This is a genomic window from Variovorax sp. dw_308, assembly GCF_019207085.1.
In the GTDB taxonomy this organism is placed as follows: domain Bacteria; phylum Pseudomonadota; class Gammaproteobacteria; order Burkholderiales; family Burkholderiaceae_C; genus Variovorax.
Genome location: NZ_JAATOM010000021.1, coordinates 1 through 109,656 on the forward strand (window position 1 = coordinate 1; position 109,656 = coordinate 109,656).

Annotated in this window: 114 protein-coding genes, 1 tRNA gene and 1 pseudogene (1 of these 116 only partly in view); 72 read left to right on the forward strand and 44 right to left on the reverse strand. The window is 65.9% G+C overall.

What is annotated here, in order from left to right; translation table 11 throughout:
• Window positions 1–271, reverse strand: a pseudogene (locus tag HCU76_RS28275) (hypothetical protein); the annotation flags it as partial.
• Between the two features lie 125 nt (window positions 272–396).
• On the opposite strand from HCU76_RS28275, the gene HCU76_RS28280 reads away from it, so the two are divergent.
• Genes HCU76_RS28280 through HCU76_RS28300 form a run of 5 tightly spaced genes read left to right on the forward strand, consistent with a single transcriptional unit; the run spans window position 397 to window position 6,020 of the window.
• Window positions 397–1,443 (forward strand): fumarylacetoacetate hydrolase family protein, encoded by a 1,047-nt coding sequence (locus tag HCU76_RS28280; RefSeq protein ID WP_218511180.1) that lies wholly within the window; start codon window positions 397–399, stop codon window positions 1,441–1,443.
• A complete protein-coding gene (locus HCU76_RS28285) occupies window positions 1,430–2,989 on the forward strand; it encodes a class I SAM-dependent DNA methyltransferase (protein ID WP_218511181.1) in 1,560 nt (519 codons plus the stop codon). The genes HCU76_RS28280 and HCU76_RS28285 overlap by 14 nt, the downstream gene beginning before the upstream one ends.
• Complete coding sequence (locus HCU76_RS37325) at window positions 2,986–4,098, forward strand: restriction endonuclease subunit S (protein WP_218511182.1); 1,113 nt, start codon at window positions 2,986–2,988, stop codon at window positions 4,096–4,098. The genes HCU76_RS28285 and HCU76_RS37325 overlap by 4 nt, the downstream gene beginning before the upstream one ends.
• 28 nt (window positions 4,099–4,126) lie before the next feature.
• A complete protein-coding gene (locus tag HCU76_RS28295; protein ID WP_218511183.1) occupies window positions 4,127–5,407 on the forward strand; it encodes an AAA family ATPase in 1,281 nt (426 codons plus the stop codon).
• A 4-nt stretch (window positions 5,408–5,411) separates the two neighbouring features.
• A complete protein-coding gene (locus HCU76_RS28300; RefSeq protein ID WP_218511184.1) occupies window positions 5,412–6,020 on the forward strand; it encodes a hypothetical protein in 609 nt (202 codons plus the stop codon).
• 26 nt (window positions 6,021–6,046) lie between these two features.
• On the opposite strand, the gene fic is transcribed toward HCU76_RS28300, so the two are convergent.
• Window positions 6,047–7,177, reverse strand: coding sequence for a protein adenylyltransferase Fic (gene fic, locus HCU76_RS28305; RefSeq protein ID WP_218511218.1), 1,131 nt, complete (start codon window positions 7,175–7,177; stop codon window positions 6,047–6,049).
• A 376-nt stretch (window positions 7,178–7,553) separates the two neighbouring features.
• Here fic and HCU76_RS28310 point away from each other — a divergent pair, with 376 nt between their 5' ends.
• On the forward strand, window positions 7,554–7,808 hold the full coding sequence (locus HCU76_RS28310) for a helix-turn-helix domain-containing protein (protein WP_218511185.1): 255 nt from the start codon (window positions 7,554–7,556) through the stop codon (window positions 7,806–7,808).
• An 84-nt stretch (window positions 7,809–7,892) separates the two neighbouring features.
• The gene (locus tag HCU76_RS28315) at window positions 7,893–11,354 is read left to right on the forward strand and encodes a DEAD/DEAH box helicase family protein (RefSeq protein WP_218511186.1); all 3,462 of its coding nucleotides are present in this window, start codon (window positions 7,893–7,895) and stop codon (window positions 11,352–11,354) included.
• Here HCU76_RS28315 and HCU76_RS28320 read toward each other — a convergent pair.
• Window positions 11,341–12,135, reverse strand: a complete 795-nt coding sequence (locus HCU76_RS28320) for a LuxR C-terminal-related transcriptional regulator (protein ID WP_213958288.1) — start codon at window positions 12,133–12,135, stop codon at window positions 11,341–11,343. The genes HCU76_RS28315 and HCU76_RS28320 overlap by 14 nt on opposite strands.
• Before the next feature lie 78 nt (window positions 12,136–12,213).
• Here HCU76_RS28320 and HCU76_RS28325 point away from each other — a divergent pair, with 78 nt between their 5' ends.
• The 6 genes from HCU76_RS28325 (at window position 12,214) to HCU76_RS28350 (ending at window position 17,949) form a co-directional block, all read left to right on the forward strand.
• Window positions 12,214–12,738, forward strand: a complete 525-nt coding sequence (locus tag HCU76_RS28325; RefSeq protein WP_213958287.1) for a VOC family protein — start codon at window positions 12,214–12,216, stop codon at window positions 12,736–12,738.
• Complete coding sequence (locus tag HCU76_RS28330) at window positions 12,731–13,855, forward strand: alpha/beta hydrolase (RefSeq protein WP_213958286.1); 1,125 nt, start codon at window positions 12,731–12,733, stop codon at window positions 13,853–13,855. Before HCU76_RS28325 ends, HCU76_RS28330 begins: the two co-directional genes overlap by 8 nt.
• 10 nt (window positions 13,856–13,865) lie before the next feature.
• Window positions 13,866–15,611, forward strand: a complete 1,746-nt coding sequence (locus HCU76_RS28335) for an FAD-dependent monooxygenase (protein ID WP_213958285.1) — start codon at window positions 13,866–13,868, stop codon at window positions 15,609–15,611.
• Window positions 15,608–15,868 carry a hypothetical protein gene (locus HCU76_RS28340; protein ID WP_213958284.1) on the forward strand — a complete coding sequence of 87 codons (261 nt, stop codon included), beginning with the start codon at window positions 15,608–15,610 and terminating at the stop codon, window positions 15,866–15,868. Before HCU76_RS28335 ends, HCU76_RS28340 begins: the two co-directional genes overlap by 4 nt.
• 2 nt (window positions 15,869–15,870) lie before the next feature.
• Window positions 15,871–16,845 (forward strand): tripartite tricarboxylate transporter substrate binding protein, encoded by a 975-nt coding sequence (locus HCU76_RS28345; RefSeq protein ID WP_213958305.1) that lies wholly within the window; start codon window positions 15,871–15,873, stop codon window positions 16,843–16,845.
• A gap of 342 nt (window positions 16,846–17,187) precedes the next feature.
• Window positions 17,188–17,949 (forward strand): M48 family metalloprotease, encoded by a 762-nt coding sequence (locus HCU76_RS28350; protein ID WP_213958283.1) that lies wholly within the window; start codon window positions 17,188–17,190, stop codon window positions 17,947–17,949.
• 11 nt (window positions 17,950–17,960) lie between these two features.
• On the opposite strand, the gene HCU76_RS28355 is transcribed toward HCU76_RS28350, so the two are convergent.
• Window positions 17,961–18,374, reverse strand: a complete 414-nt coding sequence (locus HCU76_RS28355; protein WP_213958282.1) for a VOC family protein — start codon at window positions 18,372–18,374, stop codon at window positions 17,961–17,963.
• 37 nt (window positions 18,375–18,411) lie between these two features.
• Here HCU76_RS28355 and HCU76_RS28360 point away from each other — a divergent pair, with 37 nt between their 5' ends.
• From HCU76_RS28360 to HCU76_RS28390, 7 genes are all read left to right on the forward strand, one after another.
• Window positions 18,412–19,659 (forward strand): cystathionine gamma-synthase family protein, encoded by a 1,248-nt coding sequence (locus HCU76_RS28360; protein WP_213958281.1) that lies wholly within the window; start codon window positions 18,412–18,414, stop codon window positions 19,657–19,659.
• Window positions 19,656–20,648, forward strand: coding sequence for a TraB/GumN family protein (locus tag HCU76_RS28365; RefSeq protein WP_213958280.1), 993 nt, complete (start codon window positions 19,656–19,658; stop codon window positions 20,646–20,648). The genes HCU76_RS28360 and HCU76_RS28365 overlap by 4 nt, the downstream gene beginning before the upstream one ends.
• A gap of 10 nt (window positions 20,649–20,658) precedes the next feature.
• A complete protein-coding gene (locus tag HCU76_RS28370) occupies window positions 20,659–21,030 on the forward strand; it encodes a DUF2946 family protein (RefSeq protein WP_213958279.1) in 372 nt (123 codons plus the stop codon).
• Between the two features lie 80 nt (window positions 21,031–21,110).
• A complete protein-coding gene (locus HCU76_RS28375) occupies window positions 21,111–23,462 on the forward strand; it encodes a TonB-dependent receptor (protein ID WP_218511187.1) in 2,352 nt (783 codons plus the stop codon).
• A 20-nt stretch (window positions 23,463–23,482) separates the two neighbouring features.
• Window positions 23,483–24,385, forward strand: a complete 903-nt coding sequence (locus HCU76_RS28380; RefSeq protein ID WP_213958277.1) for a copper chaperone PCu(A)C — start codon at window positions 23,483–23,485, stop codon at window positions 24,383–24,385.
• Between the two features lie 71 nt (window positions 24,386–24,456).
• Window positions 24,457–25,242 carry a PhaM family polyhydroxyalkanoate granule multifunctional regulatory protein gene (locus tag HCU76_RS28385; RefSeq protein WP_213958276.1) on the forward strand — a complete coding sequence of 262 codons (786 nt, stop codon included), beginning with the start codon at window positions 24,457–24,459 and terminating at the stop codon, window positions 25,240–25,242.
• Between the two features lie 174 nt (window positions 25,243–25,416).
• On the forward strand, window positions 25,417–26,697 hold the full coding sequence (locus HCU76_RS28390; protein ID WP_218511188.1) for an FIST C-terminal domain-containing protein: 1,281 nt from the start codon (window positions 25,417–25,419) through the stop codon (window positions 26,695–26,697).
• 37 nt (window positions 26,698–26,734) lie between these two features.
• Here HCU76_RS28390 and HCU76_RS28395 read toward each other — a convergent pair whose 3' ends face one another.
• Entirely contained in the window at window positions 26,735–27,466 is a 732-nt protein-coding gene (locus HCU76_RS28395; RefSeq protein WP_213958274.1) for a helix-turn-helix transcriptional regulator, read from the reverse strand.
• Between the two features lie 132 nt (window positions 27,467–27,598).
• Here HCU76_RS28395 and HCU76_RS28400 point away from each other — a divergent pair, with 132 nt between their 5' ends.
• The 7 genes from HCU76_RS28400 to HCU76_RS28430 all read left to right on the forward strand — a co-directional run bounded on the left by HCU76_RS28400 (window position 27,599) and on the right by HCU76_RS28430 (window position 34,301).
• Window positions 27,599–28,423 (forward strand): hypothetical protein, encoded by an 825-nt coding sequence (locus tag HCU76_RS28400; RefSeq protein WP_213958273.1) that lies wholly within the window; start codon window positions 27,599–27,601, stop codon window positions 28,421–28,423.
• Window positions 28,424–28,445: 22 nt separating this feature from the next.
• Window positions 28,446–30,401: an MFS transporter gene (locus HCU76_RS28405; RefSeq protein ID WP_213958272.1), complete on the forward strand. Its 1,956-nt coding sequence runs from the start codon at window positions 28,446–28,448 to the stop codon at window positions 30,399–30,401.
• On the forward strand, window positions 30,401–31,069 hold the full coding sequence (locus tag HCU76_RS28410; protein WP_213958271.1) for a phosphatase PAP2 family protein: 669 nt from the start codon (window positions 30,401–30,403) through the stop codon (window positions 31,067–31,069). The genes HCU76_RS28405 and HCU76_RS28410 overlap by 1 nt, the downstream gene beginning before the upstream one ends.
• Window positions 31,070–31,380: 311 nt before the next feature.
• Window positions 31,381–31,863 (forward strand): hypothetical protein, encoded by a 483-nt coding sequence (locus HCU76_RS28415; protein WP_213958270.1) that lies wholly within the window; start codon window positions 31,381–31,383, stop codon window positions 31,861–31,863.
• A gap of 64 nt (window positions 31,864–31,927) precedes the next feature.
• The gene (locus HCU76_RS28420; protein ID WP_218628330.1) at window positions 31,928–32,710 is read left to right on the forward strand and encodes a DUF2145 domain-containing protein; all 783 of its coding nucleotides are present in this window, start codon (window positions 31,928–31,930) and stop codon (window positions 32,708–32,710) included.
• Between the two features lie 7 nt (window positions 32,711–32,717).
• The gene (locus HCU76_RS28425; RefSeq protein WP_213958269.1) at window positions 32,718–33,803 is read left to right on the forward strand and encodes a zinc ribbon domain-containing protein; all 1,086 of its coding nucleotides are present in this window, start codon (window positions 32,718–32,720) and stop codon (window positions 33,801–33,803) included.
• Between the two features lie 99 nt (window positions 33,804–33,902).
• Window positions 33,903–34,301, forward strand: a complete 399-nt coding sequence (locus HCU76_RS28430) for a DUF3597 domain-containing protein (protein WP_213958268.1) — start codon at window positions 33,903–33,905, stop codon at window positions 34,299–34,301.
• A 152-nt stretch (window positions 34,302–34,453) separates the two neighbouring features.
• Here HCU76_RS28430 and tgt read toward each other — a convergent pair whose 3' ends face one another.
• From tgt to queA, 3 genes are all read right to left on the reverse strand, one after another.
• Entirely contained in the window at window positions 34,454–35,650 is a 1,197-nt protein-coding gene (tgt, locus tag HCU76_RS28435) for a tRNA guanosine(34) transglycosylase Tgt (protein WP_213958267.1), read from the reverse strand.
• Entirely contained in the window at window positions 35,647–36,957 is a 1,311-nt protein-coding gene (locus HCU76_RS28440; protein ID WP_345944772.1) for a hypothetical protein, read from the reverse strand. The genes tgt and HCU76_RS28440 overlap by 4 nt, the downstream gene beginning before the upstream one ends.
• A 77-nt stretch (window positions 36,958–37,034) precedes the next feature.
• Complete coding sequence (queA, locus tag HCU76_RS28445) at window positions 37,035–38,075, reverse strand: tRNA preQ1(34) S-adenosylmethionine ribosyltransferase-isomerase QueA (RefSeq protein WP_218511219.1); 1,041 nt, start codon at window positions 38,073–38,075, stop codon at window positions 37,035–37,037.
• 104 nt (window positions 38,076–38,179) lie between these two features.
• Between queA and recG the strand changes: the two genes are divergently transcribed.
• The 3 genes from recG (at window position 38,180) to ubiA (ending at window position 42,373) form a co-directional block, all read left to right on the forward strand.
• The gene (recG, locus tag HCU76_RS28450; RefSeq protein WP_218511189.1) at window positions 38,180–40,285 is read left to right on the forward strand and encodes an ATP-dependent DNA helicase RecG; all 2,106 of its coding nucleotides are present in this window, start codon (window positions 38,180–38,182) and stop codon (window positions 40,283–40,285) included.
• A 156-nt stretch (window positions 40,286–40,441) separates the two neighbouring features.
• On the forward strand, window positions 40,442–41,410 hold the full coding sequence (locus tag HCU76_RS28455) for a LysR substrate-binding domain-containing protein (protein ID WP_213958265.1): 969 nt from the start codon (window positions 40,442–40,444) through the stop codon (window positions 41,408–41,410).
• Window positions 41,411–41,497: 87 nt separating this feature from the next.
• The gene (ubiA, locus tag HCU76_RS28460; protein WP_213958264.1) at window positions 41,498–42,373 is read left to right on the forward strand and encodes a 4-hydroxybenzoate octaprenyltransferase; all 876 of its coding nucleotides are present in this window, start codon (window positions 41,498–41,500) and stop codon (window positions 42,371–42,373) included.
• Between the two features lie 48 nt (window positions 42,374–42,421).
• Here ubiA and proC read toward each other — a convergent pair whose 3' ends face one another.
• Complete coding sequence (proC, locus tag HCU76_RS28465; RefSeq protein WP_213958263.1) at window positions 42,422–43,273, reverse strand: pyrroline-5-carboxylate reductase; 852 nt, start codon at window positions 43,271–43,273, stop codon at window positions 42,422–42,424.
• A complete protein-coding gene (locus HCU76_RS28470; RefSeq protein ID WP_256354536.1) occupies window positions 43,270–44,316 on the reverse strand; it encodes an esterase-like activity of phytase family protein in 1,047 nt (348 codons plus the stop codon). Before HCU76_RS28470 ends, proC begins: the two co-directional genes overlap by 4 nt.
• A 344-nt stretch (window positions 44,317–44,660) precedes the next feature.
• Here HCU76_RS28470 and rplN point away from each other — a divergent pair, with 344 nt between their 5' ends.
• The 18 genes from rplN (at window position 44,661) to HCU76_RS28560 (ending at window position 53,467) form a co-directional block, all read left to right on the forward strand.
• Window positions 44,661–45,029 (forward strand): 50S ribosomal protein L14, encoded by a 369-nt coding sequence (gene rplN, locus HCU76_RS28475; protein ID WP_009124801.1) that lies wholly within the window; start codon window positions 44,661–44,663, stop codon window positions 45,027–45,029.
• A gap of 11 nt (window positions 45,030–45,040) precedes the next feature.
• Window positions 45,041–45,358, forward strand: coding sequence for a 50S ribosomal protein L24 (gene rplX / locus HCU76_RS28480; RefSeq protein ID WP_213958262.1), 318 nt, complete (start codon window positions 45,041–45,043; stop codon window positions 45,356–45,358).
• A gap of 11 nt (window positions 45,359–45,369) precedes the next feature.
• The gene (gene rplE / locus HCU76_RS28485; protein ID WP_213958261.1) at window positions 45,370–45,909 is read left to right on the forward strand and encodes a 50S ribosomal protein L5; all 540 of its coding nucleotides are present in this window, start codon (window positions 45,370–45,372) and stop codon (window positions 45,907–45,909) included.
• Window positions 45,910–45,916: 7 nt separating this feature from the next.
• Window positions 45,917–46,222, forward strand: coding sequence for a 30S ribosomal protein S14 (gene rpsN, locus HCU76_RS28490; protein WP_213958260.1), 306 nt, complete (start codon window positions 45,917–45,919; stop codon window positions 46,220–46,222).
• 20 nt (window positions 46,223–46,242) lie between these two features.
• A complete protein-coding gene (rpsH, locus tag HCU76_RS28495) occupies window positions 46,243–46,638 on the forward strand; it encodes a 30S ribosomal protein S8 (RefSeq protein WP_218511190.1) in 396 nt (131 codons plus the stop codon).
• Window positions 46,639–46,654: 16 nt separating this feature from the next.
• Window positions 46,655–47,188 (forward strand): 50S ribosomal protein L6, encoded by a 534-nt coding sequence (gene rplF, locus HCU76_RS28500; RefSeq protein ID WP_213958258.1) that lies wholly within the window; start codon window positions 46,655–46,657, stop codon window positions 47,186–47,188.
• 14 nt (window positions 47,189–47,202) lie between these two features.
• Window positions 47,203–47,568, forward strand: coding sequence for a 50S ribosomal protein L18 (rplR, locus tag HCU76_RS28505; RefSeq protein ID WP_213958300.1), 366 nt, complete (start codon window positions 47,203–47,205; stop codon window positions 47,566–47,568).
• An 11-nt stretch (window positions 47,569–47,579) separates the two neighbouring features.
• Entirely contained in the window at window positions 47,580–48,098 is a 519-nt protein-coding gene (rpsE, locus tag HCU76_RS28510; RefSeq protein ID WP_140840889.1) for a 30S ribosomal protein S5, read from the forward strand.
• Between the two features lie 11 nt (window positions 48,099–48,109).
• Complete coding sequence (gene rpmD, locus HCU76_RS28515) at window positions 48,110–48,292, forward strand: 50S ribosomal protein L30 (RefSeq protein ID WP_213958257.1); 183 nt, start codon at window positions 48,110–48,112, stop codon at window positions 48,290–48,292.
• 11 nt (window positions 48,293–48,303) lie between these two features.
• Window positions 48,304–48,735, forward strand: a complete 432-nt coding sequence (gene rplO, locus HCU76_RS28520) for a 50S ribosomal protein L15 (protein ID WP_213958256.1) — start codon at window positions 48,304–48,306, stop codon at window positions 48,733–48,735.
• A 24-nt stretch (window positions 48,736–48,759) separates the two neighbouring features.
• Window positions 48,760–50,073: a preprotein translocase subunit SecY gene (gene secY / locus HCU76_RS28525; protein WP_213958255.1), complete on the forward strand. Its 1,314-nt coding sequence runs from the start codon at window positions 48,760–48,762 to the stop codon at window positions 50,071–50,073.
• A gap of 33 nt (window positions 50,074–50,106) precedes the next feature.
• A complete protein-coding gene (gene rpmJ, locus HCU76_RS28530) occupies window positions 50,107–50,220 on the forward strand; it encodes a 50S ribosomal protein L36 (protein ID WP_038201958.1) in 114 nt (37 codons plus the stop codon).
• Between the two features lie 24 nt (window positions 50,221–50,244).
• Entirely contained in the window at window positions 50,245–50,610 is a 366-nt protein-coding gene (gene rpsM / locus HCU76_RS28535; RefSeq protein ID WP_213958254.1) for a 30S ribosomal protein S13, read from the forward strand.
• A 12-nt stretch (window positions 50,611–50,622) separates the two neighbouring features.
• Window positions 50,623–51,027, forward strand: coding sequence for a 30S ribosomal protein S11 (gene rpsK / locus HCU76_RS28540; protein WP_009124825.1), 405 nt, complete (start codon window positions 50,623–50,625; stop codon window positions 51,025–51,027).
• A 132-nt stretch (window positions 51,028–51,159) separates the two neighbouring features.
• Complete coding sequence (gene rpsD / locus HCU76_RS28545) at window positions 51,160–51,783, forward strand: 30S ribosomal protein S4 (RefSeq protein WP_213958253.1); 624 nt, start codon at window positions 51,160–51,162, stop codon at window positions 51,781–51,783.
• A gap of 133 nt (window positions 51,784–51,916) precedes the next feature.
• Complete coding sequence (rpoA, locus tag HCU76_RS28550) at window positions 51,917–52,906, forward strand: DNA-directed RNA polymerase subunit alpha (RefSeq protein WP_093059385.1); 990 nt, start codon at window positions 51,917–51,919, stop codon at window positions 52,904–52,906.
• Between the two features lie 63 nt (window positions 52,907–52,969).
• The gene (gene rplQ, locus HCU76_RS28555) at window positions 52,970–53,368 is read left to right on the forward strand and encodes a 50S ribosomal protein L17 (protein ID WP_218511191.1); all 399 of its coding nucleotides are present in this window, start codon (window positions 52,970–52,972) and stop codon (window positions 53,366–53,368) included.
• 22 nt (window positions 53,369–53,390) lie between these two features.
• A tRNA-Met gene (locus tag HCU76_RS28560) sits at window positions 53,391–53,467 on the forward strand.
• Between the two features lie 217 nt (window positions 53,468–53,684).
• Here HCU76_RS28560 and HCU76_RS28565 read toward each other — a convergent pair.
• From HCU76_RS28565 to HCU76_RS28590, 6 genes are all read right to left on the reverse strand, one after another.
• Complete coding sequence (locus HCU76_RS28565) at window positions 53,685–54,080, reverse strand: RidA family protein (RefSeq protein ID WP_213958251.1); 396 nt, start codon at window positions 54,078–54,080, stop codon at window positions 53,685–53,687.
• A 2-nt stretch (window positions 54,081–54,082) separates the two neighbouring features.
• Window positions 54,083–55,693 (reverse strand): AMP-binding protein, encoded by a 1,611-nt coding sequence (locus HCU76_RS28570; RefSeq protein WP_218511192.1) that lies wholly within the window; start codon window positions 55,691–55,693, stop codon window positions 54,083–54,085.
• Window positions 55,694–55,846: 153 nt separating this feature from the next.
• On the reverse strand, window positions 55,847–57,040 hold the full coding sequence (locus HCU76_RS28575) for an acyl-CoA dehydrogenase family protein (RefSeq protein WP_213958249.1): 1,194 nt from the start codon (window positions 57,038–57,040) through the stop codon (window positions 55,847–55,849).
• A gap of 224 nt (window positions 57,041–57,264) precedes the next feature.
• Window positions 57,265–58,119, reverse strand: coding sequence for an enoyl-CoA hydratase family protein (locus HCU76_RS28580; protein WP_213958248.1), 855 nt, complete (start codon window positions 58,117–58,119; stop codon window positions 57,265–57,267).
• Entirely contained in the window at window positions 58,116–58,598 is a 483-nt protein-coding gene (locus HCU76_RS28585) for a MarR family winged helix-turn-helix transcriptional regulator (RefSeq protein ID WP_213958247.1), read from the reverse strand. The genes HCU76_RS28580 and HCU76_RS28585 overlap by 4 nt, the downstream gene beginning before the upstream one ends.
• Before the next feature lies 1 nt (window position 58,599).
• Window positions 58,600–60,978, reverse strand: coding sequence for a bifunctional salicylyl-CoA 5-hydroxylase/oxidoreductase (locus HCU76_RS28590; protein WP_218511193.1), 2,379 nt, complete (start codon window positions 60,976–60,978; stop codon window positions 58,600–58,602).
• Window positions 60,979–61,079: 101 nt separating this feature from the next.
• On the opposite strand from HCU76_RS28590, the gene HCU76_RS28595 reads away from it, so the two are divergent.
• Window positions 61,080–62,345, forward strand: a complete 1,266-nt coding sequence (locus tag HCU76_RS28595; protein WP_213958245.1) for a cyclopropane-fatty-acyl-phospholipid synthase family protein — start codon at window positions 61,080–61,082, stop codon at window positions 62,343–62,345.
• Between the two features lie 7 nt (window positions 62,346–62,352).
• On the forward strand, window positions 62,353–62,679 hold the full coding sequence (locus HCU76_RS28600; protein WP_213958244.1) for a DUF1840 domain-containing protein: 327 nt from the start codon (window positions 62,353–62,355) through the stop codon (window positions 62,677–62,679).
• An 18-nt stretch (window positions 62,680–62,697) separates the two neighbouring features.
• Here the strand turns inward: HCU76_RS28600 and HCU76_RS28605 are convergent, their stop codons facing one another.
• The 3 genes from HCU76_RS28605 to HCU76_RS28615 form a co-directional block, all read right to left on the reverse strand.
• Window positions 62,698–63,618 carry a hypothetical protein gene (locus HCU76_RS28605; RefSeq protein WP_218511194.1) on the reverse strand — a complete coding sequence of 307 codons (921 nt, stop codon included), beginning with the start codon at window positions 63,616–63,618 and terminating at the stop codon, window positions 62,698–62,700.
• A 290-nt stretch (window positions 63,619–63,908) separates the two neighbouring features.
• Window positions 63,909–64,925, reverse strand: a complete 1,017-nt coding sequence (locus tag HCU76_RS28610; RefSeq protein WP_218511195.1) for a tripartite tricarboxylate transporter substrate binding protein — start codon at window positions 64,923–64,925, stop codon at window positions 63,909–63,911.
• A gap of 121 nt (window positions 64,926–65,046) precedes the next feature.
• Window positions 65,047–65,970, reverse strand: a complete 924-nt coding sequence (locus HCU76_RS28615) for a LysR family transcriptional regulator (RefSeq protein WP_213958241.1) — start codon at window positions 65,968–65,970, stop codon at window positions 65,047–65,049.
• 114 nt (window positions 65,971–66,084) lie between these two features.
• Here HCU76_RS28615 and HCU76_RS28620 point away from each other — a divergent pair, with 114 nt between their 5' ends.
• Window positions 66,085–66,843: an SDR family oxidoreductase gene (locus HCU76_RS28620; RefSeq protein WP_218511196.1), complete on the forward strand. Its 759-nt coding sequence runs from the start codon at window positions 66,085–66,087 to the stop codon at window positions 66,841–66,843.
• Window positions 66,844–66,855: 12 nt separating this feature from the next.
• Here HCU76_RS28620 and HCU76_RS28625 read toward each other — a convergent pair whose 3' ends face one another.
• A complete protein-coding gene (locus HCU76_RS28625; protein ID WP_218511197.1) occupies window positions 66,856–67,635 on the reverse strand; it encodes a crotonase/enoyl-CoA hydratase family protein in 780 nt (259 codons plus the stop codon).
• A 224-nt stretch (window positions 67,636–67,859) separates the two neighbouring features.
• On the opposite strand from HCU76_RS28625, the gene HCU76_RS28630 reads away from it, so the two are divergent.
• From HCU76_RS28630 to HCU76_RS28660, 7 genes are all read left to right on the forward strand, one after another.
• Window positions 67,860–68,300 carry an ester cyclase gene (locus HCU76_RS28630; protein WP_218511198.1) on the forward strand — a complete coding sequence of 147 codons (441 nt, stop codon included), beginning with the start codon at window positions 67,860–67,862 and terminating at the stop codon, window positions 68,298–68,300.
• Window positions 68,297–68,920 (forward strand): TetR/AcrR family transcriptional regulator, encoded by a 624-nt coding sequence (locus tag HCU76_RS28635; protein WP_213958237.1) that lies wholly within the window; start codon window positions 68,297–68,299, stop codon window positions 68,918–68,920. The genes HCU76_RS28630 and HCU76_RS28635 overlap by 4 nt, the downstream gene beginning before the upstream one ends.
• A complete protein-coding gene (locus tag HCU76_RS28640; RefSeq protein WP_213958236.1) occupies window positions 68,917–69,405 on the forward strand; it encodes a c-type cytochrome in 489 nt (162 codons plus the stop codon). The genes HCU76_RS28635 and HCU76_RS28640 overlap by 4 nt, the downstream gene beginning before the upstream one ends.
• Before the next feature lie 173 nt (window positions 69,406–69,578).
• On the forward strand, window positions 69,579–70,601 hold the full coding sequence (gene xylF / locus HCU76_RS28645; protein WP_213958235.1) for a D-xylose ABC transporter substrate-binding protein: 1,023 nt from the start codon (window positions 69,579–69,581) through the stop codon (window positions 70,599–70,601).
• Between the two features lie 322 nt (window positions 70,602–70,923).
• Window positions 70,924–72,111: a sugar ABC transporter permease gene (locus HCU76_RS28650; protein ID WP_218511199.1), complete on the forward strand. Its 1,188-nt coding sequence runs from the start codon at window positions 70,924–70,926 to the stop codon at window positions 72,109–72,111.
• A gap of 1 nt (window position 72,112) precedes the next feature.
• Window positions 72,113–72,892, forward strand: a complete 780-nt coding sequence (locus HCU76_RS28655; RefSeq protein ID WP_213958233.1) for an ATP-binding cassette domain-containing protein — start codon at window positions 72,113–72,115, stop codon at window positions 72,890–72,892.
• Between the two features lie 132 nt (window positions 72,893–73,024).
• Window positions 73,025–74,182, forward strand: a complete 1,158-nt coding sequence (locus HCU76_RS28660; RefSeq protein WP_213958232.1) for an ROK family transcriptional regulator — start codon at window positions 73,025–73,027, stop codon at window positions 74,180–74,182.
• 81 nt (window positions 74,183–74,263) lie between these two features.
• Here HCU76_RS28660 and HCU76_RS28665 read toward each other — a convergent pair whose 3' ends face one another.
• The gene (locus HCU76_RS28665; RefSeq protein ID WP_218511200.1) at window positions 74,264–74,695 is read right to left on the reverse strand and encodes a DUF1801 domain-containing protein; all 432 of its coding nucleotides are present in this window, start codon (window positions 74,693–74,695) and stop codon (window positions 74,264–74,266) included.
• Between the two features lie 138 nt (window positions 74,696–74,833).
• Between HCU76_RS28665 and HCU76_RS28670 the strand changes: the two genes are divergently transcribed.
• Window positions 74,834–75,955 (forward strand): MBL fold metallo-hydrolase, encoded by a 1,122-nt coding sequence (locus HCU76_RS28670; protein ID WP_213958230.1) that lies wholly within the window; start codon window positions 74,834–74,836, stop codon window positions 75,953–75,955.
• A 33-nt stretch (window positions 75,956–75,988) separates the two neighbouring features.
• On the opposite strand, the gene HCU76_RS28675 is transcribed toward HCU76_RS28670, so the two are convergent.
• The 5 genes from HCU76_RS28675 to HCU76_RS28695 form a co-directional block, all read right to left on the reverse strand.
• Window positions 75,989–76,339 carry a DUF2200 domain-containing protein gene (locus HCU76_RS28675; RefSeq protein ID WP_213958229.1) on the reverse strand — a complete coding sequence of 117 codons (351 nt, stop codon included), beginning with the start codon at window positions 76,337–76,339 and terminating at the stop codon, window positions 75,989–75,991.
• A gap of 434 nt (window positions 76,340–76,773) precedes the next feature.
• Window positions 76,774–77,918 (reverse strand): IS3 family transposase gene (locus HCU76_RS28680; RefSeq protein WP_213958228.1). Its coding sequence is split into 2 segments (ribosomal slippage): window positions 76,774–77,645 and window positions 77,645–77,918, totalling 1,146 coding nucleotides; the frame shifts between segments, so codons are not numbered across the junction.
• Between the two features lie 36 nt (window positions 77,919–77,954).
• Window positions 77,955–78,416 carry an HNH endonuclease gene (locus tag HCU76_RS28685; protein WP_213958227.1) on the reverse strand — a complete coding sequence of 154 codons (462 nt, stop codon included), beginning with the start codon at window positions 78,414–78,416 and terminating at the stop codon, window positions 77,955–77,957.
• A gap of 181 nt (window positions 78,417–78,597) precedes the next feature.
• The gene (locus HCU76_RS28690) at window positions 78,598–78,858 is read right to left on the reverse strand and encodes a toll/interleukin-1 receptor domain-containing protein (protein ID WP_213958226.1); all 261 of its coding nucleotides are present in this window, start codon (window positions 78,856–78,858) and stop codon (window positions 78,598–78,600) included.
• 147 nt (window positions 78,859–79,005) lie between these two features.
• Window positions 79,006–79,995: a tripartite tricarboxylate transporter substrate-binding protein gene (locus HCU76_RS28695; RefSeq protein ID WP_213958225.1), complete on the reverse strand. Its 990-nt coding sequence runs from the start codon at window positions 79,993–79,995 to the stop codon at window positions 79,006–79,008.
• A 190-nt stretch (window positions 79,996–80,185) separates the two neighbouring features.
• Between HCU76_RS28695 and HCU76_RS28700 the strand changes: the two genes are divergently transcribed.
• Window positions 80,186–81,181, forward strand: a complete 996-nt coding sequence (locus HCU76_RS28700) for an SDR family oxidoreductase (protein ID WP_213958224.1) — start codon at window positions 80,186–80,188, stop codon at window positions 81,179–81,181.
• A 37-nt stretch (window positions 81,182–81,218) separates the two neighbouring features.
• Window positions 81,219–82,097 (forward strand): alpha/beta fold hydrolase, encoded by an 879-nt coding sequence (locus HCU76_RS28705; RefSeq protein ID WP_213958223.1) that lies wholly within the window; start codon window positions 81,219–81,221, stop codon window positions 82,095–82,097.
• Window positions 82,098–82,107: 10 nt separating this feature from the next.
• Here HCU76_RS28705 and HCU76_RS28710 read toward each other — a convergent pair whose 3' ends face one another.
• The 9 genes from HCU76_RS28710 to HCU76_RS28750 form a co-directional block, all read right to left on the reverse strand.
• Complete coding sequence (locus tag HCU76_RS28710) at window positions 82,108–83,454, reverse strand: lipase family protein (protein WP_213958222.1); 1,347 nt, start codon at window positions 83,452–83,454, stop codon at window positions 82,108–82,110.
• A 161-nt stretch (window positions 83,455–83,615) separates the two neighbouring features.
• Window positions 83,616–84,566 carry an acetamidase/formamidase family protein gene (locus HCU76_RS28715; RefSeq protein WP_213958221.1) on the reverse strand — a complete coding sequence of 317 codons (951 nt, stop codon included), beginning with the start codon at window positions 84,564–84,566 and terminating at the stop codon, window positions 83,616–83,618.
• 13 nt (window positions 84,567–84,579) lie between these two features.
• Entirely contained in the window at window positions 84,580–85,335 is a 756-nt protein-coding gene (locus HCU76_RS28720) for an SDR family NAD(P)-dependent oxidoreductase (RefSeq protein WP_213958220.1), read from the reverse strand.
• A 292-nt stretch (window positions 85,336–85,627) separates the two neighbouring features.
• Window positions 85,628–86,419, reverse strand: coding sequence for an enoyl-CoA hydratase/isomerase family protein (locus HCU76_RS28725; protein ID WP_213958219.1), 792 nt, complete (start codon window positions 86,417–86,419; stop codon window positions 85,628–85,630).
• Between the two features lie 4 nt (window positions 86,420–86,423).
• Window positions 86,424–87,257, reverse strand: a complete 834-nt coding sequence (locus HCU76_RS28730) for an SDR family NAD(P)-dependent oxidoreductase (protein WP_213958218.1) — start codon at window positions 87,255–87,257, stop codon at window positions 86,424–86,426.
• A 22-nt stretch (window positions 87,258–87,279) separates the two neighbouring features.
• Window positions 87,280–87,702: a MaoC family dehydratase gene (locus HCU76_RS28735; RefSeq protein ID WP_213958217.1), complete on the reverse strand. Its 423-nt coding sequence runs from the start codon at window positions 87,700–87,702 to the stop codon at window positions 87,280–87,282.
• Window positions 87,703–87,849: 147 nt separating this feature from the next.
• A complete protein-coding gene (locus HCU76_RS28740; RefSeq protein ID WP_213958216.1) occupies window positions 87,850–88,290 on the reverse strand; it encodes a MaoC family dehydratase N-terminal domain-containing protein in 441 nt (146 codons plus the stop codon).
• A 162-nt stretch (window positions 88,291–88,452) separates the two neighbouring features.
• Window positions 88,453–89,637, reverse strand: a complete 1,185-nt coding sequence (locus HCU76_RS28745; RefSeq protein WP_213958215.1) for a lipid-transfer protein — start codon at window positions 89,635–89,637, stop codon at window positions 88,453–88,455.
• Window positions 89,638–89,659: 22 nt separating this feature from the next.
• Entirely contained in the window at window positions 89,660–91,219 is a 1,560-nt protein-coding gene (locus tag HCU76_RS28750) for a long-chain-fatty-acid--CoA ligase (RefSeq protein ID WP_213958214.1), read from the reverse strand.
• A gap of 135 nt (window positions 91,220–91,354) precedes the next feature.
• Here HCU76_RS28750 and HCU76_RS28755 point away from each other — a divergent pair, with 135 nt between their 5' ends.
• The 3 genes from HCU76_RS28755 to HCU76_RS28765 all read left to right on the forward strand — a co-directional run bounded on the left by HCU76_RS28755 (window position 91,355) and on the right by HCU76_RS28765 (window position 93,786).
• Window positions 91,355–92,362, forward strand: coding sequence for an AraC family transcriptional regulator (locus HCU76_RS28755; protein ID WP_218511201.1), 1,008 nt, complete (start codon window positions 91,355–91,357; stop codon window positions 92,360–92,362).
• 35 nt (window positions 92,363–92,397) lie between these two features.
• The gene (locus tag HCU76_RS28760) at window positions 92,398–93,012 is read left to right on the forward strand and encodes an HAD family phosphatase (protein WP_218511202.1); all 615 of its coding nucleotides are present in this window, start codon (window positions 92,398–92,400) and stop codon (window positions 93,010–93,012) included.
• Between the two features lie 213 nt (window positions 93,013–93,225).
• Window positions 93,226–93,786, forward strand: coding sequence for a GNAT family N-acetyltransferase (locus HCU76_RS28765; protein WP_218511203.1), 561 nt, complete (start codon window positions 93,226–93,228; stop codon window positions 93,784–93,786).
• A 110-nt stretch (window positions 93,787–93,896) separates the two neighbouring features.
• Here the strand turns inward: HCU76_RS28765 and HCU76_RS28770 are convergent, their stop codons facing one another.
• From HCU76_RS28770 to HCU76_RS28805, 8 genes are all read right to left on the reverse strand, one after another.
• Window positions 93,897–94,325: a VOC family protein gene (locus HCU76_RS28770; protein ID WP_218511204.1), complete on the reverse strand. Its 429-nt coding sequence runs from the start codon at window positions 94,323–94,325 to the stop codon at window positions 93,897–93,899.
• A gap of 147 nt (window positions 94,326–94,472) precedes the next feature.
• Window positions 94,473–95,717 carry a phenylacetate--CoA ligase family protein gene (locus HCU76_RS28775; protein ID WP_213958209.1) on the reverse strand — a complete coding sequence of 415 codons (1,245 nt, stop codon included), beginning with the start codon at window positions 95,715–95,717 and terminating at the stop codon, window positions 94,473–94,475.
• Window positions 95,714–96,526, reverse strand: coding sequence for an ABC transporter ATP-binding protein (locus HCU76_RS28780; RefSeq protein ID WP_213958208.1), 813 nt, complete (start codon window positions 96,524–96,526; stop codon window positions 95,714–95,716). Before HCU76_RS28780 ends, HCU76_RS28775 begins: the two co-directional genes overlap by 4 nt.
• 8 nt (window positions 96,527–96,534) lie before the next feature.
• Window positions 96,535–97,854 carry an ABC transporter substrate-binding protein gene (locus HCU76_RS28785; RefSeq protein WP_213958207.1) on the reverse strand — a complete coding sequence of 440 codons (1,320 nt, stop codon included), beginning with the start codon at window positions 97,852–97,854 and terminating at the stop codon, window positions 96,535–96,537.
• Window positions 97,855–97,900: 46 nt separating this feature from the next.
• The gene (locus HCU76_RS28790) at window positions 97,901–98,965 is read right to left on the reverse strand and encodes a branched-chain amino acid ABC transporter permease (RefSeq protein WP_213958206.1); all 1,065 of its coding nucleotides are present in this window, start codon (window positions 98,963–98,965) and stop codon (window positions 97,901–97,903) included.
• Window positions 98,966–98,978: 13 nt separating this feature from the next.
• The gene (locus HCU76_RS28795) at window positions 98,979–99,908 is read right to left on the reverse strand and encodes a branched-chain amino acid ABC transporter permease (protein ID WP_213958205.1); all 930 of its coding nucleotides are present in this window, start codon (window positions 99,906–99,908) and stop codon (window positions 98,979–98,981) included.
• A gap of 353 nt (window positions 99,909–100,261) precedes the next feature.
• Window positions 100,262–101,044 carry an ABC transporter ATP-binding protein gene (locus HCU76_RS28800; protein ID WP_213958204.1) on the reverse strand — a complete coding sequence of 261 codons (783 nt, stop codon included), beginning with the start codon at window positions 101,042–101,044 and terminating at the stop codon, window positions 100,262–100,264.
• A 159-nt stretch (window positions 101,045–101,203) separates the two neighbouring features.
• Window positions 101,204–103,285: a long-chain fatty acid--CoA ligase gene (locus HCU76_RS28805; RefSeq protein ID WP_218511205.1), complete on the reverse strand. Its 2,082-nt coding sequence runs from the start codon at window positions 103,283–103,285 to the stop codon at window positions 101,204–101,206.
• On the opposite strand from HCU76_RS28805, the gene HCU76_RS28810 reads away from it, so the two are divergent.
• From HCU76_RS28810 to HCU76_RS28845, 8 genes are all read left to right on the forward strand, one after another.
• Window positions 103,257–104,009, forward strand: a complete 753-nt coding sequence (locus tag HCU76_RS28810) for a Crp/Fnr family transcriptional regulator (protein WP_213958202.1) — start codon at window positions 103,257–103,259, stop codon at window positions 104,007–104,009. The two genes, HCU76_RS28805 and HCU76_RS28810, sit on opposite strands and share 29 nt — an antisense overlap.
• Before the next feature lie 28 nt (window positions 104,010–104,037).
• Window positions 104,038–105,240, forward strand: a complete 1,203-nt coding sequence (locus HCU76_RS28815) for a YhcG family protein (protein ID WP_256354541.1) — start codon at window positions 104,038–104,040, stop codon at window positions 105,238–105,240.
• 2 nt (window positions 105,241–105,242) lie between these two features.
• Window positions 105,243–105,860 carry a hypothetical protein gene (locus HCU76_RS28820; RefSeq protein WP_213958201.1) on the forward strand — a complete coding sequence of 206 codons (618 nt, stop codon included), beginning with the start codon at window positions 105,243–105,245 and terminating at the stop codon, window positions 105,858–105,860.
• A gap of 57 nt (window positions 105,861–105,917) precedes the next feature.
• Complete coding sequence (locus tag HCU76_RS28825; RefSeq protein WP_213958200.1) at window positions 105,918–106,130, forward strand: hypothetical protein; 213 nt, start codon at window positions 105,918–105,920, stop codon at window positions 106,128–106,130.
• 87 nt (window positions 106,131–106,217) lie between these two features.
• A complete protein-coding gene (locus tag HCU76_RS28830) occupies window positions 106,218–106,640 on the forward strand; it encodes a hypothetical protein (RefSeq protein WP_218511206.1) in 423 nt (140 codons plus the stop codon).
• A gap of 36 nt (window positions 106,641–106,676) precedes the next feature.
• Window positions 106,677–106,934 (forward strand): hypothetical protein, encoded by a 258-nt coding sequence (locus HCU76_RS28835; RefSeq protein ID WP_213958198.1) that lies wholly within the window; start codon window positions 106,677–106,679, stop codon window positions 106,932–106,934.
• A 228-nt stretch (window positions 106,935–107,162) separates the two neighbouring features.
• The gene (locus tag HCU76_RS28840; RefSeq protein WP_213958197.1) at window positions 107,163–108,065 is read left to right on the forward strand and encodes an SDR family oxidoreductase; all 903 of its coding nucleotides are present in this window, start codon (window positions 107,163–107,165) and stop codon (window positions 108,063–108,065) included.
• Window positions 108,066–108,171: 106 nt separating this feature from the next.
• Window positions 108,172–108,732, forward strand: coding sequence for a dihydrofolate reductase family protein (locus tag HCU76_RS28845; RefSeq protein WP_213958196.1), 561 nt, complete (start codon window positions 108,172–108,174; stop codon window positions 108,730–108,732).
• A gap of 77 nt (window positions 108,733–108,809) precedes the next feature.
• Here HCU76_RS28845 and HCU76_RS28850 read toward each other — a convergent pair whose 3' ends face one another.
• Window positions 108,810–109,656 carry the 3' portion of an ABC transporter substrate-binding protein gene (locus tag HCU76_RS28850; RefSeq protein ID WP_218511207.1) on the reverse strand. Its footprint extends 368 nt past the window's final position, so 847 of the gene's 1,215 nt are visible here — the last part of the coding sequence; its start codon lies beyond the right edge, outside the window; its stop codon occupies window positions 108,810–108,812.

The following is a 109,656-nucleotide window of genomic DNA, read 5'->3' on the forward strand; positions in this document are numbered from 1 at the left end:
CGCGCGGCAGCGGCCGGGGCGGACTTGCCGCGGCGGGGGCGGGCGCTTCGGCCTTGGCTGGCGGGGGCGTGATGACGATGGTGCGCGTGATGAACTTGTTCTCGAGCGGCAACTGCTCCGGCCCGACGCCGGTCGGAATCAGCCCCAGCACCACCAGATGCGCCGCCAGCACCCCGAGCGTCAACAACGCGAGCATTCGCCGCGCGTGGTGCGACCCATCCGCCGGCGAGGAAGCGGCATCGGCGTTGCGCGGCGGCGGCAAGGGCGTCATGGCGGGGTGGAAAGGCGGGCGGGGCACCCAGCGCCGTGGGGGTACATCGGTACACTGCCGCCCGTTCAATCAGTTTAGTAGAGCGATGCCGAGCGGGATCCGTTCCGCATCGTCTCGCACACGCCATGAAACTTGCCACCTACAAAGACGGTTCGCGCGACGGCCAATTGGTCGTCGTTTCGCGCGATCTCGGCACCGCGCACTACGCCACCGGCATCGCCAACCGCCTGCAGGAGGTGCTGGACGACTGGGGCTTCCTGAGCCCGCAGTTGCAGGACATGAGCGAACGCCTGAACGCCGGGCGCGCGCGCCACGCTTTCCCGTTCGACCCGGCCCGATGCATGGCCCCGCTCCCGCGCGCCTACCAGTGGGCCGACGGCTCGGCCTACATCAACCACGTCGAGCTGGTGCGCAAGGCGCGCAACGCCGAGGTGCCCGAGAGCTTCTACACCGACCCGCTGATGTACCAGGGCGGCAGCGACGACTTCATCGGGCCGTGCGACCCGGTCGTGGTCGCGAGCGAGGCTTTCGGCATCGACTTCGAGGCCGAGATCGCCGTCATCACGGGCGACGTGAGGATGGGCGCGAGCGCCGAGCAATCGCTGGACGGCATCCGGTTGCTGATGCTCGCCAACGACGTGAGCCTGCGCAACCTGATCCCGGCCGAACTGGCCAAGGGCTTCGGCTTCTTCCAGAGCAAGCCGGCGACGGCGTTCAGCCCGGTGGCCGTGACGCCGGATGAACTGGGCGAGGCATGGATCGGCGGCCGCGTGCACCTGACGCTGCAGAGCACCTGGAACGGCCGCAAGGTCGGGCTGTGCGATGCGGGCGATGAGATGACCTTCCACTTCGGCCAGCTTATCGCGCACATCGCGAAGACGCGCAACGTGCGTGCCGGCAGCATCGTCGGCAGCGGCACGGTGAGCAACAAGGGCGTGGAGAAGAACGGAAAGATGGACTGGCCCAAGGGCTATTCGTGCATCGCGGAGAAGCGCTGCATCGAGACGATCCTGGACGGGCAGCCGACGACGGAGTTCATGAAGTTCGGGGACACGATCCGGATCGAGATGAAGGGGAGGGACGGGTTGTCGGTGTTCGGGGCGATCGAGCAGGAGATCGTGGCGCCGCAATTAATGGAAATTAATAAGAAGGAAATCGATGCTCACCGGTGAACTGAAGAACAAGGTCGACCAGGTCTGGAACGCCTTCTGGTCCGGCGGCATCGCCAACCCGCTGGAAGTCATCGAGCAGATCACCTACCTGCTGTTCCTGCGCGCGCTCGACAGCGACCAGACGCTCGAAGAAAAGAAGGCCGCCCGCTTCAAGACGCAGCCCGTGCGCATCTACCCCGAAGGCAAGGACGCCAAGGGCCGCAGCTTTGAGGACCTGCGCTGGTCGCACTTCAAGAACTTCGCGCCGGCCGACATGTTCACCGTGCTCAGCGAACACGTCTTTCCGTTCCTGCGCGGCCTGCATGCATCCGAAGGCGAGGCGGCCACCTCCGCCTTTGCGCACCACATGCGCGACGCGCGCTTCACCATCCCCACGCCCGCGCTGCTGGCCCGGGTGGTCGACCTGCTCGACGGCATCGCCATGGACGACCGCGACACCAAGGGCGACCTGTACGAATACATGCTCGGCAAGATCGCCTCGGCCGGGCAGAACGGACAGTTCCGCACGCCGCGCCACATCATCCAGTTGATGGTGGCCCTGACCGCGCCCACGCCGCAGGACACCATCTGCGACCCGGCCAGCGGCACCTGCGGCTACCTCGTCGCCGCCGGCGAATACCTGCGCGACCACCACCCCGAGATGCTGCGCGACGAGAAGCTGAAAGCGCACTTTCACCAGGAGATGTTCCACGGCTACGACTTCGACAACACCATGCTGCGCATCGGCAGCATGAACATGCTGCTGCACGGCGTGGAGCACCCGGCCATCGCCTACCGCGACTCGCTGGCGCAGGACCATTCGGACGATGCAGGCGCCTACAGCCTGATCCTGGCCAACCCGCCCTTTGCCGGCAGCCTCGACTACGAGAACACCGCCAAGGACCTGCAGCAGATCGTCAAGACCAAGAAGACCGAACTGCTGTTTCTGGCGCTCTTCCTGCGCCTCCTCAAGACCGGCGGACGCGCGGCGGTGATCGTGCCCGATGGCGTGCTGTTCGGCAGCAGCAAGGCGCACAAGGAACTGCGCCGCAAGCTGGTCGAGGAGCAGAAGCTCGACGCCGTCATCAGCCTGCCCGGCGGCGTGTTCAAGCCTTACGCCGGTGTGAGTACCGCGATCCTGCTGTTCACCAAGACGATGAGCGGCGGCACCGACCACGTGTGGTTCTACGACATGCAGGCGGACGGTTGGAGCCTGGACGACAAGCGGCAGCCGCTATTGGCCGAGGACAAGCTGGGGCTGAAGCCGGTGGCGCAAGGGGTGGGTCTGAGCGATGCCGAGCATGTGAAGAACAACCTGCCGGATGCGCTGGCGCGGTGGGGGGAGCGGGATGGGACGGAGCGGCATCGGATGCGTACGCATCAGAGTTTTTGTGTGGCCAAGGCGGACATCGAAGCCAATGGCTATGACCTGAGTTTGAATCGGTATCGGGAGGTGGTGCATGCGGAGGTGGTGCATCGGAAGCCGGCGGAGATCATTGCGGAGTTGAGGCGGTTGGAGGCCGAAATTGCCAATGGGACCAAGGCGCTTGAGGAACTACTGGCGTGAGTGAGGATTGCACGCCCTGGCCGCAAGTTGCTCTTGGCGACTTTTGCGAATTCAAGTACGGCAAAAGCCTTCCTGAGGCCATGCGTTCTGGGGGCGCCGTACCGGTCTATGGATCAAACGGGGTAGTGGGAAGTCATGACATTGCGATCACGATGGGGCCTACGATCGTCGTGGGTCGAAAAGGCTCCTATGGCGAGGTGAATTTTTCGCCAGTCGCTTGTTGGCCGATTGACACCACTTACTACATCGACAAGACGGCGACAGATGTGGATCTTGCGTGGTTGCGGCATACCCTTGTCGGACTCGGGCTCAACACGATGAACAAGGCGGCGGCAGTGCCGGGGCTCAATCGTGACGACGCCTATCGAGCCCGATTGGTGCGGCCTCCACTCCTCGAACAACGCCGCATCGCCGCCATCCTCGACCAAGCCGAAACCCTCCGAGCCCAACGCCGCGCGGCCATCGCCCAACTCGACAGCCTCGGGCGGGCTATCTTTCTGGAGATGTTTGGGGATGTTGTCGGCAATCCGAAAACGTTCCCGAAAATGCCATTGGCTTCGTTCTCAACGATCTCAACGGGAAGTACGCCTGGCAGAGAAAATGGGGCTTACTTCGGTGGCACTATTCCCTGGGTCAAGACGACTGAAGTTTGTGGGGAAGAAATTGCGTTCACTGAGGAAATGCTCACGCAGGAAGGATTGAAAGCAATCCGCGGAAAGTTGCATCCAGTTGGTTCGATCGCGGTCGCAATGTATGGCCAAGGTCAAACGCGAGGGCGATGTGGATTGCTTTCGATCAGTGCGGCCACGAATCAAGCGTGTGGAGTCATTTACCCGAGCGAATCACATGAGCCGACGTTTCTGTTTGCGCAGTTAAAGCTTTCCTATGAGCGATTGAGGGCACTTGGACGAGGCGGCAACCAAGAGAACTTAAATCTTCAATTGCTCGGTGGATTTGAGGTGCTGTTGCCTTCCCTCCAAATGCAGCGGGAATTTCTTCTCAGAAGTAGCTCACTTGATTTTCTCAAGGCTTCCCATCGCGCCGCCCTCACGAAACTCGACGAACTTTTCGCTTCCCTGCAGCACCGCGCCTTCCGCGGCGAGCTATAGATTCAGCTCAACCTGAGACACTCCGTCGATGTTCTCGCGCATCCAAACCCGCCACTACCGCAGCCTGAAGGCAGTGGATCAAGCGCTTGGCCCGATCCAGGCGTTGGTCGGCCCGAATGCCAGCGGCAAGACGACCTTTCTGGATGTCATTGGTTTGCTGAGTGATCTGGTTCGAAGGCGTGGCGATGTCCGTGGGACGGTGCTTTCCCGCAGTCCGTCTTTCGACAAGCTGGTGTGGCAAGGTGGCGCGGAGGGACGCTCCACACGCTCAGCGTTTCAGCTTGCGGTCGAGGCCCCAATCCCTTCAGCCGTGCATGCACGCATGGATGCGGAGTACCAGCGGTTCACGCTCGTCAGGTACGAGCTTGAAATCGGATTCGACACCCGGAGCAATGAACTAACCGTGGATCACGAAACACTCTGGCTTCGCGAGCCTTATGTTGATGTGGTGTCTCAGCGCAACCTGTTTCCCGAAGCGCCGCACGATGCGCCTGCGATATTCCTCAAGCCGCAACAGAAGTCCGCCAAGACCGTTGTGAAAAAGGTGGCTGGGGGCAACGACAACTACTACCCCGAGGGCGCCAAGTCGACCTACGCACCGTCGTTCAAGCTGGGCCGCGCCAAGCTTGCGCTTGCCAATGTGCCGGCCGATGAAGCCAGCTTCCCGGTCAGTTCATGGTTTCGGGACCTGTTGGAGACCGGGGTGCAAAACGTCGTTCTCAACAGCCAGACGATACGGCAGGCGAGTCCGCCAGGGCTGGGGTCGCGATTCCAGACCGATGGCTCCAACCTGCCGTGGGTGATTGCGGAACTTCGCAAGGACGCGAAGCGCTTTGCCGGATGGCTCGATCACGTGAGAACGGCGCTCGAAGATGTTGCGGACATTGACACGGTCGAGCGCGAGGACGATCGCCATCGCTATCTGGTGATCAAGTACTCAACGGGGGCGATCGTCCCGTCGTGGCTGGTGTCGGATGGGACCCTTCGACTGTTGGCGTTGACGATTCCGGCCTATCTCCCCGACTTGAATGGCGTGTTGCTGATCGAGGAGCCGGAGAACGGAATCCATCCGCGCGCCATCGAGACGGTGATCCAGTCGCTGTCGTCCATCTACGACGGGCAGGTCCTGATTGCGACGCACAGTCCGGTGGCGTTGAACCTGCTGGACCCGGCGCAGGTCCTGTGCTTTGCCAAGGATCATTCGGGCGCGACCGACATCGTGTCCGGAGACAAGCATCCGGCGCTGCGGCAATGGCGGGAAGGCCGGCCCGATCTCGGGGTTCTATTTGCCGCAGGCATCCTGAGTTAGTCGCATGCAAGACCTCGTGGTGTTGGTTGCGGACAAGAACGCGCAGTTCGCCTTGCGTGGGGCGTTGCAGCGGCATGCCGCATTGGGCATTCGCCAGATCAGTTTCGACTTCAGGACCCATCCCGGGCGCGACGGCGGCGTCAGGACTTCGGGTCCGGATGTGTTGGCGGGCGAGGCGAGCAGGTTCAGTCACGCCCTGCTCGTGATGGACCATGAAGGCTGCGGTCAGCCGGACGTTCCGGCATTGGAAATCGAAGCGGCTCTGGATGCGCGGCTGCAATCCGTATGGGGATCACGTGGGAGGGCGATCGTCATCGATCCGGAGGTTGACGCGTGGGTCTGGGGAAGCGACAACGCCATGCGTGAGGTCCTGAGTTGGCCGATGGACGAGCCCATCCGGGATTGGCTTCGCGGGCGGGGATTCGCGTTCGACGCGAACGGCAAGCCGCATCGACCCAAAGAGGCACTGGACGCCATGCGGCCGATCCACAAGCAGCCGCGGTCCTCGGCGCTTTACGAGAACGTGACGCGGAAAATCAGCCTCCAGAACTGCACCGATCTGGCGTTCCTGCGGCTGCGGGCTCAATTGAACGAATGGTTTGTTCCCGCCTGAGATCGGCGTCGTTGAGGTCGGGCACTTCAACCGTACTTCGCAAACCCATTCCCGTCCCGCATCAGCAACTGCATCAACTTGGGATGCACGAACAGCTTTTCCCGTCCTGCCTGCGTTTCGCTCAGCACGCCCAGCGTGGCCAGACTCTTGAGGTGAACTGAAGCCGCCTGCCGGCCGGCGAGCCCCTTGTCCACCAGGTTGCCGATACGGCAATACGGCTGTTCGAAGATCGTCTCGATCAGTTCGCGGCTGTAGATCTTGGGCAGCTTCTCGCGCACGTACTCGGTGGTGTGCTCGGCCAGGGTGCGGATGGCGGCGATCTTTTGAGTGGTCCAGCGGGCAGTGTCTTCCACCGCGCGCAGCATGTAGAGCACCCATGCCTCCCATCCTTCGGGTGATTGCAGGCGCGTGACGTCCTGCAGCAGGCGGTAGTAGTCGGCCTTGTTCGCAATGATGTAGCGGCTGAGGTACAGCACGGGGAGCGCCAGCAGCTGTTCCTGGATGAGCACGAGGATGTTGATGACGCGGCCCGTGCGGCCGTTGCCATCGGTGAAGGGGTGGATGGCTTCGAACTGGTAGTGCCCCACGGCCATGCGGATGAGGGGGTCGAGGTCGGTTGTCTCGTGCAGGAAGCGCTCCCAGTTGGCAAGCAGCTTGCGCAGCAGGGCCTCGCCTTCGGGCGGGGTGTAGATGCTTTCGCCGCGGCGTTCGTTCATCAGTTGGGTACCTGGCGTTTTGCGGATGTCCATCTCCACGCCCTTGATGGCCGTGCAGATTTCCACCGCCGTCGAGGTGCAAAGCGGGCGGCGGCTCAGGGACTGGAAGCCTTGATGCAAGGCGGTGCGGTAGCGCAGCGCCTCCTTGGTGGCCGGATCGGCTTGGTTGTCGTGGCCGTCGGCATGCCGGAACAGCTTGTCGGTGGTGGTGACGATGTTCTCGATCTCGGAGCTGTCCTTGGCTTCCAGCAAGGGAATGATGTTGATGAGGACAGTCGGGTTGGGAATCAACTCGGTGGCCTGCTTGAGTTCCGCCAACGCAGCCCGCGCCGTGATGCACTGCTTGAGGATCGGCTTGCTTTCGAGGTCGGTTGCCGGGGGGAGGAGGGGCAGGGCGTCGTAGGGGCGATCTGCTTGCCAAATCGTGGCGGGAGACGTCATGTTGTCGAAAAGCTGTTTTGGCGACATGTTTGGAGCATATGTCGCGCCAAGCGACACGTCAATGAAACGTGTTGCGATTTCTCGATTTTGGCGACGCGTTTTCCGGACATGTCGTTCCGCGCGACATGCGCAGCTAACGTGTCGCATTTCTTCGGGTTTCGCAACGCATGACTTGTCCAACATCGGGTAAAGGGCTCTTTAGAACTCTTTAGAAAAAGAAAAACGCCTTTGAAAACAATCGCTTATAAAACATGGGGATGATTTCGAGGACGTGACTCAACCTGCTTTAGCGGCACATACGAAAATTTGCTCCCAACGGGTCAAAAAGCAAGCATTTGCCCAATGGACGGGCTAAACTGACCCTGTAAGGTCAAAAATGCTGCTCAACTACGACCTCCTCCCGCACCTTGCCTCGCGCCTGACGGCCGAGCGCAAGCGCCAGGGTTTGTCTCGTAATCAAGCGGCGGCGGTGTGCAATGTCAGCCCGTCCTTTATCCGGGATGCGGAAAGCGACCCCGCGCGCTGTTCGTTCGGGCGCTTGCTGCAACTCGCGAACGGCCTCGGCCTTTCGTTAACTGTTTCGGGATGGTCTGGAGAAGGCTCCAGCGACACAGCCGATGCGCAGGACTGAACCCATATACCTGCGTGCCCGTCACATGGACGCCATCCGCCGCCATGTGACAGGCAGCCTTTCATATGGACCTGGAGCAAACCGTTGAGCACTTCGAATTTCAGCTTTCTCCAAGCCGAATGGCCCGAGCTTTACAACGAAGCCGTCCGCGCCGAGCGCGCCGCGTTGTCCGACCCGCGCACCGCCTGCTTCTACGCCCGCCGCACGCTCGAACTCATCGTCGTCTGGCTCTTCCAGGCCGAGGGCGGACGCGGCGGCAGCTTGCGGATGCCGTACAAGCCCGACCTGTCGGCCTTCCTCTACGAGCCGAGCTTCCAGCAGCTGGTCGGCCCGCCGTTGCACGCCAAGATGGACGTGATCCGCAAGTTGGGCAACAACGCGGTGCACAACGCCCGGCCGGTGGCGGCGCAGGATGCGACCTCGGCTGTGCGCGAGCTGTTCCACGTCGCGTTCTGGCTGGCCCGCCACTACGCGCGCAACGTCGCGGCACGGCCGCAAGCCAGCGTGCAGTTCAACCCGGCGCTGCTGCCGAAGCCGGTCAATGACGATGCCTTGCAACGGCAACAGGCCGCCACCCAAGCCGCTCAAGTCGCAGCGCAGGAGGCGTTGCAGAAGCAGGCCGAAGCATTGGCCGAACGCGACGCCGCCTTGCGCGCGGCCGAGCAACGCAGCGCCACGCTCGATGCAGAACTGGCCGCACTGCGCGCCCAAGTCGCAGCCGCCAAGTCCGTCAACGCCGCGCTGCCCGACGTGCAAGACGCACACGACTACAACGAGGCCGCCACCCGCGACCTGTTCATCGATCTGCTGCTGAAAGAAGCCGGCTGGACACTCGCGGACAAGCGCGAGCGTGAATACGAAGTCAGCGGCATGCCCAACCAGCAGGCCAAGGGCTTCATCGACTACGTGCTGTGGGGCGACGACGGAAAGCCCTTGGCCATCGTCGAAGCCAAGCGCACCCACCGCAGTGCCAAGGAGGGCGAGCAGCAGGCCAAGCTGTACGCCGATTGCCTCGAAGCGCAGTTCGGTCAGCGTCCCGTGATGTACGGCACCAACGGCTACGAGCACTGGCTGTGGGACGACGCCATGAGCCCGCCGCGCGCGGTGCAGGGCTTCCACAAGAAGGACGAGCTGCAGCTGATGGTGCAGCGCCGCGCCAGCCGTAAGCCAATCGCCAAGACCACCATCGACGACGCCATCGTCGAGCGCCACTATCAGCACCGCGCCATCCGCCGCATCGGCGAGACCTTCGAGCGCGACCTGCACCGCAAGGCGCTGGTGGTAATGGCGACCGGCGCCGGCAAGACGCGCACGGTGATCGCGCTGGTCGACCTGCTGATGCGCAGCAACTGGTGCAAGCGCGTGCTGTTCCTGGCCGACCGCGTGGCGCTGGTCAACCAGGCGGTGGGCGAGTTCAAGAAGCACCTGCCCGCGTCCTCGCCGGTGAACCTCGTCACCGATAAGAACACCGAGGGCCGCGTCTACGTCTGCACCTACCCGACGATGATGGGCCTGATCAACAGCGCGACGGTGGGCACGCGGCGCTTCGGCATCGGCTACTTCGACCTGATCGTGGTGGACGAGGCGCACCGCTCCATCTACCAGAAGTACCGCGCGATCTTTTCGTATTTCGATGCGCTGCTGGTCGGCCTGACCGCCACGCCCAAGGACGAGATCGACCGCAACACCTACAGCCTGTTCGACCTGGAAAGCGGCGTGCCCACGGACGCCTACGGCCTCGACGACGCGATCGCCGAAGGCTTCCTGGTGCCGCCCAAGGCCATCTCGGTGCCGCTCAAGTTCCAGCGCCAGGGCATCCGCTACGACGACCTGAGCGAGGACGAGAAGGACCAGTGGGACGCGCTCGAATGGGACGAGGACGGCACCGAGGCGCCCGAAGAAGTGAGCGCCGAGGCGGTGAACAAATGGCTGTTCAACATCGACACCGTCGACAAGGTGCTGGAGTTGCTGATGACGCGCGGCCACAAGGTGGCGGGCGGCGACCGCATCGGCAAGACCATCGTCTTCGCCAAGAACCAGCGGCATGCGGAGTTCATCGCCGGGCGCTTCGATGCCAACTACCCTCAGTACAACGGCAGCTACGCTCGAATCATCACCTTCAAGACCGAATACGCGCAGTCGCTCATCGACGACTTTTCGCAGAAGGACAAGGCGCCGCACATCGCCATCTCGGTCGACATGCTGGACACGGGCATCGATGTGCCCGAAGTGCTGAACCTGGTGTTCTTCAAGATCGTGCGGTCCAAGGCCAAGTTCTGGCAGATGGTCGGGCGCGGCACACGCTTGTGCAGGGACCTGTTCGCGCCGGACCAGGACAAGAAGGACTTCCTGATCTTCGATTTCTGCCAGAACCTCGAATACTTCAGCCAGGACCTGGAAAGCACTGATGGCGCGATGAGCGAGCCGCTCGGGCAGAGACTGTTCAAGGCACGCATCGAACTGGTCGGCGAACTGGACAAGCGACCCCATGCCGCAGGCGACGAGGTGATCGATTCCCCCTACCTGACCGAATCGCGCATCCGCAAGGACACCGCTGCCGCGCTGCACGAGATCGTGGCGGGCATGCGTCTCGACAATTTCGTCGTGCGCCCGCAGCGCCGCTGGGTGGAAGCCTGGACCGACGTGAAGGCATGGGAGCGGCCGACAACCGACCAACTGGAAGAAGCGGCGCAGCACCTGTCGGGTTTGCCGACCACCGTGCGTGATGACGACGAGGACGCCAAGCGCTTCGACCTGTTGATGCTGCGTACGCAACTGGCGAGCCTGCGTGCGGAGCCAGAATTCGAGCGCCTGCAAAAGCAGGTGTGCCAGATCGCGGGCGGCCTGCTCGAACTCACGAGCATTCCAGCCGTGCGCGAACAGTTGCCCTTGATCGAAGCGGTGGCCGGCGAAGAATGGTGGGAAGGCGTGACGCTGCCGATGCTGGAGCAGGCACGTCGCAAGCTGCGCGCGCTGGTCAAGCTGCTGGAGAAGACACGCCGCAAGGTGGTCTACACCGATTTCGACGACGAACTTGGCGAGCTGACCGAGATCGACTTGCCGACCGTGTCGAGCGCCGTCGACTTCGAGCGTTTTCGCAGCAAGGCCAAGGCGTTCCTGCGGGCCCATGAAGATCGACTGGCACTGCACAAGCTGCGCCGCAACCAGCCGTTGACCAAGGCCGACCTGGGCGAACTCGACAGTTTGCTGCACGAAGCCGGCGGCACCGATGGCGACATCGAACGTGCACGCGAACTGCACAAGAGCCTGCCCGCTTTCGTGCGTTCTCTGGTTGGCCTCGACCGCGAGGCTGTGGCCCAGGCTTTCGCGCACCTGATCGCAGGCACTACTGCGACCGCGAGCCAGCTCCAATTCATCGACGAGGTGGTTCACTGCCTGACCGAAGACGGCGCGATGCCGGCGCAGCGGCTCTACCAGTCGCCCTTCACCGATATCCATTCGCAAGGCCCCGACGGCGTGTTCGCGCCCGGCAAGGTGGACGAACTGTTCGCGGCGCTCGACGGCCTCGAACTCAAGACCGCCTGAACTCGTCGCGCATCAGCAAGTCCTTCAGGCTCGCGATGCCCAGCCTTCGAAAAGCGCGGTATTGGTGGGTGCGCGCCGTGCTCAGTTCGACATCCATCTCGCGCGCAGCTTCCTTCGCCGTTCGCCCGGCGAGCAGGTGGTCGATGACTGCGCGCTCGCGCACGCTCAGCGACAACAACCTCGACGACGCTGCGCCCAAGGCGCGCGGCGTGGCCGCCCCCACCAACCCCCGGCTGTGCGCCGCCGTCGCCTCCGCGAGCAATGCCGCATGCGCCGCGATCGCATCGAAGTCCGCCTCGACGAACTCCGGCAGCGCCAGGCTCCGATAGAAGCTCACCGCCGCGCGCTGCCCGCCCGGCAACAGCAGCAGCACCGAAGTGCGCTCTCGAATCCCCACGTCCCCGTAGCAGGCCGCGCGATACGCCGGGTCGGCCACCTCGTCCGCATGCTGGTGGCTCAACCAGAGTTGCGCCTGCTTCGGCAGCTTGCGCGCCGAAAGCCAGACCATGTTGGGGTCGAGCAGGTCGAAGCGGTTCTCGATGTAGCGCTCCGACGTCTGGAAGGCCGCATCGCCGTAGTTGCTGGCGGTCGACACGGTCACCACACGGCCGTTGGCCCCGAGCGCGAACACGGTGCAGAAGGTGAGCGGCAACACCTTCTGCATCGCCGCCAGGAAGCCGTCCGCCAGGTGCGGGGTGCCGATGCCCGCGACGATGCCGACGGCCACCGTCGCCGACACGGATTCGGGCTGGGTCGAAGGGTGGATGCGGCGGCGCTTCATCGTCGAACGGCTAGGGTAAACACTTCATACAAAGTTACGACACCCAGCACCGGACGCCATCGGGACAATCCCTCCACCATGACGCCCCCACCGCTCCACCCCATCCACGGCCTGCACCACTTCGCCTGGCGCTGCCGCGACGCCGAGGAAACCCGGCACTTCTACGAAGACGTCCTCGGCCTGCCGCTCACGCACGTGATCAAGAAGGACACGGTTCCTTCGACCGGCGAGCACTGCCCCTATGTCCACATCTTCTTCCGCATGGCCGACGGCTCGCACATGGCCTTCTTCGACCTCGGCGACGACACCGCCGCCGAGCCTTCGCCGAACACCCCTGGCTGGGTCAATCACATCGCGCTGCGCGTCGACTCCGACCAGGCGCTGGAGGACATGAAGGCGCGCCTGCAAGCCAACGGCGTGGAGGTCATCGGCGTGACCGACCACGACGGCTACATCCACTCGATCTACTTCTTCGACCCGAACGGCTTCCGCCTCGAACTCACGACCGAACTCGCCACGCAAGGCGAACTCGACGGCTACAAGCGCGACGCCCATGCCGCGCTCGCCGTCTGGACGACCGAACGAAAGGCCGCCCGTGCCTGATCTCGAACTCGTCGTCATCGACGTCCAGCCGGGCGTCGTCATGGAAAGCCAGTCGGGCCTGCAGGCACTGCGCCCGCGCATCTTCGGTTCCCTCATGCGGCCGAAGGGGCAGGGCACCGGCACCGCTGCGATCGTGATGCACCCGACCAGCAACTTCATGGGCCACTACCTGCTGGAGCCGCTGGCCGCTCGCGGTATTGCATGCATGGGCCTCAACTCGCGCTACGCCGGCAACGACACCATGCTGCTCATGGAGACGGTGCTGCAGGACCTCGGCGCTGGCGTGAAATGGCTGCGTGCGCAGGGTTACAAGAAGGTCGTGCTGATCGGCAATTCGGGCGGCGCGGCGCTGTCGTCGTTCTACCAGTCGCAGGCCGAATCGCTCACCGCCACCCACTTCGTCGACGGCTTGCCCACGCACCTGTCATCTGCCGACATGCCGCCGGTCGACGGCCTGATGCTGTCGGCCGCGCATCCGGGCCGTTCGCGCCTGCTCGCCGAGTGGCTCGATCCTTCGGTCATCGAGGAGGCCGATCCACTCGCCACCGATCCGGCCTTCGACCTGTATGCGACGAAGGAACCGGTGCCGTTCAAGGCCGACTTCGTGGCGCAATTCCGTCAAGCCCAACTGGCCCGCCGCGACCGCATCGAGGCCTGGGTGTGGGCCCGGCTGCGCATGCTGCGCGGCACGCCCGGCGCGCCATCGGACCAGACATTCCTGGTCTACCGCACGCACAGCGACCCGCGCTTCCTCGACATCTCGCTCGACGCCAACGATCGCCCGGTCGGCTCGATCTGGGGCGATGCGCGCACCGTCAACTACGCGGCCAACGCGATGGGCCGCTTCAACACGCTGCGTTCGTGGCTGTCGCAATGGTCGTCGGGCTCGCAGGCCGATGGTCCGGCTTGCCTCGCACGCACGTCGGTGCCGGTCCTGCTCATGACGCACACCGCCGACGGTTCGACCTTCCCCAGCACCGCCGCGCTGTGGCGCGAGGCGGGCGGCAACCGATTGACCGAAGTGGCGGTGAAGGGCGGTAATCACTACCTCGCCGGCCAGCCTGACCTGGTCAAGCAATCGGTCGACGCGATGGAAGCGTGGCTGAAGAACGTCTGAGGTCTTCCCGATGAACACCGAAAACCATCCTTCCGCACAAGCCGGCGACGCGGCCTCGGGGCCGGTGCCGCCCGCGCCCTACCTCGACCTGCCGCCGTCGGTCGGCGATTTCCACTACACCCGCTTCGCGCCCTGGACGCCGCCGCTCGAAAACGGCATGGAGCCCGGCCGCCATCCGGTCATCATTGCCGGCGGCGGACCGGTCGGCATGGCGCTGGCGCTCGGGCTGGCCAACCACGGCGTGCGCAGCGTGATCCTCGAAGCCGACGACACCGTCTGCGTCGGCAGCCGCGCCGCCTGCATCTCGCGCCGCAGCCTGGAGATCATCGAACGCCTGGGCGCGCTGCCGGCTTTCCTGGCCAAGGGCCTGCCATGGACGGGCGGACGCAGCTTCTACAAGCAGGACGAGGTGTTCCGCTTCGAGATGCCGCACGACGACACGCAGAAGCTGCCGCCGATGATCAACCTGGAGCAGTACTACATCGAGCAATATTTGCTCGACGCCATCGTCCGCCGCAACGCGGCGACGCCGGGACTCATCGACATCCGCTGGGGCACCGAACTGGTGGCGCTCGCGCAGGACGATGCCGGCGTCACCGTCGAAGTGCGCAATGCCGATGGCGGCTATGCGCTGCACGGCCAGTGGCTGGCGGCCTGCGATGGCGGCCAGAGCAGCGTGCGCAAGGCGCTCGGCCTGGAGTTGCACGGCACCGGCTACGAAGGCCGCTACGTCATCATCGACATCGAACTCAAGAGCAAGCACCCCACCGAGCGCCGCGCCTGGTTCGACCCGCCGTGGAACCCCGGCTCCACCGTGCTGATGCACCGCCAGCCCGACGACATCTGGCGTATCGACTACCAGTTGCGCGCCGGCCAGAGCACGGAGGAGGCGCTCAAACCCGAGGCCGTCACGGACTTCGTGCAGCGGCACCTCGAAGCCATCGGCGAGGGCGACCTGCCCTGGCACACGGTCTGGACTTCCGTCTACCGCGCCGGTGCGATGACGCTCGACAACTACCGCCACGGCCACATCCTGTTCGCCGGCAACGCGGCGCATGCGATGCCGATCTTCGGTGTGCGCGGGCTCAACTCGGGCTTCGACGATGCCGACAACCTCGCATGGAAGCTGGCGCTGGTGGCGCGCGGCGTGTCGGCGCCGACGCTGCTGGCCAGCTATTCGGAGGAGCGCATCGCGGCTTTCCACATCAACGCGGAGAGCGCGATGCGCAGCACCGAGTTCATGTCGCCGCCCTCGCGCGGATTCGACCTGCTGCGCGAGGCTGCGCTGTCGCTGTCCGGCAAGCATCGCGAGATCGCGAACCTGATCAACCCGCGCCAGACGCAGGCCGTGCGCTACGACGATTCGGCCCTGTCGAGCGACAGCGAAGACTTGCCCACAGGACCCAGGACCGGCGAGGTGATGCCCGAGCAACAGCTCGGCCCATCGCTACACCTGACCGACCTCCTGACGAAGCCAGGCTTCACGCTGCTCGTGCTGCAAGCCGACGGCGCCACGGCCGACGCAACACTCGACATCGAGACCCACAACCTGCCACTGGTGCGTCACAAGCTGCGCCGCACCGACGACACGGCAGCCGCCTTCGCCGCCCTCGGAGCCGGCGAGGCCGGCGCGGTCTACCTGCTGCGCCCCGACGGCCACGTCGCCGCGCGCTGGCGCGATCCGTCGCCCGGCGCCATCTCGCAGGCCCTGGCGCGCGCAGCCAACGCGCGTGCCGACATCCTGGAAACGACATGACGACCACTGCCACATTGCCCGCCGAAGCGCGCGACCGCCTCTACGCCCAATGCGCACGCGCCATCACCGAAGCCGGCACGCCGCGCGAATCGCTGTTCCTCGCACGGCTCGCGCTGCTGCTGTTCGAGCAGGTCGGCGACGAGGCGCGCTGCAGCCAGGCGCTCGCCGACGCGCTGCACGACCTGCCGATGCCTTCGTTGTCAGAATCCCTTTCCCTTTCGACTCCCGTTCCCTCATCCCCGGAGACCACGACTTGAACATCCAACGCAGAACCCTCCTCACCGGCCTGGCAGCCGCTGGCGCCACCACGCTCGCACCGTGGGCGCACGCGCAGAACTATCCCGACCAGGTCATCAAGTGGGTGGTGCCTTATCCGGCGGGGGGCGGCACCGATGTCATCGCGCGCACGCTCTCCGAAGCCATGCGCGTACCGCTGGGCCAGTCCATCGTCATCGACAACCGCCCCGGCGCGTCGACCAACATCGGCGCCGACATCGTCGCCAAGAGCAAGCCCGACGGCTACACCATCATGTCGGCCGACAACGCCGTGCTGGCCTTCAACGAGTTCCTGTTCAGCAAGCTGCCTTTCAACCCGGAGAAGGACTTCAGCTACATCGGCGCGATCGGCCGCTTTCCGCTGGCGCTGGTGGTCAATCCAGCCTTCCCCGCGAAGGACTTCAAGGAGTTCCTGGCCAATGCCAAAGCCAACCCAGGGCAGCTCAACTACGCCTCGCCCGGCAACGGCTCGCCGCACCATCTCGCGATGGAGATGTTCAAGCACCGCACCGGCACCTTCATCACGCACATCCCGTACCGCGGCGCCGCGCCGGCCATGGCCGATGTGATGGGCGGCCAGGTGCCCTGCATGTTCCTCGACCTGGCCTCCGGCCTGTCGATCATGCAGAGCGGCAAGGTGCGCGTGCTGGCGATCGGCTCGGCCCAGCGCAGCAAGCTGTTGCCCAACGTGCCGACACTGGCCGAAGTGGGCGTGCCCAACACCGAGGTGTTCGCGTTCCAGGGCGTGCTCGGGCCGGCCGGCCTGCCCGCGCCGGTCGTGACCCGGCTCAACGCCGAACTCAACAAGTCCTTCGGCAACCCCGCCGTGCAGAAGCGCTTCGAGGACTTCGGCATGGAACCGCTGCCGGGCACGCCGGCCCAGTTCGCCGCCCTCGCGCGCGCCGAAGCGAATCGCTGGGGCCCGATCATCAAGGCCCAGGGCATCAAGCTGGACTGAAGGCGCGAAGCCTTCTACTGCGGCCAACCGATCTGGGGCCTGCGGTGGTGGCTCCGGCATGACAAGCGCTTCGCGCAGTTGTCAGCCTCTGCCGCAACTTCGTTGTCACCGTACTGGGGTACGGTTCCGCTCCGCGGACCGGCCTCCCGGCAGGCGCCCTCGCTGCGAAATCTTCACGCCTTCGGAAGCCGGACTTAATCCCTCTCCCACCGCAAGGCTGGGACGAAGCCCTGCGCCGATCCCCTAAGATCGCCGCGCTGCCACAGCGGACATCCGATCCGCCGGGCAGCGGCAGGCCGGCACCGCCGCCTGTCATTCATCTACAAAGATCAGGGAGCTTCAATGCGTTTCGTACCTCTGGCTGCGGCTTTGGCCGCGGCCGTCGCCCTCGCGGGCTGCAAATCCGTCTCGAACATGGACACCAACGTCCTCATGGACGCGGGCGGCTCGGCCTACAAGGCCATGTCGCTGACGGATGCCGACGTCATCAACATGTCCAACGAGTCCTGCGGCGCCATGGACAAGCAGACCCAGGTCGCACCGGCCAGCAGCCAGTACACCCAGCGCCTGAACCGCGTGGTCCGCGCCATGCCCGACTCGGTGAACGGCAAGAAGGCCGACTACAAGGTCTACATGACGAAGGAAGTCAATGCCTGGGCCATGGCCAACGGCTGCATCCGCGTCTACAGCGGCCTGATGGACCTGATGAACGACGACGAACTGCGCGGCGTCATCGGCCACGAGATCGGCCACGTGGCGCTCGGCCACAGCAAGGGCGCCATGCAGGCCGCCGCAGCCACTTCCGCGGTGCGCGGTGCAGCCGGCGCGGCCGGTGGCGTCGTCGGCCAACTGTCGCAGTCGCAAGCCGGCGCACTGGCCGAGAAGTTCGTCAACGCACAGTTCTCGCAGTCGCAGGAAAGCACGGCGGACGATTATTCCTTCGACGTGCTGACCCAGCGCAAGCTGGAGCGCAAGGGCCTCGTCACCGCCTTCCAGAAGCTCGCGCAACTCGGCGGCGGTTCGGGCAGTTCGATGATGAGCTCGCACCCGCCATCGGCCGAGCGCGCCACGCGCATGCAGAAGCGGATCGACGCCGGCAAATAAGCCGCAACGGTCTACTTCTCGTAGACCGTCTCCAGCGAGCGAAACCCTTTCACCTCGATCGGATTGCCGAAGGGGTCGCGGAAGAACATGGTCCATTGCTCGCCCGGCTGGCCCTCGAAGCGAGCCTGCGGCTTCAGCACGAACTCCGTGCCGGCCGCCTCCAGCCGGTCGGCCATGGCGCGCCAGTCGGGCAGCGCGAGCGCCAGTCCGAAGTGCGGCATCGGCACCATCACGTCGCCCACGCGCCCGGTCGGTGCGGTGGCGAAGGGCTCGCCCAGGTGCAGCGAGATCTGGTGGCCGAAGAAATCGAAGTCGACCCAGGTGTCGGTGCTGCGGCCCTCGGTACAGCCCAGCAGGCCACCGTAGAAGCGGCGCGCGGCGTCGAGGTCGCGGACGTTGAAGGCAAGGTGAAATATGCTGTGCATCCGCGCAGCATAGCCGCGCCGTACCGACGGAACCACCATGACCACCGAAGACACCACCACGCCCGATCCCACCACCCGCCTCGTCCATGCGGACCGCCATTTCGGTGTAGAGCAGGGCGGCGTCCACATGGCGGTGCACACGTCGGTCCAGTACGGCTACGAGCGGGTGGAGGACCTCATCGGAGTCTTCCAGGGCACGCTCAAGGGCCGCTTCAACTATGCGCGCCAGGGCACGCCCACCACGGCGGCGCTGGAATCCAAGATCACGCAACTGGAAGAGGGCGTCGGCACCGTCTGCTTCGCCACCGGCATGGCGGCCGTCACGGCGGTGTTCTTCACCCTGCTGCGCGCCGGGGACCACCTGGTCGCGAGCCGCTACCTGTTCGGCAACACGCTGAGCCTGCTGGCCACGCTGCAGGGCCTGGGCGTCGGCGTGACGCTGGTCGACCCGACCTCGACGCAGGCGGTGGCCGACGCGGTCACGCCGGCCACGCGCATGGTGTTCGTCGAGACCATCGCCAACCCCGGCACGCAGATCCCCGACCTCGCCGGCATCGGCAAGTTGTGCAAGGAGCGCGGCCTGGTCTACGTGGTGGACAACACGATCAGCTCGCCCGCGCTGTTCCTGCCCAGGCGCGTGGACGCGAGCCTGTCGATCAACTCGCTGACCAAGACCATCGCCGGCCACGGCAACACGCTGGGCGGCGCGGTCACCGACACCGGGCTGTTCGACTGGACGCGCTACGACAACATCTTCGCCGGCTATCGTCAGGGCGACGTGAAGCAGTGGGGCCTGACGCAACTGCGCAAGAAGGCGCTGCGCGACATGGGCGGCACGCTGAGTTCGGACGCGGCGCATCGCATCTCGGTCGGCGCCGAAACGCTGTCGCTGCGCATCGCGCAGACCAGCGCGACGGCGCTGGCGCTGGCGAGCTTCCTCGAAAGCCATCCGGCCGTGGCCCGCGTCTACTACCCGATGCTGCCCTCGCATCCGCAGCATGCCTTCGCCAAGGCGTATTTCAGCGCCGGTTCCTGGCTGTTCTCCTTCGAGTTGCGTGATGCGGATGCCCTCGTTCCGGTGCTGAACAAGCTGCGATTGCCGATCAAGGCGACCGGGCTGGGCGACACGCGCACGCTGATCATTCCCGTCGCGCCGACGATCTTCTGGGAAATCGGTGCGGCCAAGCGTGCCGAAGTGGGCGTGGCCGAAGGCCTGATCCGCGTGTCGGTCGGGCTGGAGCGCGCCAGCGACCTCATCGCCGACTTCAAGGCGGCGCTGGCGTGATCCGGCAGTTCTTGCTGGTCGCGGCCTGCGCATTGTTCGCTTCGGCGCCCGCGGGGGCGGTGACGCCGGCGAAAGCACCGCCGCTCAAGGAGGCGCCCATCGTCTGCCCGCCGCCCGCGCAGGTGCCGACCTTCGTGCCCGGCGGCGCCGAACGCGCGGTGAAGCGTGCGCCCGACCGCGGCGTGCTGTGGCGCATCGAGCGCGATGGGCGCGTCTCCTGGCTCTACGGCACCTTGCACCTTGGCAAGGCTCCCTGGCTGTTCCCCGGCCCCAAGGTGACACAGGCCCTCGAGCAGAGCGACACCGTCGCGCTGGAGTTGGACCTGGGCGACCCGGAGACCTTGCGCACCTTGCTCTCTCCGCCCGATCCGGGTGCTGCCGCCCGCGTGCTAACGCCCGAACGCGTCCGCCGCATCGAGCGCCAGCGCGCCCTGGCCTGCGTGCCCAGCGAGCCGCAGCGCAAGCTGCGCCCGGTGATCCAGGTGGCGGCGCTGGGCTCGCTGTCGATGCGCGCGGATGGCCTGTACCCCGAGTTCGGCATCGAAGGGGTGCTGTCCGGCATCGCGCGCGGCGCCGGCAAGCCGGTGATCGCGCTCGAAACCGCGGGCGGCCAACTGCGGATGCTCGAAGGCGACTCCGAAGCGGAGCAGGCCGCGGACATCGACGATTCGCTGGAGGATCTGGAACGCGGCGAGGCGCGCGCCAGCACCATCGCGCTGGCCGACGCCTGGGCGCGCAGCGATGCCGCCCGGCTGGAGACCTACTTCCAGTGGTGCAAATGCGTGGACCGTCCCGACGACAAGCGCCGGATGCGGCGCTATCTCGACGACCGCAACCCCGCCCTGGCCGACGGCATCGCCACGCTGCACAAGCTCGGCCAGCGCGTGTTCGGGGCCGTTGGCGCCTTGCACATGGTCGGTCCCAATGGCCTGCCCGCCTTGATGGCGGCGCGCGGCTTCACCGTCACGCGGGTGGTGCCCGAGCCATAATCCTGCTCCCATGTTCCGCCTGCTCCGCCACACCCGCTCCCTCGCCCTTGTCGGTCGTGGCGTGCTGCTGTGGTTCATGCTGTCGATGGGCGCGGCGATCGCCTCGCCCATCGTGCATCCGCAGGCGGTGGAGCTGGTGTGTTCCAGCGCCGGCGCGATCAAGGCCGTGGTGCAGACCGACGACGGCGCGCAGGAACTCGGCGCCAGCCACATGGACTGCCCGCTGTGTGTGCTGACCGGCGCGCCGCCGCCCGCCGCGTCGCTGGCCAAGCTCCCCGTCATCCAGCCGCTGGGCCATGCAGCCCAGCCCATCCCCGCCGCGCGCCTTGCCGCGGCCACCCGTGCGCCGCTGCCGGCGCGCGGCCCTCCAGCTTCCTCCTGACTTGATCCAAGTCGCAGCCGCCCGTGCCACTGGTGCGGGCGCTGCCGGCCGTCCTGGCCATGAAGTTTCGGAGGAACACGATGAAAAGAACACGCACCGCCGTCGCAGTCGCCATGGCGTTTTCCGCGCCCGCCTGGGCGGACCACCAACTCGGAGAGGACAACACCGCCCGCATGCTCGGCACCATCACCGTGCCGGGCGGCCGGCCGACCTCGCTGCCGACGCAGATACCGACCGTCATCGAAGGCACCACGCGCGAGCAGATCGAGGCCACGGTCAACGCCACCGACGCCGAGGACGCGCTCAAGTACCTGCCCAGCCTGGTGGTGCGCAAGCGCTACATCGGCGACTTCAACCATGCCGTGCTGGCCACGCGCGCGTCCGGCACCGGCAACAGCGCGCGCTCGATGGTCTACGCCGACGGCATCCCGCTGTCCAACCTGCTGGGAAATGGCGCCACCTTCGCGCCGCGCTGGGGCATGGTGTCGCCGGAGGAGATCGAACGCGTCGACGTGCTCTACGGACCGTTCTCGGCGGCCTATCCGGGCAACTCGGTCGGTGCGGTGGTCGACTATGTGACGCGGATGCCGACCCAGTTCGAGGCGCACATCAAGCTGGGCGGCGCCTACAGCCAATTCGACCAGTACGACAGCCACTCGTCGCCCTCGGCCGACCAGCTGGACATGTCGCTCGGCGGGCGCAATGGCGACTGGTCCTGGTGGCTCAGCGCCAGCCGCACGCACAGCAAGGGACAGGCGCTGACCTTCGGCAACCGGCTGCTGAGCACGGGCACCGTCGGCAACGCGGGCGTGCCCGTCACCGGCGCCGTGCTCGACCTGAACCCGGGCAACCAGCCCTGGTGGCTGGTCGGCGGCGCCACGATCTACGACACCACGCAGGAGCAGGCCAAGCTCAAGCTGGCCTATGACTTCACACCCACCGTGCGCGCCACCTACGTGCTGGGCGCCTGGAACAACAGCACCTACGGCGCGGTCGACAGCTACCTGCGCGACCGCAACGGCCTTCCGGTGTATGGGGGCAGGGTGAACATCGGCGGCCGCGTCTACAACCTCGATTCGCCGAGCCCCGCGCTGGCGCCGACGCAGAACGACCTCACGCACACGATGCAGGGGCTGTCGGTCAAGAGCCATACCGGCGGTGTGTTCGACTGGGAGGTGTCCGGCAGCCTTTACGACTATGCCAAGGACACGTTGCGGACGCCGATCGTGCCGACCAGCCCGGGTGCGGCGCAGTCGACGCCGTACTGGCTCCCGCTTGGAACACCGACCACGCTCCTGGGCGCCCCCGGCCGCACCACCGACATGGACGGCACCGGCTGGAACACCCTCAAGCTCGCCGGCACCTGGCGGCCCACCGGCAGCGCCGAAGGCGTAGGCGCGCACGTGGTCGACTTCGGCGTGCAACAGGACACGGCGAAGCTGCGCACGCAGGTGAGCAACACCGGCGACTGGTTCTCCGGCCCCGCGCTCACGCCCTTCTCGCAGTTCAACGGCAACACGCGGCTGCAGTCGCTCTACGCACAGGACACGTGGCGCTTCGCCCCCGACTGGAAAACCACGCTCGGCCTGCGCTTCGAGGAATGGAAGGCCTACGGCGGCCAACTGGGCAATGCCACCACGCTGCTCGACTTCCGCGAGCGCAAGGACAGCGACATTTCGCCCAAGGCCGCCATTGCCTGGCAAGCCAACGGCGACTGGCTGCTCAAGGCCTCCGTCGGCCGCGCCGTCCGCTACCCGACCGTGAGCGAGCTCTACCAGGGCCAGATCCTCGGCAACACCATCGTCAACACCAATCCGCTGCTGAAGCCGGAAAAATCGTGGACTACCGAGCTGACCGCCGAGCGCGACACCCGCAACTGGGGCGTCGACGGCCTCGTGCGCGCCACGCTGTTCTTCGAGCGCACCCAGGACGCGCTCTACAGCCAGACCTCGGCCAACAACATCACCACCATCCAGAACGTCGATGCCATCCACACCAAGGGCCTGGAACTGGCGGCCAACGGCTACGACGTCGGGATCAAGGGCCTGGACCTGGGCGGCAGCCTCACGCTGGCCGATTCGGAGATCACCGCCAACACCGGCTTCCCGGCCAGCGTCGGCAAGCAGCAACCCCGGGTGCCGCGCGTACGCGCCGCGCTGCTGGCCACCTACCGGCCCGATGCCCGCTGGTCCTACAGCCTCGGCGCGCGCTACAGCGGCAAGCAATACGGCACGCTGGACAACAGCGACCCCAACGGCGCAACCTACACCGGCTTCAGCAAGTACTTCGTCGCGGACATCCGCGTGCGCTACCAAATCGACCGCCAGTGGAGCGCGGCCGTCGGCATCGACAACCTCAACGACAACAAGTACTGGGCCTTCCACCCGTACCCGCAACGCACCTTCGTGGCCGAACTGAAGTTCGACCTCTGACATTTCTCGCAAAGGCCATCATGAACACCGCTTTCACACTCAAGACATTCGCTGCCGTCGCCGTGCTCGCAGGCGCCTCGGCGTCCTTCGCGCACATCACCCTGCCGCCGGGGGGCGCCACGGCGGGCAGCGACTACGATGCCGCTTTCCGCGTCGGCCATGCCTGCGCCGGCGCCAAGGCCACGACCGGCGTGGCCGTGCGCCTGCCCAAGGGCTTCACGCTCTCCGACGCTCAGGCCCGCAAGGGCTGGAAGCTCGAGGTGCAGAAGTCGGGCGACGGCGAAGTGCGCTGGACGGCCGACAGCGCCGACACCGCGTTGCCGACCGCGGAGCGCGCCGAGTTCATCGTGCGCGGCAAGCTCGCTGCTGCGCCCGGGCCGTTGTACTTCAAGGTGCTGCAGAGCTGCGACAACGGCAGCGCCGACTGGGCCCAGTTGCCCACGGGCGCTGCTGGCGAGAAGCTCGAATACCCTGCAGCACGGCTCGACGTGCTCGCGCCCGGCGTGGCCGCCGTCGACGTCAAGGACGCGTGGGTGCGCCCGGCAGTACCCGGCCAGAGCGGCACCGGCGCCTTCATGAAGCTCAGCGCACCGTCCGGCGCGCGCCTGGTCGGCGCGCAGACACCCGTGGCCGGCGTCGCCGAAGTGCACGAGATGAAGATGGAAGGCGACACCATGAAGATGCGCGCCGTGCAGGGCGGGCTCGACCTGCCCGCACGCCAGACCGTCGAACTCAAGCCCGGCGGCTACCACCTCATGATGATGGACCTGAAGCAACCGGTGACCGCTGGCGGCGTCGTGCCGATCACGCTGCAGTTCGAGGATGCCAAGGGCGCGAAGAGCAGTCTCACGCTGCAGGTCCCGGTTGGCATGCCGCCCGGAGGCGCCGACGCGGAGTCGGGAGCGCACAACCATATGCGTTGACCCGAAGTCAATTCGTGCTTTGCTTGGAGTAAGCTGCCAGCACACAAAAACCACCCTCAGGAGACCGTCCCATGAGCGACGCAGGCAAGCCCTTCAACTTCGGCAGCTTTGTTCCCGGCTTCGACTTCCTCAAGAACCTCGCGGCCGGCAGCGCAAGCAGCGCATCCAGCGCCGTGCCGGGATTGCAGGGCCTTGCCAGTTGGGTCGCGCCCACGCTGAGCGTCGAGGAAGTCGACAAGCGCATCCGGGAACTGAAGACGGTGCAGTTCTGGCTCGAGCAGAACCTCACGGCGCTCAAGGCCACGATCCAGGCGCTGGAAGTCCAGAAGATGACGCTGTCGACTTTGCGCGGGATGAATGTGCGCATGGAGGACCTGGCCAGTTCCTTCACGCGCGCCGCGACCATGACCCCCTCGATGACGCCGGTCCCCGCGCCGCCGCCACCCGCGGCCCCCAAGGCGGCGCCGGAACCTGAACCCGAAGAGGAAGAAGAGGAAGAGGTCGAGGAGGATGTGGAGGAAGAGGCGGCAGACGCGGTGCCCGCCAAGAAGGCAAAGGCCAAGCCATCGCCTGCCGGCGTCGTCGATCCGCTGCAGTGGTGGGGCGCGCTCACGCAGCAGTTCGAGCAGATCGCCAGCAGCGCGTTGCGCGAGGCTTCCAGCATGAAGATGCCCGGCTCGCTTCAGTCGACCGTCGACCTGGCCACTGGCGCGGCGAAGAAGGCGGCCTCGGGTGTCGGCAAGACCGTCGCATCGAAGAAGGCTGCCACCAGGACGAAGGCTGCGGGCGCCAAGGCCCCGGCCTCCACCAAGCGCGCTTCGGCAAGTGCCAAGCGCGCCGCACCCAAGAGACGCTGAGGCCGCGCGCGTCGAGGATGACCCACCCCCGAATGCGCCTGCGGCGCTCCCCCTCAAGGGGGCGCACCCGGCGGCCCGGCAAAGCCGGTTCCGCGGGTGCCTGCGAATGGGGTTCATCTCACCCGCACGGGTTTCATGCGTTGCAGAAGACGCTCTGCGTCATGGAGCACTGACATGAAACTCTTTCCATCCGGTCACGCGACCCATCCCCAATGGCGCATGGCGGCCGGCCTCGTGCTGGCCCAGTTGCGCGCACAGATGGCCCTTGGCGACTATGCGCAGTCGCCCACGCTGGGCCTGCTCTACATCACCGACCACTACAGCGGCGAGGCGCAGGACATCCTCGACCACCTCGGCGCCGAACTGCCCGAGGTCACCGACTGGGCCGGCACCGTCGGGGTCGGCATCTCGGCCAACAACGCCGAATACTTCGACGAGCCCGCCCTGAGCGTCATGCTGTGCGAGTTGCCCAGCGACCAGTACCGAGTGTTCTCCGGCGTCGCGCCGCTGGCCGGCTCCGAGATGGCCGGCTTCGAGGCGCATACCGCGCTGGTGCACGCGGACCCCGAGACACCCGACCTGCCCGACCTTATCGGCGACCTTGCCGTTCGCACCGACACGGGCTACCTGTTCGGCGGCCTGTCCTCCGGGCGCGCCGGCTCGCTCCAGTTCGCCATCAGCGGCAACGGCAACATCAAGGGCCATGGCGCGGCCGGCGGCGTGTTCAGCGGCGGACTGTCCGGCGTGGTGTTCGGCGAGCGCGTGCGCGTGGTGTCGCGCGTGACCCAGGGTTGCCAGCCGCTGGGAGGCGGGGCAGGGCGCGAGCGCGAGATCACCAAGGCCGACGGCAACGTGATCTTCATGCTCGACGGCGAACCGGCGCTCGACGTGCTCCTGGCGGAACTCGCCGTCTCGCTGGACCAGCCGCAGGAGGCCATCGACGCGGTGCGCCAGACGCTGGTCGGCCTGGTGGACGCGGGCAGCGATGGCGTGCGCCGCACCGGCGACCTCGGCGCCGACGTGGTGGTGCGCCACATCATCGGCCTCGACCCGACGCGCCGCGGCATCGCCGTGGCCGACCAGGTCGAGGCAGGCATGCGCATGAGCTTCTGCCGCCGCAGCGCCCAGGCGGCCCGGGCCGACCTGATGCGCATCTGCGCGGAAATCCGCGAGGAACTCGAGCCGGAGGAACGAACGCTCGAGACCGCCACCGCCATCGCCGCCGGCGAGGCGGATGCCGCACCGCATCCGGCGCGCGGCATCGCGGGCGCGATCTACGTCAGTTGCTCAGGCCGCGGCGGCCCTCACTTCGGCGCGCCCGGGGCGGAATTGCAGATCGTGCGGCATGCCCTCGGCGACGTGCCGCTGGTCGGATTCTTCGCCGCCGGTGAAATCGCGCGGCATCACCTGTATGGCTACACCGGCGTGCTGACCGTGTTCACCACGGAGTCATAGACCCACCCCCGAATGCGGCTGCGGTGGTTGCCCGGGTTCAGCGGCGTAGCCGCGTGAACCCCTCGAACTCCCAGTTGCGCATGCCCAGCACCAGGGTATAGCCCTCGAGGTCCTTTGCGGCCAGCTTCTGGTCCGTCTGGTGCTGTTGGGCAAAATCCTGCGCCACGCGCTGCAAGCGCTCGCGGAACGAGGGCGCCAGCGCACGGCTCACGGTGCCGTGCACCAGCATCAAGCCCTCGGCCGGGCCGTTGAAGCCGCCACGGAAGTAGTCGAGCACCACATGGTCGCGGAAGAACTCCATGAACGGCCCGTTCGGCCGCCAGCGGAAGGTCTTCGCGAGCTTGAGACGGTAGCGGTTCATCGACTTCAACTCGATGATGCCGATGCGGTCCAGTTGCGCAAAGCAACTGATGCATTCGGCCTCCGAGATGCGGTAGGCGGCGGTGATCTGCTCCAGCGTCCACTGGCTCAGGACGTTGATGGCCACCAGCAGCAACTTCTTGTCCCTGACCACGGCCTTTTCCTGCTCGTGCGTCAGCTCCTTGATGAGCGGCTGTGCATCGGCCACGGTGCGGGCCAGTTCGGCGAAGTCGAGTTTCAATGCGCGGCAGATCGCGTCGACCCGCGAGAGCGGCATGTCGCCCTTGGCCAGCATGCGCTTGACGCTGGATTCCGCCATGTCCAGTGACCGCGCGAGGTCGGCGTAGGTCATCTTGGCGTTCTTGAGTTCGGCCTTCAGGGCGAGGACCAGGTCGACTGTCGTGCTCATGCTGGGTTGAATGTTGGTATAGGAATCAGGTACCGAAGGGCGTGCGAAAATGCTCCGTATCAATTTTCGATGCCCCGGGGGCGGTTGCCAACCTAAATTGCGCGCCTCAGCCCACCAGCCCCGGAGCTTGCCATGCACCTGCCTACCCTCAACCGACGCGAACGCGGACTTTTTTCGGTTTTCCTGTTGCTCCTGCTGGTGGCGCTTGTCGCGCCCGCATTGACGGGCGCCGAAGCAGGCGCATCGGTGTTCGCCGACGACCGCGTCTGGCACCAGTTGCCCAATGCCATGGACGTGCTGAGCAACCTGCCCTTCCTGGCCATCGGCCTGTGGGGCCTGCGCCGCCTGCACTGGCTCGATCGCTCGCATGATCCTGCTGCTTCCGTCGCACAGGAGCCGCATGCCAACGCGCTGGATTGCGCCTGGATCTTCTTTGCCGGCCTGGTCGCCTGTGCCGCGGGCTCGACCTTCTATCACCTGCAACCCGATGTGCTTCGCCTGGCCGCCGACCGGGCTGGCATGGCGATCGCGTTCGCCGGCCTGATCGGCCTGGCCGCCTGCGAAAAGGTGAGCCCGCGCGCCGGCTGGGTGGCTGCGTGGGCGACGCTGGCATCAGGCTTGCTGGCGGTGGCGACATGGCACGAAACCGGCAACGTCACACCCTGGGCAGTGGTCCAGTTCGGCGGCATGGGCCTGGTGCTCACACTGGCGCTGGCCAAGCCGATGCCCCATGCCGTTGGCCTCAAGCTCGGCTGGGTCATCTTCTTCTATGCGCTGGCCAAGCTGTTCGAACTCGGCGACCACGTGGTCTACGAGGCCACGCACCACCTGATTTCCGGGCACACGCTGAAACATTTCACGGCGGCGCTGGCCGGCGTGCCGGTCCTGATCGCGTTGCAAACGGTGGGAATGCAAACCGTGCGGCACAATCCGGGCGCCGCCGTGTCGACGGCCTGAAGAGCCCGCAAGGGACATTCGCATGACCACATCCGTCGCCACCCCCGCCTCCCCCGGGCCTGCCGAGGCAGAACCTCACGCCAACCAGTTCGCGCTGCTGGGCCAGCGCCGCTTTGCCCCGTTCTTCTGGACGCAGTTCTCGGGCGCCGCGAACGACAACCTGTTCAAGTTCGCCTTCACGGTGATGGTGACCTACCAACTGCAACTGAGCTGGATGCCACCCGCGATGGCCGGCCTCGTCATCGGTGCGCTCTTCATCCTGCCCTTCCTGCTGTTCTCGGCCACGGCCGGGCAACTCACCGACAAGTTCGACAAGACCAGGATCATCCGCTTCGTCAAGAACCTGGAGATCGTGATCATGCTGATCGCGGCCTGGGGCTTCGTGCAGGCCGATGCGATCGTGCTGCTGGGATGCGTGTTCCTCATGGGCCTCCATTCCACGCTGTTCGGCCCGGTCAAGTTCGCCTTGCTGCCGCAGGTGCTCGATGCGCGCGAATTGACCGGCGGCAACGGCATGGTGGAGATGGGGACCTTCGTGGCCATCCTGCTCGGCCAAGTCGCGGGCGGCCTGCTGGTCGCGATACCGGGCATCGGCCACACGACGGTGGCGGTGGGTTGCGTACTGCTGGCGCTGGTCGGCCGGGGCGTCGCGCAGGCCATTCCGAGGGCGCCGGCCACCGACCCCAAACTGGTCATCAACTGGAATCCGGTCAGCGAAACCTTGCGCAACCTGAAGCTGGCCCACGGCAACGTGGTGGTGTTCCGCTCGCTGCTCGGCATTAGCTGGATGTGGTTCTTCGGAGCGGTGTTCCTGAGCCAGTTCCCGAGCTTCGCCAAGGAAGTGCTGCATGGCGACGAGCAGGTGGCGTCGCTCCTGCTGGTGGTGTTCTCGGTGGGCATCGGTGCGGGTTCGCTGTTGTGCGAGACGCTGTCGCGCCGGCAGGTGGAGATCGGCTTGGTGCCGCTGGGCGCGATCGGCATGAGCGTCTTCGCGATCGACCTGTACTTCGCCTCGCGCGCGCTGCCTCTGGTCGCCGAGATGGGGCTCGGCGCTTTCGTGCACACGCATGCGCACTGGCGCGTGATGGCCGACCTGGGGCTGCTGTCCTTGTTCGCGGGCCTGTACAGCGTGCCGATGTATGCGCTGATCCAGTTGCGCAGCCAGCCGACGCACCGGGCCCGCATCATTGCGGCCAACAACATCCTGAACGCGCTGTTCATGATCGGCAGTTCGGTCATCGCCGGTGCGCTGCTGAAGGCCGGCTTCACCATTCCGCAGATCTTCCTGTTCACGGGCATTGCCAATGCGCTGGTGGCCGGCTACATCTTCCTGCTGGTGCCGGAGTACCTGCTGCGCTTCGTGTCGTGGGTGCTGTCGCACTTCATCTACCGCTTCAAGGTGCGCGGCGATCAACACATTCCCGGCGAAGGCGCCGCGGTGCTGGTCTGCAATCACGTCAGCATGGTCGATGCGGTGCTGCTGATGGCCGCCAGCCCGCGACCCATCCGTTTCATCATGGACCACCAGATCTTCAAGGTGCCGGTGCTCGGCTGGCTGTTCAAGCTGGCCAAGGCGATTCCGATCGCGTCGCAAAAGGAGGATCCGGCCGCCTACGACAGAGCCTTCGAGCAGGCTGCGCAGGTGCTGCGCGAGGGCGACCTGCTGGCCATCTTCCCCGAGGGTGCGCTCACGCGCGACGGTGAGATGGCACCCTTCAAGGGTGGCGTCGTGAAGATCGTCGAGCGCGCGCGCTCGGAGGGCATCGAGGCGCCGGTGATCCCGATGGCGCTCAGCAATCTCTGGGGTTCCTACTTCAGCCGCGTCGAGCAGCGCGGCGGCAAGCCCATCGTGATGGCCAAGCCGTTTCGGCGTGGATTCTTCAGCAGCGTGGGCCTGCATGTTGGCCCCGCGGTGGCGGCGGCGGACGTGCAGCCCGACGTACTTCAGCAACGCGTTCGCGCGCTGCTCGCCAGCTGATGGGTTTCCTGCGCGACCTGCTCTGGGCCTTCATCGAGCGGATTCCGCAAACATACTGGCTCGCGCTGACCTGGCTGGGTGACAGCGGCTTGCTGCTGCCTGCGGCCGCTTCGATCACCCTCTGGCTGTCGCTGTCGCGCCGCACCTGGCCCACGGCACGCCTGTGGGTGCTGCTGTTCGGCACGACGGGCTTCATCGTGATGTGTACCAAGCTCGCCTTCCTGGGGTGGGGCATCGGCAGCGCGCGTTTCAACTTCACCGGCTTCAGCGGCCACACGGCGCTGTCGGGCAGCGTCTGGCCGGTGGTGTTCTGGTTGATGGCGGCGCGACGCAGCCACCGGGTGCGGGTCGCGGCGGCGTTTGCGGGCTGGGCCCTGGCGTTGGCCATCGGCGTGTCGCGCCTCGCGCTGTTCGCGCACTCGACCTCCGAGGTGGTGACAGGGTTGGTGCTGGGCATCGCGACCAGCGCGGCCTTCCTGCTGCTGCAGGAAGGCCGGCCGCACTCGCGCATACCGGCGGCCTTGGTCGCGCTGGGCTTGCTCCTGCCGCTGACGATGCTGTCGCCTGGCACGCCGGCCCCCACGCAAGACCTTCTGGAAGTCGTTGCCATGTGGATGGCCAACACCGACCAGGTGTATACGCGGGAGCATCTGCTGCAGGGACGTTGAGCCGCGTGATATGCCTGGTGCTGCCGCCCCTGTGGGCAGTCACTGCCTCACCGATCTTGCTGCTGTTCATCTTGATCGCCCGCATCATGCGCCGCCGGGCGGTATTGTTCCGCCTGGGCGGGTTCAGCGTTTGCATTGGCTTATTCGCTTCTCGTTGCGCCGGTTCCGACAGACAGGTAGACGGTCCTGGCAAATAGGTATCGAAGCGCGATACCGGCAGCGCACCGCATCGCCACCGGTGCAGTAATTCGCGGCTTCTGAAGACCATGCGGAACACCATCCGCGCACCTTCACTACGCCGCGAGGCTCTCATGACCTTTCTCCCATTCCACCGGCTCCACAGGTCCGTCGCGACCCTCGCCGCTGCTGCTTGCGTCTCCTTCGCGGCCTTGGCCGCACCGCTGCAGGCCCAGGCCCAGAGCGAGGCCTCCCTGGCGCTGTCGATGCTGCCGATTGCCTCGGTGGTCGGCACTGCTTCCGTGGCCAGCACGGCCGCCGCGGCAGTGGTCGCAGTGCCGGCAGCGCTGTCGGTCGGCGGGGCCGTGCTCACGGTCGTGGCCATGGAGGCCTCGGTGGACGGGACCGTCTACCTGCTCGAGCGCGCCGCCGATGGTGCGCGGGCCAGCGTCAAGGTGGCCAGCCGGGTGGCGGGCGGCGCGTCGCTGGTGGTGGGCAGCACGGTCGTCGTCAGCGTCATTGCCAGTGGCGTGGTGCTGTCGGCCGCGGGCGAAGTGCTTTGCTTCGTGCCCAATGCAGTCGGGCGGGCCCTGCTCTACAACGAGAGGATGAGCTGAAGTGAAGGCCATTGCCGACTTGCCCGTGCGTTCCTTTTTTGCGCGCCTCGTTCACGCGGTCGCCCTGGTGGCGATCACTATCGTCGTTGCGTTGCTGTTGTTTCCGCTGCATGCCCATGCCGGCCGCTCGTGCGAAACACGCAAGCCGACCCCGGACGTGATCACGAAGGGCATGCAACTGGCCGAGCGGACGTCCGCCGCGTTGGACGCAAGCGGCGCACGCGTGGTTTTTCTGGCCCGGGCGGGGCAGGACCTGCAAAGGTATGGCTTGCAGTATTCGCACCTCGGCCTGGCCTACAAGACGAACGACGGCGCGTGGCGCGTGGTGCACAAGCTCAACCACTGCGGCACCGCTGTCGCGGCGCTCTATCGCCAGGGCCTCGGCGAGTTCTTCCTGGACGACCTCTGGCACTACGAAGCCGCCTGGGAAATCCCGACGCCCGCGGTGCAGGCGCAACTGTTGGCGCTGCTGCAAGGGCCCACGGCCGGAATCGTGCGACTGAACACGCCGGCCTACAGCATCGTGAGCTATGCATGGGGACAGAAGTACCAGCAGTCCAACCAGTGGGCGATCGAGATGCTTGCCGCCGCGATGGAGCCGGCCACCATCCGCAACCGCTCGCAGGCGCAGGCCTGGCTGCAGTTCAAGGGCTATGAACCCACGACCTTGCGGCTTGGCGCGCTGACGCGCTTGGGCGGGCGACTCAGTTCGGCCAATGTGGCCTTCGACGACCACCCGAATGAAAAGCGATTCAGCGACCGGATCGAGACGGTCACGGTGGATTCGGTGTTCGCCTGGCTGCCACGTGCCGGGCTCGGCTCGCAGCCAGTGCGATCGAAGCTTTGAGGTGCACATGAACAAGTCATTGCGTTTGTCGGAGAAATGGTTTCACCGGGGACTATGGCTGGTGGCGCTGGTGTTCGCCGGCTTCCTGATCGGGCTCGGTGGAACGCTCGTGGGCGACCTGCCGAAGGTCGAGCGGCAACAGACGGTCGAGGACTTCGTCGACAAGGCCGCGGCCGAACCCTTGCGTACCGCGATCACGGAAGCGCAGCGTGCCGGTCGCCAGGCGCGTGGCGACCTGGACCAGGCCGAACTCAAGCTGCAAGCCGCGTCGCAAGCCAGCCAGAACGCCCGCGAGACCTTCTCCAACTGGCTCGCCACACGCCGCGCAACACAGCAGCCGGACCAGGACGCCGAGCTCATCGCGCGCACCAGGGCGCTCGATGCGCTCAAGGCGACGGTGGATGCGGAGCAACGCAGCGTGGACGCGCAGCGGCAGATCGCGCTGAATGCGCGACAGGCCCAGGAGCGCGCGCAACAAAAGCTGGTCGTGCTCGAGGACGAAGCGCGGGAGAAGCTGCGCGCCGAATACCGCCGTGTGGAGCTGCGCGTGTTCGGCTATCGACTGGCGCTCACACTGCCGCTGCTGGTGGCGGCCGGCTGGCTGTTCGCGAAGAAGCGCAAGGGCACGTACTGGCCCTTCGTGTGGGGATTCATCTTCTTTGCGCTGTTCGCGTTTTTCGTCGAGTTGGTGCCGTACCTGCCGAGCTATGGCGGCTATGTGCGCTACATCGTCGGCATTGTCATCACCGTGCTGGTGGGGCGCTATGCGATCCTGGCGCTCAACCGCTATCTCGCGCGCCAGAAGCTGGCCGAGGCGCAGCCCGACCAGGTGCGTCGCGAGGAGTTGAGCTACGACACGGCGCTGGCCCGGCTTGCCAAGAGCGTGTGCCCCGGTTGCGAGCGGCCGGTCGACCTGAAGAGCACGACGATCGACTTCTGCCCGCATTGCGGCATCGGGCTGATCGACAGTTGCCATGCCTGCGACACGCGCAAGAGTGCGTTCTCGCGCTTCTGCCATGGGTGCGGCACCGCGGCGACGCATGACCGCAAGCCGCCATCACATCCCGTCACATCCGTGCCTGCCATCGCGTGATAGAACGTTGGTCTGCTCGCAAGACGCGCGCATTCGACCCGGGGGCGTTCGACCCGCGGCGCCTCAACTGCTTGATCAACCATTTCGGGAAACCCTTCCATGAGCATTTTCGGCAGTATCTTTTCCAAGATCTTTCCCTCCGCCAAGGCCGCCGAAGCGCCGCCGCCCCCGCCTGTCGAGGCAGCGCCCACGCCGGGCGCACCACCGCCACCGGCAGTGCCTGCGCCGCCGCCCGCGATCCCGCTGGGCGACGTGGCGCCCATCCTCGATGCCATGCCGGGCGCGAGCGGGCTGAACTGGCGCACCTCCATCGTGGACCTGCTGAAGTTGCTGGGGCTGGACAGCAGCCTGGCGGCCCGCAAGCAGTTGGCCAGCGAGATCCTGTTTTCCGGCAATGACGAACCTGGATCGGCCGCCTGGAACATCGCACTGCACAAGGCGGTGATGGCCAGCATCGCGGCCAATGGCGGCACGGTGCCGGCCGATCTGAAGGATTGAGCGCGCGCCCCAGGCGGCAGGACTCTGCGGGTCGCTCTGCCCAGCCCTGACCGGGGCAACACCAGCGGCCGGGCGGAGCCGGTTCCGCGGTGTTTCACGAATGAGAAGGCCCGTCCTTGACGGGCCTTCTCATTGCTGGGATTGCGCTTTTCTCAAACGCCTCTTGCGCGATCGGACTTGAATTGGGCGCGGAAGGCGGTGTACTCGCCTGCTTCCAGCGCATCGCGAATTTCCTGCATCAGGTTCAGGTAGTAGTGGAGGTTGTGGATGGTCGTGAGCATCGGGCCGAGCATCTCGCCGCAGCGGTCGAGGTGATGCAGGTAGGCGCGGCTGAAGCCCTCGCGGCCGCCATCGTTCCACGACACGCCCGGTGCGCCGGCGCAGGCATGGCAGGTACAGCTCGGGTCGATGGGTTGCGGATCGCTCTTGTGGCGGGCGTTGCGCATCTTCAGGTCGCCAAAGCGCGTGAACAGCGTGCCGTTGCGCGCGTTGCGCGTGGGCATGACGCAGTCGAACATGTCGACGCCGTCGGTCACGCCCTGCACCAGGTCTTCCGGCGTGCCGACGCCCATCAGGTAGCGCGGCTTGTGCGCCGGCAGCTTGTGCGGCGTGTGGGCCATGATGCGCAGCATCTCGTCCTTGGGCTCGCCCACGCTTACGCCGCCGATCGCGTAACCCGGAAAGTCCATGTCGACCAACTGTGCGAGCGATTCCTCTCGCAGGTTCTCGAACATGCCGCCCTGCACGATGCCGAACAGCGCATTCGGGTTTTCAAGCCGCGCAAACTCGTGCTGGCAGCGCTTGGCCCAGCGCAGGCTGAGTTCCATCGAGGTGCGCGCTTCGCGCTCGGTAGTGACGTGGCCCTTGGTGTCGTACGGCGTGCACTCGTCGAACTGCATGACGATGTCGCTGTTCAGGATGGTCTGGATCTGCATCGAGACCTCGGGCGTGAGGAAGAGCTTGTCGCCGTTGACCGGCGACGCGAACTTCACGCCTTCCTCGCTGATCTTGCGCATCGCGCCGAGCGACCACACCTGGAATCCGCCCGAGTCGGTGAGGATGGGCTTGTTCCATTTCTCGAAACCATGCAGGCCGCCGAAGCTGGCCATCACGTCGAGGCCGGGGCGCATCCACAAGTGGAACGTGTTGCCCAGGATGATCTGCGCGCCCATCTCCTCGAGGCTGCGCGGCATCACGCCCTTGACGGTGCCGTAGGTGCCCACGGGCATGAAGATCGGCGTCTGCACCGGGCCATGGTTGAGCGTGAGCGTGCCGCGGCGCGCGTGGCTTTCGGGGTCGGTCTTGAGCAGTTCGAATTGCAGTCGCGGCAATGCGGTGTTGGCAGTCATGGTTTGGTTCCAGGCGTACGCGCCGGCGCGGCGGCGGGCGTCGAGGGTGATTGCGGCAGCAGCATGAGGATGCTGCGATTGAAGTCTTCCACCACCAGCAGCCTGCCCTGGCGGTCGACGGTGATGCCGGTGGGCTTGCCCATCGGGCGCACGCCGTCCTTGGGCGTCCAGCCGGCGAGCCAGTCGATTGGCTTGCCGGCTGGGAGGCCGCGTGCGTCGAGTCGGAACCCGACCACGCGGTGTCCAGGCGGCTGGTGGCCGCGCCATGCGACAAGCAACTGGCCGGCGAAGCGCGTGCCAGGCGGACCGACCATCATCTGCAGCGGCGCGACGTGGGCCGGCCACGTCATGAGGGGTGCGTCGGTGCTGCGGCAGTCGAAGCGCTTGGCGTCGTAGCCCAGCGCGGATTGCTGCTTGCCGACGCAATAAGGCCAGCCGTAGTCGTGGCCGGTGCGCAGCAGGTTGAGTTCCTCGGGCGGCTGGGTGGGCGATTCGTAGTCGATCGAGTTCTCGCCTTGCAGCACGGTGCCCTTGGACGGGCCATCGGGCAACACGGTCAGGGCCACCGAGTTGCGCAGCCCGACGGCAAACGGCCTGAAACCTTGCAAGCGATAGCTCGGGCCGCCCAATGTGGCCTCATAGACCGCGGCACGTGGCTGTGCGCCGCCACGCTCCGCGCAAGGCATCGGGTATTGCTTCGTACTGTCCTTGCAGGCGTCGGTTTCGGAGCCGATGTTCACATAGAGGCTGACCTGCGGCTTGCCCGGCACGACCGGACCGAAGGCCATCTCCTTGAGCGGGTGCGTGCCTTCCCTGGGCAGGCCGTCGATCACGGTTTCTGCCTGCAACGCAGCGCCCGGCGAAGGAATCGTCGTGCGCCAGATGCGGCCCGCCTCCCCGACATACACCTTGCCGTCCGGTCCCAGCGCCAGGCCCAGCGGGCGGTCGAGCTTTTCGGCCAGCACGGCCAGGCGGGCCCGCCGCGGCGCGCTGCCTTCGGCGGGCAGCGTCATCTCCAGCAAGCGACCCCGATCAGGCTCCCACGAGCCCATATCGACGACCCAATAGCGGTTCGGCGCGACCTCCAGGATGCGGCGCGGTGCGCGCAGGCCTTGCGCCTCGTCGGCGAGCAAGGCCACGCACATGCCGGACGGCGTCGCGATGTCGAGGCGGGCGTAGTCACCGCACAGCGACTGGCTGGTGTAGCCGCGGGCACACGCGGCCAGGGGTAGCAGCGCGCCGACCAGGCTCGCGGTGACTGCGCTCGCGAATTCAAGGCGAGCGCGACGAGGCCTGCTGGTGGGCACTCGCGCAGCCGTCTTTGCCCGGCCACCGCGTGCGAGCGCTTGAGGCGGAGGCGCCGCGGGCGCTTCGGGGGTGGGTCTCATTTTTCTCGTGCCAACAGCATCGCGTCGCCGTAGCTGAAGAAGCGGTATTGCTCGCGGATCGCATGCGCATACAGCGCCATCACACGCTCGTAGCCCGCGAAGGCGCTGACCAGCATCATCAGCGTGCTCTTGGGCAAGTGGAAGTTGGTGATGAGCAGGTCGACGTGCGCGAAGGCGAAACCCGGCGTGATGAAGATGCGCGTGTCGCCGGTGGCCTCGCCGCTCTTTGCCCACGATTCGAGCGTCCGAACCGTCGTGGTGCCGACGGCCACCACGCGCCCGCCGCGGGCCTTGCAATCGTCGATGGCCTGTTGCGTGGCAGCGGGAACTTCATAGCGCTCGGCGTGCATCTGGTGCTCGGCGATGTTCTCGACCTTCACCGGCTGGAACGTACCGGCGCCTACATGCAGCGTGACGTTGGCACGCTGCACGCCGCGTGAATCGAGTTCGCCGAGCAGGGCTTCGTCGAAGTGCAGGGCGGCCGTGGGTGCGGCGACCGCGCCGGGCACGCGTGCGAACACGGTCTGGTAGCGGCTTTCGTCGTCTGCCGAGTCCGAGTGCTCGATGTAGGGCGGCAAGGGCACATGGCCGCAACGGGCCATCAATGCATACGGGTCTTCGCCGGCATCGCTTTCGAAGACGAAGTGGAACAGCGCGCCATCGGCATCGGGCCAGCGCCCGATCAGCGTCGCACGGAAGCCACCGGTCATCTGCAGCACGGTGCCGATCGGCGGCTTCTTGCTGACCTTCATGTGGGCGACGACCTCATGCCCCGTCAGCACCCGCTCGACCAGCAGTTCGAGCTTGCCGCCGGTCGGCTTCTCGCCAAACAAGCGCGCCTTGACCACGCGCGTGTCGTTGAACACCAGCAGGTCGCCCGCGCGCAGCAGCGAGGGCAGGGTCTTGAAGATGCGGTCGACGGACTCGGCCCCGGTGCCATCGAGCAGCCTGGAAGACGTGCGTTCGCCGGCGGGATGCTGTGCCACCAGCTCGGGCGGCAGGTGGAAATCGAAATCGGAGAGGGTGAAGTGGCGCATGCGCTGGAGGGCTGCATGCATCGCGGTCGCGATGCATTCATGTCGATGCCGGGTGGCTGCGCGCAGCGCGGACGCCCGTTCCAAGTGAAGGGCAGAATTGTCCCATGCCTGCCGCCGCCAAGTCCGCACCCCCGCCAAAGCCCGCCACCGCGCCGCCGGGTTCCGGTCTGAGCCAGGTGCAACGTGCATTGCGCAAGCTCGGCCTCCTGCGCGACATCGACTTCGCGCTCTACCTGCCGATGCGCTACGAGGACGAGACGCGCATCGTGCGCCTCATCGACACCCGTGAAGGCGACCTGGCCCAGGTCGAGGGCGTGGTGGTCGCGAGCGAAGTGACCTACCGGCCACGCCGCCAGTTGCTGGTCACGCTCGACGATGGCAGCGACAGCTGCATCCTGCGCTTCTTCAATTTCTATCCGTCGCAGCAGAAGCAGCTCGAAGTCGGCGTGCGCGTCCGCGTGCGCGGCGAGATGAAGGGCGGCTTCCTCGGCCGGCAGATGATGCAGCCCAACGTCAAGAGCGCGGGCACCGAGTTGCCGCAGGCGCTGACGCCGGTCTACTCCACCATCGCCGGGCTGGCCCAGCCGGTGCTGCGGCGCGAGGTGCGCTCCGGGCTCGCGCGTGCCGTGCTGGACGAAACCATCCCGCAGCAGCATCTGCCGCATCGCGCCTGGGGCCTGCGTGACGCCCTGACCTTCCTGCACTACCCGACGCCCGACGTGGCGATGGCCACGCTGGAAGACCACAGCCATCCGGCCTGGCAACGGCTCAAGGCCGAGGAGTTGCTGGCGCAGCAACTCTCGCAGTTGCAGGCCCGGCGCGAGCGCGCATCGCAGCGCGCGCCGATGCTCGACGCCGTTCAGTCACCCACGTCGCTGCATGCCCAGTTGATGGGCGTGCTGCCCTTCGCCCTGACCGGCGCACAGACCCGCGTCGGCGAGGAGATCGCCCGGGACCTGACGCGCTCCGTGCCGATGCACCGGCTGCTGCAGGGCGACGTCGGCTCCGGCAAGACCGTGGTGGCCGCGCTCGCCGCCGCGCTGTGCATCGACGCCGGCCATCAATGCGCTTTGATGGCCCCCACAGAAATCCTCGCGTCGCAACACTTCGGCAAGCTGGTCGGCTGGCTCGATCCGCTGCTGCTCGAACGCGGCCTGCGCGTGGCCTGGCTCACCGGCAGCCAGAAGAAGAAGGAGCGCGACACCATGGCCGCGGCCGTCGAGAGCGGCGAGGCCGCGCTGGTCATCGGCACGCACGCGGTCATCTCGGAGAAGGTCCGCTTCCGCAATCTCGCGCTGGCGATCATCGACGAGCAGCATCGCTTCGGCGTTGCACAGCGGCTGGCGCTGCGCGGCAAGGCGGTCGAGGGGCAGGAGCCGCACCTGCTGATGATGAGCGCGACGCCGATCCCGCGCACCCTGGCGATGAGCTATTACGCCGACCTCGACGTGTCGACGCTCGACGAACTGCCGCCCGGCCGCACGCCCATCGTCACCAGGCTCGTCGCCGATCACCGGCGCGACGAAGTCATCGCACGCATCCAGGCCCAGCTCGAGCAAGGCCGGCAGGTCTACTGGGTCTGCCCCTTGATCGAGGAGAGCGAGGCCATCGACCTGCGCAATGCCACCGAGACGCGCGACGAACTCGCCGGCACGCTGGGCGACGACGTAAGCGTCGGGCTGCTGCATTCGCGCATGCCGACTGCCGACAAGCAGGCCGTGATGGAGAGCTTCACGAAGGGCGAGATGCAAGTGCTGGTCAGCACCACGGTGATCGAGGTGGGCGTCGATGTGCCCAATGCGTCGCTGATGGTGATCGAGCACGCGGAGCGCTTCGGCTTGTCGCAACTGCACCAGTTGCGTGGCCGTGTCGGCCGTGGCGCCGCGGCGTCTGCGTGCGTGCTGCTCTATGCGCCGAACGAAGGCGGCCGCGTCGGCGAGGCGGCCCGCGCGCGGCTCAAGGCCATGGCCGAGACCGGCGACGGCTTCGAGATCGCCCGCCGCGACCTGGAGATCCGCGGCCCCGGCGAATTCCTCGGCGCCCGCCAGTCGGGCGCGCCGCTGCTGCGCTTCGCCGACCTCACGCAGGACGCGCTGCTCCTCGACTGGGCACGCGAACTGGCGCCCCGCATGCTCGACCAGCACCCCGAGTTGGCACAGCGGCACGTCGATCGCTGGCTGGGCAGCAAGTCGGAATACCTCAAGGCCTGAATTCGGGCGCCGAACGCAGAAGTCGCAAAGGTTTCGCAGAAGTCGCAGAAAAATTTCAGGGAAGTCCTTCCGCGACTTCTGCGCACTTTTGTATTTCTTCTGCGTTCGGCTGCCCGAATTTCGACGCTCCGGCCCCTGCGCATAATCGCAAGACCCATGACCCTGACAGAACTCAAGTACATCGTTGCCGTAGCGCGCGAGCGGCATTTCGGCAAGGCGGCAGAAGCCTGCTTCGTGTCGCAGCCGACCTTGTCGGTGGCGATCAAGAAGCTGGAGGACGAGCTGGAGGTCAAGCTTTTCGAGCGCAGCGCCGGCGAAGTGACCGTCACGCCGCTGGGCGAGCAGATCGTGCAGCAGGCGCAGAGCGTGCTCGACCAGGCCGCCAGCATCAAGGAGATCGCCAAGCGCGGCAAGGACCCGCTGGCCGGCCCGCTGACCCTGGGCGTGATCTACACCATCGGGCCTTACCTGCTGCCCGACCTGGTCCGGCAGAACATTGCACGCACGCCGCAGATGCCGCTGATGCTGCAGGAGAACTTCACCGCCAAGCTGCTGGAGATGCTGCGCGCCGGCGAGATCGATTGCGCCATCATGGCCGAGCCCTTTCCCGACACCGGCCTGGCCATGGCGCAGCTCTACGACGAGCCTTTCATGGCCGCGCTGCCGGCGAACCATCCGCTGGCCTCGCGCGCATCGATCACGTCCGAAGAGCTCAGGAACGAGACCATGTTGCTGCTGGGCACCGGCCATTGCTTCCGCGACCACGTGCTCGAGGTGTGCCCCGAGTTCGCGCGCTTCTCGAGCAACGCCGAAGGCATCCGCAAGAGCTTCGAAGGCTCCTCGCTCGAAACCATCAAGCACATGGTGGCCGCGGGCATGGGCGTGACCCTGGTGCCGCGCCTGTCCGTGCCGGCCGATGCGCTGCCGGCCAAGGGAAAGACCCGCGCCAGGGACCAGAACCCCATCGTGCGCTACCTGCCCATCGTCGATGCCCACGGCGGTGAACCACCCACGCGGCGCGTGGTGCTGGCCTGGCGACGCAGCTTTACGCGCTACGAGGCGATCGCCGCCGTGCGCAATGCGGTCTATGCCTGCGAATTGCCGGGCGTGCGGCGGCTCTCGTAGAAATGCGACCCACCCCAGAACAGGCTTTGCGCTGCTCGCCTTTGTTCCATCAGGCGCGGGTGGCGTGCAGCGTCATGGAACGTTGAAATGTCGTCGTTGCCGCCGGCGCGTGGACGCCTGACCCTCTACCTCGACCTGATCCGCTGGGACCGGCCCGCGGGCTGGCTGCTGCTGCTCTGGCCGACCTTGGGCGCGCTGTGGTTCGCCGCGGACGGTTGGCCCGGATGGCACCTGCTCGTCGTGTTCGTGCTCGGTACGATCCTCATGCGCAGTGCGGGCTGCTGCGTCAACGACGTGGCGGACCGCGACTTCGACCGTCATGTGAAGCGCACCGCGCAACGCCCGGTGACGAGCGGCGCTATCTCGGTCAAGCAGGCGCTGGTGTTTGGCGCGCTGCTCGCGCTGGCGGCGTTCGGGCTGGTGCTCACCACGAATCGCATCACCGTGCTTTGGTCGTTCGGCGCGTTGGCGATCACGCTGATGTATCCCTTTGCCAAACGCTTCGTGTCCATTCCGCAGGCGGTGCTGGGCATTGCCTTCAGCTTCGGCATCCCGATGTCCTTTGCCGCCGTTCAGGGCAACGTGCCGGTGCTGGCCTGGTGGCTGCTGGCCGGCAACCTGTTCTGGGTGCTGGCCTACGACACCGAATACGCGATGGTCGACCGCGACGACGACCTGAAGATCGGCATGAAGACCTCGGCCATCACCTTCGGTAGCTTCGATGTGGTCGCGGTCATGGTCAGCTATGCCGTGTTCATCGCGATCTGGGGGTGGATCGGCTACAGCCATCAGCTTGGCGCCGCGTTTCTCTTTGCGATCGCGGTGGCCGCAGCGCAAGCCGCTTGGCATTGGCGGCTGATCCACACCCGCACGCGCGAGGGTTGCTTCAAGGCCTTCCGACTGAACCACTGGTTGGGCTTTTCGGTGTTCGCCGGCATCGCGATCGGCTACGCGCTCCGCTGATCGACCGAGGTACCCTTCGCAGCGCCTGCGTGGGCTGCGGAGCGAAATCTACTTCCCGAACTCTTCGCCCAGCTCCCGCGCCCGCGCTTGCGCCGCGCGCATGGCCGCCTTGAACTTCTCCTTGACCTGCGCACCTTCCATCGACGTGATCGCGGCGTAGGTCGTGCCGCCCTTCGACGTCACCCGTTGGCGCAATACCGACGGCGGCTCGCTCGACCCGCTCGCCAGCGCGGACGCGCCGCTGAAGGTGCCGACCGCAAGCGTGTGCGCCTGTTCCGACGTCAGGCCCATGTCGATACCGGCCTCGGTCATGGCCTCGATGAAATAGAACACATAGGCCGGCCCGGAGCCGGACATCGCCGTCACCGCGTCGAGATCGCGCTCGGCATCGACCCAGAGCAACTGGCCCGTGGGCGCCAGCACCTGCGCCACCATCTCCCGCGCCTCGCCTGCAACAGCGTCCCGGGCGTAGAGGGCGGTCATGCCCTGGCCGATGAGCGCCGGCGTGTTGGGCATGGCGCGAACGATGCGCTCGCTGCCCAGCCACCGGGCGATGCTCTGCGAGGGAATGCCGGCCGCGACGCTCAGGTGCAGCGCGCCCGCGGCATGTTCTCGCACCGGCCTGGCGGCCTCGGCAAACATCTGCGGCTTCACGGCCCACACCAGCAACTCGCAGCGTGCCAGGGCCGCACCCGCTTGCGCCAGCGCTGCGATGCCGTAATCGCGCGCCAGCCGTTGGCGCGCTTCCTCGAAAGGCTCGACGACTTCGAAGGATGTGGCCGGGATGCCTTGACGAATCAGCCCGCCAAGGATCGCGCTGGCCATGTTGCCGCCGCCGATGAATCCGATCGGCGGCAGCGGCGCGGTATCGGCGCGGGGGAGTGAGGTGGTCAGGGTCATGGTGTGTCGTTGAACTCGAAGGCGGCGAACTGCGTGATCTGCATCGGGTTGAAATTGTCGTCGCTCACCACGACCAGCAGGCGCCGGCCGTTGGCCAGCGGAAGGCCCCAGCACATGCCTTCGGTGTTGTCGAGGCGCGACAGGCTGAGGGTCGAGAAGTCGGCGACCAGCGTCTTCGCGACCGGTCGGTGATTGCCGGGCTTCAGCGCCTCGATGAGCAGCACGTCTGCGGCGTCTCGCGTATCTATCTCGTAGAGACGTAGCGAGTTGCCAGTGCCTGCCGCATAGGCGCGTTCGAGCACCAGCATCCGGTGGGCGTCCAGCATCAGGATCTCGCTGACGCCGTTCTCGGCGTGCGTTCCAGGCACCAGCGGTCGTACCGGGACGGCATCGTTCACATAGGCGATCTGCCGAAGCACGCGGCCGCTGTCCACGTCTAGCGCCGTGAAGCGGCTAGGGCCGCCCGGCGAATCCAGTGTCGGTATCGCGCCGTCCTGGATCAGCGCGTTTTCCATGGCGAGCCAGGCGGTGCGATGGTCGGGCGTCAGCGCCAGCCCTTCGAATCCGAGATTGTCGCGCGCGCCGCGCCGGCCATCGCTGCCGGGCTCGAACATCGCGGGCAGCGCAAACTGCCGCAGCAGGCTGCCGTCGCGCCGGGATTCATAGAGTGCAGGGCCGAAGCCCCGTGCCTCGTCGCCCTCGGACGCCCAGAGGAGGGTGCCGGTGTCAGGCCGCAGGCGCAGTGCTTCGGGATCGGGCACCGGCACGCCGCTGCGGGCGTTGCGGCGGTTCGGCCAGGTCGTTCCGTCTGCCTGCAACAGCGAAGTCACCTTGGAAAACACCGGCGCCGTGCTGCTGTCAGCCGACCAGTTCGCGTCGTAATATCGTAGGGGATCGAGGTTTGACCGGTCATCCGACAGAAGCAGGTACTCACCTCGTTTGGTGTCGAAGTCGATTCCCGAGAGCCCGCCAATGGTGGTGCCATCGAAGCGCTGCCAATGCGTCAACCGCGCCTCTGCGAGCAATCGCAGCTGCGGGCTCATGGCTCCCTCGCGCGCCTGAGCAGTCTGGATGGCATCGGATTTGCACCCGACCAGCGTCCCCGCCAATGCTGCGGCCCCGCCCAGCAGGCGCCGGCGCGTGAACAAGGGAAGACGTGGTTGCGACGGCACGCCCGCAAGTCTAGGGGGTTTTTGAGCCTGCCGTAGCCGAGTGAGTTGACAGCTTGGATACGCCGTGGCACAATCGCGGGCTTCGCTTGAAAAGGCGAGGCTTTCCGCCCATACGGATGCATCTCAAGTGGTTTGAGGTGCGGACGACGGGCCCAAGACTGACTGGCGCTGACCCATCCTGGTGAAGCAACGGTACAAGTTGGGAACTACGAACAATGATCCAAACTGAATCCCGGCTCGAAGTGGCCGACAACACGGGCGCGAAATCCGTCCTGTGTATCAAGGTGCTTGGCGGCTCGAAGCGTCGCTACGCCAGCGTTGGCGATGTCATCAAGGTCAGCATCAAAGAAGCTGCACCCCGTGGCCGCGTCAAGAAGGGCGAAATCTACAGCGCCGTGGTGGTTCGCACCGCCAAGGGCATCCGTCGCGCCGACGGTTCGCTCGTCAAGTTCGACGGCAATGCCGCCGTTCTGCTCAACGCCAAGCTGGAGCCGATCGGCACCCGCATCTTCGGACCGGTGACCCGCGAACTGCGCACCGAGAAGTTCATGAAGATCGTCTCGCTGGCCCCTGAAGTTCTCTAAGGATCAACGCCATGAACAAGATTCGCACAGGCGACCAGGTCATCGTGTTGGCCGGTCGTGACAAGGGCAAGCGCGGCGTCGTGTCGCTGCGCAAGGACGATTCGCATGTGATCGTCGACGGCATCAATGTCGTCAAGAAGCACGCCAAGCCGAACCCCATGAAGGGTACGACGGGTGGCATCGTCGAGAAGACCATGCCGATTCACCAATCCAACGTGGCGATCTTCAATGCCGCGACCGGCAAGGCCGATCGCGTGGGCATCAAGGTCACGGACGGCAAGCGCGTGCGCGTTTACAAGTCCAGCGGCGAAGAAATCAAGATCGCCTAAGGGGTAATCAAATGGCACGTCTCCAACAACACTATCGCGAAAAAGTCGCGAAAGACCTGACCGAGAAGTTCGGCTACAAGTCGCCGATGCAGGTCCCGCGCCTGACCAAGATCACGCTCAACATGGGCGTGGGCGAGGCTGTCGCCGACAAGAAGGTCCTCGACAACGCCGTCGCCGACTTGACCAAGATCGCCGGCCAGAAGCCCGTCGTCACCAAGTCGAAGAAGGCCATCGCCGGCTTCAAGATCCGTGAGCAACAGCCCATCGGCTGCATGGTCACGCTGCGTGGCGTCCAGATGTATGAATTCCTGGACCGTTTCGTGACCGTGGCACTGCCGCGCGTCCGTGACTTCCGTGGTATCTCCGGTCGCGCATTCGACGGCCGTGGCAACTACAACATCGGCGTCAAGGAACAGATCATTTTCCCCGAGATCGAGTACGACAAGGTTGATGCCCTGCGCGGTCTGAATATCAGCATCACGACGACGGCCAAGACCGACGAAGAGGCCAAGGCGCTTCTCGCTGGTTTCCGTTTCCCGTTCAAGAACTGAGGCGACCATGGCAAAAGCATCCCTGATCCAGCGCGAACTCAAGCGCGACAACCTGGTCGCCAAGTACGCCGCAAAGCACGCCGAACTGAAGGCGATTGCGAACGACTTCAAGAAGAGCGACGAAGAGCGCGCCGCTGCACGCCTCGGCCTGCAAAAGCTGCCGCGCAACGCGAACCCCACGCGTCAGCGCAACCGTTGCGAAATCACCGGTCGTCCCCGCGGCACCTTCCGCCAATTCGGTCTGGCCCGCGCCAAGATCCGTGAACTGGCTTTCAACGGCGACATCCCCGGTGTCACCAAGGCCAGCTGGTAAGCCAGGCAGGAGCAAACAACATGAGCATGAGTGATCCCATTGCCGACCTGCTGACGCGTATCCGTAACGCGCAGATGGTGGCGAAGCCCACCGTGTCGGTCCCGTCTTCCAAGGTGAAGATCGCGATCGCACAAGTCCTGAAGGACGAAGGCTATATCGACGGTTTCCAGGTCAAGACCGAAGCCGGCAAGAACGAGCTTGAAATCTCGTTGAAGTACTACGCTGGCCGTCCGGTCATCGAACGTATCGAGCGCGTGAGCCGCCCCGGCCTGCGCGTCTACAAGGCCAGCGCTGCGATCCCGCAAGTGCAGAACGGTCTTGGCGTCGCCATCGTGACCACGCCCCAGGGCGTGATGACGGACCGCAAGGCCCGCGCCAACGGTGTTGGTGGCGAAGTCCTGTGCTACGTCGCCTAATCGAGGAGCTGAACAAATGTCCCGAGTAGGTAAAGCACCGGTCGTCATCCCCGCAGGCGTGGATGTGTCGATCAAGGATGATCAGATCAATGTCAAGGGCACGGGCGGCACGCTCGCGCTGACCCGCAATGCATTGGTCAACGTCACCAACGCAGAAGGCAAGCTGAGCTTCGTTCCCGCCAACGATTCGCGTGAAGCGAATGCGATGAGCGGCACGCTGCGCCAGCTGGTCAACAACATGGTTGTCGGCGTCACCAAGGGCTTCGAGAAGAAGCTGAACCTGGTTGGCGTGGGCTACAAGGCCGCCGCACAAGGCGCCAAGCTGAACCTCCAGGTCGGCTATTCGCACCCGGTCAACATCGACATGCCGCAAGGCATCACGGTGGCCACCCCGACCCCGACGGAAATCCTGATCAAGGGTGCCGACCGTCAACGTGTCGGCCAGATCGCCGCCGAGATCCGCGCTGTTCGTCCGCCCGAGCCCTACAAGGGCAAGGGCATCCGTTATTCGGACGAGAAGATCGTGATCAAAGAGACCAAGAAGAAGTAAGGGGCAGCAAAATGATGTTGACCAAAAAAGCACAACGTCTGCGCCGCTCGCGCCAGACCCGCATCCGGATTGCCACGCAGGGCGTTGCTCGCCTCACGGTGAACCGGACCAATCTGCACATCTACGCCACCGTCATCTCCGGCGACGGCGCCAAGGTGCTCGCCTCTGCGTCGACGGCCGAAGCCGAAGTCCGCAGCTCGCTCGGCGCGTCGGGCAAAGGTGGCAATGCCGCCGCCGCCACGCTGATCGGCAAGCGCATCGCTGAAAAGGCGAAGGCTGCCGGCGTCGAGAAGGTCGCTTTCGACCGTGCAGGTTTTGCATACCACGGCCGCGTCAAGGCGCTGGCTGATGCGGCCCGCGAAGCCGGTCTGCAGTTCTAAGGAATTTCAAAATGGCAAAGATTCAAGCAAGAACGCAGAACGAAGGACCCGAGGACGGTCTGCGCGAGAAGATGATCGCGATCAACCGCGTCACCAAGGTGGTGAAGGGTGGTCGTATCCTCGGTTTCGCAGCACTGACCGTGGTCGGCGACGGCGACGGCAAGGTCGGCATGGGCAAGGGCAAGTCGAAGGAAGTGCCTGCTGCCGTGCAAAAGGCGATGGAAGAAGCCCGTCGCAACCTGTTCAAGATCTCGATCAAGAACGGCACGCTGCATCACCGCGTGACGGGTCACCATGGCGCCGCTTCGGTTGTCATGATCCCCGCTCCGAAGGGTACCGGCATCATCGCTGGCGGCCCGATGCGCGCTGTCTTCGAAGTCCTGGGCATCACCGACATCGTGGCCAAGAGCCATGGTTCGTCGAACCCCTACAACATGGTCCGCGCCACGCTGGACGGCCTGAAGAACTCGACCACCGCCTCTGCTGTCGCTGCCAAGCGCGGCCTGACGGTCGAAGAGCTGTTCGCCTGAGGAACATCGTCATGACGCAACAACAAACCGTCAAGGTGCAGCTGGTGAAGAGCCCGATCGGCACCAAGCAGGCTCACCGCGACACCGTGCGCGGCCTCGGCCTGCGCAAGCTCAACTCCGTGTCGGAGTTGCAGGACACGCCCGCAGTGCGCGGCATGATCAACAAGATCAGTTATCTGGTCAAGGTTCTGTAAGAGAGACTGATATGGAACTCAATGGCATCAAGCCGGCAGACGGCGCGAAGCACTACAAGCGTCGCGTCGGCCGCGGTATCGGCTCCGGCATCGGCAAGACCGCGGGTCGTGGTCACAAGGGTCAGAAGTCGCGTGCAGGCGGCTTCCACAAGGTGGGCTTCGAAGGCGGTCAAATGCCTCTGCAGCGTCGCCTGCCGAAGCGCGGCTTCAAGTCGCAGACGCTCAAGTACAACGCTGAAGTCACGTTGACCGCATTGGAAGCCCTCGGCCTGGCCGAAGTCGATCTGCTGGCACTGAAGCAAGCTGGCCTCGTCGGCCAGATCGCGAAGGTCGTCAAGATCATCAAGACGGGCGAACTCACCAAGGCCGTCAAGCTGACGGGCATCGGTGCAACCGCTGGTGCCAAGGCTGCGATCGAAGCAGCCGGCGGCAGCGTCGCTTAATACGGCATTGGAAAGAAGGCTGTAGTGGCAACCAACGCGGCAACGCTCGCAAAGACTGGCAAGTTCGGTGACCTGCGTCGCCGGCTCGTGTTTTTGCTGCTCGCACTTGTGGTCTATCGGATCGGCGCGCACATTCCGGTTCCGGGCATCAACCCGGACCAGTTGGCGCAGTTGTTCCAGGGCCAGAAGGGCGGCATCCTGAGCCTGTTCAACATGTTCTCGGGCGGGGCGCTGTCGCGCTTCACCGTGTTCGCGCTGGGCATCATGCCGTACATCTCCGCGTCGATCATCATGCAATTGATGACCTACGTGTTGCCTACCTTCGAGCAGATGAAGAAGGAAGGCGAGGCAGGTCGTCGCAAGATCACGCAGTACACGCGCTATGGCGCGTTGGGCCTGGCGCTGTTCCAGTCGTTCAGCATTGCTGTGGCGCTGGAATCGTCGGCTGGCCTGGTGATCAATCCGGGCTTCGGCTTCCGCCTCACGGCAATGTTCAGCCTCACGGCTGGCTCGATGTTCCTGATGTGGCTGGGTGAGCAGATCACCGAACGTGGCCTGGGCAACGGCATCTCGATCCTGATCTTCGCGGGTATCGCGGCTGGTCTACCGGGTGCTGTCGGCGGCCTGGCTTCGCTGGTGTCGACGGGTGCGATGAATCCGCTGGTGGCGCTGTTCATCGTGGCAGTCGTCGTGCTGGTGACCTACTTCGTCGTGTTCGTGGAACGCGGCCAGCGCAAGATCCTCGTGAACTATGCGCGGCGCCAGGTGGGCAACAAGGTGTATGGCGGTCAGTCGTCGCATCTGCCGCTGAAGCTGAACATGGCTGGCGTGATTCCGCCGATCTTCGCTTCGTCGATCATCCTGCTGCCCGCAACGGTGGTCGGCTGGTTCAGCACCGGTGAAGGCGGTTTCCGCTGGATCAAGGACGTGGCCAGTGCGCTGCGGCCGGGCGAGCCCATTTACGTGTTGCTGTACGCAGCAGCCATCGTGTTCTTCTGCTTTTTCTACACGGCGTTGGTTTTCAACAGCCGCGAAACGGCAGACAACCTGAAGAAGAGCGGTGCGTTCATTCCGGGCATCCGCCCGGGTGATCAAACAGCTCGCTATATCGACAAGATCCTGGTCCGCCTGACGCTGGCTGGCGCGGTGTATATCACCTTCGTCTGCCTGCTGCCCGAGTTCCTGATCCTCAAGTACAACGTGCCGTTCTATTTCGGCGGCACGTCGCTCTTGATCATCGTTGTGGTGACCATGGACTTCATGGCCCAGGTGCAGAACTACTTGATGTCCCAGCAGTATGAATCGCTGCTGAAGAAGGCCAACTTCAAGACGTCGTAAGCCAGGTTAACGAAAAGTTTTAGGAGAATTGATATGAGAGTTTCGGCTTCGGTCAAAACCATCTGCCGTAATTGCAAGATCATCCGCCGCAAGGGTGTGGTGCGTGTGATCTGTACCGACCCGCGCCATAAGCAGCGCCAGGGTTGATTAGAGAAACATCAGAGGACGCACATGGCACGTATTGCTGGCATCAACATTCCGCCGCACAAGCACGCTGAAATCGGCCTGACGGCCATCTTCGGCATCGGTCGCACCCGCGCTCGCAAGATCTGCGAAGCCACCGGCATCGACTATGCGAAGAAGATCAAGGATCTGACGGACAGCGATCTCGAGAAGATCCGCGACCAGATCGCTCTGTTCACCATCGAAGGCGACCTGCGTCGCGAGACGACGATGAACATCAAGCGTTTGATGGACATCGGCTGCTATCGCGGCTTCCGTCATCGCCGTGGCCTGCCGATGCGCGGCCAGCGCACGCGCACCAATGCCCGCACCCGCAAGGGTCCGCGCAAGGCTGCGCAGTCCCTGAAGAAATAAGGATAGAACAGCATGGCTAAAGCACCTGCAAACAACGCTGCACAGCGCGTCCGCAAGAAGGTTCGCAAGAACGTTGCCGACGGTATCGCCCACGTGCACGCGTCGTTCAACAACACCATCATCACGATCACCGATCGCCAGGGCAACGCCCTGTCGTGGGCTTCGTCGGGTGGCCAAGGCTTCAAGGGCTCGCGCAAGTCGACGCCTTTCGCAGCCCAGGTCGCTTCGGAAGTCGCTGGCCGCGCCGCGGTCGAGCAAGGTATCAAGAACCTCGACGTCGAGATCAAGGGCCCCGGTCCTGGTCGTGAATCGTCGGTGCGCGCCCTGGCCGCACTCGGCATTCGCATCAACTCGATCGCCGACGTGACGCCAGTGCCGCACAACGGCTGCCGTCCGCAGAAGCGTCGTCGCATCTAAGCGCTGACGCCCGGCGCAGCCCGCTTCACGGCGGCTGCGCATTTTGTTTTTTCAACAAGCCCACCGCCGTTGGCACGCCGCTGACGGCTCCCGCAGGAAACCACTGCGGCAGATGACACAAAGGAAGATCACGTGGCACGCTACCTCGGCCCCAAGGCCAAACTTTCCCGCCGTGAAGGCACCGACCTGTTCCTGAAGAGCGCACGTCGCTCCATCCAGGACAAGTCGAAGTTCGATTCGAAGCCCGGCCAGCATGGTCGCACCTCGGGTCAGCGCACTTCCGATTTCGGCCTGCAACTGCGCGAAAAGCAGAAGGTCAAGCGCATGTACGGCGTGCTCGAAAAGCAGTTCCGCCGCTACTTCGAAGAAGCCGACCGTCGCCGTGGCAACACCGGCGCCAACCTGCTGTTCATCCTCGAATCGCGCCTGGACAACGTCGTCTATCGCATGGGCTTCGGCTCGACCCGCGCTGAAGCACGTCAGCTGGTGTCGCACAAGGCGATCACGGTGAACGGCCAGTCGGTCAACATCCCGTCGTACCTGGTCAAGACCGGCGACGTGATCGCTGTCCGTGACAAGTCGAAGAAGCAGACGCGTATCGCCGAAGCACTGCAACTCGCAGCGCAAGTTGGCATGCCGGCCTGGGTGGAAGTGAACGCCGACAAGGGCGAAGGCACGTTCAAGAAGGTGCCGGATCGCGACGAGTTCGCCGCCGACATCAACGAATCGCTGATCGTCGAACTGTATTCGCGTTGATGAATTGCCCGCACCGTGTGGTGCGGGTTGCTGTTTTTTTGTTATCCCGTTCTCGGCGTGCCCCGCAAGTGCGCCGGGCGCTTCACCAGCCTTACCGGTGTAACGAACCGGGGGTATTGAGAGGAAGTCCTGCATGCAAACCACCCTGCTGAAACCCAAGACCATCCAGGTCGAGCAACTGGCGCCGAACAAGGCGAAGGTCACGCTCGAGCCCTTCGAGCGCGGCTACGGCCACACGCTCGGCAACGCGCTGCGTCGCGTTCTGCTCTCGTCGATGGTTGGCTATTCGGCAACCGAAGTCACCATCGCTGGCGTTCTGCACGAGTACTCGTCGATCGACGGCGTGCAGGAAGATGTCGTCAACATCCTGCTGAACCTCAAGGGCGTGGTGTTCAAGCTCCACAACCGCGATGAAGTCACGCTGAGCCTGCGCAAGGACGGCGAAGGCCCGGTGCTGGCCTCGGACATCCAGACGCCGCACGACGTCGAGATCATCAACCCCGATCACGTGATCGCGCACCTGTCGCAAGGCGGCAAGCTCGACATGCAGATCAAGGTTGAAAAGGGTCGCGGCTATGTGCCCGGCACGATGCGCCGCTATGCGGACGAGCCGACCAAGTCGATTGGCCGCATCGTCCTCGACGCGTCGTTCTCGCCCGTGAAGCGCGTGAGCTACACGGTCGAAAGCGCCCGCGTGGAACAGCGTACCGACCTGGACAAGCTGCTGGTCGAGATCGAGACCAACGGCGCGATCACCGCCGAAGACGCAGTGCGCGCCTCGGCCAAGATCCTCGTTGAACAGCTCGCCGTGTTTGCGCAGCTCGAAGGCGGCGAACTGGCTGCATTCGATGCACCGGCACCGCGCAGCGCACAACAATTCGATCCGATCCTGCTGCGCCCTGTCGACGAACTCGAACTGACGGTGCGTTCGGCCAACTGCCTGAAGGCCGAGAACATCTACTACATCGGTGACCTGATCCAGCGCACCGAGAACGAACTGCTCAAGACCCCGAACCTGGGTCGCAAGTCGCTCAACGAAATCAAGGAAGTGCTTGCCTCGCGCGGTCTTACCTTGGGCATGAAGCTCGAAAGCTGGCCGCCGGCCGGCCTCGACAAGCGCTGAACCGCAAAGGGCAGTACCTGATACGGCTGCCTTTATTACAAACCTCAAAAAAGGAAATCAAAAATGCGCCACGGTCACGGCATCCGCAAACTCAACCGCACCAGCTCGCACCGCCTCGCGATGCTGCAGAACATGATGAACTCGCTCATCGAGCACGAAGTCATCAAGACCACGGTCCCCAAGGCCAAGGAACTGCGCCGCGTCATCGAACCGATGATCACGCTGGCCAAGAAGCCGACGGTTGCCAATCGCCGCCTCGCGTTCGACCGCCTGCGCGATCGCGACAGCGTCGTGAAGCTCTTCAACGACCTGGGCCCGCGCTTCGCGGCGCGTCCGGGCGGCTACACCCGCATCCTGAAGATGGGCTTCCGCGTGGGCGACAACGCCCCGATGGCGCTCGTCGAACTGGTCGATCGTCCTGAAGTCAAAGAAACTTCTGACGATCAGGCAGCAGCCGAATAAATAGTATATAATTCCATCTTGCCGCGCGATGGAGCAGCCTGGTAGCTCGTTGGGCTCATAACCCAAAGGTCGCAAGTTCAAATCTTGCTCGCGCAACCAATTCAAAAGCCCCTGATTTTCGAATCAGGGGCTTTTTCTTTGGGGGGTCGGGATCGGGAGCGGGCAGCCGAACGCAGAGGTCGCAAAGGTTTCGCAGAAGTCGCAAAAGGAAATCCAAGAATATTCTTTGGATTTCTCTTGCGACCTCTGCGTAGTTTTTGTCTTCCTTCTGCGTTCGGCTGTCCGAATTCTTCGGCTTCTGCGAACGCGCAAGCCCTCAGTCCGGCACGACGGCCGTGACCTCGATCTCCACCTTCGCGCGCTTCTCGACCAGCGCAGCCACCTGCACGCAGGTCATTGCCGGAAAGTTGCGGCCCATGGCTTCGCGGTAGACCGGGCCGAGTTCGCGCAGGCGGGCGTTGTATTCGTCGCGGTCGGTGATGTACCAGGTCATGCGGACCATGTGCTCGGGGCCGGCGCCGGCTTCGCGCAGCACGGCGACGATGTTGCGCAGCGCCTGGCCTGTCTGTTCGATGAAGTCGTCGGAGACGAATTGCTGTTGCCCATCCCAGCCGATCTGGCCGCCCACGAACACTTGTGTGCCGCGGGCGGCGATGCCGTTGGCATAGCCCTTGGGTGGCAGCCAGCCGGCGGGTTGCAGGAATTGCATCATTGTCAAAGACTCCTCAGTTTGAAACGTTGCAACTTGCCGGTTTCGGTGCGCGGCAAGCTGTCGACAAAAGTGATTTCGCGCGGGTACTTGTAGGGGGCGATGGTGGCCTTGACGTGGTCCTGCAGCGCTTTCACCATCTCGGCGTCAGCATCGTTACCGGGCTTGAGCACGCAGAAGGCCTTGACGATCATGCCGCGCTCCGCGTCGGGCTTGCCGATCACGCCGCATTCGGCCACCGCAGGGTGCTGGAGCAGCGCGTCCTCGACCTCGGGGCCGCCGACGTTGTAGCCGGCGGTGACGATCATGTCGTCGGCGCGGGACTGGTAGAAGAAATAGCCATCGTCGTCTTCCACGAACGCGTCGCCGGGGTAGTTCCAGCCGTTCTTCACGTAGGCTGCCTGGCGCGGGTCGTCCAGATAGCGGCAACCCACCGGGCCGATGATCGCGAGCTTGCCGACGGTGCCGCGTGGGACTTCGTTCCCTTCCTCGTCGACCACCTTGGCTGTGAAGCCCGGCACGGCCTTGCCGATGGCGCCGCGGCGGACCTCTTCCGGCGCGGCGGAGATGTAGATGTGGAAGACCTCGGTGCCGCCGATGCCGTCCAGCATCTCGATGCCGGTGGCTTCCTTCCAGAGCTGGCGCGTGGCATCGGGCAGCGCCTCGCCGGCGCTGACGCTGATGCGCAGGCTGGGCACGCCGATCTGCTTGGCGAAGGGCGCGACCTGGCGGTAGAAGGTGGGCGCGGTGTAGGTGATGGTGGCGCCGGATTCGTTGATCAGCTTGACCATGCCCTCGGGGCTGTAGCTGCCGTCGGGAAAGAAGACCGAGGCGCCTGCCCACATCGGGAAGATCAGCAGGCCGCCGAGGCCGAAGGTGAAGGCCAGCGGGGGCGAACCGAGCACGATGTCCTCCGGGCGAGCGCGCAGCACATGGCGCGGCCAGGTCTCGCACATGGCGAGCACGTCGCGATGCGTGGAGATGGGCGCCTTGGGCTTGCCGGTGGTGCCGGAGGTGAATGCCAGCAAGGCGATATCGTCCGCAGCGGTCGGGCAGGCGGTGAAGCGGCCGCTCTTGGTGGCGGCGTGAGCCTCGAGCGACGTGGGGCTATCGGTTTGGTTGAACGCGATGATCGTCTTCAGCACCGGATGGTCGGCGCGTGCGGCCTCGAGTTCGGGCAGCAGCTTGCCGTCGCAGAGTGCGGCCGCGGGCTGGGACTTCTCGATGATGTCGCCCAGTTCCTTCGCGCGCAGCAACGGCATCGTCGCGACCGCGATCAGGCCGGCTTTGACGACGGCGAGCCAGGACAGGGCCATCTGGATCGAGTTGCCGCCGCGCAGCAGGACCCGGTTGCCCGGCACGAGACGCAGGTCTTCGGTCAGCACCTGCGCGATGCGGTTGACTTCGACGGCCGCCTGCGCATAGGTGAGGGTGCGCGTGGGGGAGCGCAGCATGGGGTTGTCGGCGAAGCCCTTCGCCGGGGCCTTGTCGAGCAGCTCCTCGACGAGGTTCAACTGGTCTGGCAACTGAAGCTCCGGCAGGTCGTACCGGAACATGGGCAGTTGCTCCGGCGGCGGCAGCCGGTCGTGGACGAAGCGGTCGACTTGTGCGGTCATTGCGTAACCTCGGTGCTGTGCGCTGCGACGCGGGCTGGCATGGGGCGGCTGGACGCAGAGGCGATCGCCTCCGCGCGTGGCACGTCGCGCCCTCGCTGCCCGTTAAGGGGGCGCGGGCTTTGCTTGGGGCGGCTCGACACTGCGCTCATGGATCTATCCCCGCAAGACGGACTTGCCGATGATGAGTTGTTGGACCTCGGTCGCGCCTTCGTAGATGCGCAGCGACCGGATGTCGCGGTACAGGCTCTCGACCTTGTTGCCGACCTGCACGCCCAGCCCGCCATGCAACTGCAGCGCCATGTCGATGACGCGCTGCGCGTTCTCGGTGGCGGTCATCTTGGCCATGGCGGCGGCGGCGGTGAGGTCGCCGGAGGGCTTCTGGCCGGCGCGCTCGGATTCGTCGCGCATCCATGCGGCGCGGTAGGTGAGCAGGGCGGCGGCATCAACCAGGGCGGCCATGTCGCCTAGCTTGGCCTGGGTGAGTTGGAAGTCGGCAAGCGCGTGGCCGAACATCTGGCGGCGCTGGGCATGCGCGACGGCTTCCGCCAACGCACGGCGCGCCATGCCGAGAGCGGCGGCTGCGACCGAGGCGCGGAAGATGTCGAGGGTCCGCATGGCCAGCTTGAAGCCGCCGTTGAGATCGCCGAGTTGCGCGTTGCGGGGCACTTCGCATGACTCGAACTTCAAGGTGGCCAGGGGGTGCGGCGCCATCACGTGGATGTGGGCCGACGTGTCGAGCCCCTGGCTCGTAGCGTCGACGATGAAGGCGGTGATGCCGCGCGTGCCGCCGGTGGGATCGGTCTTGGCGAACGTGCAGTAGAAGTCCGCGATGCCGCCGTTGCTGATCCAGGTCTTGGTGCCGTCGAGCTTCCAGCCGCTGGCGGTGGCATCGGCGCGCATGGCCATGGCGCCGACGTCGGAGCCGGCGTTGGGCTCGCTCAGCGCGAAGGCGGCGATCTTGCTGCCGTTGGCGACGGCGGGGAGGTAGGCAGCTTGTTGCGCAGGGCTGCCGGCCAGCGTGATCGCGCCGCTGCCGAGGCCCTGCATCGCGAAGGCGAAGTCAGCGAGGGGTGAGTGGTAGGCCAGGGTCTCGCGCAGCAGCACGAGGGCGCGGGAATCGAGGCGCTCCAGCGCGCCGCCGGAAGCCGCGGGCACGCAGTAGCGCAGCCAGCCGCCTTCGCCGAGGCGGCGGACCCAGTCGCGGCAGGCCGCGCGGTCGTCGCTTTCATCGACATCCTGGGCGGCGGCCCAAGGCAGCAGGCCTTGCGCTAGGGCGCGATGGGCGTCGTCGAAGAAGGGCAGCGCGAGGTGCGCGGTCGATGGGGGAGTGGGCGGTGGTGTGTTCATGTCGTCAGGAAGCGGGAACGGTCGGGAACGATGCGAGAACGGGAACGCGAGCGGGAGCGGGAGCGGGAACGCGAGCAGACAGCCGGACACAAAGGACGCGAAGGTTCCTCGAAGGACGCGAAAGAAAAACCGGGAAACCGGAACTGGCTGTTTGCATCTTTCGCGTCCTTCGCGTTCCTTCGCGACCTTTGCGTCCGGTCAAGTCCGTATTCCACGGTGCCAGATCAGTCGCCCTGGAACGCCGGCTTGCGCTTGTTCGCGAACGCTTCGTAGGCGCGCTTGAAGTCTTCGGTCTGCATGCAGATCGCCTGCGCCTGCGCTTCGGCTTCGATGGCCTGGTCGATGGTCATGGACCATTCCTGCGACAGCATGGTCTTGGTCATGCCGTGCGCGAAGCTCGGGCCCGCGGCCAGTTCGCGCGCGACGGCGGTGGCGGCGCCGAGCAACGCATCGCTTTCATGCAGCGCGTTGAAGAAGCCCCAGGCGTGGCCTTCGGTGGCGGTCATCGCGCGGCCGGTGAACAGCAGTTCCGAGGCGCGGCCCTGGCCGATCATGCGCGGCAGCAGCGCACAGGCGCCCATGTCCGCGCCGGCCAGGCCGACGCGGGTGAACAGGAAGGCGGTCTTCGTCGCCGGCGTGCCGAAGCGGATGTCGCAGGCCAGCGCGATCATGGCGCCGGCGCCGGCGCAGATGCCGTCGATGGCGCCGATGATCGGTTGCGGGCAGGCGCGGATCGCCTTGACCAGGTCGCCGGTCATGCGCGTGAATTCGAGCAGCGCGGGCATCTCCATCTTCGTGAGCGGGCCGATGATCTCGTGTACGTCGCCGCCCGAGCAGAAGTTGCCGCCGGCGCCGGTGATGACGATGACCTTCACGTCGGTCGCGTAGGTGAGGGCACGGAACAGGTCGCGCAGCTCGGCGTACGAGTCGAAGGTGAGCGGGTTCTTGCGCTCGGGCCGGTTCAGCGTGACGGTGCCGATGCCGTCCGCGAAGGACCAGGCGAAATGCTTCGCCGAATACGACGCCTTGGGTTCGAACTGCGCGTGCATGGGGTTGCCGGCGCTGATGTAGTGCTTCATGCGATTTCGGTGTTGTTCGTGGTGGTGGGGGTGGTTTGCTTGACCTTGCCGAGCAGCTTGTGCAACTGCGCGATCTCCTTCGCGTTGAGCCCGGCGAAGGCATCGACGATCCAGGCTTCGTGCTTCTGCGCCATCTCGTTGAAGAGCTTGCGGCCGCGCGGCGTGAGGCGTACGCGCCAGGCGCGGCGGTCGTTGGCGACGTCGACGCGCTCGACCAGGCCTTCGGTGACGAGCTGGTCGGTGATGCCGGTGACGTTGCCGCCGGTGACCATCATGCGGCGCGAGAGTTCGTTCATCTTCAGGCCCTCCGGCGCGCGCTCCAGTTGCGACATCAGGTCGAAGCGCGGCAGGGTGGTGGAGAACTGCTCGCGCAGGCTGTTGCGCACCTGCTTCTCGATCAACTGCGTGCAGGTCAGCAGGCGCAGCCAGAGGCGCAGTTCGTCGGGGTGTTCGCTGTGGGCGCGGGCTTCGAGGTCCATGTCACTCCACCGGAACGGCCTTGGCCGTCGTGGGTTGCAGGGCCGCAGCCATCTCCTTCTGCTTGGCGATCTCGCGGTACATCTGGTCGCGCCCGCTGAGGTACTGCTTCGGCCATTCCACCGCGCGGCTTTCGAGCTTGGCGGCTTCGTGCAATGTCCAGGCGGGGTCGGCCAGGTGCGGGCGCGCCACGGCGCAGAGGTCGGCGCGGCCGGCGGCGATGATGCTGTTGGCCTGGTCGGCGTCGGTGATGGCACCGACGGCGATGGTCGAGATGCCGACCTCGTTGCGGATGCGGTCGGCGAACGGCGTCTGGTACATGCGGCCGTAGACGGGCTTGGCGGCGCGGGTGGTCTGGCCGGAGGAGACGTCGATGAAGTCGGCGCCTGCCGCTTTGAACAGGCGCGCGACCTCGATGGCGTCGTCGCCCGTGTTGCCGCCGGGTGCCCAGTCGTGCGCGGAGATGCGCACGCTCATCGGCTTGTCGGCGGGCCACACGGCGCGCATCGCCTTGAACACTTCAAGCGGGTAGCGGCAGCGCGCATGGATGTCACCGGCGTATTCGTCGGTGCGCAGGTTGGTCAGCGGGCTGATGAAGGAGGCGAGCAGATAGCCGTGGGCGCAGTGCAGCTCGAGCCAGTCGAAGCCGGCTTCGGCGGCGCGGCGCGTGGAGTCGACGAACTGGTCGCGCATGAGGTCCATGTCGGCGCGGCTCATTTCGGCGGGCAACTGGTTCTGCTCGCCGTAGGCCAGCGCGCTCGCCGACAACAGCGGCCAGTTGCCGGACGGCAGCGGCTCGTCGGTGCCTTCCCAACCGACTTGCGTCGAACCCTTGGGGCCGCTGTGGCCGAGCTGCATGCCGATGCGCGCGCTGCTCTGCGCATGCACGAAGTCGACGATGCGCTTGAAGGCGGCTTGCTGCGTGTCGTTGTAGAGGCCGGTGCAGGCGGGCGTGATGCGGCCTTCGGGCGTGGGGCTGGTCATCTCGACCATCACCATCGCCGCGCCGCCCAGCGCGCGTGCGCCCAAGTGCACGAGGTGGAAGTCCTGCGGCACGCCGTCGACCGCGCTGTAGGTGGCCATGGGCGAGACGATGATCCGGTTCTTCAGCGTGAGGCCGCGCACGGTCAGCGGCATCAGCATCGGCGGGACGCGCTTGCCGCCGGCCAGCCATTGTTCGTAGCCGCCGAGCCACTTCGCATCGCGCAGGCGCAGGTTCTCGTGGCTGATGCGTTGCGAGCGCGTGAGAAGCGAATAGGCGAACTGCTCGACCTCCATGCCGCTGTAGCGCGTGACGTTCTCGAACCATTCGGTCGAGTTGCGCGCGGCGTTCTGGATCTTCAGCACCTCGACGCTGCGCCGGCCTTCGTAGGCTTCCAGCACCTGTTCGACATCGCCACCTTCGCTGGAGACTTGCGCAAAGGTGTTGGCCAGGTCGATCGCGTCTTCGAGCGCCAGCTTGGTGCCGGAGCCGATCGAGAAGTGCGCGGTGTGCGCCGCATCGCCCATGAGCACCACCGGCACCGACTTGCCGCCGATGTCGACGCGATGCGTCCAGTGCCCGCAGACCACGCGCGGGAAGCGAATCCAGTTGGCGGAGCCGCGCAGGTGGGTGGCGTTGCTGATGAGGGCGTTGCCGTCGAGGTAGGGCGCGAAGAGTTTTTCGCAGAAGGCGATGGCTTCGGGCTGTTCCATCTGGTCGAGGCCGTGGGCCTTCCAGACTTCTTCCGGCGTTTCGACGATGAAGGTGGAGGTGTCGGCGTCGAACTGGTAGGCATGGGCCTGGAACCAGCCGTGTTCGGTCTGCTCGAACGCAAAGGTGAAGGCGTCGAACTTCTTCTTGGTGCCGAGCCAGACGAAGCGACACAGGCGGGTGTCGATGTCGGGCTGGTAGACGTCGGCGTAGCGCGTGCGGATGCGGCTGTTGAGGCCGTCGCTGGCGATGACGAGGTCGGCTTCGTATTGGGCGGCAAGCGCCTGGTCGTCGGTGGCGTCGCATTCGAAGACGAGGTCGACGCCCAGTGCCAGGCAGCGCTCCTGCAGGATGTTGAGCAGGCGCTTGCGGCCGATGCCGCAGAAGCCGTGGCCGCCGGAGCGCACGCTGCGGCCCTTGAAGAAGACCTCGATGTCGTCCCAGTGGTTGAAGGCGTCGCCGATGAGGGCTGCGGTGGGCGCATCGGCGGCGGCCAGGTTGGCCAGCGTCTGGTCGCTGAGCACCACGCCCCAGCCGAAGGTGTCGAAGGGGCGGTTGCGCTCGACGACGGTGACGGTCAGGTCAGGCCAGCGCGCTTTCATCAACAGCGCGAAGTACAGACCGGCGGGGCCACCCCCGATGCACAACACACGGCGGAGGGCGGGAGAGGGCAACTTTGGGCAATTCATGGTCGAATAGTTTAGGCTTAAACAATCATATGTCAATGGACTACAGCGTGAATGGGCCAAGCCGGTTGACGATTGAGTAACAGATCGCAAGAATCTTTCGCATGCAAAGCTTGATACCGAAGATCGAGTCGCGCCTGGACACGCTTGCCGTGCCTATTGCGCTGGAGCTGCCCGACGGGCGGCGCGTTGCGAAGCCTGGCTCGCGCGTGACGCTGGCCTTCTCGGACTGGTCGGGGCTGGCCAAGCTCGCGGCCAGTCAGATCGGTGCGCTCGGGGAGTTGTACGTCGAGGGCAGGGTGCAGATCGAAGGCGCGATGCGCGATCTGACCGATGTGGCCGTTGGCCTGCTGCCGGGCAATCCGGCTGAAACCAACACGGGCTGGTGGGGTCGGCTGCTGCGGCGGGCCAAGTCCCGCGGCGCGCATTCGCTCAACAAGGATGCCGCGCAGATCGAATTCCACTACGACGTGTCGGACGATTTCTATGCCCTGTGGCTGGACCCGCGGCGCGTCTATTCCTGCGCGTACTTCAAGACGCCCGAGCTGACGCTGGCTCAGGCGCAGGAGGCCAAGCTGGACCACATCTGCCGCAAGCTGCTGCTGCAGCCAGGGCAGCGCTTCCTGGACATCGGCTCGGGCTGGGGCGCCTTGCTGATGTGGGCGGCCGAGCACTACGGCGTGGATGCAACCGGAATCACGTTGTCGAAGAACCAGCACGCCTACGTGCAGCAGCTCATCGACGCCAGGGGACTGGGCGGGCGCGTGCGCGTGGAGCTGCGCGATTACCGGGAGCTGGCGGCCGACAAGCCCTTCGACCGCATCGCGTCCGTGGGGATGTTCGAGCACGTGGGGGCGGCCAACATGCGTGCCTATTTCGCCCGCATCGACGAACTGCTGGTGCCCGGCGGCATGGTCATGAACCACGGCATCACGTCGGGTCGGCTCGACCAGCACCAACTGGGCAACGGCATGGGCGACTTCATCGAGAAGTACATCTTCCCGGGTGGCGAATTGCTGCACGTCACGCATGTGCTGCGCGAGATGGCGGCGGCGGGCCTGGAGATGGTCGATACCGAGAACCTGCGGCCGCATTACGCGCGCACGCTATGGAATTGGTCGGACGCCCTCGAAGGCAGGCTGGACGCCGCGCTGGCGGTGCTGCAGCGCTCCACCGGCAGCCGCGAGCGGGCGGAGCGCATCCTGCGCGCCTATCGTCTTTACCTGGCCGGATCGGCCATGAGTTTCGAGCAGGGCTGGATCTCGCTGCACCAGATGCTTGCCATCAAGCCGGACGGCAACAAGGACACGGGCTTGATGCGTGGCGCACATTCGGCGTACCCTTTCGTCCGCGACCACATTTACCGGTAAGAACCACATGCTCTACAGATTCAAATCGCAAGCGACCCAGGATGTCGTGATGCTCGAAGCCAACGCCCGGCAATTGCTCGAGATCATGGGCAAATCCGGAGGAGGCAGCGGCATCATCACGGTCGAGCAGATCCCCTCGGCGCTCGCGGCGCTGGAGGCCGCCGTGCGCACGGAAGGCACGAACAGGCACAACCATGATGCGCTCGCGGTGGAAGGGCATGCGGAAGAGGCGGAGCGGCAGCATATCGGGCTGCATCAGCGGGCGGCGCCGATCATCCACATGCTCAAGGATGCGCAGGCCGATGGCAAGGATGTGATCTGGGGCGCCAAATAAAGTCCGCCCTGCGTTGATCTACCTCGGGATCGCGCCCGGGCTCGAATAGTCGTAGCGCGGGCCGGGTCCGGGAACGATCGGCGGTCCTGCGTCCGGACCACGGCTCGGAGCGACGCCTTCATAGGCGGGCGGGGCCTCCACGGGCGATGGAATCGACGAGGCATAGCGCGGGCCGGGGCCGGGGACCACGGGTGGCCCTGGATCGGCGTAGCCTGGATTCAAGGTGTTCGCCGGTTCGCGCAAAGGCGCGACCCAGCCGAAGTTTGGCGCCAGGCCGCTGGTGTCGGTGTCCGGCGACTCCTGACGGCGGCTGCGCTCGCGGGCGTAGCTGCGTGGCGCGGTCGTGGGGCGCCTGCGCGCCGCGTCAGCGCCGCGACCGGCGGTCGAAGGAGAAGTCGCGGCGATGGATGCATCGGCTTCCGTACCGGTGGCCGGCGGGGGCCTTGCGGCGGGGGCGAGGGGTGGGAGGGTGGCGACGCGGCTCGACGCTCCCGGCGCTGGTGACTCCGCTAATGTTGGTGTTGCTACCGGCGCGACAGGCGAAGCAACGGTCGGCGCCGGTTCCGCCTGAGGTCGGGATTCGCTGGACGGAACCGACGCGTTCGTACTGGCCTGCAGCGGCACCACCGCCTTGTGGGAGGTCAGCACATACATGCACCAACCCACGAAGCCGATCAGCAGCACCAGGCCGGCCAGCCCGGCGCGCAGCCAAAACATTGCTGGCTCGCGCGCGGGCGCCGCAGCGCGCAAGGGCGTCGGCCGGGAATGATCGGTGGCGATGCGCGTAGAGTCCAAGCCCACGTCGCGGCGCGAGTCCGCAAACGTCGGCCCCGGGATGGAAGTAACCACCGGCTCGACGCCAAGCCGCGCGGCGCAGCCGACGCAGAACCTGGCATTCTTCCGATTGAGCTTTCCGCAGATACCGCAAGCGGTCGTCATGAACCCACTCCTGACTGGATGAGCCTTGGACTGTGTGCCAAGGCCGGGGTTCACGTTGTCGGCAATTGACTACTTTGCAATTAAGTTCCGGTGCCGTTTCTGGCCAGGCGGGCCGTCCAGATGGCTCCAGTGCAGTCAGCTATGGTCTTGATCAAAGCCAGCGCAGAAGGTGTGAAGATTTCGTAGCGAGGGCGCCGAGGTTGGGTTGAGCACCGCAGCCGTACTTCTGTACGGCGAGGAGCGCAGGCCCGAGATCGGCGTCCGCAGTAGAAATATTCACACCTTCGGGGTCAGTCGACTTTGGCGCCGGAGTCCTTCACCACCTTCGCCCACTTGATGTGCTCGCTCGCGATCAGCTTCGTGAATTCAGCCGGCGTGTTGCCGCTCGGGATGGCGCCCTGGGCCAGCATCTTTTCCTTGATGGCCGGCGTGTTCAGCGACTTGGCGACTTCCTGCTGGATGCGGTTGACGATCTCGGGCGGCGTGCCGGCCGGCGCGAGCAGGCCGAACCACGAACTGGCCTCGAAGCCCTTGAGCGCAGGGCCGCCGGCTTCCTCGACCGTGGGCACGTCGGGCAGCGCGGCGGAACGCTTCGAACTCGTCACGGCCAGCGCTATCAGCTTGCCGCCCTTGATCTGCTGCATCGACGAGGGCAGGTTGTCGAACATCACGTCGGCATTGCCGGCCACCATGTCCATCAACGCCGGGCCGGAGCCCTTGTACGGGATGTGCGTCATGAAGCTGCCGGACATGCTCTTGAACAGCTCGCCGGACAGATGGATCGAGGTGCCGCTGCCGCTCGACGCCATGTTGAGCTTGCCCGGATGGCTCCTGGCGTACTTGATGAAGTCGGCCACGTTCTTGATGCCCATCTCCCGGGCCTTGTCGGCGTTCATCTCCATCACGTTCGGCACGGCGGCGACGAGCGTGATCGGCTCGAAGTCCTTGATCGGGTCGTAGGGCAACTTGTTGTAGAGCGCGCGGTTGATGCCGTGCGTGCCCACCGTGCCCATGAGCAGCGTGTAGCCGTCGGGCGGCGCGTGGGCCACCACCTCGGCGCCGATGTTGCCGCCGGCGCCGCCGCGGTTGTCGACGATGAACTGCTGGCCGAAGGCCTTCGACAGCTCCGGCGCCACGGCGCGCGCCAGGATGTCGGTGGTGCCGCCGGCCGCGAAGGGCACGACGATGCGCACCGGCTTGGTGGGCCAGTTGTCCTGGGCGGTGGCGGGACCTGCGATCAGCAGCAGCGCTGCCGCTGCGCTTGCGGCCAGGGCGACGCGCCGATTCGGCTTGGAGAGGAGGGTCATGCCGGCTTTCGAGGAGGTGGGTTGCGGGGAGGTCATCGCGCTCGTTGTAAGCGCGAAGCGAGCGATCCGTTGCCCGTAGTTACCCAAGCCGCGCCGCTGTAGTCAACGGCCATTTCAATGCTCAATGGCCCTTCATCCTCGGCGCGAAGCCGGCCTCGCGGAAGCGCTCGACCACGAAGTCGACGAACACGCGTGTCTTGGCCGGCAGCAGCTTCTTGCTCGGGTAGTACAGCGACAACTGGCCCATGTCGGCGGCCCAGCCGGGCAGCAGTCGCACGAACTCCCCGCTGGCCAGCCCGGCTGCGGCGAAGGGCATCGGCAGCAGCGCCACGCCGAGGTCCATCCGCACGGCCTGGGCGATGGCCTCCGGGTCGCTGAACACGATGCGGGCGCGCAGGTCGGCCGCGCCTTCATCGCCGGTTGCGTTGCGCAGCGTCCAGCTGCGCATGCGCCCGGTCGGCGACGAGCGCCGCACGATGCCGTCGAAGGTCGCGAGATCGGAGGGATGCCGGGGCGCAACCCGGCCCGCCATGTAGCGCGGCGAAGCCACCGCCACCACGTCGACGCGCGCCAGCTCCCGCGCCACCAGCCCCGGCGACAGTTCGATGCCGCCGCCGATGGCCGCGTCGAAGCCTTCGCCGATCAGGTCGACCTGGCGGTTGTCGAAATGCCAGTCGGGCACGACGGCCGGGTAGCGCGCGAGGAAGTCGCCGAGCAGCGGCACCACGTAGGCGCGGCCGAAGGCCTGGCCCATGCTGACCTTGAGCGTGCCGGCCGGCTCGCCGCCGACGGTGGCCACGCTGGCCAGCGCATCCTGCAGCGTGGCCAGGCCGCCGCTCACCTGGCGCAGGAAGCCCTCGCCGGTCTCGGTGAGGGCGAGCCGCCGCGTACTGCGCTGGAACAGCCGCACGCCCAGGCTGGCCTCCAGGCGCGCGACGTTCTTGCTGACGGCGGCTGGCGTCAGGCCCAGGCGCCGCGCGGCGGCGGAGAAGCTGCCGGCCTCGGCGCTCTGGACGAAGGATTCGAGATGGGTGAGGGGTTCCATCGTTGCCATTTTCAACCAGTGGTTGCAAGTCATTGAGGTTTTTGATGGCTACCGGGAACAGATGGGAATCCCCAAACTGGAGGCCTGTTCAACACATTCCCTCGAAAGATCATCATGACCACCTCTGCAAACTCCCTCTCGCTCGCTGGCAAGGTTGCCTTCGTCACCGGCGGCTCCCGCGGCATCGGCGCCGCGATCGTGCGCCGTCTGGCCGCCGATGGCGCGAACGTCGTCTTCAGCTATGCGGCCTCGCAAGCGCCTGCGGATGAACTGGTGCGCAGCGTCGAAGCCGCGGGCGGTCGCGCCCAGGCCGTGCGCGTCGACAGCGCCGACGCCGCGGCGCTCTCCGCCGGCATCGACAAGGCCGCGGCCGAACACGGCCGCCTCGACATCCTGGTCAACAGCGCGGGCGTGCTGCTGCTTGGCACGGTGGACCAGCTCTCGGTGGAAGACTTCGACCGCACGCTGGCGGTCAACGTGCGCGCCGTTTTCGTCGCCACCAAGGCCGCGACCGCGCACATGGCGCAGGGCGGCAGGGTCATCAACATCGGCAGCACGAATGCCGAGCGCATGCCCTTTGCCGGCGGCAGCGCCTATGCGATGAGCAAGGCGGCGCTGGTCGGGTTGGTCAAGGGCCTGGCGCGCGACCTCGGCCCGCGCGGCATCACGATCAACAACGTGCAGCCCGGCCCGGTCGACACCGACATGAACCCGGCCGACGGGCCGAACGCGGACGGCCTGCGCTCACTGATGGCGATCCCGCACTTCGGCACGGGGGAGGACATTGCCGGCATGGTGGCGTATCTGGCGGGGCCGGACGGGGGCTATGTGACGGGAGCGAGCCTGACGATCGACGGGGGGTTTGGCGCGTGATCCATGCGCCGGTCAATTGCCGGTGAAATTGCCGTGTCGCCCCGCACCCTCGGCGAAGCGCTCGGCGCCGGCCTTCCCTTCGGCCGCGACGATCGGCACGCCGCGCATGCCTTCCTGCCGAAGCGCGTCGGCCAGCGGCAGGTCCCACTGCGCGTAGGCCGAGTGGCGGTCGTTCAGCATGCATTGCTGCGGGAAGGCGGCGATATCGCGGGCCAGTGACCTGGCTTCGGCCAGCGCGTTGCCGGCTGCGCTGACGCGGTTGAGCAAGCCCATCGCCAACGCTTCCGGCGCAGCCACCGGACGGCCGGTCAGGATCAGGTCGAGCGCACGGGCCATGCCGACGATGCGCGGCAGGCGCACCGTGCCGCCATCGATCAGCGGGACGCCCCAGCGCCGGCAAAACACGCCAAGTACGGCGTCGGGATCCGCCACCCGCAGGTCGGCCAGCAAAGCGAGTTCCAGGCCCCCGGCCACCGCGTAGCCGCTGATGGCCGCGATCAACGGCTTCGACAACGCCATGCGGGTCGGGCCCATGGGCGCGTTGCGGCCGCCTTCCGGATCCAGTTCGTTGCGAAGCGCTGGATCGCCCACCGCCGAGAGATCGGCGCCGGCGCAGAAGTTGTCGCCCGCGCCGGTCAGGATCGCCACGCGCAGCGCGGGGTCGGCTTCGAAGCGCTCGAACGCATTGCGAAGTGCCAGTGCCGTGGGACCGTCGACGGCGTTGCGTTTTTCCGGGCGGTTGATGGTGATGACGCAGATCTCCGCATCGACTTCGAAGCTGACAAGTGACATGGCGGCGCCTTTCAGGTGCGCCTGGACCGGCGCGTTTGAGCTGAGGTATGGACCTGCCGTCGAATCGTAGCCTCGCGCTGGTTCGCGAAGACGCCAGGTTGAATTTGCCGCATGCCGGGAGTGACGCAGTTCACTTGCAAACGCACGCTCGCGATCTAACATTCTTGTCATGAGATTTCTATCTCATGAGCAGGGAGTCTCTTTCCAGCCTGAAAGGAATTACCATGCCGCTCACCCACGAAGAAATGGACCGCAAGCTCGACGAGCATTTCGGTTTCGAGGCGCATGACGACGTGGCCGGCGTCCTGGCCACGCTGGCGCCGACGGTCGAGCACGACATCGTCGGCTGGCCCACCGGGCCGACCCGCGGGCGTGACGCCGCGCGGCCCTTCTACGAAGCCCTGTTCGCGGATCTCACCGACGGCAAGGTGAAGTCGCTGCGCCGTCTCTACGGCCACAACTTCATGGTCGACGATTCGCTCTGGAGCGGCAGGGCGTCCGGGCGCCCGTTCGGCCTGGACGGGCATGGCCGTCCCTTGCGCTTCCGGCTGCTGCACGTGGTCGAATTTTCCGACGCGGGCCAGATCAACCGGGAGAACGTGTGGATCGACATGGCCGCCGTCCTGCAGCAGTTGCCGCAGGCCGAGGCCACCGCCGCCGCATGACGCCGCTGGACCTGCGGCACCAGCAGAAGCAGCGCACGCGACAGGCCTTGCTCCAGGCCGCATCGGAACTCATGCGCCTGGGCGGCCGGCCCACGCTGGAGGCCGTCGCTGTGCAGGCGATGGTTTCGCGTGCCACGGCCTACCGCTACTTTCCGAAGGTCGAGACGCTGTACCTGGAGGCCTCGATCGACGTCGACACGCCGCAGGCTGAGCAGATCCTGGCTGGCGTGCCGGCGAGCAATCCGATCGCGCGGCTGGAACGCATCGACGATGCGCTGCAGGCCATGATGCAGGCCAACGAAGTGACCTTGCGCATGATGCTGGCGCAGTCGCTGGCGCGCAGCGCACGCGGCGAGGTCGACCCGCAGTTGCCCGCACGCCAGAACCGGCGTTCGCCGCTGATCGAGGCGGCGCTGGGCCCGACGCGTGCCCGCTTCAGCCCCGCGGGGCTGCGCAACCTCCAGCACGCGCTCGCGCTGGTCATGGGCACCGAATCCATGCTCGTCTTCAAGGACGTGCTGCGCCTGGACGATGCCGAGGCGCGCAAGGTCCGCCGCTGGGCCATCCGCGCCCTGGTCAACGCCGCATTGCCAACCCCCAAGCAGGAGAAGTCCCCATGATGACGAAGAAGCACTTGCCCTCCGTTGCCGCGCTGCTGCTCGCGAGCGCCTGCACGGTCGCCCTGGCCGAAAGCGCCGCGTCGGCCAAGGCGCCCACAAGCCAGCTGCAGCGTGGCCGCTACCTGGTGCAGACCGCCGGCTGCAACGACTGCCACACACCCGGCTACGCGCCGCAGAACGGCAAGGTCGACGAGAAGCTCTGGCTCACCGGCGATGCGCTGGGTTGGGCCGGCCCATGGGGGACGACTTATCCGACCAACCTGCGCTTGCTGCTGGCCGGCATGAGCGAGCAGCAATGGCTGCAGCACGCCCGCCGCATGGAGCCGCGCCCGCCCATGCCGTGGTTCAACGTGCGCGCGATGACCGATACCGATCTCAAGGCCATCTACGCCTACACGCGGTCGCTGGGTTCGGCCGGCGTGGCGGCGCCGGCGTATCTGCCGCCGGGCACGAAGGCGAACGGGCCGGTGGTGCAGTTTCCTTAGCCACGGCGCGACCCGCGCCGGGCCGTGATGCGGCAGGCGCTGCGTCTCCACAAGGGACGCATGCCCGGGCTTACCCTGATGTGCAAAAAGTCCAGGCGGTGGGATAGTTAGTTTGTCAGCCGAACTAATCACTGAGCGGTGACTTACCAACTTCCCTAGCCGGAGACTTCCACATGCAATTCAAGAGCACTCTCACAGCCGTGGCCCTGGGCCTTGCTGCTTTCGGCGCCTGCGCCCAGACCGTGGTCGGCGTGAGCTGGTCCAACTTCCAGGAGGAGCGCTGGAAGACCGACGAGGCCGCGATCAAGGCGGAGCTTGAAAAGCATGGCGCCAAGTACATCAGCGCAGATGCCGGCGGCTCGCCCGAGAAGCAGCTCGGTGACATCGAAGGCCTGATGGCGAAGGGCGCCAAGGCGCTGATCGTGCTGGCGATGGACAAGGACGCGATCCTGCCCGCCGTCACCAAGGCCGTGCGCCAGAAGGTGCCCGTCATTGCCTATGACCGCCTGATCGAAGCGCCCGGCGTGTTCTACATCACTTTCGACAACACCGAGGTCGGCCGCATGCAGGCGCGCGAGGTGTTCAAGCTCGCGCCCAAGGGCAACTACGTGTTCATCAAGGGCTCGCCGACCGACCCGAACGCCAACTTCCTGCGCGCGGGCCAGCAGGAAGTCGTCGCGGAAGCGGTGAAGAAGGGCGACATCAAGATCGTCGGCGACGAGTACACCGACGGCTGGAAGCCCGAGGTCGCCCAGAAGAACATGGAACAGATCCTGACCAAGGCCGGCGGCAAGGTCGATGCAGTGGTGGCCTCCAACGACGGCACGGCCGGCGGGGCAGTGGCGGCGCTGACTTCCAAGGGCGTCAAGGGCATTCCCGTGTCGGGACAGGACGCCGACTTCGCCGCGCTGAACCGCGTGGCGCAGGGCACGCAGACCGTGTCGGTGTGGAAGGACTCTCGCGAACTCGGCAAGGAAGCCGCCGATGCCGCGCTGGCACTCGCCGCCGGCAAGCCCGTGGACAAGGCCACCAGCTGGGACAAGGGCGAAAAGAAGATCGCCCTGCAATCGCGCTTCCTGACGCCGGTGCCGATCACCAAGGCCAACCTGGACGTGGTGGTGAAGGCTGGCTGGATCAAGAAGGACGAACTGTGCAAGGGCGTGAGCGGGGACAAGGCTCCCGCGGCCTGCAAGTAAGGCCCACCCCGCGGCGCCTGCGGCGCCCGGACGGCCGCCAGAGGCGGCTGCTCCTGCGGGGCCGTCCAAGCCTGCGCAGGCAGGCTTGGAGCCGCGGCCCTCGGCCCCTCGAGGGGGCAACACCAGCGGCCCGGCAAAGCCGGTTCCGCGGTGTTTCACGCGATCTCGCTCTGCAGAGGCTGCTCGCGTGCAACTCCCTCTCCCCTCGGGGAGAGGGTTGGGGTGAGGGCCGCGGTGCATCGCTCGCGCCCGCCTTGAATGAGCCCGGCAACGTTCCCTCTCGCTGGAACGCGTACCTGCAAATCGTCGATGGGAGTTTTTTATGAACAAGCCTTTGCCAATCTGGCGCCGCAGCGGCGTCGACCTTCGCCTGTTGCTCATGAGCGTGCTGCTCATCGTGATGGGTGTGGTGTTCAACATCTTCTCGGGCGGCGTGTTCCTGTCGCCGGAGAACCTCTACAACGTCGCGCAGCAGACGGCCGTGGTCGGCATCGTGGCAACGGTGATGGTGCTGGTGATCGTCGCGCGGCACATCGACTTGTCGGTGGGCTCGGTGATGGGTTTCGTCGGTGTGCTGATCGCCTACCTGCAATACACCTCGGGCTGGTCCTGGCCGACGGCTTGCCTCGCGGGCCTCGCGGTGGCCTTGCTGGTGTCGATCTACCAGGGGTGGCTCACGGCGGTGCTGGGAGTGCCTTCGTTCGTCGTGACGCTGGGCGGCCTGATGTCGTTCCGCGGCGCGGCCTTCCTGGTCGCGGACGGCAAGACGCAGCCGGTCAGCGACGAGTTCTTCCAGCGCCTGGGCGGTGGCTATGACGGCGCCATCGGCGTGACGGCGACATGGGTGCTGACGGGCATCGTCGCGCTGGTGCTTTTGTTCCGCATGGTGCAGAAGCGCAGGGCGCTGCAACGCTATGAGATGCCGACGGAGTCGCTGACGGTGGACCTGATGTTCACGGCAGTGCCGATCGCGGTGCTGGTGGTCTTTGCCTGGGCCATGAACCACTACCAGATCTCCGGCAAGGACGCGCCGCAGGGCATTCCGATCCCTGTGCTGATCTGGGCCGTGGTGGGCATCGTGCTGTCCTTCATCGTGCACCGCACCCGCTTCGGGCGCTACGTGTTCGCGATGGGCGGCAACCCGGATGCGGCGGAGCTGGTGGGCATTCCGGTCAAGCGCGTCACGCTGATGCTGTTCGCATTGCTGGCGGTGCTGGTCACCATCGCCGCGATCGTGTCGATCGCGCGCCTCAACGCGGGCACCAACTCGCTGGGCACGGGCATGGAGTTGTATGTGATCGCGGCGGCCGTCATCGGCGGCACGGCGCTCGCGGGCGGCAGCGGCTCGATCTTCGGCTCGGTGCTGGGCGCGCTGATCATGCAGTCGCTCGACAGCGGCATGCTGCTGCTGGACGTGGCCATCGGCAAGCGCATGGTGATCGTCGGGCAGGTGCTGATCATCGCCGTCGTGTTCGATGTGCTGTATCGCAAGAAATTCGGAGATCGCTGAAATGGCCACGATCGACAAATCGAAGCCGCTGGTCGAGCTGCGCAACATCCGCAAGGCTTTCGGCGGCGTGCACGCGGTGGAAGACGTCAGCGTCAACCTCTACCCGGGCGAAGTGGTGGCGCTGCTGGGCCACAACGGCGCCGGCAAGTCCACGCTGATGAAGATGCTGGCGGGTGCCTACCCGATCGACTCGGGCGACACGATCATCGCGGGCGAAAAGGTCCACATCCGCACGCCTTCGGAGGCGCAGGCGCAGGGCATCGAGACCATCTACCAGACGCTGGCGCTGGCCGACAACCTGGACTCGGTGTCGAACCTGTTCCTCGGGCGCGAGAAGCTCACGCCGTGGCGCACGCTGGACGACCATTTCATGGAAGGCGCCGCGCGCAAGGTGTTCAACCGGCTGAACAAGAACTTCACCAATATCCGCGTGCCGGTGCGTGGCTTGTCAGGCGGGCAGCGGCAGGTGGTGGCGATCTCGCGGGCGCTGTACTTCAATGCGCGCATCCTTATCATGGACGAGCCCTGCGCGGCGCTCGGTCCGGAAGAGACGGCGATGGTCGGCGGGCTTGTGAAGCAGCTCAAGTCCGACGGCGTCGGCATCTTCCTGATCACGCACGACATGCCCGATGTGTTCTCGCTGAGCGATCGCCTCGCGGTGATGAAGAACGGCAAGCTGGTGGGAACGTATCGCACCGCCGACGTGACCGAGGACGAGGTGCTGGGGATGATCATCGCGGGCAAGCGGCCAGAGGGCAAGCCGCAGGCCGAGCACGCATGAACTGTTGCTCCTCCCCAGGTCGTGGCGGCACTTCGTGTCGCCACTCTCACCCCCCACCGGGGGCAACACCAGCGGCCCGGCAAAGCCGGTTCCGCGGTGTTTCTGGAATGGGACAGCTTGATCAATCTGGATATGAAAACGATCGGTGACCAGCAACTGCTCAAGCGCATCAACCGCAGCGTGCTGCTGCGGTTGTTGCGTGCGCAGCCGGGCCTGTCGCGGGCGCGCTTGGCGAGCGAGAGCGGGCTGACCAAGTCGACGGTGAGCGGGCTGGTGCGCGAACTGATCGAGGACCGCTGGCTCACCGAATCCGATGCGGCCGTCACCGATGGGCTGGGGCGGCCATCGACGCCGTTGTCCATCAACGACCGTGTGCGTGCGCTGGTGGGCATCGAGGTGGGGGTCGAGACAATGCGCGTGGTGTGCGTGTCGCTGCTGGGCGAAGTGCTGCGTTTGGATGCGCAGCCGTTGCACAGCGCGGAGCCCGCCGCAGTCTGCGCGCAGGCTGGTGCGATGTGTGCGCAAGCCTGGGACGAGATCGCTGAACGCGGGCTCGAACTCACCGGCATCGGCGTGGGCGTGCCCGGCGCGGTGGACGACGCCACCGGCATCGTGCTGTTCGCACCCAACCTCGGATGGCGCCGGCTCGACCTGCTGCCCCGGCTCATCGAGGCGTTCGCCGCGGCCGGCCTGCCACGCGTGCCGGTGCAGTTGCAGAACGAAGCCGATGTGGCGGCGCTCGGCGAATACGAGTTCTGCGACGGCGAGGGCGAGGATCCGCTGATCTTTGTCGATTGCGATGTGGGCGTGGGCGCCGGCATCGTGTTGAACGACCGCCTCTTCACCGGCGCGCAGGGCATGGCCGGCGAGATCGGCCACAGCATCCTGCAGGCCGACGGGCCGTTGTGCTCCTGCGGCAGGCGCGGCTGCGCCGAAGCGTTCTTCGGTTCGCGCATGCTGGGCAAGAAGCGAGGCGACGTGCGCCGCGCGGGCGAGATGCTGGGCGTGCTGCTGCAGAACCTGTGGATCACTTTCGACCCGCGCGCCATCGTCGTCGGTGGCTCGACGTGCGTGAACCATCCCGAGTTTTTGCAAAGCGCCATCGAGACGGTGCAGCGCTACGCGGAAGCAGCAGGCATGCCGCCGCCGGTGGTGCGCGGCGCGCGCCACGGATTGCTGGCGCCTGCGGTGGGGGCGGCGGCATTGGCGCTGCATGACTACTTGCGGCCGATGCATCCGAACACGGTCGAGCGGCGCGAGCGGGCCAGTCCGCAATTGCTGGCGCGCTGAACCGCCTCGGCGGGCAGTTGGGCTTGCCATGGGCCTACAACCAGGACTCGACGCGAGACGTCGAATCCGCGCCGCCGGTGGTCATCCAGGAAACGGCCGACGCGATCCGGCCGAAGTGATCTTGGCTGGCACCGCAGTCGGGTCGCCGTGACGCTCGTTGAGGGCAACGGCTTCCTGGACCAACCTGACCACGGTGGCCTGCTCAAGGGGCGTTTCCTTCACGAGATGCAACGTTGCCATCTCGTACTTTCCGCCCGGCTTCAAGCGCGGCTCGATATGCCACAGACGCTGGCCGCGCCAGAAACCCAGGAGGATGCGCTCTTCCTCGGCGCGGATGAGAAGGACGGGACCCTTCGAAAAGTACACCAGGTGGCCCCACTTGATGGCTTCTTGCAGCGGTGCGGAACTGACGACAGTTGATCGCAGTGCTTGCGCACAGCGCCGTTGCCAATCGGCGAGCGAGGCAATGTATGCGTCGGGATTTTCTGCAGGGACGGACTTCTTCATTGGCATGGGGCAGCCTCCGTGCGGCCTCGGCCAGCCCACCCTCGCCAGAAGCGGATGTCGCTGTCGAAATGAGGCTGAGTAGCTACACTTTCATTCACAACACCAGTCACTATGCCGGCCTTGACCGGCGAAGGGGAGCGCAACATGAAATCCTTCGGCAAGAAGCCACAAGGCGCGCGGCTTGAACGCATCAAGGCGTCACCGCGCTGGGATGGCAAAGGCTTCCGCAACCTGCATCCGATCAGTCCCGGCTTGCGCGACCCGCAGGCAAAGATGCCTTCCATCAGCGAGTTGCTATGTGGCGCCGAAGGCACCGTGCCACGGGGCCTGCTGCCGTCGATGGACCCGTTGCCAGCCTGGGCGAATGCACCCGCAAGCGGCCTGCGCGCCACGTGGCTTGGGCATTCGACGGTGTTGCTCGAGATAGAAGGATTGCGTGTGTTGACCGATCCGGTGTGGGGGCCGCGCGCGTCGCCATCACGGCTGTTCGGCCCCAAGCGCTTCCAGCCGGCACCGGTGCCCTTGCGTGCGCTGCCCCCCATCGACCTGGTCGTGGTATCGCACGACCACTACGATCATCTGGACTATCCGACCATCCGCGAACTGGCCAGGCTCGACGTGCCTTTCGTGACCTCGCTGGGTGTCGGCGCACACCTCGAAGCGTGGGGCGTGCCTCCCGAGCGCATCGTCGAACTCGACTGGTGGGAAACGTACCAGTTGCCCGACAGCGAGGTCACGGTCACGGCCGCGCCCTCGCAGCATTTCTCGGGCCGTTCACTGGATGATCGCAACGCCACCCTGTGGTCTTCGCTCGCCATACGTTCGCCACGGCATGCGGTGTTCTTCAGCGGCGACACAGGGCTCACGGACGAGTACCGCGAGATCGCCCAACGTCTGGGAAAGTTTGACCTGGTGATGCTGGAGGTCGGTGCCTACCACCCAGCCTGGGGTGACATGCATCTTGGCCCGGAGAACGCGCTCAAGGCCCTCGAGTTGCTCGGCGGTGGCGCCCTGCTGCCAGTGCACTGGGGCACTTTCAGCCTCGCCACGCATGCGTGGCACCAGCCAGCCGACGTCTTGCTGGACCTGGGCGCCAAGATGGGCGCGCGACTCGTCATGCCCCGGCTGGGCGAAGCGGTCGAGCCAGCGCACGCGAACGACGTCGAGCCGTGGTGGCGCGGTGTGGATACGTCGGCACGCGCATCCAAGCGCCGTGCGCCAGCGCCGCAGGTGTTGCCAGACGCCATGTCGTGGCCGCTGGACTAGCCTGGCGCAGCGATACGTCTTGCCTAGAAGGACTCATTGTCGAAGGACCTTCTCCATGGCCTTGCCCTTCGCTAGTTCGTCGACAAGTTTGTCCAACTGACGAATCCTTTTCATCAGCGGGTCTTCAACTTCCTCCACACGTACGCCACAGACCACACCTTTGATGAGAGCACTATTTGGATGCATCGCTGGCGCTTGAGAAAAGAAGCTCTCAAAGTCAGCCTTCTGTTGGATCTGATGCTTCAACCCGGCACGGTCATAGCCTGTGAGCCAGCAAATGACGTGATCAACCTCTTCTTGCGTGCGCCCCTTGCGTTTGGCCTTCTCCACGTACAGGGGATACACCGCCGCGAAGGGAGTGGAGAAGATTCGATGTCCTGCCATCTTCGTATTTCCTTGTGACGCAAGAGTGAGCGCGTGGGCGTAAGGTTGAGGCTGATTCGCGGACCGAGGTATGCCGAAGGACGTCGGTCCGCTGTAGCGAGTCGGGTGCAACGAAGGGTTAGCCGGCACTCTTTGCCGCCTTGTACCACTGGCGCAGCGATGGCTCGTGACGTAGCTTCTCGTTCTGCTCATACTCGCGACAAAACCAAGCAAGCAGGCCATCCCAAGTGGCAACCGAGGGCGCCGCCCTCGCTGTGGGCCACCCGAGCTCCGAGAGTAGAGAAGTGGCCCCGCTTGTCTGAACAGCATTCCCCGATTCTTAAGTGGATTCCGGGCGGTTTGCCAACGGTGCAGAGTTGTCCACGGCGGCGGGCGTCGCTTGCGACGAACGCACGACGCGGTGGGCAACTCGGGGCGCACCAGCGATCTTCATCTTACGCGGCCAGTTTCACTGGCGGCAGGCCGGCGAAGTACGCTTCGTCCGGCGTAGAGCGATCCAGGCTCGAATGAGCGCGATGCGCGTTGTACCAGGCCAGGTAGTCAGCAATGTCGGCGCGCGCGGCGCTGACGCTGTCGTAGGCCTTCAGGTACACGCGCTCGTACTTCACGCTGCGCCACAGGCGCTCGACGAACACGTTGTCCCTCCAGGCTCCGCGCCCGTCCATCGACAGCCTGCTACCGGCGGCCAGCACTGCGCCGGTGAACTCCTCGGCGCTGAACTGGCTGCCCTGGTCGGTGTTGACGATCTCGGGTGCACCGTACAGGGCCAGGGCCCGCTCGATCACTTCCTTGGCGTGGATCGCCTCCAGCGTGATGGCCACACGATGCGCCAGCACGCGGCGGCTGAACACGTCCACCACGGCAGTGAGGTAGACGAAGCCGCGCGCCATCGGGATGTAGGTCGTGTCCAGCGCCCACACCTGATTGGCCCGCGTGATCGCCAGCTTGCGCAGCAAGTACGGGTAGATCTTGTGGCCCGGTGCGCGCTTGCTCGTTCCCGGTTGCGGCGCAAGCGCTGCGATGCCCATGCGCTGCATCAATGTGCCCACATGCCTGCGGCCAACCTGGATACCCTCGCGATGCAGCTGGTCGCGCAGCATGCGCGCTCCCATGAATGGGTGCTCCAAGTGCAGTTCGTCCAGACGGCGCATGAGCGCCAGGTCGGCATCGCTCACTGGCCGTGGCAGGTAGTACACCGAGCCACGGCTGATGCCCAGCAGCTGCGCTTGGCGCGTGACGGACAGTTGCTCTTTCCGGTCGATCATCGCTTTGCGCTCAGCAATCCCGCCTTGGTGAGCGCGCGTTCTAAAAAATCATTCTCCAGCGTCAGCTGCCCGATCTTGGCGTGCAGCGGATTCAGGTCGACCGGTTCGGCTGGTGCCGCTGCGCCGCCACCGAAGGCCTCGGCCGCGTGCTCCAGCAACTGCCGCTTCCACTCCGTGATCTGGTTGGGGTGCAGCTCGAACTGCGTGGCCAGTTCGGCCAGAGTCTTGTCTTCACGCAAAGCGGCCACCGCCACCTGGGCCTTGAACACCGGCGTGTACGTGCGGCGGGTGCGCCGCGCTGATTTCTTGACCATCGAAACTCCTGTCGCCAGACCTTCCTCGGCCCGGCATCAAGCCCGGAGTTTCCACTTAAAGCGCTGTTCAGATTTGCGGCGCCACTTCTGTAGCCAGTTTGACTTTGCAGCATTGCGGAGCATTGAGGTGGTAACGACGTTCGATTCATCGTCCGCGCCGCCACGCGCGACAGGGACAACATGATCGATAGTCGGGTAGTGGGACCAGTATGCGGGGTGCGTGAGAGATTGCTTCCAGTTGCGGTGGTACGGAAAGAGTGACGGCGAAAGTACTGATAGCGCGCGCAGCGCTCCCGGAAACACGAGGGGCTCGCCGAAATACCGATCGCTGAAGCCGTCGCGAACGAAAACCTTGGTTAAGCGCGCAAGCGGCCATGGTGAACGAGGAGTAGATGCTGGAGGCGGCGGGAATACAGCGCTCAGTATCTCTGCGGCTGATGCGGAGTTACCTGAAGACAACATCTCGCAGACTTGACGGAGCGCTTCGGCGATGCTCATACGTGCAGGCTAACGAACGAGGTGAGCCGACGCCGTAGACGGTCGGCTCGACCGGTGGTTGAGCCCAAGGCTGGCGAAACGAACGGTACTCTCATCGCAGAGGGCGCGGCGTGATGAATGCGCGCCAGCGGCAAAGAAGGACGCGAACGAGGCGGGTTAGAGGACATCATGCTTACGAAACTCACTTCCTGCCAATCGAGAGCGCAAAGTGCAACGACGCCGCAGCCCCGACAAGAAGAGGCAAGCGTTCGAGAGGTAACTCCTTCGCTGAAACGATGAAGACCACCAGGTGGTCGACCTGGTCGATGGCTGCCTCGATCTTCTCGAACAGCGAATCGCCTACCATCAGTTCCGCCTCGTCCAGCCAGACGTGCGCCCCGAGTGCGCCCAGATCGACCGACAGCCGCCGGACAAACGCCTTGTCTGCATGGCTGTGACTCATGAAGACGCCAGGGACGGAGTGCATGGATGCAACTTACCAGAAGGCGTCGCCTTCGCGTTCCACGAACGTATTCGGCGATCGTGGTCGGACGCTTGTTCGCCATGTCTTTCCGTGGCCCGTGGCGAAGCGTCCGGTAGGCGCAGCGCCTCAGTCCGCGTACTGCCCAGCCGCCTTGATCACCGGCCCAAAGCGCGCCACCTCCGCCTGCACGAACTTCTTGTGCTCCGCCGGTTCCACGCGCTTGTCGTGCACCACCACCGCACCCAGCCCTTCTTCCTTCTTGATGAACTCCGGGTCCTTCAGGGCGATCTTGAGCGCGTCGTTGATCTTCTTGAGCACCGGCGCCGGCGTGCCCTTGGGGGCATACAGGCCGTGCCAGATGGTGACCTGGAAGCCCTTGAGGCCGGACTCGTCCAGCGTGGGGATGTCCTTGAGGGCCGGCGTGGTCAGGCGCTTGACCGTGGTCACGCCGTAGGGGATGACTTTTTTCCCCTCGATCTGGCTGGTGGTGTTGGTGGTCTGGTCGCAGAGGATGTCGATCTGCCCGCCGATCAGGTCGGCGATGGCCGGCGCCGTGCCCTTGTACGGCACCGCGGTCATGTCGGCCTTCAGCTCGCTCTGGAACAGCAGGCCGCACAGGTGCGATGCGGAGCCGATGCCCGCGTTGCCCAGGTTCACCTTGCCGCCGCTCTTGCCGATCCAATCGCGCAACTCCTTGAAGTTCTTCGCTTCCAGCTGCGGCTTGCCGATGACGGTCATGGGCACATCGTTGATCATGCCCAGGTACTCGAAGTCGGTCTCGTAGTTGTAGGGCAGCTTGCGGTACAGAACCGGCGTGGTGGCCATGGCCACGTGCGTGAGCAGCAGCGTGTAGCCGTCGGCCTTGGCGCGGGCGGCCTTGGCATTGCCGATGGTGCTGCCGGCGCCGGCCGCGTTGTCCACGATGATGCTGACGTCGCCCAGGGGCTTGCGCATCGACTCGGCCAGGTCGCGCGCGACGCGGTCGGTCGGGCCGCCGGCCGCGAAGGGCACGATGATGGTGATGGGCTTGCCGGCCGGGAAGTCCTGGGCTTGCGCCGGCAGGGTGGCGGCGACCGCCGCTGCGGCGACGGCGGTGAATGCGAGCAGTTTCTTCATGGATGTGCCTTGGGCCAAAAAAGCGGAATCTTATCGACTGACCCGCGCCTGACGCCTCGCGAATTTCCCTTGTAAGACTGTGTATCGACGGGCAAATGTCGCAGCAATTCCGTCGGTGTCGGACGACAGGCGGGGCGCACCCCTGTCCCGACCATCGGGCCCATCTGCACTGACATGAAGGAGATGGGCCATGGCAAGTTCAAACCCGGGCGGCGGTGGCGCGAGGGCCGCGCTGGTGCGCAAGCACGCCGCGATCCAGCGCCGGCAGGACGCGCGTGACCGCGCCGCGCCCGCCGCGAAGAAAAGCAGCAAGGCCGTGCAGGCCGGGCCACGGGTGCAACCCAGCCGCCTGCCGCCGGACAAGCTCAGGAAGCCCGGCGGCGAGGCCGGCATGAAGCTGCAGCCGCGCTACCTGGCGCCGGACTACCAGGGTAGCGGCAAGCTCGAAGGCATGGCGGCGCTGGTGACCGGCGGCGATTCGGGCATCGGCCGCGCCGTCGCCGTGCTGTTCGCGCGTGAGGGCGCGGATGTGGCAGTCGTCTATCTCAGCGAGAAGGCCGATGCCGAGCAGACCCGCGCCGCCGTCGAGGCGGAAGGAAAGCGCTGCGTGCTGATTGCGGGCGACGTGCGGCGCAGCGCCTTCTGCGAGCGCGCGGTGCAGAAGGCGCTGAAGGCCTTCGGCAAGCTCGACGTGCTGGTCAACAACGCAGCCTTCCAGATGCATGCCAGCAGCATCGAGGACCTTTCCGACGAGCGGATCGACCTCACGCTGCAGACCAACATCGGCGGCTACATGCGCATGGCGCGGGCGGCCGTGCCGCACCTGAAGAACGGCAGTTCGATCATCAATACCGGCTCGGTCACCGGCCTGGCCGGCAGCGCCAAGCTGCTCGACTATTCCGCCACCAAGGGCGCGATACATGCCTTCACCAAGGCGCTGGCGCAGAACCTCATCGACAAGGGCATCCGCGTCAACGCCGTGGCGCCGGGGCCGGTGTGGACGCCGCTGAACCCGGCCGACAAGGAGGCCGGCGATGTGAAGAAGTTCGGCCACGACACGGTGTTCAAGCGCGTGGCGCAGCCGGAGGAGTTGTCGCCGGCCTATGTGTTCCTCGCCTCGCCGGTGTGCGCGAGCTACATCACGGGGATCGTTTTGCCGGTGACGGGGGAGGTGGGCGGCATTTAGGATGACCGTCCACTTTCTTCAAACGGAGACCGAGCGCATGACGAGCAGCACCGAGACGCACTTCGACCTCACCGCCAACGACGGCCACGCCATCGAGGCACATCGCTGGCAGGGCAGCGGCGCGCCGCGCGCCGTGGTGCAGCTGGCCCATGGCATGGGCGAGCATTCGCTGCGCTATCGCGCGCTGGCCGATGCGCTCACGCAGGCCGGCTGCGTGGTCTATGCGAACGAGCATCGCGGCCATGGCAAGTCGGCGCAGGCGCTCGGCGAACTGGGCGAGTTCGGCCCGCGCGGCTTCGACGGCCTGGTGGACGACATGGCGCAGCTCAGCCGCCATGCCCGCGCCGCGCATGCGGGCCTGCCGCTGATCCTCATCGGCCACAGCATGGGCTCCTTCGCCACGCAGTACTACCTGGTGAAGCACAGCGACCTGCTCGCGGGCGCGGTGCTCTCCGGCACGGCCGCGCTGGACCTGCTGGGCGCCGCGCTGCAAAGCGGCTTCAGGCTGGAGGACATGAACGCCGCCCTGCCCGACGTGCGCACGCCCTTCGACTGGCTGAGCCGCGACCCGGCCCAGGTCGATGCCTACATCGCCGATCCGCTGTGCGGCTTCACGGTCACGGCCGAGGGCATGGGCTCGATGTTCGCGGGCCTGGCCGAGCTGGCGCCGGCGGCGATGCAGTCGCGCATCCCGGCGGACCTGCCGGTGTACCTGTTCACCGGCGACCAGGACCCGGTCAGCAACAAGGCGCAATGGTTCTATCCGCTGGTCGAGCGCTATCGCGAAGCGGGCCTGCGTGACGTGTCCTGTCACGTGTTCGGCGGCGCGCGCCACGAGACGCTCAACGAAACCAATCGCGAGGAGGTGTTTGCCGTCCTCCTCGCCTGGATCGCGCGCGTGGTCGGCGCGCGCTGACCTTCGTCGACTACTTCAGCGCGTCGAAGAGACGGCGCGCGGCGGCATGGCAGAACGGCGGCTCGTAGGTCCCGTGGTAGGAGCCGTAGTAGGTCGCGAAGGCGGCGGAGGTCGGGTCCTGGGGGGCGGCGCCGTTGGTGCCGTAGGTCGCCTGGATCTGTGCATCGACGTCGACCGAAGTCACCGTCGTCACGCCGCGTGCGTCGAAGTCGGCCTTCATCGGGATCTGGTGCACGGCTGGCGGCACGGTCGGGTCGCCGGCGCCGCCGCAGAGCAGGGTGCGCGCGCGCGGGCTCCAGCCGAACAGGTCGTTCCTCTTCGCAGCGAGGTAGTACGTGTTGTTCGAATTGGTTTGCGCGTCCGCCAGGAAGGCCGGCTGGAACATCAGGTCACGCACTTGCGCAGGCGATTCGCCATTGGCGCCGGGCAGCGCGCCGGAGGTCACCAGGGTGGTGTAGTTGAGCGTCGCGCTCGGCAGCAGGCCCTCGATGTAGCTGTCGTAGGGCGCCTTGAAGGCATCGCTCGGCTTGGCATAGAGGTCGCCGTAGATCTTCTGGTAGGCCGTGACCTGGAAGGGCACGAAGAACTGGTAGCCCAGCGGAGCGATGCCGAGCTTGGTCGCGCCCGAGAGGTTGTACGGGCCGGCCAGGTGCGCGCCGGCGACCACGTTGAATTCGAACGGGTAGTCGCGCTCGGCCGAGCGGTGCGCCGCCATGGACGAATGGCCGCCCTGCGAATAGCCGGTGAACATGATCTTGCCGGACAGGGCGCCCTGCAGGTTGGTGACGGCGGTGCGCGCCGCGCGGATGGAGTCGAGCACCGAGCGCGCTTCGGAGTCGGCATGCAGGTAGGGATGGAACGGGTACTGCGACTTCGCAAAGCCGAGGTAGTCGGTGGCCACGACCGCATAGCCTTGCGCGGCGTACATGGCGGTGAGGAGTTGGGTCTCCGGGTCGGCGGGGTTGGCCAGCGTGCGCGGCTTCTGCACGTCGGTGCCCTTGGCATAGGCCACCAGCGGCACGATGTTGCCGGCGCAGCTGCCCGCGGGCATCAGCAGCACGCCCGATGCGTTGGTGGCTTCGCCCTTCGCGCCGAGCGTGGTGTAGTTGAGCGCGACCACGCTGACATCGCACAGCGCCGGGCCGCTCAGGGCCTGCAGGCCGCTGGCCTTGGTGCCGGCGTCGATCTGGGCCTTGGTGAGCGTCGTCACGGGGGCCTGCGGCTCCACCAGCTTGCCGGTGCTGACCGTCGTAATGCCGACCGGCGGGATCGCGAGGCTGGGGCCGCTGTCGCCGCCGCCACAAGCCGTCAACAGGGTCGCCGCGGCGGCCACGCTCCACACATGCAAATACTTCATCGATTTCTCCGACGTGATGTTGTAGTGAGGGAGACGCTGACGTGATCAGAGTCTCCTTTGCGGCCGGACTGCGAGCCTCCCGGCGCGCATGCGAACCCTACCTCAGCCTGGGGAAATCGCTTCGCGGGATTGCCCTCAGGTCCGCTGAACGGTGGTCACGGCTACTCCAGGACGATCCGGGGGAAATAGAAGGAGACCACCCAGTTGGGCACGTCGACGATCGAGCTGATGCGCAGGTCGGCGCACACGCTGCAGAGCATGTAGGCGTCGATGGGTTCGTAGCCGTAGCGCTTGCTGAGCAGCTCGACCATCTCGGACACCGCCATGCGCGCGCCGGCCATGAGGTCGGGCCCGATGCCGGTCGTGACCTCGTAGCCCTTCTTGTCGAAATGGTCGGTGACCGGGCCGCGCGTGACGTAGCGCGGCATGCGCAGGTTGGCGCCCTTGACCAGCTCGAACTTGAGCGCCACGTCGATCGGACTCTCGATGGCGGTGCCGCAGACCTCGCCGTCGCCCTGCGCCGCGTGCGTGTCGCCGACCGAGAAGATCGCGCCTTCGACCTCGATGGGCAGGTACAGCTCGCAGCCTTCCGCGATGTCGCGCGCGTCCATGTTGCCGCCGACGTTGCGCGGCGGAATGATGCTGTGCAGGCCGGGCTCCGCGGGCGCGACGCCGATGGTGCCCGTGAAGGGCCGCAGCGGCACGCGGCCGCCGGGGCCGTACATCGCGGGCGTCAGTGCGGGGTCGTAGTGCCAGTGGTGCAGGCGCGCGTTCGGGAACTGGTCGGTGAGCAGGCCGAAGCCGGGGATGTTGCCGGTCCAGCCCCACCCGGAAGGCCTCAATGAAAGCACCGTGACCTTGAGCGCATCGCCCGGCTGGGCGCCATCGATGCAGACCGGGCCGGTGACCGGGTTGACGCGGCCGAGATCGAGTTTTTCCAGATCGGCAGCGGTCGATGTCTTGATCAACTGGCCCGAGGATGCGTCGAGCGTCTCGAATTCGATGCTGTCGCCCGGTGCGATCGTCAGGGCTGGCTTGAAAGCGTTGTTCCAGCCGTGGTGGATGTGGTCCTTGTGGATCGAATGGAGCGTGTGGCCGGCGTGTGCGCTCATGGTGTCGCTCTCGTCAGACGGCGACGGTGAGCGCACCGTCGATCACGAGGTTGGTGCCGGAGATGCGGCTCGCGGCCGGGCTGGAAATGAAGACCACGCCCTTGGCCACTTCGTCCGGCCTGCCGAACTTGCCGGTGGGGTTGACCTTGAGCGTGGACGCGTAGAGATCGGGCATGTTCTTCTCGATGGTCTGCCAGATGCCGCCGTCGAAATAGGTGTTGCCCGGCGACACGCAGTTGACGCGGATGCCCTTGGCGACGAGCTGGCGGCTGAGGCCCTTGGCATAGTGGATCAGCGCCGCCTTCATCGCGCCGTAGGAGCCGGCGGCGAAGTCCACCTCGAAACCGGAGACGCTGGAGATCAGCACGATCGATGCGCTGTCGGACTTTTCGAGGAAGGGCACCGCGGCGGTCACGGCGTTGACCGTGTGCATCATGTCGGTCCGGAAGGACTTCTCCCAGGTCTCCGCGCTGTCGCCCACGGCCAGTGCGCTGACGTTGCAGACCAGCGCATCGATTCCGCCCAGCTCCCCGCCGGCGGCGGTGATCCATGCGCTCAGGGCCGTCGCATCGGCCACGTCGAGCGCCTTGCCGAAAGCGTCGACCCCCTTGGCCTTGAGGCTGGCAACTGTTGCCTGCACCTCCTCCGCCTTGCGCGCGCACACCGACACATGCGACCCCTCGTCCGCGAAGCATTCGGCGATGGCCCGACCGATGCCCCGGCTGCCGCCGGTGATGACGGCGCGCTTGCCCTTGAGTCCGAGATCCATGAGCGCTCTCCTGTTGAGGAGAGCGAATTCTGAGGGCGCGACGATGGGAAGTAAACGCCGCAGGTCAGGGTGTCACGGACTCGTGGCACTTCGACGGCTGTGTTGTCGATCGACGCTCGTCGGAATGCGGACTTGACCGTACGCGAAGGACGCGAAGAAGCGCGAAGGACGCGAAAAATTCAAAAGAAAATTTCTGGTTTTCTTTCGCGTCCTTCGCGGAACCTTCGCGTCCTTCGCGTACGGCCAAGTCCGATCCCGCATTCATCCAGCCGCATCAACGACGAGCCTTCAATCAGCCGTGAGCGGTGCGCGCCAGGAAGCGCGTGCAAGCCGCATGGAAGAAGTCGGCGCCCACATGCGCGCGCTGGGCATCGCGTTCCGCGTCGAGCTGGCGAGCGAGCGTGTGGGATGGCGCGTCGTCGATGAGCCGGCGCGTGTCGCGCACGGCGGCGGCCGACGCGCTGCCCAGGCGTTGCGCGACGGCCTGCGCCTGCTCGGCAAGGGCTGTGTCGTCCACGCACCGCCAGATCAGGCCCCACTGCTCGGCTTGCGCGGCCTCGATGCGGTCGCCCAGCAGCGCAATGCCGAGTGCGCGGCTGCGGCCGAGCAGGCGGGACAGCATCCAGGTGGCGCCGAGGTCCGGCACCGCGCCGAGTTGCGGCACCTGCGGCACGAGGAAGTAGGCCGAGCGTGCCGCGATCACGATGTCGGCCGCGAGTGCGATGCCGACCGCGCCGCCGACGCACGGCCCGTTCACCGCGCAGACCACGGGCACGCGGCAGCCGGCGATGGCCAGCGTCAGCGGATTGCCTTCACGCTCCATGTAGCCCGCGATCTCCGACTGCGCATGTTCGCGCCCGCCCGCAAGCACTTCGCCGAACCAGCCGATGTCGCCGCCCGCGGAGAACGCGCGACCCGTGCCGGTCAGCACGATGGCGCGCGTGGCTTCGTCCTCGGCGCTCGCCCGCAAGGCGGCTGCCAGGTCGATGATGAGCTCCGGGCTCAAGGCATTGAGTGCCTGCGGCCGGTCAAGCGTGAGCGTGGCGACGCCGTCTTGCAGCGTGGTGTGGACCTGGGCAGCCATGCGCCTAGAACCCGGTCAAGCCGCCGCTGCACACCAGCGTGTGGCCGCTCACGTAGTCCGACTCGGGGATGCACAGCATGTACACCGCGCCCGCCGCTTCCTCGGGCGTGCCGCCGCGGCCCAGTGGAATGGTCTGCTCCATCATCGCCATGAGGCCCGGGTTCACGCCGACCTTGATCTCGCGCCCGTCGATGTTGGCCGTGCCCGCTTCCGCCGCATTGCCGGTGAGCCGCGTCTTGATCAGCCCGTAGGCCACGCTGTTGACGGTGACGTTCATGCGGCCCCATTCCTTGGCCAGCGTCTGCGTCATGCCGACCACCCCGGCCTTGGCGGCCGAATAGTTGGCTTGCCCCGCGTTGCCGAACAGCCCCGCCATCGACGAGATGTTGACCACCTTGCGCACCACGCGCCGGCCGGCTTCGGTGTCGGCCTTGCTCAGTGCGCGGATCACCGGCTGCACCGCGCGCAGGATGCGGAAGGGCGCGGTGAGATGGCAGTCGATCATCGCGTACCACTGCTCGTCGGTCATCTTCTGGACCACGTTGTCCCAGGTGTAGCCGGCGTTGTTGATGACGATGTCCAGGCCCTTGAACTCGCTGACGGCCGTGCCGACGAAGCGTTCGGCGAAGTCGGATGCGGTGACGTTGCCGGCGCAGGCCACGGCCTCGCCCCCGATGTCCTTGATCGCCTGCACCGCCTCATTGGCCGGTTCCGCGTCGAGGTCGTTGACGACGATGCGCGCGCCCTCGCCGGCGAGCTTGAGCGCGATCGCGCGGCCGATGCCGCGGCCCGAGCCAGTGATGAGGGCGACCTTGCCTTCGAGCTTGCGTGTGGTCATGTGTTGTGTTTCGTTGTGGGGTTCAGGGGAGAGCGACGATGGCCTCGCCCGCGATCCTGGTCTGGCCGAACTGGTTGGCGCTGTGCACCTCGATGCGCACGCAGCGCTCGCCGTGGTAGTCGTCGAGCTTCTCGACCACGCGCCCGCTGCATCGCATCGCATTGCCCAGGTGCGTGATGCCCTGGAAGCGCGCCTCGAACTTGCGCAGCCGGCTTTGCGGCGCCCAGCCCGTGACGACGCGGCCCAGCCAGGCCATGCCCAGCATCCCTTGCGCGAACACGTCGGGCATGCCCGAGCGACGCGCGAAGTCGGTGTCGATGTGAATCGGGTTGTGGTCGCCGGAGGCGCCGGCGAAGAGGGCCAGCGCGGTGCGGTTGACGGGTGGCAGTTGCACGACGGGAAGTTCATCGCCGACTTGCACGGTGTCGAAGGTGAGTGAGGTCATGGGAGTCCTTGTGGAAATCGGGAGCGGACAGCCGAACGCAAAGGTCGCGAAGGTTTCGCAAAGGTCGCAAAAGGACTTCCAAGATCTTTTGGTTTTCTTTCGCGTCCTTCGCGGAACCTTCGCGTCCTCTGCGTACGGTTCCCGCATTCAGTTCCTGCAAACGATCACGGTGCGCAGCTCCGCCACCAGTTCATCGCGTTGATTGGTGGCGCGCGAAGTCTTCACGACGAATTCAAGCGCGCCGTTCTTCTTGTCGTAGATGTCGTCGATGGTCGAGCGCACGGTGACCACGTCGCCGACGCAGGCCGCCCGGTGGTAGCTGAAGCCCTGCTCGCCATGCAGCAGCTTGGCCAGCGGGATCTGCAGGTCGGCGAGCAACTGGTTGGAGGCGCCGGAGTCGAGTTCGGCCGCGAAGAGGAAGGTGGGTGGCGCGGGCAGATCCGGGTAGCCCGCTGCGCGCGCGGCATCGGCATCGGTGTAGACGGGGTCGGTCTCGCCGATGGCCTTGGCGAAGAACTGCAGGCGGCTGCGTTCGATCGGCAGCACCGATGCGCCGAGTTGGTGGCCGATCCATTTCTTGTCGATCATGTCAGTTGCTCCTCTGTGTTACGTGGACTTGGAACGAGGATGGTGGGCGTGGGCCGAGGACACCGGGCACGCCGCGTCGTGCGACCCGATCCACCACTGGCCACAAAAGCTTCGGTCAGCAAACGTCGAAAGCATTGGCGCTCGTGCATGTCGGCTCGACTTTCAAACGCGTTCATAGAGGGTGACAACACAGGCGCCGCCGAGACCGAGGTTGTGTTGCAGCGCGAGCCGCGCGCCTTCCACCTGGCGCTTGTCTGCGGTGCCGCGCAGTTGCTGGACCAGCTCGGTGCACTGCGCGAGACCGGTGGCGCCCAGCGGATGGCCCTTGCTCAACAGGCCGCCGGAAGGATTCGTGACCACCTTGCCGCCATAGCTGTTGTCGCCGTCGCAGATGAACTGTTCTGCGCCGCCGACAGGGCACAGGCCCAGCGCCTCGTAGCTCAGCAGTTCGTTGTGCGCGAAGCAGTCGTGCAGCTCCACCACGTCGACATCGGCGGGGCCGATACCCGCGGCTTCATAGACCTGCTGCGCCGCGGCCTGCGCCATGCCGAAGCCGACCACCTCGCGCATGTCGCGCGCCTCGAAGCTGATCGGCTTGTCGGTCGTCATGGCCTGCGCCTTGATGCGCACGCTGCGATTCAGGCCATGGCGCTGCGCGAAGTCGGCCGAGCAGACGATGGCCGCAGCCGCGCCGCAGGTGGGCGGGCAGGCCATGAGCCGCGTCATCACGCCCGGCCACATCACCGGCGTGTTCAGCACCTCTTCTTCCGTCACCACGTTGCGGAACAGCGCGAGCGGGTTGTTGGCCGCATGGCGGCTGGCCTTGGCGCGCACCTTCGCGAAGGTGGAAAGCTTCGTTCCGTACTGCTTCATGTGTGCCAGGCCGGCGCCGCCGAAGTAGCGCAGCGCCAGCGGCACCTCGCGCTCGTCGACGAGTTCGTCGGTCGCCTTGTCGAAGCGCTCGAAGGGCGTGGGACGGTCCTTGAAGACGGCGCCCAATGCGCCCGGCATCATTTGCTCGAAGCCCAGCGCCAGCACGCACTCGGCCGCGCCGCTGGCCACCGCCTGCCGCGCGAGGAACAGCGCGGTCGAGCCGGTGGAGCAGTTGTTGTTGACGTTGACGATCGGGATGCCGCTCATGCCGACTTCGTAGAGCGCGGCCTGTCCTGCAGTCGAGTCTGCATACACATAACCGACATAGGCCTGCTGCACCAGCTCATAGCCGATGCCGGCGTCGGCCAGCGCCAGCCGCGTGGCCTTGGCCGCCATCTGCGGATAGGGCTCGCTCGCGCCCGGCTTGGTGAAGGGGATCATGCCGACACCGGCGACAAATACATCCTGGGTCATGGATAGCTCCTGAAAAATGGGTTCATGCCACGGCGCGTTCGCGTCCTGCCCAGAAGGGTTCTCGCAGCTTGACTTTCAACACCTTGCCCGCCCCCGACAGCGGCAGCGCCTCGGCGAAGTCCACGCTGCGCGGGCACTTGTAGCCGGCGATCAGCGCCTTGCAATGCGCGATCAACGCCTCGCATTCCACTTCCTGTTGCGGCTTGCGCACCACCACCGCATGCACCGCCTCGCCCCATTCCTCGCTCGGGATGCCGATCACCGCGCAGGCCGCGACGGCGGGATGCTGCGCGATCGCGTTCTCGACCTCGGCCGAGTAGACGTTCTCGCCGCCGCTGATGATCATGTCCTTGAGCCGGTCGGCGATGAAGATGAAACCGTCCGCGTCCATCCGGGCGCCGTCGCCGGTGTGCATCCAGCCGTCGCGCAGCGCGGCTGCGGTGAGCTCCGGTTTGTTCCAGTAGCCCTGCATCACGTTGGGCCCGCGCACCACCACTTCGCCGACCGTGCCGAGCGGCACTTCCTCGCCGAACGGGTCGACGATGCGCACCTCCGTGCAGTGGCTGGCGCGCCCGGCAGAGCGCAGCTTGCCGAGATGGCGCGCCTCGGGTGTGTGGTACCAGGCCGGGTTGACCGTGGCCACCGGCGACAGCTCGGTCATGCCATAGGCCTGCGTGAATTCCACGCCCGGCAGCGCGGCCATCGCGCGTTCCAGCACCGCCTCGGAAATCGGCGAGGCGCCATAGGCGATGCCCTTTAACGACGACAGGTCACGCGGCTTCTGCATCGCCGGGTGGTCGACCAGCATCTGGATCATCGTCGGCACCATCAGCGTGTGCGTGACGCGGTCGCGCTCGATGGTGTCGAGCACCTGCTCGGGGTTGAACATCGGGATGATCGTGTGCGTGTTGCCCTCGATCCAGTGCGGCGTCGCGATGCCCATGTCGGCCAGGTGGAACATCGGCGCGGCGTGCAGGTAGGTGCCGCCGGGCGAGGCCAGGCCTTCCGCGCGCAGGGCCAGCCCGGAGCTGCACAGGTTGGTGTGGCTCAGCATCACGCCCTTGGGGAAGCCGGTGGTGCCGCCGGTGTAGAAGATGCCGGCCAGGTCTTCGCCGCGGCGCACTGCGTCGGGCACCGGCGTGGCTTCGCGCAGCAGGTCTTCATAGCCGAGCATGCCGGCGGGCGCCTCGCCGTCGCCGCAATGGATCACCGCGCGCAGCGTGGCGGCATCGCGGCGGAAGGGCTCGACCAGCGGCGCGAAGGTCGCGTCGACCAGCAGGATGATCGAGCCCGAGTCGTTCAGCGAATAGAGGATCTCGGGCGCCGACCAGCGGATGTTGCAGGGGTTGAGCACGCCGCCGCCCCAAGGCACGGCCATCTGGTATTCGAGGTAGCGGTCGGAGTTGAGCGACAGCATCGCCACGCGATCGCCGGGCTGCATGCCCAGTTGCTGCAATGCGCCCGCGAGCCGCGCGACACGGTCGGCGAATTCGCGGAAGGTGCGCTGACGGCCGGCGAAGCGAACGGCGACGCGGTCGGGGTGCTGCTGCACGGCGCGGTGCAGTCCCTGGGTGAAGTACATGGTGCTTGTCTCCTCGGGCCTTCGGGAAATCCGCGGCCTGCTTGTTGGTGCCCCATGGTAGAAATCTGCGGCCTCGCGAGCGATTGCGCTTTGCGTCGATCCGATGGCAAAAGGCCCCAATCCGACTGTCTTCCGATGCTGCGCCCGCCCGTCACGATCCCGATCGCTTTTGTACAAGGCATGGTGTCCGGCGTGCAGGCGCGCGGCCTGGCGAGCGACCCCTTGCTGGCGGAGGCGGGCATTGCGCCGGCGCTGCTGCACGAGCCCGGCGCGCGCGTGACGGCCGACCAGTATCTCGCGCTGTTCCAGTTGCTGATGGAGCGATTCGACGACGAGTGCCTCGGCTTCCTGTCGCGACCGCTGCGGCGTGGCAGCCTGGCGCTGATGTCGCGTTCGGCGATCAGCGCGACCACGCTGGACGTGGCGATCCGCCGCGTCGCGCACACCTTCCGGCTGCTGCAGGACGACCTGGTCGTGGAACTGGTGCGCGATGGCGAACTGGCCGGCCTGTCGCTCCGCTTCGACAACCCCGCCGTCGCGCAAGCGACCTTCGTGCACGAGTTGCTGCTGCGCATTTTCTGGCGCGTGCTGGCCTGGCTGGTGGGCGGCCAGCTGCCCGCCGCGCGCTTCGGCTTCGCCTTCCAGAGCCCGCCCTATGCCGGCAGCTACGGCAAGGTGTTTCCGGCGCCGCTGCAGTTCGGCTGCCAGCATTCGGCGTTCTGGTTCGAGGAGCGATACCTGCGCAGCCCGGTGCGGCGGGACGAGGCCGCGCTGCGCGCCTTCCTGGCCGATGCACGCACGCAGGTGATCGTGCCCCGGCGCGGCGACGATCCGCTCGCCGCGCGCGTGCGCAGCCATCTGCAACAGGCACAACCCGACTGGCCCGACCTGCTGGCCACGGCCGAGGCGCTGCACATGTCGGGCTCCACGCTGCAACGGCGCCTGGCGGGCGAAGGGACGACCTTCCAGTCGCTGAAGGACGAGCTGCGACGCGACACCGCCATCGTGCGCCTGAACACCAGCGCGGTGCCGCTGGCGACGCTGGCCTTCGAGCTGGGCTTTGCTGACAGCGCGGCATTCCAGCGTGCGTTCAAGGGCTGGACCGGCAGCGCGCCGGGGGCGTATCGGCGCGGCGGGGCCTGATTGTTGCTTGATCGGCACACCACCCCAAGCTTCCCATGCGCATTCGCCCGCAACTGGTCCTGTTCGACATCGACGGCGTGCTGTGCCAGTACGACCGTGCGGTGTTCCAGGGCGCGCTCGGCGCATTGACCGGCCACACCGCGGAGTTCGTGCGCGAGGCAGTCTGGGGCTCTGGGCTGGAGACACGGTCTGATCGCGGTGAAGTCGATGCGCAGGCGTATCTGCGGGAGATGTCCGGGCGCCTGGGGCACCGCGTGACGCTCGACGATTGGCTGGCTGCACGCCGCGCGGGCATGGCGCCCGATGCGCGCGTTCTGGCGTTGGTCGGACGCGTGAAGCGACACTGCGCGATCGCGGGGCTCACGAACAATTCGGCGATGCTGTCGGAGCACATCGAGACGCTGTGCCCGGAGATCGGGCGGTACTTGAAAGGGCTGATCGTCACGTCGGCGATGGTGGGTGCGACCAAGCCGGATGCCGCGGCTTATCTGCGCAGCATCGAGCGCTTCGGTGTGCAGCCCGGCAGCGTGCTCTTCATCGACGATGTCGCGGCCAATGTCGAAGGCGCGGTCAGGGCCGGCCTGCAGGCCTTCCTGTTCGTGGATGCGGAGCGGCTGGAGCAGGAACTGGAGGGCCATGGGTTGCTGTGACGGGCCGAATGCCCGGCGGTGGACTCGCGATGCACCGATGAATGGAGATCCAGGTATTGGCGATCGTTGGTCATGACGAAGTACCGCTGGCGGCGTGATCGCGGCCGCGAGACAATCGAAGCGGTCACGAGTTGAGGGCAGTGTCTGGCCACCCGGAACGATCGCTGCGGCGGCCGTGGTCCATGCCTGCATGACTTTGGAGCGAACTGAAAAATGAGCGACAAGGACCTGGACTTCCATCAACCGATCACGCTGCGCGACGGCCGGCCGGCACTGATTCGTGTCATGCACCCGGGCGACAAGGAGCGGCTGCAGACTGCGTTCGCGAAACTGGACCCGCAGTCGATCTATACCCGCTTCTTCTCGATGCGCAGTGAACTGCCGGAGCGGGCCTTCGAACGCATTGCCGCGATCGACTTCGTGAACCTGGCCGGCCTGGTCGTGACGATCGGAAGCGATGCTGACGAGACCGTCATCGGCAGTGCCTCGTACGTCGGCCACACCGACAGCGATGGTGCGAAGGTGGCCGAGGTGGCGTTCACGATCGAGGAGGACTTCCAGGGCCAGGGCCTGGCGAGTCAACTGCTGGCCGCGCTGGTCACGCTGGCGCGGCGCCATGGCCTGAAGCGCCTCGAAGCCGAAGTGCTGGGGAGCAATGCGCCGATGCTGGCGGTGTTCCAGCGAAGCGGGTTGCCGCTGCGCCGGCGCAGGGACGGCGGTGTGATCCATCTCGATCTCGATCTCGATCTCGATCTCGCGGCGCCGGCGGGCTGAACGCGCACCGGAGACGGATCTGCACTTCGATATCCGGGGTGCAGACTCAAGGAACGCCGAATGCGCTTATTGGTTTCGCAAGCCGGTGAGACGCGTAGTTGCGTGCGCGATCAAAACGTGATGTGCACGGATCGCGCACTCCGCTTCGCCTCGCCATGAAAGACGGCCTCGATGTTGTTGCCATCCGGGTCAAGCACGAAGGCCGCGTAGTAGCCCGGATGGTAGGCACGCTCGCCGGGCGCGCCGTTGTCCTTGCCGCCATGGGCGAGTGCCGCTTTGTAGAACGCGTCCACCATGGCCCGGTCCTGAGCCTGAAAGGCCAGGTGATGGCGTCCGGTCAGGGCGCCTTGCGCTGCCTGGCTTTCACTCGTCGAGACGAACAGCTCGTCGGCCCAGAAGAAGCCTTCGCCCGTGCCGCCGATGGGAATGTCCAGGACCGCGAGGATCGCCGTGTAGAAGGCCTGCGAAGCGGGGAGGTCCCGCACGACCAGCTGGATGTGATCGATCAGACGGCCGCGATGAAGTTCTTGCGTTTCCATGGGTGCAACTCCTTCTGAAAACACGGCTTCGCCCGTTGCAAGTTCCGGGCGTCGCCGAGGGACTCGACTGCGCCGGCACATGCGACGCGGCCGGGGATCCTGACCGTCCGACGCGCCGATGTCATCCGGCAAGCGCGGCCCCCCATTTCATCGATAGCTGCGCGCGTCCTCGATCACCTTGCCATCGTTCGGCAGGCTGCCCGCCGGCACGCAGACCACTTCGCTGCGCAACTTGGTCACATCGCGCACCGCGTCGGCAATGCGCTCGCACAGGCCCGCGGTTTCAGGCGCCTCGACCTTCAGCGTCATGCGGTCCTGCGCCATCTCGCCTTCTACGACGAGGCGTGCGCGGACGATTTCGGCAAAACGCTTTGTCACCTCGGCCACCTGCCCGGGGTGTACGAACATGCCGCGCACTTTTGTAGTCTGGTCGGCCCGGCCGAGCCAGCCCTTGATGCGGGTGTTCGTCCGGCCGGTCGGGCATGGCCCGGCCAACACCGCCGACAGGTCGCCGGTGCCGAAGCGCACCAGCGGATAGTCGCGATTGAAAGTGGTCACCACGACTTCGCCCACCTCGCCGTCCGGCACCGGGTCACCCGTGCCGGGCCGCACGATCTCCAGCAGCACGCCTTCATCGAGCACCAGGCCTTCATGCGCGCGGGTCTCGTAGGCGATGAGACCCAAGTCCGCGGTCGCGTAGCTTTGCACGGCGCCGATGCCGCGCTCGGCCAGCCAGTCGCGCAGGCTGGGCGGGAAGGCTTCGCCGGAGACCATCGCCTTGGTCACGCTGGGCAGCTTGATGTCGAGCGACTCGGCCTTCTCGACCAGGATCTTCAGGAAGCTCGGCGTGCCGACATAGCCGTCGGGCTTCAGCTCGATCATCGCTTCGAGCTGCTGCTCAGTCTGGCCAGTGCCGCCGGGGAACACGGTGCAACCCAATGCATGCGCGCCGTTCTCGAGGATCGCGCCGGCCGGGGTCATGTGGTAGCTGAAGCTGTTGTGGATCAGCTCGCCGCTACGAAAGCCCGCCGCGTACAACGAGCGCGCGGTGCGCCAGTAGTCGATGGCCGTGCCCTCGGGCTCGTAGATGGTGCCGGGGCTTGCGAACACGCGCCGCATGGCCGGGCCGCGCACGATGGCGCTGAAGCCGCCAAGCGGGTCTGTCGCGCGCTGCGCCTTCTGGCGTTCCAGCAACTCCGACTTGCGCGTGACCGGCAGCTTGGCCAATGCCTCGCGGCTGCGCACCGCGTTCGCATCCACGTCCTTCAGGATCTGCGCGAAGGCCGGCGCCGCGGACTGCGCATGCGCCACCTGCCGGGGCAGGGCCATGAGCAGGTCGGCCTCGCGTTGCGCGGGGTCGCGCAGTTCCAGTGCGTCGTAGAAATCCGTCATGCCAGCCACCGTTTCCTGCGCTTGTAGCTCTTCACGTCGCGGAAGCTCTTGCGCTCCGCGCCGCCGACGCCGAGGTAGAACTCCTTGACATCCTCATTGTTCGCCAGGTCGCCGGCCTTGCCGTCCATCACGATGCGGCCGCTTTCCAGGATGTAGCCGTAGTCGGCGTAGCGCAGAGCCATGTTGGTGTTCTGCTCGGCGAGCAGGAAGGTCACGCGCTCCTTGTCGTTCAGGTCCTTCACGATGCCGAAGACCTCGTCGACGATCTGCGGCGCGAGGCCCATCGACGGCTCGTCGAGCAGCACCATGCTCGGGTTGGCCATCAGTGCGCGGCCGATGGCGCACATCTGCTGCTCGCCACCGGAGGTGTACGCGGCCTGCGACGTGCGCCGCGTCTTCAGCCGCGGGAAGTAGGCGTAGACCTTCTCCAGCGTCGCCGCGATCGCGGCCTTGCCGTCGCTGCGCGTGTAGGCGCCGGTCATGAGGTTCTCCTCGATGGTGAGGTGCGCGAAGCAGTGCCGCCCCTCCATCACCTGCACCAGCCCGCGCCGCACCAGCTCGGCCGGCGTGAGCGCCTCGATGCGCTCGCCGCGCAGCTCGATCGTGCCCTTGGTCACCGCGCCACGCTCGCCGGCGAGCAGGTTGCTCACGGCGCGCAGCGTGGTCGTCTTGCCCGCGCCGTTGCCGCCGAGCAGCGCCACGATGCCGCCCTCGGGCACCGTGAGCGACACGCCCTTGAGCACGAGGATCACGTGGTTGTAGATGACCTCGATGCCGTTGACATCGAGCAGGGGCTTGGCCGGCTGCATGGAGGACTTCAGCTGCAGCTGCGCGGCTTGACGTTCTTGTCCTTGGCGTACTTGGCGGCGTATTCCTTGATCATGGGATCGATATGCGTCTTGTCCGACTGGTACCAGTCCGACTTGATCTCCCACTTGGAGCCGTTCCACTGCGCGATGCGCGCCCAGTCGTTGCCCATGTGGTTGGTGCAGGAGGTCTTCACCGGCCGCATGATCTCGCCGAAGCCCAGCGCCTTGAGCTTGTCCGTCGTGAGGTCGAGGTTCTCGAAGCCCCAGCGGACCTGTTCCGGCGTGAGCGACTTGCCCTTGCCGAACTTGTCTTGCGCGGCGCGAATGGCCTCCACCTGCAGCATCGAGATCATCAACCCGCGCGTGTACGCAATCGACGCGGCGTCCGACGCCGAGCCGGTGCCCTGGCCCTTGTCGTAGACGTACTTCTTCAGCTCGTCCTGAACCTTGTCCTTGGCCGCGCTGTTGTGCAGCGTGATGGCGTTGTAGCCCTTGGCGCCATCGCCGATGTCCTTCACATCGCTCTCGGAGCCGGCCCACCAGATCGCATAGATCTTGTCGCGCGGAAAGCCGCTGGCCTGCGCCTCGCGAATGCCGGCAGGCACCATGACGCCGGCCGCCCAGAAGAGCACGTAGTCAGGCTTGGCCTGGCGGATCTGAAGCCAGGTCGACTTCTGCTCGACACCGGGTGGCGTCACGGGCAGCAGCGACAACTCGAAGCCTTCCGCCTCCGCGCGCTTCTGCAGCAGCGGGATCGGCTCCTTGCCATACGGCGAGTCGTGGTACACGAGCGCGATCTTCTTGCCCTTCAGGCTGCCTTTTTCCTTCTTCGCGATGTCTTGCAGCATCACGTCGGCGGCCGTCCAGTAGGTGCCGAGCAGCGGGAAGTTCCACTCGAACACCGTGCCGTCGACAGACTGCGACAAGCCATAGCCCGGCGTCTCCACCGTCACCTTGTCGACGAAGGCCTTGTCAGTCACCGCGAAGGTGATGCCGGTCGATTGCGTGTCGAAGCCGGAGGCGCCCGTGCCCTTGCCCTTGAGGCGCTCGTAGCACTCCACGCCCTTGGCCGCGTCGTAGGCTGTCTCGCATTCCTCGTACGTGAGCTTCACGCCGTTGACGCCGCCGTCGCGCGCGTTGACGAGCTTCAGGTAGTCCTGCTTGCCATCCGCCCATGGGATGCCCAGCGGCGCGAACTGGCCGGTGCGGTAGACCAGCAGCGGGATGAACTGCTCGGCCGCCTGCGCCTGCGCGAGCGTGCTGGCCGTGACCATCGACAGCCCGGCAACGGTGAGCGCTGCGGCGCGGGCGAGAGTGCTGAAATGCATGTCTTGTCTCCTTGGATTGAACGCTGAACTTTTTGCGGGTGAAAAACTAGTGCGGGAAGGGCCAGAGGCGCAGCTTCTGCCGTGCGGTCGACCACAGGCGCGCGAGGCCATGCGGCTCGACGATCAGGAAGAACACGATCAGGGCGCCGAAGATCATGTGCTCCAGGTGCGACGCGGTGCCCGTGGAAATCGACAGCCCCAGCCAGTGCGGCACGTAGTTGAGAAACAGCGGCAGCAGCACGACGAAGCCCGCGCCGAAGAAGCTGCCGGCAATGGAGCCCAGCCCGCCGATGATGATCATGAACAGCAGCTGCAGCGACTTGTCGATGCTGAAGGCCGACGGCTCCCACGCACCGAGATGCACGAAGCCCCACAGCGCACCGGCCACGCCCACGATGAAGCTGCTCACCGCGAAGGCCGAGAGCTTGGCGTACACCGGCCGGATGCCGATGACGGCCGCCGCCACGTCCATGTCGCGCATCGCCATCCACTCGCGGCCGATCGCGCCGCGCACCAGGTTCTTGGCCAGCAGTCCGAAGACGACTACCAGCGTGAGGCACAGCAGGTACTTGTGCATCGGCGTGCTGAACTCGAAGCCGAGCATCTGCAGCGTGCGCACGCTGACCGAGCCGGAGGACGAATCGTTGGTGACCCACTTCACGCGGTTGGTGAACCAGTCGACGAAGAACTGCGCGGCCAGCGTTGCCACCGCAAGGTAGAGCCCTCGAATGCGCAGGCTCGGAATGCCGAACAACACGCCGAACACCGTCGCGCACAAGCCACCGCCGACGAGCGCGACCAGCAATGGCATGCCATCGAAGCGCACCTGCAGGTTGTAGGCCGCGTACGCGCCCACCGCCATGAAGGCGCCGGTACCCAGCGAGATCTGCCCGCAATAGCCGACCAGGATGTTGAGCCCGATGGCGGCCAGCGAGAGGATCAGGAACGGAATGAAGATCGCGCGGAAGGCGTAGTCGCTCGCGACCATCGGCAGCGCGATGAAGGCGATGGCCGCGAGCACCAGCATCGCCCAGCGATCCTGCGCGACCGGGAACAGCGCGAGGTCGGCGCGGTAGCTGCTCTTGAATTGGCCGTTTTCCCGATAGAACATCGCGTGGTTTCCTTCAGACCCGGTCGATGATCTTGTCACCGAACAAACCCTGCGGTCGCACCAGCAAGACGGCCAGCGCGAGCACGTAGGCAAACCAGTTCTCGATGCCGCCGCCAAGGTAGGGGCCGAGGTAGATCTCCGACAGTTTCTCGCCCACGCCGATGATCAGTCCGCCCAGAATCGCGCCCGGCACCGAGGTCAGCCCACCGAGGATCACCACCGGAAAGGCCTTCAGCGCCACCAGCGAGATGGAGTACTGCACGCCCAGCTTGCTGCCCCAGATCACGCCCGCGACAAGTGCGACAAAGCCGCCGATCGACCAGACGATGACCCAGATGCGCGCCAGCGGAATGCCGATCGATTGCGCGGCCTGGTGGTCATCGGCCACTGCTCGCAAAGCACGGCCGGTGGCGGTCTTCTGGAAGAACAGCGTGAGCATCGTCACCAGCGCCGCCGCGAGCACCGCAGCATAGAGGTCTTCCTTGCTCAGCAGCAGGCCGCCTTCGAACACGTTCTCCAGCACGAGCATCGGGTCCTTCGGCATGCCGATGTCGATCTTGTAGGTGGCGCTGCCGAAGAGAAGCTGGCCGGCGCTGTCGAGGATGTTCGCGATGCCCAGCGTGGCCATGAGCAACGTGATGCCCTCCTGGTTGACGAGGTGCCGCAGCGCGAGCCGTTCGATCAACCAGGCCACGACGACCATGCACAGCGCCGCGACGATGAAGGCCAGCAGGTTCGCGAGCAACGCGCTCTGGAACCCGAACCATTGCGGAAGCCACTCGGCAAAGCGTGCCATCGCCAGCGCCGCGAAGAGCACCATCGCGCCCTGCGCGAAGTTGAAGACGCCCGAGGCCTTGAAGATCAGCACGAAGCCCAGTGCGACCAGCGCATAAAGCATCCCGGCCATGAGGCCGCCGAACAGGGTTTCGAGGAAGAAGCCCACGTCAGTGGCCGCCTGCCGGATGGGACTTGGATGGGGGCGTGTGCCGAGGACACCGGGTATCTCCCTCCGCGAATGTCCCCCGGCCTGCGGCCTCCTCCTTTATTTCGCTGCGGGAGACACCCGATGCCCTCGGCACAGGGCAAGCCGCGTCGTGCCGGCCGATCGACCGCTGCGCGTCTGGATCACGTCGATGGTGTGCTCTGCGCAGCGAAATAAAGGAGGAGGCCGAAGGCCGGGGGACATTCGCGGAGCAGAGTACGCCGTCGGCGTGATCCCGCCCCAGCCCCTGCGTCGGCACCCGATCCGCTGTCCGGGACAGCAACGAACGTCGCGCGCGTGAAGGTCGTTTCATGTCAGTGTTCCGTCCCGAGGTAGGCCCGGATCACTTCCGGATTGGCCCGCACTTCATCCGGCGTGCCGTCGCCGATCTTCTTGCCGTAGTCCAGCACTACCACGCGGTCCGAGATGTCCATCACCACGCCCATGTCGTGCTCGATCAGCACGATGGTCGCGCCGAACTCGTCGTTCACGTCGAGGATGAAGCGGCTCATGTCCTGCTTCTCTTCCACGTTCATGCCGGCCATCGGCTCGTCCAGCAGCAGCACCTGCGGCTCCATCGCCAGCGCGCGGCCGAGGTCGACGCGCTTCTGCAGGCCGTAGGGCAGGCGGCCGACGGGCGTCTTGCGGTGCGCCTGGATTTCCAGGAAGTCGATGATGTGCTCGACGAACTCGCGATGCTGCAGTTCCTCGCGCTCCGCCGGCCCCCAACGCAAAGCCTGCGCGAGCAGCCCGCATTTCATCTTGAGGTTGCGCCCGGACATGATGTTGTCGAGCACGCTCATGCCCTTGAACAGCGCCAGGTTCTGGAAGGTCCGCGCCACGCCCATCTCGGCCACCTGGCGCGAGTTCATGTGCTTGAAGGTCTTGCCGCGAAAGGTGATGCTGCCGTGCTGCGGCTGGTACACGCCGTTGATGCAGTTGAGCATCGAGCTCTTGCCCGCGCCGTTCGGCCCGATGATGGCCCGCACCTCGTGCTCGCGCACGTCGAAGCTGATGTCCGTCAGCGCCTTCACGCCGCCGAAGCCGAGGCTGATGTTCTGGACGTCGAGGATGACGTCGCCGGTCTTCCTAGCCATGGACGGGCTCCAGGAATGCGGACTTGACCGTACGCGAAGGACGCGAAGATACGCGAAGGACGCGAAAGAAAACCAAAGAAGCTTCGAAGAAATTTCCCTGGAAGTTCTTTCGCGTCCTTCGCGAAACCTTCGCGTCCTCTGCGTCCGGAAGTTCGTGTTTCATGCAGCCTCCCTCACAGCCGCATACCGCTTCGCCTCGACGATCTTCAACGTCGCGTTGACAACGCCCGTGCGTCCATCCTCGAACTTCACTTGCGTCTCGATGAACTGCTCCGTCCTGCCGCCATATAGCGCGTCGACCAGCACCGCGTACTTCTCCGCCACGAAGCCGCGCCGCACCTTGCGTGTGCGGGTCATCTCGTCGTCGTCCGGGTCCAGTTCCTTGTGCAGCACCATGAAGCGCGCGACCTGCGTGTCGGCCATGCCTTCCTCGGCGGCGAGGTCGGCGTTGACCTTGGCGATGCAGTCGGCCACCAGCGCCAGCACCTCGGGCTTGCCGGCCAGGTCGACGTAGCCGCCATACGGCAGCCCGCGCCGTTCGGCCCAGTTGCCCACCGCTTCGAAGTCGATGTTGATGAAGGCACAGACCTCGTCGCGCCCGTTGCCGAAGCACACCGCTTCCTTGATCTGCGGGAAGAACTTCAGCTTGTTCTCGATGTAGTTGGGCGCAAAGATCGCGCCGGCCTTCATGCGTCCGACATCCTTCGCGCGGTCGATGATGCGCAGGTGGCCCTCGGCATCCAGCACGCCCGCATCGCCGGTGTGGAAGTAGCCGTCGGCGTCCAGCACCTCGGCCGTCGCGTCGGGCCGCTTGTAGTACTCCTTGAGCACCGACACGCCGCGCACCAGCACCTCGCCGTTGTCGGCGATGCGCAGTTCCATGCCCGGCGCGGCGGTGCCCACGGTCTGCAGCTTCACCTTTCCGTCCTGCTGCAGGCAGACATAGGCGCAGGTCTCGGTCTGGCCGTAGAACTGCTTCAGGTTCACGCCGATCGAGCGATAGAAGCGAAACAGGTCCGGCCCGATCGCCGCGCCGGCCGTGTAGGCCACGCGGATGCGGCTCATGCCCAGCACGTTGCGCAGCGGCCCGTAGACCACCGCGTTGCCGATGCCGTACATGAAGCGGTCACCGAACCCGACCGGCGCGCCGTTGAGGATGTCGGCGCCCACGCGCTGCGCCAGCGCCATGAACTTCGCATACAGCCAGCGCTTGGGCGCGGCCGCGTCTTCCATGCGGATCGACACGGCCGTGAGCAGACCTTCGAAGGTGCGTGGCGGGCCGAAGTAGTAGCTCGGCCCGATCTCGCGCATGTCGTTCATCACCGTCTCGGCCGACTCGGGGCAGTTGAGCGTGAAGCCGCCCACCAGCCACTGCGCGACGGAGAAGAGATGGTCGCCGACCCAGGCCATCGGCAGGTAGCTCATGATGTTGTCGCCGGGGCCGAGCCTGTCGGTGACCACGCCGCCATGGCCCGCCGCGATGAAGCTCGCGTGCGTCTGGCACACGCCCTTGGGCCGGCCGGTGGTGCCGGAGGTGTAGAGGATCACCGCCACGTCGGTGGCCACGCCGCTTGCCACGGCCGCATCGAAGTAGCCGCCGTTCGCGGCGTCGAAGGCGCGGCCCAGTTCGCGCAGCCGCTCGTAGCCGATCACGCCCGGCTGGTCGTAGTGGCGCAGGCCCTTGGGGTCGTCGTAGACGATGTGGCGCAGGCCCTGGTAGCCGCCTGCACCCTGCAGCTCGCGGCACTCCAGCAGCTTGTCGACCTGCTCCTGGTCTTCCGCGATGACGAAGTCGATGGCCGCGTCCTGCAGCATGAACACCATCTCGCCGGCCACGGCGTCCTGGTAGAGCGGCACCGGCACGCCGCGCAGGCTTTGCGCCGCCACCACGGCCATGTAGAGATGCGGCCGGTTGGCGCCGACGATGGCCAGGTTGTCGAAGGGCCGGAAGCCCAGGCTCGCCAGCCCGCAGGCGATCTCGCGCACCTCCGTGGCCACGCCGGCCCAGGTCCAGGTCTGCCAGATCCCGAGGTCCTTCTCGCGCACGGCGGGCGCGTCCGACTGCCTTGCCGCATGCGCGGCCAGCAGGCGCGGAAAGGTGTCGGCGGGGAGGGGAGGCAGGGTCACGTTGCGCCGGATCGTAGGCCGCACTTTGACGCCAACTTGTCGTTCGAACGACAATCCTAGGGACACTACTCCCCGGAGTTTCCCGATGAGCGCAGCGCCGACTGCCGGTTCCATCCGCGACCGCGCGCGGCCGGCCACCGCCGACGAACTGGCCAACATCCCCTGGCTGCACACGCTCTCCACCACCGAGCGCAAGCGCGCCGAGGCGGCCATCGCCGTCGCCGAAGCCGATCCCGGCGACCTGGTCTGCCGCATCGGCCGCGCGCCGACCTTCTGGTTCGGCGTGGTCGAGGGCCTGCTCAAGATGAGCAACGACAACGCCGACGGCACCTCCATGACCTACAGCGGCCTGCCGCCGGGCGGCTGGTTCGGCGAGGGCACGGCGCTCAAGCGCGAGCCCTATCGCTACAACATCCAGGCGCTGCGCCGCAGCCTCGTCGCCGGCCTGCCGATCGACGACTTCCACTGGTTGCTGGACCATTCGATCGGCTTCAACCGCTTCGTCATGAATCAGTTGAACGAGCGACTCGGGCAGTTCATCGCGGCGCGCGAGGCCGACCGGCTCAACAACCCCGATACGCGCGTGGCCCGCAACCTGGCGGCGCTGTTCAATCCGGTGCTGTTCCCCGGCGTGGGCGAGCTGCTGCGCATCACGCAGCAGGAACTGGCCTACCTCATCGGCCTGTCGCGCCAGCGCGTGAACCAGGCCCTGCGCACGCTGGAGGCGCAAGGCGCGCTGCGGGTGGAGTACGGAGGTATTCGTGTGCTGGACATGCCGGCATTGCGGGGTGGGAAGGCGGCGAACGGGCGCAGTTCGGTCCAGCCTCTGACCCGATAATCGCGCGCAGCTCACCGAGAGAACAAGATTGGCTACCCGCCTTAGTCGTATCCCGCCCGGAAAGAAATCCATCGCAACCGTCGCCCCGCTGTACGCGCGGGTGCGCGAGATCCTTGACGTCGCGCGTGCCACCGTGGCACGGACGGTCAATACCTCGCAAGTCGCCGCAAACTGGCTGATAGGAAGGGAGATAGTCGAAGAGGAGCAAAGTGGGAAGCGCCGCGCCGGTTATGGTGCGAAGGTTCTTTCGGACCTGTCGACGAGATTGAACCTGGAGTTTGGGCGCGGCTATTCGGTTGACAACCTGGAAGCGTTCCGGCAGTTCTATATCGACTACCCGCGGCTGATTTCCGTGACGCTGTCTCGGATTTCGTTGGTTGTGCCGGCTTTGCTCGCAGGCTCGATTTCCGAGACGCCGTCGCGGAATTCGAAAGAGGAGGGCGAATGGCAGCCCGGGTTGCTGCATCCCGCGCTGTCCTGGAGCCACTACCGACAACTCCTGCGCGCAGGACGTCAAGAGGCGCGCGCCTTCTACGAGATCGAGACCATCCGCAATTCATGGTCGGTCCGTGAACTGTCGCGGCAGATGGCTACCCTGCTCTACGACCGCTTGGGCAAGAGCAAGGACAAGAAGGGGCTGATGCGCCTCGCAACGCATGGGCACGAGGTGATGCAACCGCTCGATGCCCTGAAAGACCCGCTCGTGATCGAATTCCTCGGGCTGCCGGAATCTCCACGTTTGGCGGAGTCCACGCTGGAGCAAGCGCTTATCGACAACTTGCAGACCTTCCTGATGGAACTCGGCAAAGGCTTTGCGTTTGTCTCGCGGCAAGAGCGCATCACCGTCGACGGCGATCACTTCTACATCGACCTGGTTTTCTATCACACGGTCTTGAAGTGCTACGTGTTGATCGACCTGAAAGTCGGAAAGCTCACCCATGGAGACCTCGGCCAAATCCAGTTCTATGTCAACTTCTACGACCAGGAGCGCAGAACCGAAGGGGACAATCCGACATTGGGCTTGATACTTTGCCCCGACAAGAACGATGCAGTCGTGAGATATACCTTGGGCGAGCAGCAGGAGCGCAACATCTTCACGAGCCGGTACCAGTTGCACCTGCCAACGGAGCAGGAACTGGAAAGGGAACTACGTCGCGAACTCCGGCAATTGAGCGTGAGCGTTCCACCACTGGCACCTCCAGCCAAGCGCGCGAAGAGAGCTGCGTCCTGAGCATGGAAACCCTCATCCTCATCGTCTTCCTCGGCGGCGTCGCCTTCGTGCTCAAGTCGCGCGACCAGCGCCGCCGCATCGCGCTGCTGGGCAGCCACCTCGGCAACTACGAGATCGAGAAGCTCATGGAGAAGCTGACCGACGGCTACATGCGCTGCCTCGGCGAGCCCAATGCGGAGCGCCAGGCGCAGATCTGGAGCATGCTGAGCACCACCGAGCTGGACCTCTCCGCGCAGTTCAACCGCTTTGCCACCGGCTTCTCGCGCGTCGGCGAGGTGGACGCGCGCGTCAGCAAGATCCCGTTGGCCTTGCCGCTCGCCAACACGCTGTTCCCCACCGCCACCTTCGACGTGCGCAAGGCCTTTGCCATCCACGCGAAAGGCATTGCCGACGCTGCGGCCAACACGCTCGACCAGCCGCCCAAGGCCAAGGCGTTCATGATGTCGGCCGAGTTGTTCCTCATGCAGCACACCTGCCACTGGTTCTGCAAGTCGAAGATCGTGGCCTCCGCGCGGATGATGGCCAGGCACCAGACCTCCTACCAGCTCGCGCTCGAATCGGTGGCACCGGCCACGCGCGAGGCCTACCGTCGACTTGTAGGTGAAAACCCACACGGTTAACATTTTGTATTGTTTGTAACGGATAATACTTTCGACATAGACAACACCAAAAAGCCCATGCTGAGAACCTTCGCCCTCCTGCTCGCGCCCTTGTTGACAGTCGGCCTGATCTACTCGTTTGGCTGGTGGACGTTGCTCGTCACCGTCACGCTGGTGGCCTGCACCTTTGTCTTCTCGATGCGCAAGGGCACGGACGAGGACCTCGCCCGATCCGGCGCCGGCCAGACCTCGTTCGGCACGCCCACCACGTTCATGGCCCAGCTCAAGTAGGCCGGGCTTTCGCGAAAGCGACGCGCCACTGCGGCGCCGCGCCACAATTGCTGATCGGCCGACCTCCATCCCGGCCTCTTCAGCACCATGCCTCCATCCGACAAGCCATCCACGGCCGGCGCCTCCATCGCGGACGCCGGCGACGCCCTGCTCGCCGCGCAAGCGCAGCACGAGGCCATGGCCGGGCAACTCGCCGACCTGAACGAACTGCTCGCCAAGCCGCTCAACGAAATCCTCGCCGAGCGCGACAAGTTCAAGGAAGCGGCCGCCGCGTGGGATGCCTTTGGCGCCATGTGGCTGCTCTCGCAACGCGCCATGAAGCGCGTCGCGCTCGACCTGGCGGCACAGCAGGGCGTGAGCGAGGCGGAAGTCGTGAACCGCGCCATGGCCTATGCCAACGAGGTGCTCAACGGCGACGGCGTCGACCTCGGCGGAACCATCGCGGAGCCGCAGATGGCGCACATCGCCCGCCATCGCTCGCTCTTGCGCAAGCAGTTCCGCCAAGGCTGAGCCGCAACCGAACAGACGAATTACAGGGAACCCGCCATGGCCATTGCCAGATCCTTCGACACCGCCGACTACAAGCTCTTTCCGTCGCCGCGCAACGTGCACCGCACCGTGTTCGCGCACCAGGTCTTCGTGCCGCACCCGTACGCGCTGATCGACCTGCCGAGCTACTACCTGAAGGGCAAGTACAGCCTGTTTGCCGCGTGCCGCTTGTCGGACGGCAAGATGGGGCAACTCGTCACGCTGGAACTGCCGGAGGACGAGCTCAAGTTCAAGGCGAATTTCGTCCCCGATTGAAGAAGGTGCGAATCTTTCTACTGCGGCCACCGATCTCGGGCCTGCGGCGTTGGCTCCGGCATAACAAGCGCTTCGCGCAATTGTTAGCCTATGCCGCAACTAGCGTTGTCACCGTACTGGAGTACGGTTCCGCTCCGCGAACCGGCCTCCCGGCAGGCGCCCTCGCTACGAAATCTTCACACCTTCTGACCGTTTCATCGACCTCAACCAATGCAAGGAGATAGCACCATGTTCCAACCCACCCTCATGTCCGGCCAGCGCATCCTCGTGACCGGCGGCGGCACCGGGCTCGGCAAGTCGATGTCGGAGCAATTCCTGAGCCTCGGCGCCGACGTCGCCATCTGCGGCCGACGCCAGTCGGTGGTGGAGGAGACGGCGGCCGAATGGCGCCAGCAGTTCCCGGGGCGGCGCGTCGATGCCTTCGGCGTCGACATCCGCAATGCGCAGGCGGTGGACGAGATGGTCGAGTCGCTGTTCGCCAGCGGCGGCCTCACGGGGCTGATCAACAACGCGGCCGGCAACTTCGTTTCGCCGACAGAGGCGCTCTCGCCGCGCGCCTTCGATGCCATCGCCAACATCGTCTTCCACGGCAGCTTCTACGTGACGCAGGCCGTCGGCAAGCGCTGGGTGGCGCAGGCCAAGTCGGGCGAGTGGAAGGCCGGCAGCCCGTTCCGCAGCGTGATGAGCATCATCGTGACCTGGGTCGACAACGGCAGCCCGTACGTCGTGCCGTCGGCCATGAGCAAGGCCGGCATCGAGGTCATGACCAAGTCGCTGGCGCTGGAGTGGGCGCGCTACGGCATCCGCCTCAACGCGGTGGGCCCCGGCGAGATCCCGACCGAGGGCATGAGCAAGCGCCTGAACCCAGGCGAGGAGCCCGGCGCGCGCAGCAAGAAGACCAACCCGATGGGGCGCGTCGGCGAGATGAGCGAGCTGCAGAACCTGGCGGCCTTCCTCATGGCGCCGGGCCAATGCGACTGGCTCACCGGCCAGTCGATCATGATGGACGGCGGACACGCCGCGGCCACGGGCGGCAATTTCTACGAGCTGCGGCAGTGGAGCGATGCGGACTGGATGGCGGCGCGGGAACGGATCGAGGCGCAGAACGCGAAGGACAAGACCCAGCGGTGAGGGGCGGGGCCGCGCCGCGCTCCGAAAGCGGCCGGTTCAGCAGACCGAGCAGGTATTCGTCGACAAGCGACAGTCCAGCGGACCGCGCAACCCGGAGGAGATTCGCATGGGACTTCTGACCTTCAGCCTCAACGTCACCCTGGACGGCTGCGTCGACCACCAGGAGGGAATCGCCGACGACGAGACGCACGCCTTCTTCACGCGCCTCATGGACGAGGGTGGGGCGATGCTGTGGGGCCGCGCCACTTACGAGATGATGGAGACCTACTGGCCGGCGGTCGCCCGTGGCGACGTGGAGGCGCCGCCGAAGGTGCGCGAATGGGCGGTCAAGCTGGAGGTCAAGCCGAAGTACGTCGTGTCGTCGACGCGAACGGACTTCCCGTGGACCAACAGCCACCCCATCGCCAGCGACTTGCGCTCCGGCGTGCAAAAGCTCAAGGACGCGACCCCCGCCGGCGTGCTCCTCGGTAGCGGCAAGCTCGCGACCGAGCTGGACCGGCTGGATTTGATCGACGAGTACAAGTTCCTCGTGCACCCCAGGATCGCCGGCCACGGCCCGACCCTGTACCAGAGCGGGCTGCCCAACACGCGACGGCTCAAGCTGGTCTCGGCGAAGCCGCTCGGCAATGGCGCGGTCGCCATGCACTACCGGCGCGAGCGCGGCTGACAATCGCATGCAGCGGAGTGTCCGCTGCGCGGCCCGCCGCTGAACCGGAGCGTTGAACGACTGCTTCCGGGGGGCGCTCAGCGCCCGTAGACCTTCCCGAACAACACCCAGGTCTTCCCATCAAACTTCGCCAGCTGCTCACGCTCGATCGGATAGAAGTCATCCGGCCCGGTCTTGATGTTGATGCCCGGCAGCGACATCGGCAGCGTCATCTCCAGGCTGGCCGCCTGCTTCATCACGTTCTCGTGCGTGAGGTTGTCGCCGCATTGCTTGAGCACCTGCACCAGCGTCTGGGCCACGCCGTAGCCGTAGACGCTGTTGGCGTCGGTCAGGCTGCCGGCCGGGTAGAACTTCTTCATGAAGGCGAGCCAGTCCTTCATGCCCGCGTCATTGGCCCATTGCGGATCGGTCGGATCCTTGCCGTACAGCGCGGTCAGGATGCCAGCGCTGTTCTGCAGCCCCGCAGGCTCCATCACCGAGCTGACCGAGATCGACACGTTGGTCAGGTAATGGACCGGCTTCCAGCCGATCTCGGCGGCCTTCTTGATCGACATGGCCGCGAACTTCGGTGTCGTGACGTTGAAGAACACGGTCGCGCCTGAGGACTTCATGCTCAGCATCTGGCTGTCGATGGTCGGGTCGGTCACCTCGTAGGTCTGCTTGGAGACGATCATGGTCTTGGCCTTGTCGCCAAGTCCTTCCTCGAAGCCCTGCAGGTAGTCCTTGCCGAAGTCGTCGTTCTGGTAGAGCACCGCGATCTTCGCGCCCGGCTGGGTCTCGAGGATGTGCTGCGCGTAGATGCGCGCCTCGGCCGCGTAGGGCGGCTGCCAGCCCATCGTGTAGGGGAAGCTCTTCGGGTCGCCGAACTTGGTCGCGCCGGTTGCGACGAAAAGCTGCGGCACCTTCTTGTCGTTCAGGTACTTG

Excerpts from the sequence above, each read along its gene's own strand:
- HCU76_RS28280 (WP_218511180.1), top strand. The coding sequence starts at position 397 with ATGAAACTTGCCACCTACAAAGACGGTTCGCGCGACGGCCAATTGGTC.
- HCU76_RS28285 (WP_218511181.1), top strand. The coding sequence starts at position 1,430 with ATGCTCACCGGTGAACTGAAGAACAAGGTCGACCAGGTCTGGAACGCC.
- HCU76_RS28295 (WP_218511183.1), top strand. The coding sequence starts at position 4,127 with ATGTTCTCGCGCATCCAAACCCGCCACTACCGCAGCCTGAAGGCAGTG.
- HCU76_RS28300 (WP_218511184.1), top strand. The coding sequence starts at position 5,412 with ATGCAAGACCTCGTGGTGTTGGTTGCGGACAAGAACGCGCAGTTCGCC.
- fic (WP_218511218.1), bottom strand. The coding sequence starts at position 7,177 with ATGACGTCTCCCGCCACGATTTGGCAAGCAGATCGCCCCTACGACGCC.
- HCU76_RS28310 (WP_218511185.1), top strand. The coding sequence starts at position 7,554 with ATGCTGCTCAACTACGACCTCCTCCCGCACCTTGCCTCGCGCCTGACG.
- HCU76_RS28320 (WP_213958288.1), bottom strand. The coding sequence starts at position 12,135 with ATGAAGCGCCGCCGCATCCACCCTTCGACCCAGCCCGAATCCGTGTCG.
- HCU76_RS28325 (WP_213958287.1), top strand. The coding sequence starts at position 12,214 with ATGACGCCCCCACCGCTCCACCCCATCCACGGCCTGCACCACTTCGCC.
- HCU76_RS28335 (WP_213958285.1), top strand. The coding sequence starts at position 13,866 with ATGAACACCGAAAACCATCCTTCCGCACAAGCCGGCGACGCGGCCTCG.
- HCU76_RS28340 (WP_213958284.1), top strand. The coding sequence starts at position 15,608 with ATGACGACCACTGCCACATTGCCCGCCGAAGCGCGCGACCGCCTCTAC.
- HCU76_RS28350 (WP_213958283.1), top strand. The coding sequence starts at position 17,188 with ATGCGTTTCGTACCTCTGGCTGCGGCTTTGGCCGCGGCCGTCGCCCTC.
- HCU76_RS28355 (WP_213958282.1), bottom strand. The coding sequence starts at position 18,374 with ATGCACAGCATATTTCACCTTGCCTTCAACGTCCGCGACCTCGACGCC.
- HCU76_RS28360 (WP_213958281.1), top strand. The coding sequence starts at position 18,412 with ATGACCACCGAAGACACCACCACGCCCGATCCCACCACCCGCCTCGTC.
- HCU76_RS28370 (WP_213958279.1), top strand. The coding sequence starts at position 20,659 with ATGTTCCGCCTGCTCCGCCACACCCGCTCCCTCGCCCTTGTCGGTCGT.
- HCU76_RS28375 (WP_218511187.1), top strand. The coding sequence starts at position 21,111 with ATGAAAAGAACACGCACCGCCGTCGCAGTCGCCATGGCGTTTTCCGCG.
- HCU76_RS28380 (WP_213958277.1), top strand. The coding sequence starts at position 23,483 with ATGAACACCGCTTTCACACTCAAGACATTCGCTGCCGTCGCCGTGCTC.
- HCU76_RS28385 (WP_213958276.1), top strand. The coding sequence starts at position 24,457 with ATGAGCGACGCAGGCAAGCCCTTCAACTTCGGCAGCTTTGTTCCCGGC.
- HCU76_RS28390 (WP_218511188.1), top strand. The coding sequence starts at position 25,417 with ATGAAACTCTTTCCATCCGGTCACGCGACCCATCCCCAATGGCGCATG.
- HCU76_RS28395 (WP_213958274.1), bottom strand. The coding sequence starts at position 27,466 with ATGAGCACGACAGTCGACCTGGTCCTCGCCCTGAAGGCCGAACTCAAG.
- HCU76_RS28400 (WP_213958273.1), top strand. The coding sequence starts at position 27,599 with ATGCACCTGCCTACCCTCAACCGACGCGAACGCGGACTTTTTTCGGTT.
- HCU76_RS28405 (WP_213958272.1), top strand. The coding sequence starts at position 28,446 with ATGACCACATCCGTCGCCACCCCCGCCTCCCCCGGGCCTGCCGAGGCA.
- HCU76_RS28410 (WP_213958271.1), top strand. The coding sequence starts at position 30,401 with ATGGGTTTCCTGCGCGACCTGCTCTGGGCCTTCATCGAGCGGATTCCG.
- HCU76_RS28415 (WP_213958270.1), top strand. The coding sequence starts at position 31,381 with ATGACCTTTCTCCCATTCCACCGGCTCCACAGGTCCGTCGCGACCCTC.
- HCU76_RS28425 (WP_213958269.1), top strand. The coding sequence starts at position 32,718 with ATGAACAAGTCATTGCGTTTGTCGGAGAAATGGTTTCACCGGGGACTA.
- HCU76_RS28430 (WP_213958268.1), top strand. The coding sequence starts at position 33,903 with ATGAGCATTTTCGGCAGTATCTTTTCCAAGATCTTTCCCTCCGCCAAG.
- tgt (WP_213958267.1), bottom strand. The coding sequence starts at position 35,650 with ATGACTGCCAACACCGCATTGCCGCGACTGCAATTCGAACTGCTCAAG.
- queA (WP_218511219.1), bottom strand. The coding sequence starts at position 38,075 with ATGCGCCACTTCACCCTCTCCGATTTCGATTTCCACCTGCCGCCCGAG.
- recG (WP_218511189.1), top strand. The coding sequence starts at position 38,180 with ATGCCTGCCGCCGCCAAGTCCGCACCCCCGCCAAAGCCCGCCACCGCG.
- HCU76_RS28455 (WP_213958265.1), top strand. The coding sequence starts at position 40,442 with ATGACCCTGACAGAACTCAAGTACATCGTTGCCGTAGCGCGCGAGCGG.
- ubiA (WP_213958264.1), top strand. The coding sequence starts at position 41,498 with ATGTCGTCGTTGCCGCCGGCGCGTGGACGCCTGACCCTCTACCTCGAC.
- proC (WP_213958263.1), bottom strand. The coding sequence starts at position 43,273 with ATGACCCTGACCACCTCACTCCCCCGCGCCGATACCGCGCCGCTGCCG.
- HCU76_RS28470 (WP_256354536.1), bottom strand. The coding sequence starts at position 44,316 with ATGAGCCCGCAGCTGCGATTGCTCGCAGAGGCGCGGTTGACGCATTGG.
- rplN (WP_009124801.1), top strand. The coding sequence starts at position 44,661 with ATGATCCAAACTGAATCCCGGCTCGAAGTGGCCGACAACACGGGCGCG.
- rplX (WP_213958262.1), top strand. The coding sequence starts at position 45,041 with ATGAACAAGATTCGCACAGGCGACCAGGTCATCGTGTTGGCCGGTCGT.
- rplE (WP_213958261.1), top strand. The coding sequence starts at position 45,370 with ATGGCACGTCTCCAACAACACTATCGCGAAAAAGTCGCGAAAGACCTG.
- rpsN (WP_213958260.1), top strand. The coding sequence starts at position 45,917 with ATGGCAAAAGCATCCCTGATCCAGCGCGAACTCAAGCGCGACAACCTG.
- rpsH (WP_218511190.1), top strand. The coding sequence starts at position 46,243 with ATGAGCATGAGTGATCCCATTGCCGACCTGCTGACGCGTATCCGTAAC.
- rplF (WP_213958258.1), top strand. The coding sequence starts at position 46,655 with ATGTCCCGAGTAGGTAAAGCACCGGTCGTCATCCCCGCAGGCGTGGAT.
- rplR (WP_213958300.1), top strand. The coding sequence starts at position 47,203 with ATGTTGACCAAAAAAGCACAACGTCTGCGCCGCTCGCGCCAGACCCGC.
- rpsE (WP_140840889.1), top strand. The coding sequence starts at position 47,580 with ATGGCAAAGATTCAAGCAAGAACGCAGAACGAAGGACCCGAGGACGGT.
- rpmD (WP_213958257.1), top strand. The coding sequence starts at position 48,110 with ATGACGCAACAACAAACCGTCAAGGTGCAGCTGGTGAAGAGCCCGATC.
- rplO (WP_213958256.1), top strand. The coding sequence starts at position 48,304 with ATGGAACTCAATGGCATCAAGCCGGCAGACGGCGCGAAGCACTACAAG.
- rpmJ (WP_038201958.1), top strand. The coding sequence starts at position 50,107 with ATGAGAGTTTCGGCTTCGGTCAAAACCATCTGCCGTAATTGCAAGATC.
- rpsM (WP_213958254.1), top strand. The coding sequence starts at position 50,245 with ATGGCACGTATTGCTGGCATCAACATTCCGCCGCACAAGCACGCTGAA.
- rpsK (WP_009124825.1), top strand. The coding sequence starts at position 50,623 with ATGGCTAAAGCACCTGCAAACAACGCTGCACAGCGCGTCCGCAAGAAG.
- rpoA (WP_093059385.1), top strand. The coding sequence starts at position 51,917 with ATGCAAACCACCCTGCTGAAACCCAAGACCATCCAGGTCGAGCAACTG.
- rplQ (WP_218511191.1), top strand. The coding sequence starts at position 52,970 with ATGCGCCACGGTCACGGCATCCGCAAACTCAACCGCACCAGCTCGCAC.
- HCU76_RS28565 (WP_213958251.1), bottom strand. The coding sequence starts at position 54,080 with ATGATGCAATTCCTGCAACCCGCCGGCTGGCTGCCACCCAAGGGCTAT.
- HCU76_RS28570 (WP_218511192.1), bottom strand. The coding sequence starts at position 55,693 with ATGACCGCACAAGTCGACCGCTTCGTCCACGACCGGCTGCCGCCGCCG.
- HCU76_RS28575 (WP_213958249.1), bottom strand. The coding sequence starts at position 57,040 with ATGAACACACCACCGCCCACTCCCCCATCGACCGCGCACCTCGCGCTG.
- HCU76_RS28580 (WP_213958248.1), bottom strand. The coding sequence starts at position 58,119 with ATGAAGCACTACATCAGCGCCGGCAACCCCATGCACGCGCAGTTCGAA.
- HCU76_RS28585 (WP_213958247.1), bottom strand. The coding sequence starts at position 58,598 with ATGGACCTCGAAGCCCGCGCCCACAGCGAACACCCCGACGAACTGCGC.
- HCU76_RS28590 (WP_218511193.1), bottom strand. The coding sequence starts at position 60,978 with ATGAATTGCCCAAAGTTGCCCTCTCCCGCCCTCCGCCGTGTGTTGTGC.
- HCU76_RS28595 (WP_213958245.1), top strand. The coding sequence starts at position 61,080 with ATGCAAAGCTTGATACCGAAGATCGAGTCGCGCCTGGACACGCTTGCC.
- HCU76_RS28600 (WP_213958244.1), top strand. The coding sequence starts at position 62,353 with ATGCTCTACAGATTCAAATCGCAAGCGACCCAGGATGTCGTGATGCTC.
- HCU76_RS28605 (WP_218511194.1), bottom strand. The coding sequence starts at position 63,618 with ATGACGACCGCTTGCGGTATCTGCGGAAAGCTCAATCGGAAGAATGCC.
- HCU76_RS28610 (WP_218511195.1), bottom strand. The coding sequence starts at position 64,925 with ATGACCCTCCTCTCCAAGCCGAATCGGCGCGTCGCCCTGGCCGCAAGC.
- HCU76_RS28615 (WP_213958241.1), bottom strand. The coding sequence starts at position 65,970 with ATGGAACCCCTCACCCATCTCGAATCCTTCGTCCAGAGCGCCGAGGCC.
- HCU76_RS28620 (WP_218511196.1), top strand. The coding sequence starts at position 66,085 with ATGACCACCTCTGCAAACTCCCTCTCGCTCGCTGGCAAGGTTGCCTTC.
- HCU76_RS28625 (WP_218511197.1), bottom strand. The coding sequence starts at position 67,635 with ATGTCACTTGTCAGCTTCGAAGTCGATGCGGAGATCTGCGTCATCACC.
- HCU76_RS28630 (WP_218511198.1), top strand. The coding sequence starts at position 67,860 with ATGCCGCTCACCCACGAAGAAATGGACCGCAAGCTCGACGAGCATTTC.
- HCU76_RS28635 (WP_213958237.1), top strand. The coding sequence starts at position 68,297 with ATGACGCCGCTGGACCTGCGGCACCAGCAGAAGCAGCGCACGCGACAG.
- HCU76_RS28640 (WP_213958236.1), top strand. The coding sequence starts at position 68,917 with ATGATGACGAAGAAGCACTTGCCCTCCGTTGCCGCGCTGCTGCTCGCG.
- xylF (WP_213958235.1), top strand. The coding sequence starts at position 69,579 with ATGCAATTCAAGAGCACTCTCACAGCCGTGGCCCTGGGCCTTGCTGCT.
- HCU76_RS28650 (WP_218511199.1), top strand. The coding sequence starts at position 70,924 with ATGAACAAGCCTTTGCCAATCTGGCGCCGCAGCGGCGTCGACCTTCGC.
- HCU76_RS28655 (WP_213958233.1), top strand. The coding sequence starts at position 72,113 with ATGGCCACGATCGACAAATCGAAGCCGCTGGTCGAGCTGCGCAACATC.
- HCU76_RS28660 (WP_213958232.1), top strand. The coding sequence starts at position 73,025 with ATGAAAACGATCGGTGACCAGCAACTGCTCAAGCGCATCAACCGCAGC.
- HCU76_RS28665 (WP_218511200.1), bottom strand. The coding sequence starts at position 74,695 with ATGCCAATGAAGAAGTCCGTCCCTGCAGAAAATCCCGACGCATACATT.
- HCU76_RS28670 (WP_213958230.1), top strand. The coding sequence starts at position 74,834 with ATGAAATCCTTCGGCAAGAAGCCACAAGGCGCGCGGCTTGAACGCATC.
- HCU76_RS28675 (WP_213958229.1), bottom strand. The coding sequence starts at position 76,339 with ATGGCAGGACATCGAATCTTCTCCACTCCCTTCGCGGCGGTGTATCCC.
- HCU76_RS28685 (WP_213958227.1), bottom strand. The coding sequence starts at position 78,416 with ATGAGCATCGCCGAAGCGCTCCGTCAAGTCTGCGAGATGTTGTCTTCA.
- HCU76_RS28690 (WP_213958226.1), bottom strand. The coding sequence starts at position 78,858 with ATGAGTCACAGCCATGCAGACAAGGCGTTTGTCCGGCGGCTGTCGGTC.
- HCU76_RS28695 (WP_213958225.1), bottom strand. The coding sequence starts at position 79,995 with ATGAAGAAACTGCTCGCATTCACCGCCGTCGCCGCAGCGGCGGTCGCC.
- HCU76_RS28700 (WP_213958224.1), top strand. The coding sequence starts at position 80,186 with ATGGCAAGTTCAAACCCGGGCGGCGGTGGCGCGAGGGCCGCGCTGGTG.
- HCU76_RS28705 (WP_213958223.1), top strand. The coding sequence starts at position 81,219 with ATGACGAGCAGCACCGAGACGCACTTCGACCTCACCGCCAACGACGGC.
- HCU76_RS28710 (WP_213958222.1), bottom strand. The coding sequence starts at position 83,454 with ATGAAGTATTTGCATGTGTGGAGCGTGGCCGCCGCGGCGACCCTGTTG.
- HCU76_RS28715 (WP_213958221.1), bottom strand. The coding sequence starts at position 84,566 with ATGAGCGCACACGCCGGCCACACGCTCCATTCGATCCACAAGGACCAC.
- HCU76_RS28720 (WP_213958220.1), bottom strand. The coding sequence starts at position 85,335 with ATGGATCTCGGACTCAAGGGCAAGCGCGCCGTCATCACCGGCGGCAGC.
- HCU76_RS28725 (WP_213958219.1), bottom strand. The coding sequence starts at position 86,419 with ATGGCTGCCCAGGTCCACACCACGCTGCAAGACGGCGTCGCCACGCTC.
- HCU76_RS28730 (WP_213958218.1), bottom strand. The coding sequence starts at position 87,257 with ATGACCACACGCAAGCTCGAAGGCAAGGTCGCCCTCATCACTGGCTCG.
- HCU76_RS28735 (WP_213958217.1), bottom strand. The coding sequence starts at position 87,702 with ATGACCTCACTCACCTTCGACACCGTGCAAGTCGGCGATGAACTTCCC.
- HCU76_RS28740 (WP_213958216.1), bottom strand. The coding sequence starts at position 88,290 with ATGATCGACAAGAAATGGATCGGCCACCAACTCGGCGCATCGGTGCTG.
- HCU76_RS28745 (WP_213958215.1), bottom strand. The coding sequence starts at position 89,637 with ATGACCCAGGATGTATTTGTCGCCGGTGTCGGCATGATCCCCTTCACC.
- HCU76_RS28750 (WP_213958214.1), bottom strand. The coding sequence starts at position 91,219 with ATGTACTTCACCCAGGGACTGCACCGCGCCGTGCAGCAGCACCCCGAC.
- HCU76_RS28755 (WP_218511201.1), top strand. The coding sequence starts at position 91,355 with ATGCTGCGCCCGCCCGTCACGATCCCGATCGCTTTTGTACAAGGCATG.
- HCU76_RS28760 (WP_218511202.1), top strand. The coding sequence starts at position 92,398 with ATGCGCATTCGCCCGCAACTGGTCCTGTTCGACATCGACGGCGTGCTG.
- HCU76_RS28765 (WP_218511203.1), top strand. The coding sequence starts at position 93,226 with ATGAGCGACAAGGACCTGGACTTCCATCAACCGATCACGCTGCGCGAC.
- HCU76_RS28770 (WP_218511204.1), bottom strand. The coding sequence starts at position 94,325 with ATGGAAACGCAAGAACTTCATCGCGGCCGTCTGATCGATCACATCCAG.
- HCU76_RS28775 (WP_213958209.1), bottom strand. The coding sequence starts at position 95,717 with ATGACGGATTTCTACGACGCACTGGAACTGCGCGACCCCGCGCAACGC.
- HCU76_RS28780 (WP_213958208.1), bottom strand. The coding sequence starts at position 96,526 with ATGCAGCCGGCCAAGCCCCTGCTCGATGTCAACGGCATCGAGGTCATC.
- HCU76_RS28785 (WP_213958207.1), bottom strand. The coding sequence starts at position 97,854 with ATGCATTTCAGCACTCTCGCCCGCGCCGCAGCGCTCACCGTTGCCGGG.
- HCU76_RS28790 (WP_213958206.1), bottom strand. The coding sequence starts at position 98,965 with ATGTTCTATCGGGAAAACGGCCAATTCAAGAGCAGCTACCGCGCCGAC.
- HCU76_RS28800 (WP_213958204.1), bottom strand. The coding sequence starts at position 101,044 with ATGGCTAGGAAGACCGGCGACGTCATCCTCGACGTCCAGAACATCAGC.
- HCU76_RS28810 (WP_213958202.1), top strand. The coding sequence starts at position 103,257 with ATGAGCGCAGCGCCGACTGCCGGTTCCATCCGCGACCGCGCGCGGCCG.
- HCU76_RS28805 (WP_218511205.1), bottom strand. The coding sequence starts at position 103,285 with ATGGAACCGGCAGTCGGCGCTGCGCTCATCGGGAAACTCCGGGGAGTA.
- HCU76_RS28820 (WP_213958201.1), top strand. The coding sequence starts at position 105,243 with ATGGAAACCCTCATCCTCATCGTCTTCCTCGGCGGCGTCGCCTTCGTG.
- HCU76_RS28825 (WP_213958200.1), top strand. The coding sequence starts at position 105,918 with ATGCTGAGAACCTTCGCCCTCCTGCTCGCGCCCTTGTTGACAGTCGGC.
- HCU76_RS28830 (WP_218511206.1), top strand. The coding sequence starts at position 106,218 with ATGCCTCCATCCGACAAGCCATCCACGGCCGGCGCCTCCATCGCGGAC.
- HCU76_RS28835 (WP_213958198.1), top strand. The coding sequence starts at position 106,677 with ATGGCCATTGCCAGATCCTTCGACACCGCCGACTACAAGCTCTTTCCG.
- HCU76_RS28840 (WP_213958197.1), top strand. The coding sequence starts at position 107,163 with ATGTTCCAACCCACCCTCATGTCCGGCCAGCGCATCCTCGTGACCGGC.
- HCU76_RS28845 (WP_213958196.1), top strand. The coding sequence starts at position 108,172 with ATGGGACTTCTGACCTTCAGCCTCAACGTCACCCTGGACGGCTGCGTC.